General features: G+C 61.3%; 96 protein-coding genes (1 of these 96 cut by a window edge). 65 read left to right on the forward strand and 31 right to left on the reverse strand.

Annotated elements, in window-relative coordinates; genetic code table 11:
- The 3 genes in view from ACE3PP_RS06895 to ACE3PP_RS06905 are tightly spaced (at most 15 nt apart) and all read left to right on the forward strand, a layout consistent with a single transcriptional unit that may run on beyond the window.
- A protein-coding gene (locus ACE3PP_RS06895) for an ABC transporter permease (RefSeq protein ID WP_374379610.1) crosses the window boundary here: on the forward strand, positions 1-859 show its 3' portion. Its footprint begins 125 nt before the window's first position; the window shows 859 of its 984 coding nt (coding positions 126-984); its start codon lies beyond the left edge, outside the window; its stop codon occupies positions 857-859.
- A gap of 15 nt (positions 860-874) precedes the next feature.
- The gene (locus ACE3PP_RS06900; RefSeq protein ID WP_374379613.1) at positions 875-2374 is read left to right on the forward strand and encodes a sugar ABC transporter ATP-binding protein; all 1500 of its coding nucleotides are present in this window, start codon (positions 875-877) and stop codon (positions 2372-2374) included.
- 14 nt (positions 2375-2388) lie between these two features.
- Positions 2389-2784 (forward strand): heme-binding protein, encoded by a 396-nt coding sequence (locus ACE3PP_RS06905; RefSeq protein ID WP_374379616.1) that lies wholly within the window; start codon positions 2389-2391, stop codon positions 2782-2784.
- 64 nt (positions 2785-2848) lie between these two features.
- On the opposite strand, the gene ACE3PP_RS06910 is transcribed toward ACE3PP_RS06905, so the two are convergent.
- The 6 genes from ACE3PP_RS06910 to ACE3PP_RS06935 are packed head-to-tail and all read right to left on the reverse strand — an operon-like array spanning position 2849 to position 8573.
- Positions 2849-3289: a DMT family transporter gene (locus ACE3PP_RS06910; RefSeq protein WP_374379619.1), complete on the reverse strand. Its 441-nt coding sequence runs from the start codon at positions 3287-3289 to the stop codon at positions 2849-2851.
- Positions 3290-3294: 5 nt separating this feature from the next.
- Positions 3295-4197: an amidohydrolase family protein gene (locus ACE3PP_RS06915; protein ID WP_374379622.1), complete on the reverse strand. Its 903-nt coding sequence runs from the start codon at positions 4195-4197 to the stop codon at positions 3295-3297.
- A gap of 31 nt (positions 4198-4228) precedes the next feature.
- Positions 4229-4663, reverse strand: a complete 435-nt coding sequence (locus tag ACE3PP_RS06920; protein WP_374379624.1) for a hypothetical protein — start codon at positions 4661-4663, stop codon at positions 4229-4231.
- Entirely contained in the window at positions 4663-6333 is a 1671-nt protein-coding gene (locus tag ACE3PP_RS06925) for a GMC family oxidoreductase (RefSeq protein ID WP_374379627.1), read from the reverse strand. The genes ACE3PP_RS06920 and ACE3PP_RS06925 overlap by 1 nt, the downstream gene beginning before the upstream one ends.
- A 27-nt stretch (positions 6334-6360) precedes the next feature.
- Positions 6361-6786, reverse strand: a complete 426-nt coding sequence (locus tag ACE3PP_RS06930; protein WP_374379629.1) for a hypothetical protein — start codon at positions 6784-6786, stop codon at positions 6361-6363.
- Positions 6783-8573, reverse strand: coding sequence for a GMC family oxidoreductase (locus ACE3PP_RS06935; protein ID WP_374379632.1), 1791 nt, complete (start codon positions 8571-8573; stop codon positions 6783-6785). Before ACE3PP_RS06935 ends, ACE3PP_RS06930 begins: the two co-directional genes overlap by 4 nt.
- A 65-nt stretch (positions 8574-8638) precedes the next feature.
- Between ACE3PP_RS06935 and ACE3PP_RS06940 the strand changes: the two genes are divergently transcribed.
- The 6 genes from ACE3PP_RS06940 (at position 8639) to ACE3PP_RS06965 (ending at position 15814) form a co-directional block, all read left to right on the forward strand.
- A complete protein-coding gene (locus ACE3PP_RS06940; protein WP_374379635.1) occupies positions 8639-9406 on the forward strand; it encodes a hypothetical protein in 768 nt (255 codons plus the stop codon).
- A gap of 2 nt (positions 9407-9408) precedes the next feature.
- Positions 9409-10359, forward strand: a complete 951-nt coding sequence (locus ACE3PP_RS06945; RefSeq protein WP_374379637.1) for an electron transfer flavoprotein subunit alpha/FixB family protein — start codon at positions 9409-9411, stop codon at positions 10357-10359.
- Between the two features lies 1 nt (position 10360).
- Positions 10361-12313 carry a heterodisulfide reductase-related iron-sulfur binding cluster gene (locus ACE3PP_RS06950; RefSeq protein ID WP_374379639.1) on the forward strand — a complete coding sequence of 651 codons (1953 nt, stop codon included), beginning with the start codon at positions 10361-10363 and terminating at the stop codon, positions 12311-12313.
- 84 nt (positions 12314-12397) lie between these two features.
- A complete protein-coding gene (locus ACE3PP_RS06955) occupies positions 12398-13780 on the forward strand; it encodes an FAD-binding oxidoreductase (protein WP_374379642.1) in 1383 nt (460 codons plus the stop codon).
- Between the two features lie 225 nt (positions 13781-14005).
- Positions 14006-14500, forward strand: coding sequence for a cupin domain-containing protein (locus ACE3PP_RS06960; protein WP_374379645.1), 495 nt, complete (start codon positions 14006-14008; stop codon positions 14498-14500).
- 102 nt (positions 14501-14602) lie between these two features.
- Positions 14603-15814 carry an MFS transporter gene (locus tag ACE3PP_RS06965; RefSeq protein ID WP_374379648.1) on the forward strand — a complete coding sequence of 404 codons (1212 nt, stop codon included), beginning with the start codon at positions 14603-14605 and terminating at the stop codon, positions 15812-15814.
- A gap of 8 nt (positions 15815-15822) precedes the next feature.
- Here ACE3PP_RS06965 and ACE3PP_RS06970 read toward each other — a convergent pair whose 3' ends face one another.
- Positions 15823-17913: an adenylate/guanylate cyclase domain-containing protein gene (locus ACE3PP_RS06970; RefSeq protein WP_374379651.1), complete on the reverse strand. Its 2091-nt coding sequence runs from the start codon at positions 17911-17913 to the stop codon at positions 15823-15825.
- Positions 17913-18803, reverse strand: a complete 891-nt coding sequence (locus tag ACE3PP_RS06975) for a LysR family transcriptional regulator (RefSeq protein ID WP_374379654.1) — start codon at positions 18801-18803, stop codon at positions 17913-17915. The genes ACE3PP_RS06970 and ACE3PP_RS06975 overlap by 1 nt, the downstream gene beginning before the upstream one ends.
- 169 nt (positions 18804-18972) lie before the next feature.
- On the opposite strand from ACE3PP_RS06975, the gene ACE3PP_RS06980 reads away from it, so the two are divergent.
- From ACE3PP_RS06980 to ACE3PP_RS07015, 8 genes are all read left to right on the forward strand, one after another.
- Positions 18973-19818 carry a 3-hydroxybutyrate dehydrogenase gene (locus tag ACE3PP_RS06980; RefSeq protein WP_374379657.1) on the forward strand — a complete coding sequence of 282 codons (846 nt, stop codon included), beginning with the start codon at positions 18973-18975 and terminating at the stop codon, positions 19816-19818.
- Between the two features lie 15 nt (positions 19819-19833).
- Positions 19834-20931, forward strand: a complete 1098-nt coding sequence (locus ACE3PP_RS06985; protein WP_374379659.1) for a patatin-like phospholipase family protein — start codon at positions 19834-19836, stop codon at positions 20929-20931.
- A 181-nt stretch (positions 20932-21112) separates the two neighbouring features.
- Positions 21113-21382 (forward strand): DUF2282 domain-containing protein, encoded by a 270-nt coding sequence (locus ACE3PP_RS06990; RefSeq protein ID WP_374379662.1) that lies wholly within the window; start codon positions 21113-21115, stop codon positions 21380-21382.
- Between the two features lie 75 nt (positions 21383-21457).
- Positions 21458-22240, forward strand: a complete 783-nt coding sequence (locus ACE3PP_RS06995; RefSeq protein ID WP_374379665.1) for a hypothetical protein — start codon at positions 21458-21460, stop codon at positions 22238-22240.
- Entirely contained in the window at positions 22218-22697 is a 480-nt protein-coding gene (locus ACE3PP_RS07000) for a DoxX family protein (protein ID WP_374379668.1), read from the forward strand. The genes ACE3PP_RS06995 and ACE3PP_RS07000 overlap by 23 nt, the downstream gene beginning before the upstream one ends.
- A gap of 10 nt (positions 22698-22707) precedes the next feature.
- Complete coding sequence (locus ACE3PP_RS07005; RefSeq protein WP_374379671.1) at positions 22708-23991, forward strand: NAD(P)/FAD-dependent oxidoreductase; 1284 nt, start codon at positions 22708-22710, stop codon at positions 23989-23991.
- A 2-nt stretch (positions 23992-23993) separates the two neighbouring features.
- Positions 23994-24851: a DUF692 domain-containing protein gene (locus ACE3PP_RS07010; protein WP_374379674.1), complete on the forward strand. Its 858-nt coding sequence runs from the start codon at positions 23994-23996 to the stop codon at positions 24849-24851.
- A complete protein-coding gene (locus ACE3PP_RS07015; protein ID WP_374379676.1) occupies positions 24835-25587 on the forward strand; it encodes a putative DNA-binding domain-containing protein in 753 nt (250 codons plus the stop codon). Before ACE3PP_RS07010 ends, ACE3PP_RS07015 begins: the two co-directional genes overlap by 17 nt.
- 216 nt (positions 25588-25803) lie before the next feature.
- Here the strand turns inward: ACE3PP_RS07015 and ACE3PP_RS07020 are convergent, their stop codons facing one another.
- Positions 25804-26478 (reverse strand): FadR/GntR family transcriptional regulator, encoded by a 675-nt coding sequence (locus ACE3PP_RS07020; protein ID WP_374379679.1) that lies wholly within the window; start codon positions 26476-26478, stop codon positions 25804-25806.
- Positions 26479-26647: 169 nt separating this feature from the next.
- Between ACE3PP_RS07020 and ACE3PP_RS07025 the strand changes: the two genes are divergently transcribed.
- From ACE3PP_RS07025 to ACE3PP_RS07080, 12 genes are all read left to right on the forward strand, one after another.
- A complete protein-coding gene (locus ACE3PP_RS07025) occupies positions 26648-27520 on the forward strand; it encodes a fumarylacetoacetate hydrolase family protein (RefSeq protein ID WP_374379682.1) in 873 nt (290 codons plus the stop codon).
- Positions 27517-28290, forward strand: coding sequence for an alpha/beta fold hydrolase (locus tag ACE3PP_RS07030; RefSeq protein WP_374379685.1), 774 nt, complete (start codon positions 27517-27519; stop codon positions 28288-28290). Before ACE3PP_RS07025 ends, ACE3PP_RS07030 begins: the two co-directional genes overlap by 4 nt.
- A gap of 108 nt (positions 28291-28398) precedes the next feature.
- Positions 28399-29742: an amidohydrolase family protein gene (locus ACE3PP_RS07035; RefSeq protein WP_374379687.1), complete on the forward strand. Its 1344-nt coding sequence runs from the start codon at positions 28399-28401 to the stop codon at positions 29740-29742.
- A 13-nt stretch (positions 29743-29755) separates the two neighbouring features.
- Positions 29756-30751: a branched-chain amino acid ABC transporter permease gene (locus ACE3PP_RS07040; protein WP_374379690.1), complete on the forward strand. Its 996-nt coding sequence runs from the start codon at positions 29756-29758 to the stop codon at positions 30749-30751.
- A gap of 10 nt (positions 30752-30761) precedes the next feature.
- Complete coding sequence (locus tag ACE3PP_RS07045; RefSeq protein ID WP_374379693.1) at positions 30762-31808, forward strand: branched-chain amino acid ABC transporter permease; 1047 nt, start codon at positions 30762-30764, stop codon at positions 31806-31808.
- Positions 31809-31856: 48 nt separating this feature from the next.
- Positions 31857-33107: an ABC transporter substrate-binding protein gene (locus tag ACE3PP_RS07050; RefSeq protein ID WP_374379696.1), complete on the forward strand. Its 1251-nt coding sequence runs from the start codon at positions 31857-31859 to the stop codon at positions 33105-33107.
- Between the two features lie 28 nt (positions 33108-33135).
- Positions 33136-33918 carry an ABC transporter ATP-binding protein gene (locus tag ACE3PP_RS07055; RefSeq protein ID WP_374379699.1) on the forward strand — a complete coding sequence of 261 codons (783 nt, stop codon included), beginning with the start codon at positions 33136-33138 and terminating at the stop codon, positions 33916-33918.
- Positions 33911-36148: an ABC transporter permease gene (locus ACE3PP_RS07060; RefSeq protein ID WP_374379702.1), complete on the forward strand. Its 2238-nt coding sequence runs from the start codon at positions 33911-33913 to the stop codon at positions 36146-36148. Before ACE3PP_RS07055 ends, ACE3PP_RS07060 begins: the two co-directional genes overlap by 8 nt.
- 2 nt (positions 36149-36150) lie before the next feature.
- Entirely contained in the window at positions 36151-36990 is an 840-nt protein-coding gene (locus ACE3PP_RS07065; protein ID WP_374379704.1) for a phosphoenolpyruvate hydrolase family protein, read from the forward strand.
- Between the two features lie 13 nt (positions 36991-37003).
- Positions 37004-39211 (forward strand): flotillin domain-containing protein, encoded by a 2208-nt coding sequence (locus ACE3PP_RS07070; protein WP_374379707.1) that lies wholly within the window; start codon positions 37004-37006, stop codon positions 39209-39211.
- Between the two features lie 16 nt (positions 39212-39227).
- Positions 39228-39665 carry an SRPBCC family protein gene (locus ACE3PP_RS07075; protein WP_374379710.1) on the forward strand — a complete coding sequence of 146 codons (438 nt, stop codon included), beginning with the start codon at positions 39228-39230 and terminating at the stop codon, positions 39663-39665.
- Positions 39666-39673: 8 nt separating this feature from the next.
- The gene (locus tag ACE3PP_RS07080) at positions 39674-41164 is read left to right on the forward strand and encodes an SRPBCC family protein (protein WP_374379713.1); all 1491 of its coding nucleotides are present in this window, start codon (positions 39674-39676) and stop codon (positions 41162-41164) included.
- Between the two features lie 92 nt (positions 41165-41256).
- On the opposite strand, the gene ACE3PP_RS07085 is transcribed toward ACE3PP_RS07080, so the two are convergent.
- A complete protein-coding gene (locus ACE3PP_RS07085) occupies positions 41257-43872 on the reverse strand; it encodes an AMP-binding protein (RefSeq protein ID WP_374379716.1) in 2616 nt (871 codons plus the stop codon).
- A gap of 351 nt (positions 43873-44223) precedes the next feature.
- Between ACE3PP_RS07085 and ACE3PP_RS07090 the strand changes: the two genes are divergently transcribed.
- The 7 genes from ACE3PP_RS07090 (at position 44224) to ACE3PP_RS07120 (ending at position 49820) form a co-directional block, all read left to right on the forward strand.
- Positions 44224-44763 (forward strand): PAS domain-containing protein, encoded by a 540-nt coding sequence (locus ACE3PP_RS07090; protein WP_374379719.1) that lies wholly within the window; start codon positions 44224-44226, stop codon positions 44761-44763.
- Between the two features lie 534 nt (positions 44764-45297).
- Positions 45298-45612: a hypothetical protein gene (locus ACE3PP_RS07095; protein WP_374379721.1), complete on the forward strand. Its 315-nt coding sequence runs from the start codon at positions 45298-45300 to the stop codon at positions 45610-45612.
- Positions 45613-45619: 7 nt separating this feature from the next.
- Positions 45620-45901: a hypothetical protein gene (locus tag ACE3PP_RS07100; protein ID WP_374379724.1), complete on the forward strand. Its 282-nt coding sequence runs from the start codon at positions 45620-45622 to the stop codon at positions 45899-45901.
- Between the two features lie 154 nt (positions 45902-46055).
- Complete coding sequence (locus tag ACE3PP_RS07105) at positions 46056-47213, forward strand: FAD-dependent oxidoreductase (protein ID WP_374379727.1); 1158 nt, start codon at positions 46056-46058, stop codon at positions 47211-47213.
- A 104-nt stretch (positions 47214-47317) separates the two neighbouring features.
- Positions 47318-48160 carry an enoyl-ACP reductase FabI gene (gene fabI / locus ACE3PP_RS07110; protein WP_374379730.1) on the forward strand — a complete coding sequence of 281 codons (843 nt, stop codon included), beginning with the start codon at positions 47318-47320 and terminating at the stop codon, positions 48158-48160.
- Positions 48161-48164: 4 nt separating this feature from the next.
- The gene (gene aroC / locus ACE3PP_RS07115; protein ID WP_374379733.1) at positions 48165-49253 is read left to right on the forward strand and encodes a chorismate synthase; all 1089 of its coding nucleotides are present in this window, start codon (positions 48165-48167) and stop codon (positions 49251-49253) included.
- A 111-nt stretch (positions 49254-49364) separates the two neighbouring features.
- Entirely contained in the window at positions 49365-49820 is a 456-nt protein-coding gene (locus tag ACE3PP_RS07120) for a hypothetical protein (RefSeq protein ID WP_374379736.1), read from the forward strand.
- 85 nt (positions 49821-49905) lie between these two features.
- Here the strand turns inward: ACE3PP_RS07120 and ACE3PP_RS07125 are convergent, their stop codons facing one another.
- From ACE3PP_RS07125 to ACE3PP_RS07145, 5 genes are all read right to left on the reverse strand, one after another.
- A complete protein-coding gene (locus ACE3PP_RS07125; RefSeq protein WP_374379739.1) occupies positions 49906-51168 on the reverse strand; it encodes a class I SAM-dependent RNA methyltransferase in 1263 nt (420 codons plus the stop codon).
- An 8-nt stretch (positions 51169-51176) separates the two neighbouring features.
- Positions 51177-51923: a TlyA family RNA methyltransferase gene (locus tag ACE3PP_RS07130; RefSeq protein ID WP_374379742.1), complete on the reverse strand. Its 747-nt coding sequence runs from the start codon at positions 51921-51923 to the stop codon at positions 51177-51179.
- A 4-nt stretch (positions 51924-51927) separates the two neighbouring features.
- The gene (locus ACE3PP_RS07135) at positions 51928-53283 is read right to left on the reverse strand and encodes an MATE family efflux transporter (RefSeq protein ID WP_374379745.1); all 1356 of its coding nucleotides are present in this window, start codon (positions 53281-53283) and stop codon (positions 51928-51930) included.
- 64 nt (positions 53284-53347) lie between these two features.
- Positions 53348-54250, reverse strand: coding sequence for a polyprenyl synthetase family protein (locus ACE3PP_RS07140; protein ID WP_374379749.1), 903 nt, complete (start codon positions 54248-54250; stop codon positions 53348-53350).
- 39 nt (positions 54251-54289) lie between these two features.
- A complete protein-coding gene (locus tag ACE3PP_RS07145) occupies positions 54290-54553 on the reverse strand; it encodes an exodeoxyribonuclease VII small subunit (RefSeq protein ID WP_374379752.1) in 264 nt (87 codons plus the stop codon).
- Between the two features lie 336 nt (positions 54554-54889).
- Between ACE3PP_RS07145 and ACE3PP_RS07150 the strand changes: the two genes are divergently transcribed.
- A complete protein-coding gene (locus ACE3PP_RS07150) occupies positions 54890-55519 on the forward strand; it encodes a DUF2062 domain-containing protein (RefSeq protein ID WP_374379755.1) in 630 nt (209 codons plus the stop codon).
- A gap of 3 nt (positions 55520-55522) precedes the next feature.
- On the opposite strand, the gene ACE3PP_RS07155 is transcribed toward ACE3PP_RS07150, so the two are convergent.
- From ACE3PP_RS07155 to ACE3PP_RS07165, 3 genes are read right to left on the reverse strand one after another with little or no spacing between them, the layout of a single operon-like run.
- Entirely contained in the window at positions 55523-56449 is a 927-nt protein-coding gene (locus ACE3PP_RS07155) for a histone deacetylase family protein (RefSeq protein WP_374379758.1), read from the reverse strand.
- 7 nt (positions 56450-56456) lie between these two features.
- Positions 56457-57221 carry a lysozyme inhibitor LprI family protein gene (locus tag ACE3PP_RS07160; RefSeq protein ID WP_374379760.1) on the reverse strand — a complete coding sequence of 255 codons (765 nt, stop codon included), beginning with the start codon at positions 57219-57221 and terminating at the stop codon, positions 56457-56459.
- On the reverse strand, positions 57221-57613 hold the full coding sequence (locus ACE3PP_RS07165; RefSeq protein WP_374379763.1) for a DUF423 domain-containing protein: 393 nt from the start codon (positions 57611-57613) through the stop codon (positions 57221-57223). Before ACE3PP_RS07165 ends, ACE3PP_RS07160 begins: the two co-directional genes overlap by 1 nt.
- 141 nt (positions 57614-57754) lie before the next feature.
- On the opposite strand from ACE3PP_RS07165, the gene ACE3PP_RS07170 reads away from it, so the two are divergent.
- The 8 genes from ACE3PP_RS07170 (at position 57755) to ACE3PP_RS07205 (ending at position 64150) form a co-directional block, all read left to right on the forward strand.
- The gene (locus tag ACE3PP_RS07170; RefSeq protein WP_374379765.1) at positions 57755-58540 is read left to right on the forward strand and encodes an enoyl-CoA hydratase-related protein; all 786 of its coding nucleotides are present in this window, start codon (positions 57755-57757) and stop codon (positions 58538-58540) included.
- A 10-nt stretch (positions 58541-58550) separates the two neighbouring features.
- Positions 58551-59318 carry an MBL fold metallo-hydrolase gene (locus tag ACE3PP_RS07175; RefSeq protein ID WP_374379768.1) on the forward strand — a complete coding sequence of 256 codons (768 nt, stop codon included), beginning with the start codon at positions 58551-58553 and terminating at the stop codon, positions 59316-59318.
- Between the two features lie 137 nt (positions 59319-59455).
- Positions 59456-59650 (forward strand): periplasmic nitrate reductase, NapE protein, encoded by a 195-nt coding sequence (napE, locus tag ACE3PP_RS07180; protein WP_374379770.1) that lies wholly within the window; start codon positions 59456-59458, stop codon positions 59648-59650.
- A 12-nt stretch (positions 59651-59662) separates the two neighbouring features.
- Positions 59663-60199 carry a ferredoxin-type protein NapF gene (gene napF, locus ACE3PP_RS07185; protein ID WP_374379773.1) on the forward strand — a complete coding sequence of 179 codons (537 nt, stop codon included), beginning with the start codon at positions 59663-59665 and terminating at the stop codon, positions 60197-60199.
- On the forward strand, positions 60192-60461 hold the full coding sequence (locus tag ACE3PP_RS07190; RefSeq protein WP_374379775.1) for a chaperone NapD: 270 nt from the start codon (positions 60192-60194) through the stop codon (positions 60459-60461). Before napF ends, ACE3PP_RS07190 begins: the two co-directional genes overlap by 8 nt.
- Position 60462: 1 nt before the next feature.
- Positions 60463-62964: a periplasmic nitrate reductase subunit alpha gene (napA, locus tag ACE3PP_RS07195; protein ID WP_374379778.1), complete on the forward strand. Its 2502-nt coding sequence runs from the start codon at positions 60463-60465 to the stop codon at positions 62962-62964.
- Positions 62961-63443 carry a nitrate reductase cytochrome c-type subunit gene (locus ACE3PP_RS07200; RefSeq protein WP_374379781.1) on the forward strand — a complete coding sequence of 161 codons (483 nt, stop codon included), beginning with the start codon at positions 62961-62963 and terminating at the stop codon, positions 63441-63443. Before napA ends, ACE3PP_RS07200 begins: the two co-directional genes overlap by 4 nt.
- The gene (locus ACE3PP_RS07205; protein ID WP_374379879.1) at positions 63443-64150 is read left to right on the forward strand and encodes a cytochrome c3 family protein; all 708 of its coding nucleotides are present in this window, start codon (positions 63443-63445) and stop codon (positions 64148-64150) included. Before ACE3PP_RS07200 ends, ACE3PP_RS07205 begins: the two co-directional genes overlap by 1 nt.
- A gap of 10 nt (positions 64151-64160) precedes the next feature.
- Here ACE3PP_RS07205 and ACE3PP_RS07210 read toward each other — a convergent pair whose 3' ends face one another.
- Positions 64161-64961: a DUF4344 domain-containing metallopeptidase gene (locus ACE3PP_RS07210; RefSeq protein WP_374379783.1), complete on the reverse strand. Its 801-nt coding sequence runs from the start codon at positions 64959-64961 to the stop codon at positions 64161-64163.
- Positions 64962-65116: 155 nt separating this feature from the next.
- Here ACE3PP_RS07210 and ACE3PP_RS07215 point away from each other — a divergent pair, with 155 nt between their 5' ends.
- Positions 65117-66199 (forward strand): endonuclease/exonuclease/phosphatase family protein, encoded by a 1083-nt coding sequence (locus tag ACE3PP_RS07215; protein ID WP_374379786.1) that lies wholly within the window; start codon positions 65117-65119, stop codon positions 66197-66199.
- Positions 66200-66398: 199 nt separating this feature from the next.
- The gene (locus ACE3PP_RS07220; RefSeq protein WP_374379789.1) at positions 66399-67976 is read left to right on the forward strand and encodes a lysine--tRNA ligase; all 1578 of its coding nucleotides are present in this window, start codon (positions 66399-66401) and stop codon (positions 67974-67976) included.
- A gap of 49 nt (positions 67977-68025) precedes the next feature.
- Here ACE3PP_RS07220 and ACE3PP_RS07225 read toward each other — a convergent pair whose 3' ends face one another.
- Positions 68026-69747 (reverse strand): cation:proton antiporter, encoded by a 1722-nt coding sequence (locus ACE3PP_RS07225; protein ID WP_374379792.1) that lies wholly within the window; start codon positions 69745-69747, stop codon positions 68026-68028.
- A gap of 173 nt (positions 69748-69920) precedes the next feature.
- Here ACE3PP_RS07225 and ACE3PP_RS07230 point away from each other — a divergent pair, with 173 nt between their 5' ends.
- The gene (locus tag ACE3PP_RS07230) at positions 69921-70925 is read left to right on the forward strand and encodes a dipeptidase (protein ID WP_374379795.1); all 1005 of its coding nucleotides are present in this window, start codon (positions 69921-69923) and stop codon (positions 70923-70925) included.
- Between the two features lie 173 nt (positions 70926-71098).
- Positions 71099-71809, forward strand: coding sequence for a response regulator transcription factor (locus ACE3PP_RS07235; protein WP_374379797.1), 711 nt, complete (start codon positions 71099-71101; stop codon positions 71807-71809).
- On the opposite strand, the gene ACE3PP_RS07240 is transcribed toward ACE3PP_RS07235, so the two are convergent.
- Positions 71806-74139, reverse strand: a complete 2334-nt coding sequence (locus tag ACE3PP_RS07240) for an ATP-binding protein (protein ID WP_374379800.1) — start codon at positions 74137-74139, stop codon at positions 71806-71808. The two genes, ACE3PP_RS07235 and ACE3PP_RS07240, sit on opposite strands and share 4 nt — an antisense overlap.
- A 3-nt stretch (positions 74140-74142) precedes the next feature.
- Entirely contained in the window at positions 74143-74667 is a 525-nt protein-coding gene (locus ACE3PP_RS07245; protein ID WP_374379803.1) for a hypothetical protein, read from the reverse strand.
- A 219-nt stretch (positions 74668-74886) separates the two neighbouring features.
- Between ACE3PP_RS07245 and ACE3PP_RS07250 the strand changes: the two genes are divergently transcribed.
- A complete protein-coding gene (locus ACE3PP_RS07250) occupies positions 74887-75348 on the forward strand; it encodes a response regulator transcription factor (protein ID WP_374379806.1) in 462 nt (153 codons plus the stop codon).
- A gap of 12 nt (positions 75349-75360) precedes the next feature.
- On the opposite strand, the gene ACE3PP_RS07255 is transcribed toward ACE3PP_RS07250, so the two are convergent.
- Positions 75361-76809 (reverse strand): aldehyde dehydrogenase family protein, encoded by a 1449-nt coding sequence (locus tag ACE3PP_RS07255; protein ID WP_374379809.1) that lies wholly within the window; start codon positions 76807-76809, stop codon positions 75361-75363.
- Between the two features lie 115 nt (positions 76810-76924).
- Positions 76925-78703 (reverse strand): SLC13 family permease, encoded by a 1779-nt coding sequence (locus ACE3PP_RS07260; RefSeq protein ID WP_374379812.1) that lies wholly within the window; start codon positions 78701-78703, stop codon positions 76925-76927.
- Between the two features lie 163 nt (positions 78704-78866).
- Here ACE3PP_RS07260 and ACE3PP_RS07265 point away from each other — a divergent pair, with 163 nt between their 5' ends.
- Positions 78867-79823: an ABC transporter ATP-binding protein gene (locus ACE3PP_RS07265; protein ID WP_374379814.1), complete on the forward strand. Its 957-nt coding sequence runs from the start codon at positions 78867-78869 to the stop codon at positions 79821-79823.
- Here ACE3PP_RS07265 and ACE3PP_RS07270 read toward each other — a convergent pair.
- Complete coding sequence (locus ACE3PP_RS07270; protein ID WP_374379817.1) at positions 79757-80014, reverse strand: hypothetical protein; 258 nt, start codon at positions 80012-80014, stop codon at positions 79757-79759. The two genes, ACE3PP_RS07265 and ACE3PP_RS07270, sit on opposite strands and share 67 nt — an antisense overlap.
- Positions 80015-80162: 148 nt before the next feature.
- Here ACE3PP_RS07270 and gcvA point away from each other — a divergent pair, with 148 nt between their 5' ends.
- From gcvA to ACE3PP_RS07295, 5 genes are all read left to right on the forward strand, one after another.
- Entirely contained in the window at positions 80163-81080 is a 918-nt protein-coding gene (gene gcvA, locus ACE3PP_RS07275) for a transcriptional regulator GcvA (RefSeq protein ID WP_374379819.1), read from the forward strand.
- 3 nt (positions 81081-81083) lie between these two features.
- Positions 81084-81959: a pirin family protein gene (locus ACE3PP_RS07280; RefSeq protein WP_374379822.1), complete on the forward strand. Its 876-nt coding sequence runs from the start codon at positions 81084-81086 to the stop codon at positions 81957-81959.
- A gap of 40 nt (positions 81960-81999) precedes the next feature.
- Positions 82000-82545 carry a PAS domain-containing protein gene (locus ACE3PP_RS07285; protein ID WP_374379825.1) on the forward strand — a complete coding sequence of 182 codons (546 nt, stop codon included), beginning with the start codon at positions 82000-82002 and terminating at the stop codon, positions 82543-82545.
- 61 nt (positions 82546-82606) lie between these two features.
- Positions 82607-83329 (forward strand): alpha/beta hydrolase, encoded by a 723-nt coding sequence (locus ACE3PP_RS07290; protein WP_374379828.1) that lies wholly within the window; start codon positions 82607-82609, stop codon positions 83327-83329.
- A gap of 192 nt (positions 83330-83521) precedes the next feature.
- The gene (locus tag ACE3PP_RS07295; RefSeq protein WP_374379882.1) at positions 83522-84085 is read left to right on the forward strand and encodes an HNH endonuclease; all 564 of its coding nucleotides are present in this window, start codon (positions 83522-83524) and stop codon (positions 84083-84085) included.
- A 9-nt stretch (positions 84086-84094) separates the two neighbouring features.
- Here the strand turns inward: ACE3PP_RS07295 and ACE3PP_RS07300 are convergent, their stop codons facing one another.
- Together ACE3PP_RS07300 and ACE3PP_RS07305 are read right to left on the reverse strand one after the other, a co-directional pair.
- Complete coding sequence (locus ACE3PP_RS07300; protein WP_374379831.1) at positions 84095-84955, reverse strand: GNAT family N-acetyltransferase; 861 nt, start codon at positions 84953-84955, stop codon at positions 84095-84097.
- A gap of 96 nt (positions 84956-85051) precedes the next feature.
- Complete coding sequence (locus ACE3PP_RS07305) at positions 85052-85546, reverse strand: helix-turn-helix domain-containing protein (protein WP_374379834.1); 495 nt, start codon at positions 85544-85546, stop codon at positions 85052-85054.
- Between the two features lie 464 nt (positions 85547-86010).
- On the opposite strand from ACE3PP_RS07305, the gene ACE3PP_RS07310 reads away from it, so the two are divergent.
- From ACE3PP_RS07310 to ACE3PP_RS07320, 3 genes are all read left to right on the forward strand, one after another.
- On the forward strand, positions 86011-87720 hold the full coding sequence (locus tag ACE3PP_RS07310; RefSeq protein WP_374379837.1) for a methyl-accepting chemotaxis protein: 1710 nt from the start codon (positions 86011-86013) through the stop codon (positions 87718-87720).
- A gap of 6 nt (positions 87721-87726) precedes the next feature.
- The gene (locus tag ACE3PP_RS07315; RefSeq protein WP_374379840.1) at positions 87727-88086 is read left to right on the forward strand and encodes a hypothetical protein; all 360 of its coding nucleotides are present in this window, start codon (positions 87727-87729) and stop codon (positions 88084-88086) included.
- Positions 88087-88217: 131 nt separating this feature from the next.
- Entirely contained in the window at positions 88218-88850 is a 633-nt protein-coding gene (locus ACE3PP_RS07320; protein WP_374379843.1) for a YitT family protein, read from the forward strand.
- A gap of 4 nt (positions 88851-88854) precedes the next feature.
- On the opposite strand, the gene ACE3PP_RS07325 is transcribed toward ACE3PP_RS07320, so the two are convergent.
- The 3 genes from ACE3PP_RS07325 to ACE3PP_RS07335 all read right to left on the reverse strand — a co-directional run bounded on the left by ACE3PP_RS07325 (position 88855) and on the right by ACE3PP_RS07335 (position 92941).
- Complete coding sequence (locus tag ACE3PP_RS07325) at positions 88855-89370, reverse strand: N-acetyltransferase family protein (RefSeq protein ID WP_374379846.1); 516 nt, start codon at positions 89368-89370, stop codon at positions 88855-88857.
- A 78-nt stretch (positions 89371-89448) separates the two neighbouring features.
- Positions 89449-91731: an NADP-dependent malic enzyme gene (locus tag ACE3PP_RS07330; RefSeq protein WP_374379849.1), complete on the reverse strand. Its 2283-nt coding sequence runs from the start codon at positions 91729-91731 to the stop codon at positions 89449-89451.
- Between the two features lie 169 nt (positions 91732-91900).
- Complete coding sequence (locus ACE3PP_RS07335) at positions 91901-92941, reverse strand: zinc-dependent alcohol dehydrogenase (protein ID WP_374379852.1); 1041 nt, start codon at positions 92939-92941, stop codon at positions 91901-91903.
- A gap of 200 nt (positions 92942-93141) precedes the next feature.
- Here ACE3PP_RS07335 and ACE3PP_RS07340 point away from each other — a divergent pair, with 200 nt between their 5' ends.
- From ACE3PP_RS07340 to ACE3PP_RS07360, 5 genes are all read left to right on the forward strand, one after another.
- Positions 93142-93936: a LuxR C-terminal-related transcriptional regulator gene (locus ACE3PP_RS07340; RefSeq protein ID WP_374379855.1), complete on the forward strand. Its 795-nt coding sequence runs from the start codon at positions 93142-93144 to the stop codon at positions 93934-93936.
- A 166-nt stretch (positions 93937-94102) separates the two neighbouring features.
- A complete protein-coding gene (locus ACE3PP_RS07345) occupies positions 94103-95284 on the forward strand; it encodes a PotD/PotF family extracellular solute-binding protein (RefSeq protein ID WP_374379858.1) in 1182 nt (393 codons plus the stop codon).
- Positions 95285-95426: 142 nt separating this feature from the next.
- Positions 95427-96527: an ABC transporter ATP-binding protein gene (locus ACE3PP_RS07350; protein WP_374379861.1), complete on the forward strand. Its 1101-nt coding sequence runs from the start codon at positions 95427-95429 to the stop codon at positions 96525-96527.
- A complete protein-coding gene (locus ACE3PP_RS07355; protein ID WP_374379864.1) occupies positions 96524-97396 on the forward strand; it encodes an ABC transporter permease in 873 nt (290 codons plus the stop codon). Before ACE3PP_RS07350 ends, ACE3PP_RS07355 begins: the two co-directional genes overlap by 4 nt.
- 4 nt (positions 97397-97400) lie before the next feature.
- Positions 97401-98231, forward strand: coding sequence for an ABC transporter permease (locus tag ACE3PP_RS07360; RefSeq protein ID WP_374379866.1), 831 nt, complete (start codon positions 97401-97403; stop codon positions 98229-98231).
- Here the strand turns inward: ACE3PP_RS07360 and ACE3PP_RS07365 are convergent, their stop codons facing one another.
- Positions 98232-98969, reverse strand: coding sequence for a hypothetical protein (locus tag ACE3PP_RS07365; protein WP_374379869.1), 738 nt, complete (start codon positions 98967-98969; stop codon positions 98232-98234).
- An 86-nt stretch (positions 98970-99055) separates the two neighbouring features.
- On the opposite strand from ACE3PP_RS07365, the gene mutS reads away from it, so the two are divergent.
- Positions 99056-101746, forward strand: a complete 2691-nt coding sequence (gene mutS, locus ACE3PP_RS07370) for a DNA mismatch repair protein MutS (protein ID WP_374379871.1) — start codon at positions 99056-99058, stop codon at positions 101744-101746.
- The last annotated feature ends 340 nt before the right edge of the window (positions 101747-102086 follow it).

Below are 102086 nucleotides of genomic sequence, written 5' to 3' on the forward strand. Positions count from 1 at the left end.
ATTTTCGAACTTCAACAACATTCTGTTCTCGATGATCGTGAGCTGCCTGGTCTCAGTCGGCCTGACATTCGTCGTCATCGGCGGAAGCTTCGATCTGTCTGTCGGCTTGACTGTGACGGCAAGCTCGATTGTGACGGCCTATCTCATCCCCATTCTGGGGCCTTGGGGAGCCATTGCCGGTGCGCTCTGCGCGGGTGCCTGCATCGGACTTATCAATGGCTTTCTTGTGACCTACGGCCGGCTTTCCGGCATCGTGGTCACACTGGGCATGATGTTTGTCCTGGGTGGCATAAATATCTTTCTGACCGACGGGTATCAGGTTGCGGTCGACTACAGCGAGGCCGCGTTCCTCTTCATCGGTCAGGGGAAGATCGGGATTGTTGCATTCCCCGTGATCATCTTGCTGGTCGTTGTGGCGATCATGCATATCGTCGCTACCCGGACCAAACCCGGTCACTATATCACAGCCGTCGGCGACAATCCGATGGCTGCCTACTACTCGGGCGTCAAAGTCTACAATTGGCTGATCCTGGCCTTCATCCTGGCGGGCATCATGTCGTCGATCGGCGGTGTGATTTTGACATCGGTCTCGACCTCGGCGCAGCCGGTTGGCGGCGAAGGCTATCTGCTGGAAGCATTTGCTGCAGTCTTCCTCGGCGCCACCGTTCTCGGGAAGGGGAAGCCGCACGTTTTCGGCACCATACTCGGTGTGTTCTTTCTGTACATGGTGACGTCCGGCATGAACATGGTCGGCTTCCCCTTTGCCGCGCGTCAGCTTTTCTCTGGCATCATTCTCATTCTGGCGGTTGGCGCCAATGCCATGCTGAACCGCGAAGAAATCCACTTGAAGTTCATCTGACCACGGGAGCGAAGCATGACGGAAGCGCTTCTCGAGGTTCGAGACCTCACCAAGGAATTCAGTGGCACAAAGGTTCTCAAAGGCATTTCGCTCGGATTCAAACGCGGCGAAGTGCATGGCCTTCTCGGTGAGAACGGCGCCGGCAAGAGTACGCTGATCAAGATTCTGACTGGCGTTTACGGAGCCAGCAGCGGGGAGATCCTGCTGGATGGTCACCCCGTTCGTATCCACAATCCGCTGGATGCCCATAGGCTGGGTTTAGGCGCTGTTTACCAGGATGCCGAGCTGATTGGTGGTTTCACAGTAGGGCAGAACGTACTGCTGGGGAATGAACCCGGCGGTGGGTTCATCAGCTACGACAAAACTCATGCCGAAGCACAGGCGATCTTCGATGAGATCGGCATCAAGATAGATGTTAATCGGCAGGCCAAATCTCTCTCAGCCGCCGAAATGCAGTTGGTAACTCTGGGGACCCTGTTCCACAGGAAGTACAAAGTCATCATTCTGGACGAACCGACAGCGCGCCTATCGGCCGCAGAGGTCGAGCTTCTGTTCCAGATCATTCAGAACTTTCTCGCCCAGCACGTAACCATCATCTACATCTCGCATCGGCTAGACGAGATCAAAAGGATTTGCGACCGGGTGACAATTCTGCGTGGCGGGCACGTTTCCGCCACGCTCAATCGGGACGAAATCAGCGAAGAGCGGGTAACGGAACTGATGGTCGATCGCAGCCGCAGCGATCTGGAAACCTATAACACACGGCGGTCGAGCGCCGAAATCGTGCTGGAGACGGAAGACCTGCAAACCGCGAAGCTCAAGCCAATCTCGCTCCGCATACGCGCTGGAGAAGTCCTGGGAATCACGGGGCCGGTCGGCGGCGGTATGGAGCAGATCGAGCTGGCGCTGGGCGGCATTCTCCGCAGTGGCGGAACAGTCAAAATTGATGGCAAGCCGATTGTCATCTCAAGCCCGCCGACGGCGCGGACCGCTGGTGTCGCTGTCATTCCTGAGGACCGTCGCAAGCAGGCCCTGTTTCCGAACCTGACCATGGCGGAAAACGTATGCTTGCCGGTCCTTTCGATACTGTCGCGCCTTGGCCTCATCAGTGGGGCGAAGAAATCGGCCTATGCAGATGCGGTCATGAACCAGCTCAACGTCAATCCGCGTCAGCCGAATACGGCCGCCAAGTTCTTTTCAGGTGGCAATCAGCAAAAGGCCGTCATCGGCAAATGGTTGAAAGCGACCGCGCGGGTCTATGTCTTTGTCGAACCAACATCGGGTGTCGACGTTGGAGCGATCAAGGAAATTTACGACATTATCTTGCGCATGGCGGAAGGCGGCGCTGCCGTCATCGTAATCTCGTCTTCGACCAAGGAAATTCTCTCGCTTGCCGAGCGGGTCCTGGTCATTCGCAACGGAACCGTCGTTCACGACGCCCGCAAGACGGACTGCAACTACGACCAGATCCTGGCGATCTCCATGGGGGGACGCGGGGCAAACATCGCTGCCTAAACAAGGAGGAAAAAATGGCAATTTCTGCAGACAAGATCCAAGCTGGGCTTCAGGCCGGCCTAAAGAAGGCGCGTGAGTTGAACTCGCCGTCAAGCATCGCCATCGTCGATGGCGGCCGCAATCTCGTTGGATTCATTCGCATGGAGGGGGCGCTGCTGGCCAGCATAGAGATATCTCAGGGGAAGGCCTACACCTCTGCCTCGATGAATATGAAGACCGGCGACATCATGGGCTTGGTGCAACCTGGTGGCCCGCTCTATGGAATGGAAACATCGCATCGGCAGCCGTTGATCGTGTTTGCTGGCGGTGTCCCTGTTGCCAATGGTGGCGGTGCCGTGGGGGTTGCGGGCGGTATGCCGCCGGATGACGAAGCCATCGCCGCAGCGGCTGCGGCCGCCATGGCAGGTTGAACGAAGGTATGGCAATCGCCCGGTTTCAAATTGGAACCGGGCGATTTCGTTGCGAGCCGATCGGTCAGGCCCGCACAACGATGACAGCGCCACAGGCGACGAGCGCGGCACCGAACAGACGAAAGACGCTAATCGGATTGCTATTGGCGCCCAGAAGGCCGAAATGGTCGACAAGGAGCGCGCCGGCCATCTGGCCGGCAATGATCAGGCAGATTGCCGTTGTCGTTCCGATATGGCCGACGCTGATGATCGCGCCAACGACATAAACGACGCCGAGAAGTCCGCCAAACCAAGCCCATACAGGGACCGCGGAAAGGCGATCGGCGGCCGGTAACGGTTGCCGAAGGACAAGTTGAATCAGAATGAGGCCAAGGGCAGCGGCGACAAATGAGATGTTGGCCGCCAAGAAAGGACTGCCGACGGCACTTGATAAACGGCCATTTATAAGAGCTTGTATAGGGAGGACAATGCCGGCCGCCAAGGCCAGGATGACGTAGCCTTGCATCGTTCCTACCACTCCGATTTGGCCAGAGGCGCTGCTGGTGGAAAGCCGTAGAGCGTCTCGGCATTGGTCACGAAGATCCTGCGGCGAAGCGCTTCATCTGTTGCCCAACGCAATACCATCTCCGTGAGATCGCCGTCATTGGGCATTGGCACCGGGATTGACGGATGTGGCCAATCGGTGCCCCAAATCACGCGTTCTGGGTTGGCGCTGATCAGGGCCTCCGCAAAGGGAAAGACATCGCTATAGGGCGGCAGACCACGCTCGCGCGTGAAGCGATAACTGCCGCAGAGCTTGGCCCAACCGATACCTTCCGTGACCAATTTGAGGAGGTCGCGGAAGCCGGCATTGCAGATACCTTTGCTGGTTGGAACATGGCCTAGGTGATCGAACACGACGGGAATGCGGAGAGCTTTGACCCGCAAGGCAAGATCTTCGATCGTCGAGACGTCGACCAGGAATTGCAGGTGCCAGCCGATATCGCGGATTCGATCGGCAAGGCGCGTGGCGAGAGCAAAGCTTTCGCCTGGGTTGAAGACGAGATTGATGCGGGCGCCGCGAACGCCTCTCTTGTTCAAGCTGTCCAATTCGGCATCGGTGATATCGGCATCTATAACCACAACTGCCCTCATGGGCAGCGTGGTTTGATCTAGGACCGAAAGGGTCCGCCTGTTGTCGACGCCGTACACACTGGGTTGAACGATGACCGCGCGGTCAAAGCCCAGGACTGAGGCAAGTTCCTCATATGCATCGAGCCCAGCATCCGACGGTGTGTAGGTGCGACCGGGTGCCAACGGGTATCGAGAGGCGGGGCCGAAGACATGAAAGTGAGTGTCGATCGCATGTGCAGGCAACTGCGTGCGCGGCGACCGCGGCTGGAAATCCGGTGGCTCACAGATTGGTATGGTCACGCGGATCCCCGCTGCTATGGCCGGCGTCTTCTCATTCTCCCGGTGTCGGGCGATAGACCGGACCCCTCAGCGACACGCGCTCCAGGAGATGATCGACGAGGTAGTCGGGCACCGCATGCGGGTTGTAGGTCAGGGATTCCTGACCGGGATAGCCGAGCGCTGTTCGCACTTCAGGCGACATGTAGTAGCCACCGGAAGCAGCCAGACTGATGGCACCAAAGGCCTCTGGATCGCTGCGATAGAGATTGTTGAGATCTGCCGACAATGTGTCGGCCCCGATTGTGGCGAGGCCACGGAAGAATGCTTCGACAATGTCGGGGCGAAAAGTCAAGACATCATCAAGCAGCGCGCGATGGACGCCAACAGTTGTGGCGGCCGGGAGATGCTTGTAAGCGGGAATCAGCAGATCGGCGATCTGACCGAAAACGTCCCGCATGGCTGGGGTCAGTTGAGTCGATGCGGACATTATGCGGCCTCCTGATTGCGGCGCTCGGCAATCAGCCGACGCGATTGGCGAAGGGCGACAGTCATGATGGTGGCAGTCGGATTGAGGCCTGCGGAAGTGGGAAAGGTGCTGCCATCGAAAACAAAGAGATTGGGCACGTCGTGGGTTTGACCCCACTCATTGACGACCGAAGCGTTTCGGTCGGTACCCATCACAGTGGTGCCGAGAAGATGCCAGCCCGTATCGCGCATCTGGTGAACCACCGATACTTCGATGGCACCACCTGCCTTGCATGCCTCGACACATTTATCTTCATGGAATTTCAGCATGCGATTGGAATTCTCCGAAACTTTATAGATCAGCTTCGGTGCTGGGATCCCGTCCGTATCGGTTAGATCGGAATCGAGGAGAACCTGGTTCGACTCTTCGGGCAGATCCTCGCCGATAATTCCCCAGACCAATGTGTGACCAAAGCGACGCAGGACCAGATCGTGAAGGTTGGTACCCCACATGTCTTCGACCCGCGCATTGGGATCGGTGAAGACTTTCGACCCGACGAAACTCGTCGCGCCAAGCGGGCCGCCACCCGGCATTGCGCCCCACTTCGCGCCGCGCACGAAGCCGCGACTTTCATCCGTTTCGTAGAATTCGTAGGATGAGATATTCTGACCAAATGGCCCGCGCCAGGATTCCAGATCGTCCTCGAAGGTTGCTTGAATGGCGGAAAAGGGGTGCATCATCAGGCGCTTGCCCACCAAGCCGCTCGAATTCGCCATGCCATTTGGAAATTTGGCCGAGCGCGACAGCAGGAGCAAACGCGGCGTGCCGACGCCATTGGCGCAGAGAATGACGACACTTGCTTTCTGGCGTCGTTCGCGACCGTTCTCGTCAATGTAGATCGCTCCAGTCGCAAGGCCCCGATCGTCGACCGTAATTTCCCGCACGCGCGCACCCGTCACCAGGCGCGCGCCAGCTTTGATCGCATGGGGCCAGTGGGTGATGTCAGTTGTCGATTTGGCACCCTCGGGGCACCCGCTCATGCAGGTCCCACGCCGCACGCAGGCATTCAGCCCATTGTAGGCCACCGACGGTATGGCATTCGTTCCCGGCCACCAATGCCATCCCATCTTGTCCATGCATTCGGCCGCCTTGCGGCCGACCTTGCCGATCGGCAGGGGTGGGGTCGGATAGGGCATCTTGGTCGGATATGCGGGATTTCCAGCCAAGCCGGACACACCGACTTCGCGCTCGATCTCCTCCAGGAACGGTGCCAGATCTTCATATGAAAACGGCCAGTCATCAGCGACGCCGTCGAGTGAGCGCACCTTGAAATCCGATGGTAGGAAAGGGGTCCAATGCCCAGCATAAAGAGTAGCGCTGCCTCCGACGCCGCAAAACATCAATGGGTTGACGTCGGATTCGGTGGTGTTGATCGGGTAGTCGCGCGGCATGTCCCGGAAGTTGGGGTTGGGATGCCATTGCTTTTGCGTCACCAGTTCCCATTCCGGCCGCCGCCCGGGATAGCGATTGGCGTCCGGCATATGACCCTGCTCGAGGCAAACGACCTTGAATCCGGCCTGGGCCAGGTGCTTTGCTGTGACTGACCCCGAGGGACCAGCGCCAATGATCAGAACGTCTGCAGTTTCGTCGCGACCGGGCCGCGAGGCGCCGGTGGGCTGCGTGATTGCCATGACTTCCTCCCAGGAAGAGCTAAGTTTTTATTTTGGTGTGGGCTTAAAGATGGGGCCCCTGTCTATGACCTGCTGCAGCATCCCGTTGCTCACATATTCCGGAACGGCGTCGGGGTTGGCTTCGGGTCGGCTTTGCTGACCGGGATATCCGATCAGCTCGCGAACGCGCGGTGTCATGTAGTATCCGGCTGATGCGATCAGACCGATCGCCGTCAAGGCTGCACCATCCGTCCGATTGAGATGGTTTGCAGCGTCATACGCATCCTTTCCGACAGCGGCGGTCAGCCCACGCAAGAAATTCTCACGCAGGTCCGGGCGCAGGCTGAGAACATGGTCGAGCATTTCGCCATGCACATTCATCTCGCTGGCAGAGGGCATGCCCTCTGCATTCGGGATGAGGATGTCGGCAATTTTCGAGAAAATATCGCGGAGTTGGGGGTCGAGCGAGCTCATGCGGCCACCTTTTGATTACGACGATTGGCGATGAGATGCTTCACTGATCTAAGTGCGATCGCCGAAATTGTCCCCGTCGGATTGAAGCCGGATGACGTGACAAAGACACTGCCGTCATAGATGAATAGATTCGGGACGTCGTGGCTCTGGCCATACTGGTTTACGACAGAACGGGCTGGATCGGTGCCCATGCGGCAAGTGCCCATCAGGTGCCAACCGCAATCTCGCATAAGCGGCGTTGTTGAGATGTCGACAGCTCCGGCCGCCTGCATAGCCTCTTTCGCGCGCGCAAGATGAAAGTCGATCATCTTCTTCGTGTTATCAGAGTTCTTGTAGATGATCTTTGGCGCCGGAATGCCATCGCTGTCTGTTAGCACGGGGTCGAGTACCACGGCGTTCGACTCGTCTGGCAGATCCTCGGCGATAATTCCCCATTCGAAAGAGCGACCGAACACCTTCTTAGTATTGCGATGGAGGTTGGCGCCCCATGCTTCTTCAAGCGGCTTGCCACCATATGCGGCGCGCATCCCAAGGGGGCCACCCGACGGCATGACCTGCCATTTGGCGCCGCGAACGAATCCGCGAGATTTGTCGGTTTCATAGAACTGCATGGATTGAATGGTTTGTCCGGCCGGCCCCAGCCAGCTTTCCAGCGGCTCCGCGAAGTAACCGGTCACGGCCGCATAGGGATGCATCATCAAGTTCTTGCCGACAAGGCCTGACGAGTTGGCGAGGCCGTTCTGGAATTGTCCGGACTTGGACAGCTGCAGGAGCCGAGGTGTACCGACGCCATTGGCGCAGACGATGACGATTCCGGCCTTCTGGTGGCGCTCACGCCCAGTTCGATCGATATAGGTCGCGCCGTTCGCAAGTCCCTGGTCATTGACCGTAACCTCACGGACGCGAGCACCCGTTATCAGGACGACGCCGTTCTTTAGGGCGTCAGGCCAATGCGTGTGGTCGAAGGAAGCTTTGGCCCGTTCGGGGCATCCGGTCAGGCAGGTACCCCAACGAACACATTGATTCCGGCCATTGTAGGGCTTCGAGGGAATGGCATTGGGTGCCGGCCACCAATGCCAGCCAAGCTTGTTCATGCCTTCGGCGGCCTTCATGCCGATCTTGCCGATGGGCAGCGGCGGCAAGGGTGCCGCTGTACCAGCTGGGTAGGCCGGGTCGCCATTCAACGCGGAGACCCCCATTTCCCGATCCATCTGATCGTAGAAGGGTTCGAGGTCTTCGTAGGTGAAGGGCCAATCGTCGGCGACGCCATCGAGAGTCTTCACGCGGAAATCCGACGGCATGAAGCGTTGCCAGTGTGCGGCGTAAAGAATCGTACTGCCACCAACCGCACTGTACATCAACGGATTGACGTCGGAATCCGATGTATCGACGGGATAGTCTTGCTCCAGGTCCCGCACGTTGGGATTGGGGTGCCAGCGTTTCTGCGACATCAATTCCCATTCCGGCTTATTGCCCCAGAATTCGGAATTGTCGACCCGGCCACCTTGCTCGAGACAGACGACGCTGAAGCCATTTTCCGACAGGTGCCTAGCCGCAATAGAGCCAGATGCTCCGGCGCCGATGATCAGTACATCAGCGACCTTGGGCGGCTTGGTGCCACTCGATGTCATGGTGTTTCTCCCCAGAAATGCTCGCCTTTCCGGCGTAGCGATTGGCTTTCCTGAGGTCACACAATGGCACACGAAAAGTCGGCTGACAATATTGTCGACATTATGGTTGACATCTTTGTCCGCGAGCCCTTGTATGGACCTCGGGAGAATATACAAGTCGCAATCGCCGTCGACAGGGCATAAGCCCGCGTTCCAAGAACGAGCGATTGCAAGGGGAGCCAATGCATATCGCTGTCATACTTCGTATTGTACCTGATCTGGCTGAAGAGCTGGAAATAGCCGCCAATGGCTATGAAATTGATCGGGAATGGGTCGGCCTGAAACTCAACGAGTTCGACGACCACGCGCTGGAAGAGGCCGTTCTAATCAAGGAACAGGCGGGAGCCAAAGTGACAGCCATCGCGTTGGCCGGCGATGGGGCCGAGCGGCAATTGCAGACTGCCATTGCCCGCGGTGCAGACGACGCGCTCCTGGTGCAACATGAAATCGAAGGTGTCATCGGCTCGAGAACGGCTGCGCATCTCTTGAAATCCGCGATTCTGGAAATTGGCGCAGATGTGGTTCTCACTGGTGTTCAAACGCCAGAAGATGTCTTTGGGCAGCTTGGGCCGTTCCTGGCCGGTGCCCTCGGCTGGCCGTCGGTCAATGCTGTCAATGGCGTTGCGGCAGCAGGCAGCACACTCACTGTGGCGCAAGAATATAGCGGTGGCTATTCCTCCAAATTCACGGTGAATCTCCCAGCTGTACTAGGCATTCAGACAGCTTCCAAACCGCCGCGATATGTTTCGGGAAGCAAGCTTCGCCAAGCGACCTCGGCAACGATCGCCACAACCAAATCAGCGGTACCGGCAGAGTATATGGCGCAAGCTTCACTTCGATTGAGCATGCCGGAACGTGCGACGACCGTTGAAATGTTGACAGGCAATGCCGAGCAAGTGGCCGAAAAGCTGGTCGATATGCTTGTCGAGCGCGCGTTGCTGGAGGCGTGAGCATGAAAGTTCTCGTATACATCGATCTACTCGACGGCAAACCGACGGCGATTGCCCGCGAGCTGGCAAATGGTGCCAAGCAACTCGCCGGCAGCGATGGAACGGTCGAGCTGGCCTATTTTGGCCAGGATGCAAACGCGGTCAAAGACCTTGGCGCAAACAAGATTCTGCTGGGGCCGGGGGCTGGGCCAATCTACAATCCAACCATTCATGGCGCATACCTCGACGCGGCAATCGACCAAAGCAAGCCGGACTTGGTCCTGCTCGGCTACACGACATCGGGGCTCGATCTCGGGCCTGTCGTGGCGATGCGCCGGAATTTGCCCGTCCTCAGCTATTGCACGGCCGTGCGGGTCGCAGATGGAAGGGTTGAGGTGGACAGTCAGATCTATGGCGGCAAGCTGATATCGACAGCACAGGCTGCACTTCCATCCATTCTGCTCGTCAACGCAGGCGCATTTAGAGAAGCTGACGGAACACCGAACCAATCCGCTGACATCGTCGAATTGCCGCCGATTACTTCGTCCGCAAATGTCGAATTTGTCTCGGCAACCCAGCCGGATCCAAATGCCGTCGATATTACGAAAGCAGCAAGGTTGCTTTGTGTCGGACGTGGTATAGGCGATGAAGATTCCATCGAGGAAGCACGCGAAGTTGCGGGTTTGTTGTCGGGAGAACTCGTCGGCAGTCGCCCCATCATCGACGCTGGCTGGCTGCCCAAGGAGCGGCAGGTGGGTAAATCCGGCCGCAAGGTCAAGCCAAAGCTCTACCTAGCGTTGGGCGTATCCGGTGCGCCTGAACATATCGAGGGCATGGGCAGCGCCGACGTCATCGTTGCAATCAACACCGATGCCAAAGCCCCCATCTTCGACCATGCACATATAGGTGCAAATGTCGATATTGCCGACTTCCTGCCCGCCTTCAAGGAAGCCATTTCCAAGAAAGTAAGCTGAAGTGCCCGTTAGCCAAGTCGCGCTCATCTGTCTTCTGGCAGCGACGCTCGCCATCTCCGGTTTTAGATTCTATCGTGTGCTGGCACCTGTTTTTCGGGCGCCAAAAGTGAACCGGCTGGACAAGCCGCTTGAACGAATCGAAGGCGTTGTTGTCGATGTAGGCATGCATCGGCGTCTCTTTCGCAAGAGATACTCCGGCACCCTTCATGCGCTGATGTTCTGTGGATTCATCGTCCTTTTCACGGCGATCATACAGAGCTTCGGGTCCGGCCTCATTCCGGGTTTCTCCTTGTCGCCCATCGGAGGAGACAGTTGGATCGCCCTTGGACAAGATATCTTTGCCATCCTTGTGGTTGTCGCTCTGAGCATGGCGGCTTATCAGAGGGCTGTTCTGAAACCAGCTAGATTCCAAGGATCGAACGCGACTGACGCTTGGGTGATCTATGGCTTGGTCAGCTGTGTCGTCGGGACGATGTTGCTAGAGAACGCCTTTCATATTGCATCGGTCGGCTACGCGTCGCCTTGGCGACCAGTCAGCAGTGCTATCGCCGGCATGCTCGGCTCATTTCAACTGTCTCAGCCTGCGGCCGAGTTCGGCGCGGAGATCTTTTATTGGGCGCATATCGGGGCGGTCCTGACCTTCTTGATCTATATCCCGGGTTCGAAGCATCGCCATATGTTCATGGCGATACCCAACATCTATCTTCGCAATCTGATGCCCAAGGGTATCATTTCGCCGCTCGCTGCTGGTGATTCCAGCTTGGGAATTTCCGATATCGACCAATTCAATTGGAAACATAAGCTCGATCTCGTTTCCTGCACGGAATGTGGGAGATGCCAAGAAGCTTGCCCGGCTCATGCGGCAGGACTGCCGCTGAGTCCGAAGAAAGTGATCATGGATCTCCGCGATCACATGATTGCCAATGAACAAGGTGGGGCGGAAAAGGTGCCGCTGATCGGCGGCGTCATCAGTCAGGAAACGCTTTGGGCGTGCACTTCATGTCGCGCCTGCATGGAAGCCTGTCCAGTCCGCATTGAGCCGATGACGAAGATCATCGAGATGCGCCGCAGCCTGGTTGAAGATGGCGCTGTTGAGCCGTTGTTGCAGGATTCTCTCTCAAACCTGCAGCGCAATGGCAATTCACTCGGCAAACCTGCCCGTCAGCGCGCCAAATGGACCAAAGATCTTGGTTTTACAATCAAGGACGCGCGAAAAGAGCCCGTCGACATTTTGTGGTTCGTGGGGGATTACGCCTCATACGATCCACGCATACTGCCGATAACGACCAAGGTTGCACGCACGCTTCATGAGTGCGGTGTCGACTTCGGAATCCTATATGATACGGAGCAAAACAGCGGCAACGATGTCAGGCGTGTCGGCGAAGAAGTCATGTTCGAGACACTTGCCCGGCATAATATCGAAGCCATCGACGGGTGTTCGTTCAAGCGAATCATGACGACGGACCCGCATAGCCTGAATGCTCTGCGCCAAGAGTATCGTCTCTTCGGTAAAGAATATGAAGTCGTTCACTACACACAGCTTCTCTTGGAGCTGCTTCAGGCTGGGATATTGGCGCCGACGGCATCGGATGGAGGTGTGGTCACCTATCATGACCCATGCTATCTCGGCCGCTATAACAACGGCTTTGACGCACCTCGCGAGATTATTCGACGCTCCGGCTTCAAGCTTCACGAGATGGGTCGGTGCCGCGAGAACAGCTTCTGTTGCGGCGCGGGTGGCGGGCGCATTTGGCTGGACGACAGCAAATCTGTAGAAAGGCCAAGCGAAAGCCGTATCAAAGAGGCTTTGGCCTTGGGTGACGCGAACGTGTTCGTAGTCGCTTGTCCGAAAGACACGGTGATGTATTCTGCCGCCGTTCAGGCGCTGGGTGTCGGGGATCGGATCGTCGTGCGCGACATGATCGACTTGGTGCGTCCGACGATAGCCAGTTAACAGGCCTGACATGCTGGCTCGTAACCCGCTGATGGGCAGAGCCCGCCGATTTAGTCGCTGCACCGACACTACTGGAATCCGCGCATGAAGACGGCCGATTTGATTGAAAAATTGAAATCCGCTGTGGGGGAAGCCGCAGTACTGGTTGAGCCACGTGACATCGAGCCATATACGCGTGACTGGCGCCGAATGTTTGAAGGGCGGCCGGCTTGCGTGGTTCGCCCTGGAAATACGTCGGAAGTGTCTGCGATCCTGCGAGCATGTCATGATTCCGGTGCAACGATTGTTCCCCACGGCGGCAACACAGGCATGGCAGGGGGGGCCACCCCGGATGCCACGGGCACGCAGGTTGTTCTATCCCTTCAGAGAATGGCAGAAATTCGTTCGCTCGACCCCGTTGGCCTCACCATAGAAGTCGAAGCCGGCGCCGTACTTCAAACGGTGAAGGAAGCGGTTGCCGAGACCGGACGCATTCTGCCGATCAGCCTGGCGTCAGAGGGCAGCGCTACAATAGGCGGGATCATATCCACCAATGCTGGCGGCGTGAATGTAGTCCGCTATGGGATGGCCCGGGGCTTGACGCTGGGGCTTGAGGTGGTTCTGGCTGACGGTACGGTGATCAATGGTCTCCGGCACCTGCGGAAGGATAATGCCGGATACGATCTGAAGCAGCTTTTCATTGGCTCGGAAGGTACGCTAGGCGTGGTGACCGCTGCCGTTCTGCGGTTGATGCCAAACGCCCGGCATCGGGTGACGGCCCTGCTGGGCGTTCCCGATGTCTCTGCAGCAATAAAGCTATTCGATTTGGCGATGACTGAAATAGGCGAAGCGATTTCAGCATTCGAGCTTATATCGACGAGTGCCATGAGTCTGATGACCAAGCATTCCGGTCTGGTGCCGCCAATAGCTCCAGCCGGATGGACGATCCTCCTTGAGGCCACTTCCTCCCTGGCTGGATTGCGACCGGCAGCAGAAGCGTTGTTGGAGCAGGGGTTCGACCGAGGATTGGTGTCTGATGGCGTAATAGCGGAATCGGATTCGCAGGCCGCCGGTCTGTGGGCCATGCGTGAACGCCTCAGTGAAGCGGAAGGTTGCGAGGGACCAAGCGTAAAGCATGATGTCTCCGTACCTCTTCCGGCAATGCCCGCGTTTTTGCGTGAGACCGAAGACCTTCTTGCCACCATTGCTCCCAGCGCACGTTTGAATGTCTTCGGCCATTTGGGGGACGGGAATCTGCATACCAATGTCCTGCTCGGTCCCGGCAGTAATCCGAAAGAGATCAATGCCGCGGTACATGATCTTGTGGCCAAATTTAACGGGTCGATCTCGGCGGAGCACGGTGTGGGGCAGTACCGTGTTGATGAGCTGCAACGGCTGAAGCCAGTCGAAGAGTTGCAGTTGATGGTAAAGATTAAAAAGTGCCTCGATCCTGATCGGCTGCTTAATCCCAGTAAAGTTGTGGCCTGATCGCAAGAGGGCAACCGAAGCAGCAGGCGAGTGAACCGACTCTACCAGAGAAGCGCCTTCTGCTCTTGCTGACTCAAGGTAATTTCAGAATCCGGAGCCGATACCTTCTTCTATCGGATCTATAGATAGTTGGCATTTTCCAGCGGGCAACCAATCCGCGATCCTCTCCATGTCGCCAAGGCTCATGATGCGCCTGGCAATCAAGAGTCACATGGAGAATTAGTCATGATTTCCAATGAGAGAAGCCGCCGGAGTATCTGGCGCAAGATGTCGATGGCGGTCATCGCCGGCGGAATTTCGGTGATGGCTGCAAGTGCCGCCCAGGCAGGTTCCTGCCCTGCCAGTCAGATGGGCATTGACGTCACCAAGCCCGGCCCCATGGAGCCCAAAGGCGTGACCGATACGGTGCTCGCCAACACGGATCTGTCAAAAGAAATGGTGGCGCTAGGCGACCATCAGTTCCGCCTGCGTCGCCTCGAGGTTCAGCCCGGCGGCATTGTGCCCTGGCATGCACATGGCGATCGTCCGGCGATGATCTATGTGGTCAGCGGCACCATGGTCGAACATGCCAGCAATTGCGCCGTGCCGATCGTGCACAAGGCCGGCGACGTCGCGCCGGAAACCCATGTCACGTCTCATTGGTGGGAAAACACCGGCAAGAAGAAGGCCGTGCTGATTTCCGTCGATATCCTGCACGATGCGACCGACATGAACATGTAAATCCCCCGGCATGCAGGTACCCCCGTCCGCCTGCATGAGACGCGTGACGCCGCGACCGTCCCTCTCGGCGTCACGCGTCTTCTTTTCTATTGGAGAAATGCGATGAAGCTGTCGCCTGTTACGTTATTGCCATCGATGGACTGCGACATGTCAGGGAAGTCCGGCATCTATGGCTTGACGGTCATCGGATTGATCGCCTTCCTCACGTTGGTAGATCTGTTCGCAACGCAGGCAATCCTGCCCGCCCTTGCTGATGCCTATCAGGTTACCCCTGCGGCAATGGGCGTCGCCGTCAATGCCAGTACATTTGGTATGGCCATTGCGGGGTTGCTGGTGGCTCTCTTCAGCCGCCACCTCAATCGGCGAAAGTGGGTCGTCTTGAGTCTGCTGGCGTTATCGATGCCCACTTTCTTGCTGGCCTTTGCCCCCAATTTGCCCGTGTTCGCGTTGCTGCGCGTCCTTCAGGGCCTCTGCATGTCCGCGGCCTTCAGCCTGACACTTGCCTACCTCGCAGAGCAATCCGGTCCCAAGGAGATCGCCGCCGCTCTTGCCGCCTATGTGACGGGCAACGTTGCCAGCAATCTCTTCGGCCGATTGATGTCGGCGACGATCGCGGATCATCTGGGCTTGGCGAGCAACTTTTATATTTTCGCCGGTTTGAATTTGCTGGGGGCGGCTATCGCCTATCAAGCCTTGACACGTACTCAACCCATGCCGGCCATGAGCGAAGCCAAGCGCAGCGCTACGGCGATATTGCGCGGTCATCTATTGAATCCGCCCTTGCTGGCCACCTTCTTGCTTGGGTTCCTCATCCTGTTTGCGTTCATCGGAACCTTCACCTATGTCAACTTCGTTTTGGTAAAGCCGCCCTTCAGTGTCCACCAGATGCAGCTGGGGTTGGTCTATTTCGTCTTCGTGCCGTCGATGCTGACAACCCCCCTAGCTGGCTTCGCTGTCGCGCGCTTTGGCACGCGTCTCTCATGCTTTGGGGGGCTCGCTGTCGCCATGTCCGGCCTTCCGCTGCTTCTTACGTCGACGCTCAATCTGGTGCTGGTTGGCCTCTGCCTTGTCGGCGCGGGCACTTTTTTCTCTCAGGCGATCGCGACGGGATTTGTAGGCCGTGCTGCTACAAGCGACCGCGGCGCGGCGGGAGGACTCTATCTCGCCAGTTACTTCCTAGGCGGCCTCGCCGGCAGCTTCATTCTCGGCCAACTGTTCGGTGCATTGGGTTGGATCGCGTGCGTGGTTGGAATTGGCTTTTCGGTCGCGGTGGGCATGATGCTCGCCAGCAAAATGGCTTTGGCACGCGAATAGGCGGGGATCTATTTGCTCATCGCCAGGGCTATGCCAGCCCAAGAGTCCGGCGGGGGTGCCCGGTGATATTCCCGGCATCGCTCCGCGAGGATTGCAGACGGACGATCACCACCCCGACTGTCTGCTGCCATGTGAAAGAGAGCCTCTGCGCGCTGCCAATCGCGTTCAAAGTACGCGTCGAGACCTGACTCATAGAGTCCAATCCAGTCCAAACCAGCGCTATCTTCACTTGCTTCCGCCACAAGCTCATAAACCTCGACGCCTTGTTTACGTCCGTAGACCGCGACGCGATCGAGCTTTCGTAGGATGAAGGCATTGCCAAGTACTCCGACGGTGTCGGCACCGACAAGGATCCCCGTTCCATATTGCTTGTTGAGCGCTTCAAGTCGGCTCGCAAGGTTCACCGTGTCGCCTATAGCGGTATAATTCAGGCGATCATGTGACCCAATATTGCCGACAAGGGCTGGCCCCGTGTTGATGCCGATCCTGAGGCCGGGCGTGGCCACAAGACCCCAGGCATTGTCTTTCAGCATTCTGTTGAAGCGGTCCCGACAAGCGAGAGCTGCGCGGCAAGCCGCCACTTCCGGCGTCTCGTGTGGGGCAGGTGCATTCCAAAAGGCCATGACCGAATCGCCGATGAACTTGTCGATCGTCCCACCCGTCGCATGGATCGCTTGGGACATATCGTCGAGATGAGCGCCCAGGAAAGCCACCATGCGCTCGGGGTCAGATTCGGTCAGTCCGGTGAAGCCGGCAAGATCGCTGAAGAGAAGAGTCAATTGCCTGCGCTGACCACCAAGCTTCGCTTCGATCCCCTCGCTGACGAGGGTTCGCACCAGATCAGCCGGGAGGTATTTTTGGAACGAGCCGAGGCCGGCACTCATTTGCACCAAGCTGCGCGACAGTTGGTCGAACTCCCGCAAAAAGGAATGCTCGTAGTTCACTGCGTGCAAATCGAAGCCGCCGATCAATTTCAGCTGTTTGGCAATGCCGGCAAGGGGGCGTGTGACGAGACGATCAGCCGCGATGAAGGCTCCTGTCGCGACCAAGGCCGCCAGAACGGCCACGATCACATACAATCGTCGGATGGCAGCCGGGATATCGCCCAAAATGTCGGTCGTTGGAATGGCAATGACCAGAGACCAGCCCTGATAGGGCAGGCGAGAGATGTTGAGGTAGTAGTCACGCTCGGTCAGGGGGTCCCGTCCCATGAGGCTGACGGGAGCGACAATATTGGTCAGATGTTCTGGCTGAGCATCCCTGGCGGCCGCGATGGCGCGGCGCCCTGAGTCATGCACGTCATTGAGTGGCTCCCAGCCATGCTCACCCAAAATCTGGCCATCCGGTCCCAGGATGATGGCCTGACCGCGCTGGGTGATCTCCAGGCGATCAATGAACCTCGCCAGACGCGACAAGTCGATGCTGACGGCCAGTACGCCAATATAGCGACCATAGAGAGTCAATTTGCGCGAAATGGTGATTGCGGGATGATCGCCCGTAGGGAATGCTCGACTTTCTGTCCAAACAGTGCCGTCACGCGACTGAGCGGCATCGTACCAAGGCTGCTGGGTCGCGTCGAAACTGCTGGGAGTCTGCGATCGCGATTGAAACAGGATGTCATGGTCTGTCGTGAGATAGTTGTCGATGCGAAAGTTATCGGATTGAGCGGTATCGCGCTTGACCTCGATCATGCGGATATTGTTGTCGGCGTCTTTCCGGGCACCAAAAAAGCTGCCGTCCGGCCAGGCGAAAGAGACCCAAGTGAGGTCCGCATTGCTCTGCAATAGGGACAGGAATACGAACTCTCGCTTGGCCTCATTGTTGATCCGGATCACATCTTGGAAGAATACTGTATGAAGCGACGCCAGGGCCGATTCTGCACTGTCGATCTTGCTTTTGATGTCGCGGGTCACCGAGCTGGTGATGCGGCTATTGATCTGCGTGACAAGTTCGGCTGCGTTTCGGTCCGCACTCCGTTGCCAATTGAAATGCACCAATCCCGCTATCAGGAAGCAGCCCGCGGCCATGAGCAGCCCTAAAGCCAGACGTGCACTCAGGCCCTTTGCTGGCGTCGTTCCGAGCGGGTGCGCGTTGGACATCACACGCCCAACTGCTCAGGCCATTTATGGTGATCAATAGCTTTGACGAATGTTTGCACCGCTGGAGAAAACCGCCGGCCGGCAACATTGATCAGATAAACCTTGCGCGTAACTTCCGGGTCGACCACACGGCGAATGCAAAGGCCAGGGAGGACGGGCGAAAACTCAGGGATGAAACAGATGCCCATGCCCGCCATGACCATTGTCTGGATCCAATCTTCCCGCTCCGATCGGTAGACCTCTTCCAGCATGACCATGCGTTCGGTCAAGATATTGTCGAGCCGCTCATAGTATTCGCAATTGACTCGAGCGAGATAAGACTCGCCGCCGATCTCCTTGATAGGTACGGCCTCGAATTGCTCGTATCGATGGCCGGGCGGAAAGGCGACTGCAAAGTGCTCCTCGTAGAGCAACCTGGTGGTCAGCCGCTCATTCTCACTTTCCGGAGCCGTCATGATCGCGACGTCCAGGGCGCCGGACATCAGCAGCTCCGTGAGTTCTTCCGGGACACCCTCGATCAAGCTTACTTCGACACCAGGATGGTCGGCGCGGAAACGCGACAGAAAACCGATGAATCGCATGGGGCCGATCGTGCACATCACGCCGAGCTTGAGCGGTGCGTCCTTGAGGTGCAGGAAACCTTTGGCGGTCGTCTTTGCCTGCTCACTTTGGGCAAGGACCGCTTCAAGCTGGGGCCGGACCAGATTTCCGAGGTCCGTGAGATGTGTCAGCTTCCTTTCGCGCCGGAACAGTAGCCCGCCCAACTCTTCCTCCAGTTTCTGGACGGCGCGCGTGAGAGCGGGTTGGGTGACGTTGCAGTGTTCCGCCGCGCGCGTGAAATTCAGCGTTGTGCAGACCGCCAGGAAGTAGCGGATTTGGTGCATTTCCATTGCGAGCAATCCCCTGCCAGGTGGCTGTTGGGCACTTGGGAACTATACCCTTTGGGCATGGAAGGGGCGATGCTGATGCGGCATCGAATTCATAGGGACCTGGTATTTCCCGCCTAGCGCGCTTTCCGACAGATTGGCCGCATCCCGATCCCATTCTGAGGAATATCCCATGAATACCATCACCCCCGAAGGTGCGGGGCACCGCGCCGATGCTTCGCTTGTGGCAAACCGGGCCCTTTCCGGCCGTGTCGCCATCGTAACGGGCTCGACCAGCGGCATCGGCCTTGCAATCCTGCAGGAACTTGCCGGAGCTGGCGCCCACGTCGTCATGAATGGATTCGGCGACACCAAGGAACTGACGGCAACGGCCCAACGACTGTCAGCGAGCCATCAGGTTGAGATCGCTTTTCATGGGGCCGACATGAGCCGCCCGGCCGAAATTGTTGACCTGGTTTCGACGACGGAAATGCGATTCGGCCGCGTCGACATCCTCGTTAACAATGCGGGGATCCAGCACGTTGCCTCAATTGATGAATTTCCAGCCGAGAAGTGGGACGCCATTCTGGCCATCAATCTGTCATCTGCCTTCCATGCGACCCAGAGCGTACTGCCGGGAATGAAGAGCCGCCGCTTTGGCCGGATTATCAACATCGCGTCGGCCCACGGGTTGGTTGGATCTCCCTACAAGGTCGCCTATGTCGCTGCCAAGCATGGCGTCTTGGGACTCACAAAAGTGACCGCCCTTGAGACAGCCGAACTTGGGATCACGGCAAACGCCATTTGTCCCGGCTATGTCTGGACACCACTGGTCGAAAAGCAAATCACCGCCCAGGCCATGTCGCACAATATCGATCGGACGGAGGTCATTCGCAATGTCCTCCTGGCGCAGCAACCGAACAAGCAATTCGCAGAAGCGAGCGAGATTGGCGCCCTGGCCGTATTCCTGGCCGGCGACGCGGCAAGGTCCATTACCGGCGCCAGCCTGTCCGTCGATGGCGGCTGGACGGCGCATTGAGAAGGAGATGTCGTGATGAACACCCTATCTTCGACCATCCGTCAGGCCGACGAAGCGACTGTGGCCAGCAACATGGCTTCCCAGGATACCGCGACACGGCGGATCAATCTGGCATTGCAGGGTGGGGGTGCGCACGGTGCCTTCACTTGGGGGGTCTTGGACCGCCTATTGGAAGAAGAACGCCTTGAATTTGATGGAATATCCGCGACATCTGCGGGCGCCATGAACGCCACGGTTCTAGCCTATGGCTATCAGGAGGGCGGTCGCGCTGGGGCCAAAGTTGCGCTGGCCAATTTTTGGCGCCGGATTGCTCACGCCGCGAGTCTTTCACCGTTCCAGGCGACATGGTGGGACAAAATTACTGGCAACCAAGCCCTTGAGAGCTCACCTTCCTTCATGTGGCTGGATTTTGTGTCGCGCGTGATGTCGCCATATCAGCTCAACCCGATGAATTGGAATCCGTTGCGCGAAGTGCTGCTGGCATCGGTCGATTTCAACGCCTTCCGAAACCGACCTCAGCCAATCAAGCTCTTTTTGTCGGCGACAAACGTACGGACTGGAAAAGTCAAAGTGTTTGATGGCACCGAGGTCTCAGCGGAGGCAGTTCTGGCGTCGGGCTGCCTGCCGTTCCTGTTCCAGGCGGTCGAGATCGACGGTGAGCATTATTGGGATGGTGGTTATATGGGAAATCCGGCCATTTTTCCGCTCATTTACAATACCGAAAGCGCGGATATCGTCGTGGTGCATATCAATCCGATGACCAGAAACGATCTTCCGGTTACTGCCAGTGAAATTATCAACCGTATCAATGAAATCAGCTTCAACTCATCACTGATGCGCGAGATGCGTGCCATCAATTTCGTCAGCAAATTGATTGGGGAACATGCGGACCATGATGATGCAACAAGAAATCTCAAAAGGTTGCACATCCACTCGATCTCGGCCGAGCAGGTGATGCAGAAATTGAGTGTTCTCTCAAAATTGAACGCCGATTGGGACTTCCTGCTCGACTTGAAGGAAGCAGGTCGGTCCCATGCTGAAGCTTGGGTGGGCACGAATTTCGATGCCATTGGCGTTAGATCCAGCGTCGATATCGCACAAACCTACTTGTAAGACGTGGAACATCGTCCAGCGCACCCGGCAGACAAACTGCCGGGTGTTCTTTTGGCCAGATCAATGCCTGCTTGTCATCGTTTCCGTGATGAAGCGGCATTTAAGGTTCTTTCCCAATTCGAAAATACTTCTGATGACGGCGAGGTGGTCTCGCCGCTCTTTCAGTCATCAGGAGACAAAGATGAAGATCACCAATGCCACCTTGTTTGCCGCTGCGACCGCGGCCATGAGCCTCATGAGTGTTGCCGCCGCCAATGCGGGTCCGGCAACGCCGCCCTCCTATGAATTCGAGAAGTGCTTCGGCGTTGCTGCCGGCGGCCAGAACGACTGCCAGACTGCGACCAATTCCTGCGCCGGTTCGGTCGCTGCCGGCGGTCAGGGCGACGCCTGGGTGTTCGTTCCGAAGGGTGTCTGCAGCAAGATCAACGGCGGTAGCCTGGAGCCGAAGTAATCCTTCGAAGTGCCAGCGGGGATGCCACTCAGGCATCCCCGTCACCGTCGTTCCACTATGCTTTAGGTGCCGGAATTGTCTCGCTCCCTGCAGTTTCGCCATTGTGTTCATCGCGGTTCTTCGGACGGCGATGTTTCATCTATTGTCGCTGCGATCCGTGGCGATGTCTGCGCGCCGCGACCATTACCGCGTGCTGTCGATGCTGTGATTGTTTTTCGAAACGTTGCACATGTAATCGGCCCCCACCGCTTGGCTGAATTGTGGCAGGTTCATCGCCAGGAGGGGCGTGCCGAAGCGCGAGATCCCCGTGCCTTCGCTTCCTTCCTGGCTGGCGAGGAAGTTGGGCGGATCTATCCAGCATTGCCCGATCTGGCGCGCCTTGATCTCGGACTGTTTTTGGCCGGGATGGAGGACCGCGAACCCAGCATCGGTGCCTGTTGTCTGCCTGCTGATCTCATTGCCGGTCACCCCGATCTGATGCTGCGTCTGCAGCCCAGCTTTCGGTATCTTTCTTTGATATATCCGATTCACGCCTGGACTCCCAACGGGTCGGAGATACCGAACGCGCCAGCCGAACGCCCCGTCCTTCTTCGGCTGGCCCCCGACCGGTTGAGTGCCGCCGGTGTTGTGTCCCGTGAAACGCTGACACCTTCCCGTTTTGCGTTCGAATGCGCGCTCGCGCGCGGCCATAGCTTTGTCGCGGCAACAAAACTGGCACGGCTTCAAGATCCGACCTTCGATGGTTTGGCCGGTATCGCCGCTCTCATTGATGATGGCGCCATCGCCGACGTCATCTTGCACACAAACGTTAGCAAACTCCCGAAAGGAGACTCCTATGACAATGCTGATGCAAACTGACGAATATTCGCATGCATCCAACTTTACGCGAAAGGTGCGGCGCCTCTATGACCGATTGGAAAGCCTGCCGCTTAGCCTTTTGCAGCTCATGGCGCGGGTGAGCATGGCGACGATCTTTTGGCGCGCCGGGCAAAGCAAGCTCGCCAATTGGGACCTCACTCTTCAACTTTTCGCCAGTGAATACAAAGTGCCAATCCTGCCGCCGGAATTTGCGGCGCCCATGGCCGCAGGAGTCGAGCTGACGACACCGGTCTTGCTGATTGTAGGGCTTGCGACACGTATCGCTTGCCTGCCGATGATTGGTATGACGCTGGTCATCCAGACTTTCGTCTATCCGCAAAGCTGGGTTGAGCATCTATCCTGGATGACATTTCTTCTTTTACTGCTCACGCGCGGTCCTGGCGTCGTTTCGCTGGATCATTGGGTGAAGCGTATCTTTGACCATGGAACAAAATAGGCAGAGCACCATGAAAGAGCCCAACCCGGTTGCCGAGGGGAACGCCTTGCCGCATGTGGTCATTCTCGGTGCAGGATTTGCGGGTTTGACGGCTGCGCAGGGGTTGGCCAGGGCCCGTTGTCGGATCACCTTGATTGATCGGCGGAACTATCACCTCTTCCAGCCGTTGCTGTACCAGGTGGCGACAGCAGCGCTCTCGCCGGCCGAAATTGCGGTGCCTATTCGTAGCATTCTGCGCAAACAGAAAAACGTCTCGGTTCTGATGGGGCGCGTGCAGGGAATAGATCGGACGAGGCGACTTGTCATGGTCGACCAAAGTGAGGTCAGCTACGATCAGCTCATCGTCGCGACCGGTGCGCGGCATGGCTATTTCGGTCATGACGATTGGGAGGCTGTGGCGCCAGGTCTTAAGAAGATCGATGACGCAACACAGATTCGACGCCAGTTATTGCTTGCCTTTGAGCAGGCGGAGAGTACGTCGGATCAGGAGTTGCGCAAAGCACTTTTGACGTTTGTCGTAATCGGTGGCGGTCCAACGGGTGTGGAGCTGGCGGGCGCGATAGCTGAGTTGGCGCGTCAAGCCTTGGTCGAAGATTTCCGTGAGATCGACCCCAGTCAGGCCAGGATCGTGCTTGTCGAAGCCGGATCGCGCCTGCTGGCGGCATTTCCCGAGAGTCTGTCGCGAGCGGCTTTCGCAGCACTAACTGAGCTTGGCGTCGAAGTCTTGCTGGGACAGGCTGTCACGAATTGTTCGAGCGAAGGTGTGTGCTTGGGCAGTCTTGAGATTCCCAGCCGTTCGGTGATCTGGGCGGCCGGAGTCGCTGCTTCTCCTGCGGCCCGTTGGCTGGGGTGTGAAAGAGACAGAGCGGGACGTGCAATCGTCGGTGCTGATTTGTCTCTGCCAAACTCGCCGGAGATCTTCGTCATTGGGGACACTGCCAGCGTAATGAGCGACGGTAGGCCCGTGCCTGGGCTCGCCCCAGCGGCGAAGCAAATGGGGGCGTATGTTGCCAAAGTCTTGCTGGCGCGGGTGAATGGCAAAGAGCCGCCGCCAGCATTCCGGTACAAGCATTTGGGGTCGCTCGCGACGATCGGACGTCAAAAGGCCGTTGCCGACTTTGGCCGGCTTCAGCTTCGTGGCCGCCTAGCTTGGTTTCTCTGGGGGATCGTCCATGTCATCTTTCTAATCGGCGTGCGTAGTCGTGTGCAGGTGGCACTGCAATGGCTTTGGGCATACGCGACCTATGAACGCGGCGCCAGGCTGATTACTTCTCCTGGCAGCTCGGGTGATTGACGATGAAGACGCCCTCTACATTTCTGGCAGGAATCGGCTTGCGTGCCCCACATCATCAGGTCTTGCAGGAACAACGGCCTGCCGTTGGATTCCTAGAGGCGCATGCCGAGAACTATATGGGAGGAGGTGCCGCCCGCCAGGCACTCATCCGTGGACGCGACTGCTACCCTGTCTCTTTGCATGGCGTCGGCTTGTCTTTAGGTGGGGCGGAGGCGGTCGATCAAGTGCACCTGGATCGATTGCGCGATCTGGCGGAAATGATTGACCCGTTTCTGGTCTCGGAGCATATCGCTTGGTGCCGATTGGATGGCGTCTGCCTGAACGACTTGCTACCACTGCCTTATACCGAAGAGGCACTTGAGATACTCGTCGACCATGTTGACGAGGTGCAGAATCGCTTGAAGCGGCGGATTCTGATGGAAAACCCGAGCGCCTATGTCGCCTTCTCTCATTCTCCGATCCCGGAAGGTGTGTTCATGGCAGAACTTGCGCGTCGCAGCGGCTGCGGATTGCTGCTTGACGTGAACAACCTCCATGTCAATGCCTACAATCTGAATGTGTCGCCGATAAGTGTGATGACAGCACTAACGGCAGATAGCGTCGCCGAGATTCATTTGGCCGGGCACCATATCGCTGAGCAGAATGGGCGCCGCATTCTGATTGATGATCATGGTAGCCCAGTCGCTGACCCTGTCTGGCGCCTTTACCGAGAGGCGGTACGCCTCTTCCCCGAGGCAGTCACCCTCGTCGAATGGGACAGCCAAATTCCAGATATATCAATCCTGGTTGCGGAGGCGGCAAAAGCCGATGCCACACGCCGGAATATTCTATTGGAGGCCGAGTATGATCGGGCTGATTGATCTGCAGCGGCAGATCGTCAGTGCCATTCGAGAGCACACAGAGATGGCGCCGACCGGTGTGTATCGGCCGGAGCATCTGCCGACGGGCGATTCCCTCAGTGTCTATCGAAATCATCACCAAATCAGTCTGGGTGCGGTTCTTGCAGTCACGTTCCGAACAGTCTCGCTGTTGATTGGCGAGGAGGCCTTTCACGTACTGGCTCGACGCTTCCTGCGCAATCACCCGCCACGCCAACCCTGTGTGCCTGAGTATGGTGCAGAATTTCCCGCATATCTTGACAGCGAGATACTGGTGAAAGACCTGCCCTATCTTTCAGATATCGCCCGGTTGGACTGGGCGCTCAACCGAGCTGCGATCGCCCCGGACGTGGCGTCGGTCGATGCGGCCCTGCTGACCACGTTGTCTCCCGATCAACTGGCTGATCTTTCTCTTGAGGCGCACCCGAGCCTCACTCTCCTCAATTCACACTTTCCACTGCTGAACATTTATCGCTTGGCGCATGGCGCATCCGACGCCGACGCCATTGCGCTGGATCGAGTCGATGCACGTTTTGTCGTATGGCGGTACCTCGGCACCATTCAAAAAAAGCCTGTGTCAGTAAATAATTTCGACGCGTTACAGACACTTATTCGTGGGGAGAGGGTTATGTGTGCCTGCGAGAATCTACCCCAATCTGATCTTACGACATTCTTCAGCGACCTTGTTCTGGCTGGCGGATTTATCCTGCGGGCATAGCGCGCGAATTGGATCGAGACGCGTTGAGAGATTGAAGAGGCCGAGAGCTTATCTGGTCGCCAAATAGGGTTGGGCGCACAATCTCTAAATGGCCCTTTTCCGGAGTCTCCTAGGGCTCTCGTATCGGCATCGCTTTTCTGACGACTTCTCTTTCAACTGTGCGCAGATCCGGAAGTCATCCCCATGCGAGTCGGTTCTTAGTTCGGATATACGTACTCAACGCCCCAGCATATTTGTTTCGACAGTGCGCAGATGGGCGAGCGTTGCGGCCCGGGCTGCTTCCGGATCCCGTTTCAGAATGGCGGCGACAATTGCATCATGTTGGTGGCAGTAGTTTTGCCGTCGCTCTTCCGTGAAAGATCGCTTCTTCATGTCGAACCAGGGTGACTGGTTGCGCAGCACGTGCAACAGATCGTAGATGCTGCGCAACAGTTCGTTGCGGGAGCAGGCGAAGATGCGATGGTGCAGCGCAGAATCCCACTGCTCGAAGGTCATGATCTCCGTGGCGTTGGTGGCCTCCCGATGCGCCTCTTCAATGCCAGCCAATTGCGTGGCGCTGGCGTTGATCGCGGCATTGGCCGAGGCGAGCGGTTCCAACAGCAATCTCAACTCCATCATATCGGCCGGGCTTGCGCCTTCCATTGCCGCAACGATGTTGTTGAGATCCTGCTTGGCGCCGTTTTCGGTCACGAACGTACCGCGTCCGACATGGCGCGAAATGGTACCCGCGTCGCGCAGCATATCCATGGCGCGGCGGATCGTATTGCGCGCCACGCCAAACTCAGCGGCAAGGTCCCGCTCGGGCGGCACCTGCCCACCATCGGTCCATTCTCCAGCGTCGATACGCTGTTTCAAATGGCGAGCAATCTCGGCGGCAATCGGTCTCGGCATGGCTGTCTCATTTGATCCATATGTGAGCCAATTAGCACGATTTGGGTGTTTCGTCTATGCCAAACGCTGAAATCCCTTGATATTGGTTCAATGAAGTAATTAGATTGGCGCAACTAGACGCCGAATGGCTCACTTGCCACAGGGCGCAGCGGCATATCGGGAGGAATTCATGCGCATTGCCACGTTCTCGATCGGTGGCGAACGTCGTGTCGGCATCGTCGACACCGTTGCCGGAGAGGTGAAGCCGTTCGACCTGCCCGTTGATGCGGCCCGGGAAGGCGTCCTGGCGATCATTGATCGGCCGGGCGTGCCGGCCACCCTCTCGCCGATCCCACTCGACCGCGTTGAGATCGAAGCGCCAATCCCGCGACCGCGCCGCAACATCTTCTGCGTTGGCAAGAATTATCACGAGCACGCGCATGAATTCGCCAAAAGCGGCTTCGATTCCAGCGCTGCTGCCGGTGCGGTCCCCAAAGAGCCCATTATCTTTTCCAAGGTACCGGAAACGGTCATCGCCAATCGGGCGAAGGTGAAGATCGACCCGGCCGTTTCATCGGCAATCGACTATGAGGTCGAGCTGGCGGTCATCATTGGCAAGGCCGGGCGCGGCATCGCCAAGGAACAGGCGCTCGACCATGTCTGGGGCTATACCATCGTTAACGACGTCACCGCCCGCGACCTGCAGGGTCGCTATAGCCAGTGGCTGGTCGGCAAGTCGCAGGATACTTTTTGCCCGATGGGTCCCTGGGCGGTTAGCAAGGATGAAATCGATATCACCAACACGGCCATCCGCTGTTTCGTGAATGGCGATTTGCGGCAGAACTCGAATACCGGCCTGTTGATCTTCGACGTACCGACGCTTATCGCCACCATCTCCGCCGGGCTGACGCTTATGCCTGGGGATATCATCGCTACCGGCACGCCGGCGGGCGTCGGCATCGGCTTCAATCCACCGCGCTATTTGCGGGCAGGCGATGTCGTGCGTTGCGAGGTCGACGGTATCGGCGTGCTGGAGAACCAGTTCGAGGAACGCGCCGCATGAGCAGCGTCGATCTGGGTTCCGTGGTCGCCGAGGTGGCCGGCGAAGGACCGCCCGTCGTGATGATCCACGGGTTGGGTGGCACCACCAATACCTTCCAGCCCTTGATGAGTGGCCTTGCCGGATTTCGCATCATCCGCATCGATCTGCCCGGCGCCGGCAGATCCCGTGTCCCGCACGACGACCTCAGCATCGAGAAATTCACGGCGGCCGTGCTTTCGGCAGCCAGGACCCTGGGTGCCGAGAGGGCTCACTTTGTCGGGCATTCGATGGGGACGCTGGTTTGCCAGCAGATCGCAGTCGAACATCCGGAATGCGTTGCGTCGCTTGCCCTTTTCGGGGCGCTGGTCGAACCGCCGGAAGCTGCCAGAACTGGGCTAGCCGGCAGGGCGCGTTTGGCGCGCGAGCAAGGTATGGAGCCGATCGCCGAGCAGATCATCAATGCCACGGTCTCGGCCGAAACCAAAGCCAGCCGACCCGCAGCGGTCGCTTTCGTGCGTGAAACCATCATGCGCCAGGACCCGATCGGCTATGCCAAGCATTGCGAGGCATTGTCGCGGTTCCAAGCCGTTGATCATCAGCGCATCAAGGCGCCGGCTTTGTTCGTTACCGGCGATTCCGACGTCGTAGCCCCACCCAGCATGGCACAGTTCATTGCCGATCGTGTTGCCGGGGCCAGCGTGCATCTGCTCAATCGCTGTGGCCATTGGGCCACAATCGAGAAGCCGGCCGAATGCAGCGAGAAAATTGCTAATTTCCTGAGGCGCATCTAACGCAGTTTGTGCTTAACTTCATAGGTTCGCAGTCGAGCCTGGGAAAAAAGAGCGTCCGGTCGAAAGCCGAGAGCCACCCAGATCGATCCAAAAGTCTGGGAGGACTTCATGGCGGATTACACCAGTTCCAGCAATCGCTGGGGTGCCAACGGCCGGGAATCGGATTCCGTGCTGTTCACTAACGTTCGCATTCTCGATGGGTCGGGTGACTATCCATATACGGGTGAGGTCCTTGTCCAGGGCAATCGCATTCGCCAGGTGACGCGCGGTTCATCGCGCTTTGGCCAGAGTTCGGCCGGCATGGGCGGGGCGACGACGATCGATGGCATGGGTGCGACGCTGATGCCCGGACTCATCGACGCGCATCTTCATCTTTCCTGGAACAACGCGCCCGGTATCGACCCCATCCAGAAGATGCCGGTCGAAGAGCACACGCTGGTGACGGCCGAGATGGCCAAGGTCGTGCTCGATGCCGGCTTCACGGCAGGGCGGGGTGCTGCCGCCGCCAAGCCGCGCCTCGATGTTGCCGTCCGTGACTTCATCAATGCCGGCCGCATTCCGGGGCCGCGCTACACCGCATCGGGTCCGGAAATCACCACCGTGGGCGGACTTGGCGATTTCACGCTGCCGCACATGCCGCATCCGGGCCTTAATCTGGGCATGGTCATTTCGGGGCCGGAAGAGGTGCGTGCGACCGTCCGTATGCTCATCAAATACGGTGTCGACACCATCAAGCTCAATCTCTCGGGTGAGGAAATCACCGGCATGGGCGCTGAGGAAACGCCGATGTCCGAGGAGGAGGTGGCGATGGCAGTACAGGAAGCGCGCGCCCGCAACAAATGGCTGTCAGCGCATGCAAGGTCATCGAAATCGGTCCAGCAATGCGTTCGCCACGGTATTGATATCATCTATCATGCCTCGTTCTGCGACGAGCAGACGCTGGATATGCTGGAAGCCAACAAGGACAAGCATTTCGTGGCGCCGGGCATCGCTTGGCTGATCGGTACCGCGCGCAATGCCGGCGAATACGGCATCAAGCCGGGTTCGGAAATCTCGATGCTCTACGAGCGCGAGCTCGAGCGGGCCATCGACACGATGAAGAAGATGCATCGGCGCGGCATCCGCGTGCTGATCGGCGGCGATTACGGCTTTGCCTGGACGCCGCAAGGCACCAATGCCAAGGATCTTGAATATTTCGTCGACATGCTGGGCTTCTCGCCGATGGAAGCGATCCTTGCCGGCACCAAACTTGGCGGCGAGATCATGGGCCTCGGCAATGAACTGGGCCAGATCAAGGAAGGTTATCTCGCAGATCTGCTGCTGGTCGACGGCGATCCTGTGGCCAACGTCCGAGTCCTCCAAGATAAGGGCCGGCTTCTCGCCATCATGAAGGACGGCAAGTTTCATAAGAAGCCATTGGCGCAGGAACAGCGCCGGCGATTGACCGCCTGATCAAGGCTCGCCCGTGAAACATCCTGTTGCCATTCTCGCCTATGCGGTGCTTGCGGCGCTCGTGCTGTGGCTGTTCTTGGCCTTGTGGCCGGAATGGCTCGTGGCGCTCATCGGGCCGAAGAAGGTCTTCGTCAACACGATCTTCAACGGCATAACCGTGGCCGGTCTCTATTTTCTGGTGGCCAGCGGCTTCACGCTCGTCTTCGGCCTGATGCGAAATGTCAATCTGGCGCATGGCACACTCTATTTGCTGGGTGCTTATATCGGGTATGACATCGCCGACTGGTCAGGATCATGGCTTCTGGGTGTTGCCGGCGGCTTTCTCGGCGCAGCCATCGCCGGGATCCTGATGCAGGTCTTTGTCTTCCGCCGCATGGAAGGCGACGATCTCAGGCAGACTTTGGTCACTATCGGCATATCCATTGTCGGTGCGGATCTCATGCTGGCGATCTGGTCCGGCAATACGTACCAGTTCACCATTCCCAGCTGGATCGATGGCGCCGTGGCGACGCCGATCCTCACGGCCGTGAAGTCCAACGGCACATCCGTCTTCATGATGTACCCGCTTTATCGTCTCATCGTCTTGGCTGCAGCGATTGCTATCGGCGTTTCTTTGTGGCTGCTTCTCAACCGTACCCGCATCGGCATGATGATCCGCGCCGGCGTCGATGACCGCGCCATGCTGGCGGCAAGCGGCGTCAACGTCCACATCGTCTTCGCCATCGTTTTCGCCATCGGCGCCGGGCTCGCCGGTTTCGCTGGCGTGGTCGGCGGCTCGGCCCTCTCCATCGCACCGGGCGAGGACGTGCGCTATCTCCTGGCGTCTCTGGTCGTCGTTATCGTCGGTGGCATGGGATCGATCACGGGCGCCGCCATCGGTGCCCTGCTCATCGGTCTCGCAGAGCAGATCGGGCTTGCCTATTTCCCAACCTACGGCGTGGTTCTCACCTTCGTCATAATGGTCGTGGTGCTCGCGGTTCGCCCGCAGGGCATCATGGGCCGGGCATGAGGGGGGTGAGATGAGCCTCCTGGATGCTCGTGCCGGTTCGACGGCGGTTCCATCCGCCCGCTTCCACCTTGACCCCGGTCATGTACTGCTTGGTATTGCGCTGCTGCTTTATCCAGCTGTCGCATCGCCGTTCTTTACCTTTCAGGTGGGTGCCTACACGTTGATTATGGGCACGATTGCCCTGTCGCTGATGGTCCTCGCCGGGTATGGCGGCATGGTCAGCCTCAGCCAGATGACGGTGGCGGGTATCGCTGGCTACTGCATGGCGATCCTGGGCATAAACTCTTCTGGCGTTATGGGGCTCGGCTGGCCTTGGTGGCTCGCGGCCCCAGTGGCGATCGCCATCGGCGCATTGGTCAGCACGCTCATTGGCATGCTGGCGGTCCGCACCGCTGGCATCTACATGATCATGATCACGCTGGCCATCGCCACGGCCTTCTTCTATTTCGCCCGCCAGAATTATGCGCTCTTCAATGGTTTCAACGGCTTTCACGGTGTGCCCGCACCTGAATTCTGGGGCGTCAACTGGCGTGATCCCCTGCCGTTCTATTATCTCGCGCTGGCTGTCGCGGCCTTCTTCTACACTGCTGTGACTTACGCGCATCGTTCGGCCTTCGGCCTCAGCTTGCAGGCCGTCCGCGACAATCCGCGCCGTGTTCGTGCCATTGGCTTCGACGTTGCCGCGCACCGCATCTTCGCCTTCTTTCTTGCCGGTATCATCGCCGCTACCGCCGGCGTGTTGCTGGTCTGGTTCAACGGGCAGATCACCCCGGGAACACTAGACGTGAACGCCGCGGTCAATGTGCTGGTGATTGCGGTCGTTGGCGGCTTGCGGCGGCCGATCGGTCCCTTTCTCGGCGCGCTTCTCTTCGTGTTGCTGCAGAATTTCGCCATCGATCTGATCGACCCGGAGCGCTTCAACACGGTAATCGGCCTGGTCTTCCTGGTCGTTATCTTCGCGTCGCCCGACGGCATTCTGGGAATCTGGGATCGGCTGAAGGCGGTCGACATCAACAAATCGCTGCGTCCATCCTCCCGGCGCAGCCAAGGCTCCTGAAGCTGGGAGGGCAATAAATGAAAAACGAACCCAAGTGGAGGAAACGAAATGCTTAGCAGAAGACATCTCCTGGGGGCCGCCGTCGCACTCGGCGCCCTGGCCGGCTCGCTGGCGACCGAGGCACGCGCTGAAGACGTCATCAAGATGGGCGGCTTGGCGACACTCGAAGGCGCTTTCACTGTCTTGGGCGAAGACGGCATGCGTGGGCTCAAGCTCGCTTTGCAGGAAGTAAACTATACCGTCGCCGGCAAGAAGATCGAGCTGCAGACCGGCTCGTCCGATGCCTCGCCCGAAAGCGCCCTGAAGGCGGCTCGTAAGCTGGTGGAGCAGGGCGGGGTGCAAGTCCTCGTCGGCCCGCTCTCCGGTTCGGAAGGCATTGCGGTCAAGGACTATGCCAAGACGCAACCGAACGTCACTTTCATCAACGGCTCCTCAGCAGCACAGGACACGACGCTGTTCAATCCGGCTGAGAATTTCTTCCGATTCTCAACGGACGGCGTTCAATGGATGGCCGGGCTCGGTGAGTACGCCTTTAAGGAAAAGGGCTACAAGAACGTCGCCGTTGTTGCCGAAGACTATTCTTTCCCCTACAGCCAAGTCGAAGGCTTCATGCTGCCTTTCTGCAAGGCAGGCGGCAAGGTCACGACGAAGCTATGGGTGCCGATCGGGAACAAGGATTTCTCCTCGGTCATTGCGTCCATCCCCGATGACGTCGATGCGATCTATGTCGCCCTCGGCGGCGCGGACGCGATCAACTTCCTGACGCAATACCAGCAATCGGGCGGGCAATCGCCACTGATCGGTGGCTCGATTACCGTCGACCAGACGGTGCTCGGTTCCAAGGGATCGATCCGCGATGCCGTCGTCGGCACCATCGCCGCCGGCCCGACCGCCGATACCTGGGACGATCCGCGCTGGACGAAGTTCACCGAGGATTACAAGAAGGCCTTTCCCGATGGCTTCCCGGCGCCGTCGCTCTTCGCTCACGCCTACTACATCAACACAAAGGCAGCGTTGCTGGCACTCGACAAGGTCGGTGGCGACCTTTCCGACGGCGGCAAGAAGTTCCGCGAAGCATTAGCCGGCCTCGCCTTCGAGACACCGACCGGACCGGTGAAGCTTGACCACAATCGCAATGCTATCGCTGACATCTTCGTCACCGAAGTGGTGGATGACAACGGTACACTCCGCAACAAGGTGATCAAGATCGCGCAGGGCATCAACCAGACGTTGGGCGAGCCTGAGGAGGAATTCCTCAAGATCGGTCCGGCGACCCGCGACAATCCGGAATGCAAGTAAGCTAAAGGCAAAGGTCAGGGCATCGAAGATGGCGGAAACGGCCGAAAACCTGTTGGGAGAGAGCGGCGCCTATGCGCTGGAGCTCTTCGGCGTTGGCCGCCGCTTCGGTGCTTTGACTGCCTTGGCCGATATCACATTGACCGTCCGCGCCGGCGAGCGCCGTGCGGTGCTCGGCTCCAATGGGGCCGGCAAGACAACACTGTTCAACGTCATTACCGGCGATTTTCCACCAAGCAGCGGGTATATCCGCTTCTTCGGCGAAGACATAACGCGCTTTTCGGCCTTTGAGCGCATTCGACGCGGGCTGCGTCGGACTTATCAAATCTCACTCCTCTTCGGCGGGTTGACCGTTCTCGACAATATCTTCCTAGCATGTCGCGGCGTATCTCGTCGGCGCTTCTCGTTGCTACGGCCCAAGCGTGACGATGCCACCATGGAACAGGCGGAGCGGATCCTCAAGGCGGTGAAGCTTGAAGACAGCCGCAACGCGCAGGTCGCCGCGCTTTCACATGGCCAGCAACGACAGTTGGAAGTGGCGCTGGCATTGGCCGGCGCCCCCCGATTCATCCTATTCGACGAGCCGGCAGCGGGCCTGTCGCCTGCCGAGCGACGCGATCTCGTCAGCATTCTGACATCGCTGCCCAGCCATATCGGTTACATCATCATCGAGCATGATCTTGATGTCGCGCTGCGCGTCTCCGAGCGCGTGACGATGATGCATAATGGCCGTATCTTCAAAGAAGGCACGCCTGAGGAAATCGAAAACGATCCCCAAGTCCAGGAAATCTATCTGGGAGGCGGGCATGGCTAAACCGCCGGCACGCATATCCCAGAACGCCATCCCGCTGCGGATCCGCGATCTCCAGGTCTATTACGGCGAATCGCATGCCATTCAGGGTGTCGACCTGGCCCTCGATGGCCGCATCCTCTCCATCGTCGGCCGCAACGGCATGGGGAAGACCACCCTCTGCAATACCATCATGGGGTTGAAGCGGGCGCGGTCCGGCTCGATCAACGTGATGGGGCGGGAAATCAGCGCTTTGGAGCCGCACGAAATCGCACGGCTCGGTGTTGGGTACGTGCCGCAGGGGCGGCGGGTCTGGCGCAGCCTTTCCGTCGATGAGCATTTGCGCCTCGCGGCACGGGGCGGGCGCGATGCACTTTGGACGGTCGATCGCGTGTATCAGACCTTCCCGCGCCTTGCCGAACGCAAGAATAACGGTGGCGGGCAGCTTTCGGGCGGTGAGCAGCAAATGCTGGCCATCTCCCGCGCCCTCCTCGGTAACCCGCATCTCCTGATCATGGACGAGCCAACCGAAGGTCTGGCGCCGGTCATAGTCGACCAGGTTGCAGCCATGCTGATGCAGTTGGCGGAAGAAGGTGACATTGCCGTTCTGCTGATCGAACAGAATATCGGCGTTGCCACTTCGGTTGCCGAGAATGTCGCCATCATGGTGAACGGCCGCGTCAATCGAATCATGCCATCGGCCGAACTGGCGAACGATCGCGACCTGCAGCAGCGGCTCCTAGGTGTCGGTCGCCATGCCGACGAGCCGGTGGAGACTGCCTCTGGGTCGACAAGCGAAACATCGGAACGCGTGGCGGAAGTCTTTCGGGTTGTGCGTCATGGTCAGGCAGCGCCCTTGGCGCCGGCCGAGAGCGGCAGCAATATTCGCACCCTCAGGCGACCGCCCAACCGCTGGTCTCTGTCGGACGCCGATCTCTCCCAAGGTGTACGGCAGATGCCAACTGCACCCGCGCTTGAGGATGCCGCGGAGCCTTCGATCCTGCGGATGCCCCGCGAGGTGCGCATGGGGCGCACGGCGCTGGTCGTCGGCACGTTCGATACCAAGGGCCGAGAGCTCAAATTCTTGCGCGATGAGCTGCGTGCTGTCGGGGTGCGCACACGGATGGTTGATCTTTCGACATCCGGCAAGCCATCGAGCGCCGATGTCAATCCGCAGGAGATCGCGGCCAGCCACCCGCGCGGTCCCAATGCCGTCTTCACCGGCGATCGAGGTCAAGCGGTGGCCGCGATGGCGACGGCGTTTGAGCATTGGATCGTCCGTCAGCGCGACGTTGGCGGCATCATCTCGGCCGGCGGGTCGGGGGGGACTTCACTTGCCACCACCGGCATGCGCCGCTTGCCCGTCGGCATTCCGAAGGTGATGATTTCAACCGTCGCTTCCGGCGAGGTCGGGCATTATGTCGGTGCCAGTGACATTCTGATGTTGCCATCGGTTGCCGACATTCAGGGCCTCAATGTCATTACCGAGCGCATTCTGAAGAATGGGGCGCATGCGCTTGCCGGTATGATGGCTGGAGCGGCGCAAGACGCGGCGCGGGAAGCAGCCGCCGGCGCCAAACCCGCCATCGGCATCACCATGTTCGGGGTCACCACGCCCTGCGTCCAGGCGCTCACGACGGAACTTCAGGGCGATTACGACTGTCTTGTCTTTCACGCGACTGGCGTGGGCGGCCGATCAATGGAGGCGCTGGCCGATTCTGGGCTGCTGGCCGGCGCGGTCGACGTCACCACGACGGAAGTGGCGGATATGCTGGTGGGCGGGGTCTTTCCGGCCACGGCGGACCGGTTCGGCGCCTTCATTCGCCAACGCTTGCCCTATGTCGGCTCGGTAGGCGCGCTCGACATGGTCAATTTCGGTCCGCGCGGGTCAGTGCCGGAGCGCTTTTCTGGCCGAAACTTCGTCATCCACAATCAGAATGTCACCCTGATGCGCACGACGCGCGAGGAGAATGCCACCGCCGGTCGCTGGATCGCTGAGCGTCTCAACCAGATGCAGGGGCCGGTGCGCTTCCTCATCCCGGAGGGCGGTGTTTCGGCCCTCGACGCGCCGGGCAAAGCCTTTTGGGACCCGGAAGCCGATCGGGCGCTCTTTGATGCCATTGAGGGAACATTCGAGCAGACCGGCCAACGGCGCCTCCTTCGCGTCAAGGCACACATCAACGATCCGGATTTCGTCCACGCCCTGGCGCGTGCCTATCGCGAGATCGCCATACCGATGAAGAAGAGGGCTTGAGCATGGCTCGCATCGACCGAGCAAAGATTCTGGAGAAATTCCGCGGCATGATCGCGCGACACGAGCCGATCATCGGCGGTGGCGCCGGGACAGGCCTTTCCGCCAAATGCGAGGAAGCGGGCGGCATCGACCTCATCGTCATCTACAATTCTGGCCGCTATCGCATGGCGGGGCGCGGGTCGCTGGCGGGGCTCCTCGCATATGGCAACGCCAATCAGATCGTCATGGAAATGGCCGCCGAAGTGCTTCCCGTCACCAAGAAAACGCCGGTCCTGGCGGGTGTCAACGGCACAGATCCCTTCTGCCATTTCGACAAGTTCCTCGACGATTTGAAGGCGGTGGGTTTCTCTGGCGTGCAAAATTTCCCGACCGTCGGTCTCATCGACGGTACCTTCCGCGCTAATTTGGAAGAGACCGGCATGTCCTATGGGATGGAAGTCGATCTTATCCGCCTGGCCCATGAGAAGGATATGTTGACGACACCCTACGTCTTCAATGAAGGCGAAGCGGAAGTGATGGCTAAGGCGGGTGCCGACATCATCGTCTGTCATCTGGGCCTTACCACTGGCGGCTCGATCGGCGCCGAGACGGCGCTGAAACTTGCCGATTGTCCGGCTCTCGTCGATCGCTGGGCCGAGGCTGCGCGCAAGATCAGGAACGATGTCATCATTCTGGTTCACGGCGGCCCGGTTGCAGAGCCGGCGGATGCGGAATTTGTCTTGAAGAACACGAAGAATTGCCACGGCTTTTACGGTGCCTCCTCAATGGAGCGCTTGCCGACGGAGCGGGCGCTGGTTGAGCAGACCCGGCGCTTCAAGGCAATTCAACAGAACCGCGGGTAAGGGAGGGGTAATCATGGGTACGCAACTCTTGGGATCGGTCATCCTGTGGCTGATTGCGCTCGCGATCATAGTCGTGATCGGCGTCTATCTGCTGCGCTGGCTTTATCGCCGCTCGACCAAAGAAACAGCCTTCGTCCGCACCGGTTTCGGCGGTGAAAGGGTAATCATCAACGGTGGCGCGTTCGTCATCCCAGTGCTGCACGAAGTAACACCAGTTAACATGAACGTGATGCGCGTCGAGGTGCGCCGCGGTCAGACGAACGCGCTCATTACCCGGGATCGTATGCGCGTCGACCTGATTGCCGAGTTTTTCTTGCGTGTCGAGCCGAGTTTGGCCTCCGTAGCTCTGGCGGCGCAGACCCTCGGTCGCCGCGCCATGGAACCGGATGATATCCGGGCGCTCTTCGAAGGCAAATTCTCGTCAGCCCTGCGCACCATAGCGGCGGAAATGACTCTGGAAGAAATCCATGAGAAGCGCGGTCAATTCATGAACCGCGTGCGCGACCAGGCAGCCGAAGCCTTGTCACAGAATGGCCTTGAGCTTGAAAATGTGGCTCTCGTCGATCTCGATCAGACTAGCCTCGAATTTTTCGACCCGTCCAATGCCTTCGATGCGCAAGGTCTGACGCAACTGACCGAATCGATCGAGATGCGGCGCAAGATGCGCAATCTTATCGAGCAGCAGACGATGATCGAGATCCGCAACCAGAATCTTGATGCCGAGCGCCGCGCTCTCGAAATCGACCGCGAAAGCGAATATGCGCGCATCGAGCAGGAGCGCGAGCTCGAGATTCGCCGTGCGACGCAGCGCGCCGAACTGGCGCGCGAGCGGGCCCAACGCGACCGCGAGGCGGCCGAGGCTCAATTGGCGGCTTCCGAAGCCACGGAGAAGACCCGCATCGCCCAGGAAAGAGCGATTGCTGAGAGCCGTATCGCTTCCGAGGAGGAATTGCAGAAGCGCGAAATCGCCCGCCGTCGCGCCATCCAGGAAACGGAGCTGAAAACCCGCGAGAAGACCGAGCGGGAGGAAATCGCCCTGGAACTCGCCATCGAGCGCGAGCGTATCCAGCGCCAGCGCGAAGCCGAACAGCTCGAAGTGTCGCGTCGCATGGCGGTCGAAATCGCCGAACGGGAGCGGGAGATTGCACTCGCCAGCAAGCAGGCGGAAGTGGTACGGGCCGAAGCCGAGCGGCGCCAGGCCGAAATCGTGACAAATTCAGAGATCGAACGGGAACGCGTGGCGCGCGAACGCACGCTCGATACCGCCCGGGTCGAGCGTGAACAAGCGCTCCAAGCTTTGGAAATTGCCAAGCGTCAAGCCTTCGAGGAAGCAGAGATCGCGGCCGGCGAGGAGGTGGAGCGGGCGCGCATCGCCACAGAGCGCGGCATCGAAGAAGCGCGGGTACTGCGCGATCGCGATATCAAGAAGCTAGTCATTGACCGCGACAAGTCGTTGGAACTGGCCGAGATCGAAAAGTCGATCACCCTGGCCGACAAGGGGCGCGAACGTTCGGCCGCCATTGCCAAGGCGGAAGCTGCGCGGGCTGAAGCAATCCAGGCCGAAGAGCAGGCGTTCACCGCCCGTGAGCGCGAAATCGCCGAGCGTCGCAAGGAGATGGACCTCATTGCTGCGGCCCGCGAAGCCGAACGCGAGCATCTCCGATTGACGGCCAAGGCCGAGGCGGAGAAGGATGCCGCCGAAGGATTTGCCGAGGCCCAGCGCATTGCCGCCAAGGCCGAGGCCGAGGCGATGGCGATCCGAGCCGAAGGTGCTGCCAAGAAATATGCCGTCGATGCGGAAGGCCAGCGCAAGACCAACGAAGCAGAGAATGTCCTTACCGACGCCGCCCGTGCGTCGCGTGCGCGCATGCGTCTCCTCGACAAGATCGAAGGCATTGTGCGCGAAAGCACGCGGCCGATGGAGAAGATCGAGGCCATCAAGATACTTCATGTCGACGGACTCGGCGGCGGTGACGGCAAGGGCAAGAATGTGACGGATGAGGTGATCGATTCGGCGCTTCGCTATCGGGTACAGGCGCCGATGATCGACAGCCTGATGAAAGAGGTCGGCATCGAGGGTGGCTCCATCGGCCGTATGACCGATGTGCTGCGCGATGCAAAGGATATTGATTCGCTCAGCCGCAATCGCAAGAAGGACAAGGCGAAGAACGAAGGCGAAGTGGAGCGTGATCGCGATCGTGACCGCGACGATGATCGCTAAGCAGGGGGAGGCCTGATTGGCCAAGGTCTACGTATCGAGTGTCCTCAACGCACCGGTAGCGGATGTCTGGGCGCGCATCCGCAACTTCAATGGCTTGCCTGACTGGACGCCTTTCGTGGCGGAAAGCCGGATCGAGCAGAACCAGCCCAGTGACAAGGTCGGTTGCATCCGCAATTTCACGCTGAAGGATGGCGGCCGCATACGCGAGCAATTGCTGGCGCTCTCGGACTACGATTTTGCCCAGACCTACTCCATCCTGGAAAGCCCGATGGGTGTCGAGAACTATATTGCTACCTTGCGCCTCTTCCCGATCACGGACGGTAATCGTACTTTTGCAGAATGGTCGGCCGAATTCGATTGCGAGCCGGGCCGCGTATCTTCATTGGTTCAGCATATAGGGCAAAACGTCTTCCAGGCAGCCTTCCGCTCGCTCCAGGCGAAACTCGGTCGCTGAGCCGGGAAATGGGCGTCAAGGTCTTCCGCAGCGCTGTGATCGATGCCCCAGCTGCCGCAGTCTGGCATCTGGTGCGTGATTTCAATGGCCATGACAAATGGCACCCAGCGGTCGCCGCCAGCCAGATGGAAAATGACGAGCTGTCTGACCTGGTGGGTGCCGTTCGCGCTTTCCGGCTGAAGGATGGCGGCTTTCTGCGGGAGCAACTGCTGGCTTTGTCCGACCGGGATATGACGTTCAGCTATTGCATTCTTGATGCGCCGATTCCGCTCCATGATTATGTGGCACATCTGCGCTTGCGGCCAATTACGGACGGTGATCGTTGCTTCATCACCTGGGAATCAAGCTTCGACCCACCCGTTGCCGAGGCGAGATCGTTGACCGAGCTGGTGGCGACCGCCATCTACGAGGCGGGCATCACGGCGCTTCAGAACCATTTCGGCGGCAGCCGGCAACCGACCCGAGCCTTTATTGAAATGCCGCTGCCGATCGCAGCACCCGTGCCAGAGATTATCCCGGCGCCGCGCTCGGATGCGTCAATCCGCAGCCAGGCCATCATCGTTCGCGCCTATGGTGGCCCGGAAGAGCTGCTGGCCGGGGAGGTCGAAGTACCGCCGCCGGGTCCGGGCGAAGTCCGGCTGCATCATCTGGCCATCGGCGTGAACTTTCTCGATATTCATTGCCGGGCAGGCGATTTCCCGATGCTGTCCTTGCCCGGCGTGCCGGGGGCCGAAGGTGTTGGCACCGTCATCGATTGCGGCTCCAATGTCACGCAGTTCAGGCCCGGAGATCGTATTGTCTATGCGGGCGTCCCGCTCGGCGCCTATGCGGGGGTGCGCCTCATTCCTGCCGACATTGCCGTCCGGCTACCGGATGATATCGATCCATCGATGGCAGCCGCGAGCTTCCTCAAGGGGATGATGGCGGATGCCCTGCTGCAGGATGTCTATCAGCCGGGGCCAGGGGCCCGCCTTTTCATCCGAGCGGCCGCTGGCGGTGTGGGGTCCATCCTGGTGCAGATGGCCGCCGCAGCCGGGGCGCATGTCGTCGGCGCTGTGTCGACACCGGACAAAGTCGAAGCAGCGATCGCTGCCGGGTGCCGGGATGTCGTGGTGCCGGGGGGATCTCTCACCGTCGCCGATCTCGCAGGTTCCATGAGTGCGGTCTTCGATGGCGTGGGTCACGATACTTATGATGAATCGCTGGCGCTGCTGGCGCCGCGCGGCCATCTCATCGTCTATGGCCAATCCTCCGGTCCGCTCGGCGTGCGCAATCTTGACCAGCTGGCCGACAGAGCGATAACACTTTCGCGGCCGAATCTTGCGCATTATATGCGTGATGCGGCAGAAATCGGGCAGCGTGCCCAGCGTCTCTTCGACCACTTGCGGCGTGGCGTTATACGCCCTCGCTTCACGGCCTTTCCGCTATTGGCGGCTGCCGAGGCACACCGCCAATTGTCCAACCGCGCGACCATCGGATCGATCATTCTGACGGTTTGAGTGACGTTGATCATTGCGACTTATTCTAGCTGTTTCCAGATGCATGCTCGTTGCCGGAAACACGATAACGACCTTGATGTCGGCATGAAACATCATGTTTCGAGTTTCGTAGCCAGCGAACGTGGCAGGAAGCGCCATAGAGTGCCGCGCCGGATCGTGCGGAGAAGGTGATGTATCACCAGACCACTGCCGGCGCCGCAGACGATGTAGAGGAAGACCTCAATTGGTCCAGCATATCCGGCATCTTTGAGCCACAGGAAATAGGGCCAAGTGTGGAGCAAGTATATGCTGAAACTCGCGGCGGCGACACCGGAAAGGAGTCGCGCCAGTATGCGTGGCAGGGGAATTTCGATCGCCCACAGCATCAGCAGCGATGCGCTGATGAGAAGAATGGCCCTGACCCAAACGATTTGTACGGCCGCTCCTTCTATGAGGGGCAATCCGACAAGAAGTGCCGGGATGATGACGGTCATTGCGGCCTTCCGGCGCGGGGTGTCGGCGCAAGCAATGCACCAACCGAGAACGGCGACATATAGGACACGCGGAGTAAAGAAGTAGCGCATATCACCGAGGTCGATAAACTGATCTGCTACGGGGCGCATCACGACACTGACGGCTAATGCAGTGAGTCCTGTCGCAAACGGTCGCTGTCCCACGACGCGGCGAACGGCGGGCAGAGTGAACAGCGCCGCCAGGAGAACAAGGATCTGAGCGTAGACTTCGACAAACCAGAATGTGATCAACGGTGTCTGCGTCGTCGAATAGCCGTCGATACCGAGATTGCCGACAAGGAGTAGGCTTTGCCATCCGGCGGCACCCCCGCTGGCCAGGTCATAGGCCATGAGCATCGTCAAATAGAGAGCGATCGGCCTTGCGCAGGCGCGCAAGGTGGCGCCGATGGCTCCGCGCGCAAGCCGATCACGATGATGGCGGGCGAGATTGTAGCCGAGGAGCATCAGCAGGATCGCTGCGCCACCGGCAATATTCCAGCGCGTCGCATGATGCAGAACGACTGCGAGGATGGCGATTGCCCGCAAGAAAAGATCGGTGTCGAGATGCACGAATAGCGGCGTCCGTGCTGGGCGGCAATGCCGGGCGGCCAGTTCGGCCAGTCGATCAATCGACAGCCGTTCCCATTCTTGCGGCAACGGTTCAAGCAGGGGCTTCAAAGCCAAGGTCATCTCGATATAGGCGAGCGAGTCGCCGCCGATCGAGGCGAAACTGTCACTGCCGCGCAATCGTCGCGGTGCGAATGTTTCGGCAAAGGCGACCATCACTGCGTTTCCGCTGTTCGCGGACTGACAAGCGCTGCAGCCTTCCGATTTTCCGGTTTCTGCATTGGCGCGCCGAATGAGGGCATAGTCGATCTTGCCATTGGCCCGGCGCGGCAGAGTCTCGACGTGGTGGCAGCGAATGCGGCGCGCCGGCAGACCGGTGAGCCGCAGCACCACGCCGCGCGCAGAATCGCAACTGGCTGCTTCGGTGAGTGTCAGCGCGATTGTGTCATCGTCGCCCGTCACCGCTGCTACGATATTCCGCTTTGCCAGCGCTGCTTCCAGCGCATCGTGGCTGATGCGCAGGCCTGCAATTTTTGAAAACCGGTGCTGCCTCCCCTTCAGGCGATAGAAGCCGGCACTGGTCCGTTCAGCGAGATCGCCCGTTCGCAATTCAAAGAGGTCGTGCCCGCGTCCGAGGTCTCCGATGGTTTCGGCATAGCCCATCATGACGTTCCGGCCGCGATAGACGAGCTCACCGGTCTGGTTGGCAGCTGTGATCTCGGAGCCATTCTCGTTAAGCAGGCGCAGTTCGCCACCGGGGATAGCAATACCGATGCAGTCGGGGTGTTGCTTGGCAGCGGCCGGTGGCAGGTAGGCCATGCGTGCGGTGGCCTCTGTCTGTCCGTACATGACGAAGAACGCGCCGTTGCGTTCCCTCATGTGCTCGGCATAGCGCGTGACTTTGTCCTCGCCAAGCCTGCCCCCCGCAACTGTCAGGAATCGGAGATCCGGCAGATCAGCTTGGCGGAAGCCAATCTCCTCCAGCAACTCGAAGCTGTGCGGCACGCCGGAAAGGTTTGTGCAATGGGTCTCGGCCAGGGCTACAAGAAAGCCAGCGTCGCGGATGGAGGCGTGGCCCAGATAGAGGCTGGCTCCGACACTGAGATGCGCATGAAGCACTGACAGGCCGTAGGAGTAATGCAGCGGCAGAACCAGCGCGCTGCGATCCTCCGGCGTCAGTTCCAGATAGTCTGCAATGGCGCGCGCATTGTCGTCGATGCCGGCGGCCGACAACCGCACCAGTTTGGGGGTTCCGGTACTGCCCGAGGTGGAAAGCAGGAGCGCAAGATCGGGATGCAGCTCCTTGTACTGGCCGGATCGGTCACGCCAATGATCGCCGGCACCATCGATGATAAGGTCCGGTTGATAAATTTCGATCAGGTTTTGGCGAGCCCGGCGCGCTTCATCATTGCACGCCGGACCGAGTGGCAGGATGACATGCCCGCCGACAAGGGCTGCGAGATAGCTTGCTATGCCACTGGGGTCGTTCGATGCCGACCAGAAGATCAATCGGCGTGTCGGACCAAATGCCTCCTGCCTTTGGGTGACCATTTGCGAGAGTGCCGCATAGGTCACAACGTTGCCGTTGCGGCCAGCGAGGGCCACTCTTCCGCCGAAGATCTGCAAATTCGTTACAAAGGAGACGCCCATCTTCTACCCGTTGCCCTGGGGCCCGACTTTGGGTCGGGTCCTCAATGCTTTCTGTCCTGGCTGACGGCAAAGCACTGGGCAATCCGATGGCTATTCCGTCAGATGCGACAAAGCCGGCGCGCCGTCAAGCAGGAGGATTTTGCTCACGCAACTCTGAACGCAACCTGAACAATGGGAAAATACACCCGATAGGGTGAGTCGAGCCGGAAGTTTGGCTGTCGCTTTACGACCCTTTAAGATTTGCGGCGCACTCTCCCCAGTATAGGTCGAAAGGCCTGATACGCCATTTTGGTTGTAGGGATATTGACCGGTGGCTTGCATCGGAGGCCTGTCGTGCAGCGGAGCATCGACATGAGGGGCGTTGAATACATTAAGCCGGACAAGGCGCGATTTGACCTGTTCGCAGATACGTTGCCGGCCTTCCGTTCTGTGCGGACAGAGGCCCTCTATCGCTATTGGCGATCGCGTCGCGCGGACGGTCTGCCGCGGCGCTCGGATATCGACCCGTCTGAAATCAAATCGCTGCTGCCCTATGTTCTCATTGTCGATATCTATCGCGATCCGTTCCGCATTTTCTATCGTCTGGTCGGGACCGCCGTCGCCCATTTCTCCGGCCTCGACTTCACCGGCTTTTTCCTTGATGAACTCAGTTTCGACATCTGCACAAACGAAGATCTGATCAAGGCGTATACGGCAGTCTGCGATAAGAAACAGCCGGGTGTCGGCCTTGCCTTCACGCAACTCAGCCATCATTCAGCGCTGGATGTAGAGTACATCATCTGCCCACTGGTCGATGCGGCTGGACAAGTGAGCCAATGCCTTGTGCTTGAGGATTATGTCGGCAAGAAGGGCATCGAATCGCCGCGCCTGCGCCTGGCGCGACAAGCCTGACCGCGCGGAGAGCGCATATCACCTTCCCATTTTTCGGGGTGCAATCGTCCGCCGGTAGGCGCCATCTCTTTTCCTGAAGGTGAGGAGAGTGGGTATGACGTTTGACAGAAGTCTTTTTCGGGTTTCAGCACTTGGGTCGGCATTCATAGCCTCCTTAACGTTTGCCATTCCGGCTGTCGCCGATAGCGGGCAGCTGCTCAACCCCACGCGTTGCGGGACACGGCCGGCCAATTGCACAAATCTGCCACCGAGCGGTACGGAACGATTGCGCGACAAGCCCTTACCCAGTCACGAATTGCCAAGTCGTCGTCTGGGTGGCGCACCCGGTACAAGCCAGGATAGCCCGCTCCCCAGCGAGCAGTTGCGACGCAGTCGCGACGCGCCGAGTTCGACGGGCCTTGATAAAGGATCGACCGGTATCTCGTTGCCGCCGCTCCGAAAACATATCAATCACTGACCTTTGCTGATCGCCCTGGAACAGGAGGGCCCAGAAAGCTGTTTCTCCACCAGATGCACGAGCTGCTGAGGTGCGAGATGTCGAGAGTCGGATATATTGCCGTAGCCGTTCTTTCGCTTGCCGCTGTTTCCGGCGCTGCCGCGGATGAGAAGGGAATGCTCCTGGCCAGTATCGAGAGTCCGGTTTCACAGCCATCTTTCATGGTGGGCGCAGACGCTGGTGCCGCCAGTGAGGCGGAAGCAAAGCTGTGGGTGCTCAATGCCGGCTATGATCAGGTTTCGGGCCTGCAACGTGACGAGAACAAATTCTACCATGGCACGGCGCTGCTGGACGGTAAGACATTTGCGATTGTGGTCGATACGGCCGGCAATGTGCTGGGCCTCAACGAATAGACTCGCGGTGATCTTGCTGGCCGTCCTTTTGGGGGGCCTGCCGGCAGCCGCGCAAAACAACACCGGCTATCCAAGTGGAACGAAATGCGCGGACCTGATCGAGCCTCGTCGCTCGATTTGCCACGATGCGTTCGATCCACGGCCCAATCCGCGCGAAATTTTGAAAGCACCGAAGCCTGGGGTACTGGCACCTCCCAAGGCGCCAGCTTTGCAGCGCGACGCCACGCCGACCAATCCCAAGGTTCCCCACGCCGTGCCACCACCGATCTTGCGTGGGTTGCAGCCATGATGCGTTTTGGTACGGTGCGTCGTGCGCAGGGGCGCAGGTCGCAGCTTTCATGCCGCCGCAGGTCGCATTGCCAAGGCGATGGTACTTGCGCGGCCGGTTGCATTCGGACGAGATAGGCCTCGGAAGATCTGTTGCGCCTCAGGGGGAAATCGGCATGCGAGCATTCGACGCGGTCTTCATCGGTGGCGGCATCTTTGGCATGGCTGGCGCCTGGGAGTTGGTGCGGCGCGGCCAGCGCGTTGCCGTCATCGACCGGCTCGGCAGCGGCCATCCGGTGACATCCTCGACCGGTGCCTCGCGCTCGATCCGCGTCGCCTATGATCACCCCTTCTATGTCAATTTGGCGCTGGAGGCGATCTCGCTGTGGCGCCTGCTCGAGGAGCAGAGCGGACATCGCATCCTGCATCTGACCGGTCAGATCGACCTCGGGCCTGAGGCCAAGCTGCAATCGCTCCTTGATCAGGTGCAGGCGGCCGGATGCGATATCGATTGGCTGGATGCGTCCGCGCTTGCCGATCGCTTTCCGGAATTGCACTTGCTACCCGGCGAAGGCGCTCTGTTTCATCCCCAAGCCGGTACTGTCTTGGCCGATGTCGGCCTCAACACGCTGGCGCTGGCTGCCGCAGAAGCCGGTGCCGAGATTCATGAGCCGGAGCGTGTGAACGACATCGAGCTCACATCGGTTGGCGTTCGCATCGTCACGAACCGGCGCGTGCTTGAGGCCGGCCGCGCCGTGATGGCGGCCGGTCCTTGGTCCGGGGAGTTGCTGGGGCGGTTGGGCATCAAGCTGCCGCTTGCGCCGGCGGTGGCACAAGTCACCTTTCTCGATACGCCGAACCTCACGGAACGGCCGGGCCTCGCCGAATGGCAGGCAGTCGGGGAGAACGGCGCCGATGGCGGCCTTTATGGGCATCCCGTCCCGGGCATCGGCTACAAGATCGCCTTCGATGCCGGCCAATCCGGCTGGGATGGAGAAGTGACGGATTGGGCACCCGATCTCGATGAGGAGAGGCGTCTCCTAGACTGGTTCCATGCCCGCTTTCCAGCCGTCCCGGCCAAGGTTGCGCGCACCCAGCGTCATCCTTGGACCATGACCCCCGATGCCGATTTCATCGTCGATACCGTGGGCGGTGCCTGGGGCGATCGCCTCATTCTTGCCTGCGGCTGTTCGGGCCATGCCTTCAAGTTCGGCCCGGCCCTGGGCCGGCTTGTAGCCGAAGCAATCGACCTGGGGCGCGGATCGGCCTTACTGCGTCGCGATCGTCCGGGCTTGGGCTCGACCGCCAGCGCCACAGCGCCGATCACGCGATAGGGCACCAGTCGCCCAGGAGTGTGCCGCCCGAATTGACCAGTTCGCGTTATGGTGTAGGATGCCGGGCCATAACCTTTGTTAAATCAAGGAATTGGGGTTGTTAGATGAGTGAGTCGAAGGGCCTGATGGCGGGCAAGCGGGGCTTGGTCATGGGCGTTGCCAATGACCGGTCGATCGCCTGGGGCATCGCCAAGGCCGTGGCAGCGCAGGGGGGCGAAGTTGCCTTTACCTATCAGGGCGAGGCGCTGGAGCGTCGGGTGAAGCCGCTGGCGGCGACCGTTGGCGCCGATATCGTCATTCCGTGCGACGTGACTGATGATGCGAGCCTTGACCAGACCTTTGCGACCATCAAGGAGCGTTGGGGCAGTCTCGATTTTGTCGTTCATGCCATCGCCTTCTCCGACAAGGAGGAGCTCAAAGGGAAATATGTGGCGACGACGCGCGGGAATTTTGCGCGTACCATGGATATCTCCTGCTTCAGCTTCACCGCTGTTGCCGACCGGGCAAAGGACCTGATGCCGAATGGCGGCTCGCTCATTACGCTGACCTATCTCGGCGCCGAGCGCGTGATGCCACATTACAACGTCATGGGTGTCGCCAAGGCGGCGCTGGAATGTTCGGTGCGCTATCTCGCCGCCGACCTTGGCGAGTTCGGAATCCGCGTCAATGCGATCTCGGCCGGTCCGATCAAGACGCTGGCCGCCTCCGGCATCGGTGATTTCCGGCAGATCCTGCGTTGGAATGAACTCAATGCGCCGCTTGTGCGCAATGTAACGATCGAAGATGTCGGCGGCGCCGGTCTCTATTTCGTCTCCGACCTCTCCAAAGGCGTCACCGGCGAGCTGCATCATGTCGACAGCGGCTACAATGTCGTCGGCATGCTGCGTCCGGAATCTGCGCCGGAACTCACCGAAATGCTGCGCAACTTCTCGAAGACCGAATCTTAAGCGTATGTCGTTCAATACCTTCGGGCATCTTTTCCGCTTCACCAGCTGGGGTGAAAGCCACGGACCGGCCCTGGGATGTGTCGTCGACGGCACGCCGCCCGGTATCGCGTTGGAGGCGGCCGAGATCCAACATTGGCTCGACCGTCGCAAGCCGGGCCAGTCGCGCTTCGTGACGCAGCGGCGCGAGCCGGATGCGGTGGAGATTCTCTCCGGCCTGTTCGAAGGCAAGACCACGGGCACGCCGATCTCGCTGATGATCCGCAACGAGGATCAACGCAGCAAGGATTACGGCAAGATCGCGGGGCAGTTCCGCCCCGGCCATGCGGACTATACCTATTGGGCGAAGTACCAGGGTATTCGCGACTATCGCGGTGGCGGCAGGTCGTCGGCGCGCGAGACGGCAGCGCGTGTTGCAGCCGGAGCTGTTGCGCGCAAGGTACTCGATCACATCATCTCGGGTGGTGTCGAGATCAAGGGCGCCCTCATTCAGGTAGGCACTGAGAAGATCGACCGCGCGCAATGGGACTGGGCGGAGATCGAGCGCAACCCCTTCTGGTCGCCCGATGCCAAGACCGCCGCACGCTGGGAGGATTACCTCGACGGTGTGCGCAAGACCGGCTCTTCGGTCGGTGCCGTGGTCGAAGTGGTGGCCCGCAATGTGCCGGTGGGTCTCGGTGCGCCGCTATATGGGAAGCTCGATGCCGATCTGGCCAGCGCGATGATGAGCATTAATGCCGTCAAGGGTGTCGAGATCGGCGCCGGCTTTGAGGCAGCAGCCCTCACCGGCGAGGATAATGCCGATGAGATGCGCATGCAGGGTGGCAAGGTCGCATTCCTTGGCAACAAGGCAGGCGGTATCCTGGGCGGTATCTCGACCGGACAGGATATTGTCGTGCGCTTTGCGGTGAAGCCCACCTCGTCGATCAACACGCCGCGCAAGGGCGTCACGACGACCGGCGATGATGTCGATGTGGTCACCACGGGTCGCCATGATCCCTGTGTGGGTATTCGTGCCGTGCCGGTGGGCGAGGCGATGATGGCCATAGTGCTGGCGGATCATCTGTTGCGCCACCGCGGCCAGATCGGTCTTTAACCATCTTCATCATCTATTAGCTATTCAATCCTAGGCTTTCTCGGTTCCGCGCTTTGCTCCGCGATGGGGAAGGGTCTCGGCGTGCAGCAGCAAATGCATTGGCAGCCAAGAGTGAAAATCGACGATCCGGGGCTGCGCGCGCTGGAAGCCGCTTGGAATGGCTGGGTGCGGCCGGGGGCGTTGCCTTCGCGCGACATGTTCGATCCGATGGATTTTCCGCAGCTCCTGCCGTGGATGGTGTTGGCCGAGATTGTCGACCATGCCGATGCGGTCCGGCCATACGACGTTATGTTTCGCTATCTCGGGCGGGAATTCGAACGCTATTTCAACGCCGCGAACATGGCGCGCGTATATCTCAGTCATGTGGGGCCGCCCTATACCGAGCGTTGGTTCGCGGTCTACGATGAGGCGCTCCGCGATCCCAGGCCGCACTACTACGCCGGTGCGCCGTTCGGCACCGGCTACGAATACCTGCCGCTCGAAATGCTGGCGCTCACCTTTGCCAAAATCGATGCCGATCAACCGGGCTTCGTTCTTTGCACCTTTGCGCGTCTTGAATCGTTGTGACGCCCTAGGGCTTGCCCGCCGATTGGACTCGTTCCTTACCGCTTTTACCCGCCGATGTTCCGAAAGGTGGTCTGTGCGGAACCTGCTACTTGCGCGTAAAGACGGCCACCAATTCGGTATGATGCGACCACAGAAACTGGTCGAGAATAGTGAAATCGCCCAGGTTGAAGCCGGCATCGATGAGGATGCGGGCATCGCGAGCGAAGCTCGCCGGATTGCAGGAAACGGCAACGACGCGCTTAACGATGCTTTTGGCGATCATGCGCGATTGCATTTCGGCCCCCGCGCGCGGCGGGTCATAGACGACGGCATCGAAGGGCTTGAGATCCTGCGGCGGCAACGGCGATTGTTCGAGGTCCCGCGCCAAGGCTTCGACGCGGCCGGACAATTGTGCCCGGTTGACGGCGGCAATCAGCGCAGCAACGGCGGGCTTGTAAGAGTCGACTGACAAGACGCGCGCGAACTTGCCCAGCGGAAAGCTGAACGTGCCGCAGCCGCCGAACAGATCGGCGATGCGCTTGGCTTTGCCGGTGCCGGCGGTCACGGCTTCGACCAGCGCGGCCTCGCCCTCGGCACTCGGCTGCAGGAAGGCGCCGATCGGAAGATCGATCAGGATGTCGGCAAAGCGGACTTGCGGTACCCGTTCCATGACGATGGGTTCCGGCTGGCGCTTGCCATGAGCCCAGGAGACGCGCGCGACATCTGCCGTGCGGGCGGCAGCGATCAGCGGTTGGCGACGGCTCTCGGCCAGATTGTCGCCGGACTGGAACAAAAGATCGAGACCGGTCAGTGTCTCGGTCACTTGTATGTCGGCGGATTGCTTGTTGTTGAGAGCAGCAGCCGCCAGGCGGACGAGGTGCGGCAGGCCCGCGCGCAAGGCGGGCGTCAGCAGCAGGCAATCATCGAGCGGCACGATCTCGTGGCTCATCTCGGCATGGAAGCCAAGGGTCACGTGATCCTTGTCTTTGGTCGCGGCAAAGACGGCGCGCCTGCGCTGGCCCTGCGCCGTGCTGATGAATTTGGCTTTTGCAGGCATGTCGATTCCGCGCGTCGCCAATGTTGCCGCAACCTGGGCCTTCTTCCAGGCTTGATAATCCGGCAGTGCCATATGCTGCATGGCGCAGCCGCCGCAGCGCGTGAAGAGGGGGCAGGGCGGTACCACACGGTTGGGGGCCGGCTGCAGCACCTCGACCAGGCGACCGTTGAAGCTATTGCGCCCCTTCGTCTCCAACCTCGCACGTACCGTCTCGCCGGGCAGGGTATAGGGCACGAAGATTTGGGCGCCTTCGTGCCGGCCGATCCCGTCGCCCTGCGCACCAAGGCTGTCGATCGCGATGTCGACGGTCATGGGTTCTGTCATGCGGGTGAGCCCTTGTTGGCGACGATGAGGAATTCCTTGTTGCCTTCTGGTCCCAGGATCGGGCTTTCGACAATGCCGCGGACGGTCCAGCCGGCAAGATTGTCGAACCAGGTGCGGATGCGGGCACAGACTTCGTCATGCAGCGCAGGATCGCGCACCACGCCGCCCTTGCCGACACGGTCGGGACCGACTTCGAATTGCGGCTTGATGAGCGCTGCACACCAAGCGTTCTCTGCCGTCAGAGCAAGCGGTGCCGGCAGGATGGTCTCCAGGCCGATGAAGCTGGCATCGCAAACCACGATGTCGAGCGCGTCGGGGATCTGCTCCCGGCCGAGATGGCGCGCGTTGGTCTTTTCCAGCACGACGACGCGCGGATCCTGGCGCAGTTTCCAGGCCAACTGTCCGTGGCCGACATCGACCGCATAGACCTTGGCGGCGCCATGATGCAGCAGCACGTCGGTGAAACCGCCGGTCGAGGCGCCGATATCCGCGGCAACGCGGTCGGTGACAGGAAGCTCAAACGCCTCCAGCGCTTTGGCAAGCTTCAAACCACCACGGCTCACCCAGGGATGGTCCTGGCCTTTGATGTTGAGGGGGGCGTCGAGGGCGATCTGGTCGCCGGCCTTGGCGATCCGCTTTGTTTCGCTGTAGACGAGGCCAGCCAAAATCAGGGCCTGCGCCTTGGCGCGGCTTTCCACCAGCCCCCGGTCGACGAGGAGCTTATCGACGCGTTCCTTTGCCATGCGCTTAATCTAGCACGAGGCGATGGCGCGACAGATAGAGGAAGCGCAAAAGCAGCATGGTTCCCGATGCGGCCAGGCCGATCGCCAACCCCCACCACACGCCGGGCCCCTTCACGTCAAGTACGTAGGAAAGCAGGATGCCCCCGCCCACCCCCAGTACCCAATAGCCGACAAAGGCAATGGCCATCGGCACTCTGGTATCCTTGTAGCCGCGTAGGGCGCCAAGGGCCGAGACCTGCAGCCCATCGAAGAACTGGAAGATGGCGGCGATGGGGAATAGCGTCATGGCGACGGCGATCGCCGTCGCATTCGATGCATCGTCCAGGTCCAAATAGAAACCGGTGAGCCAACGCGGTGCCAGCCACATGACGATGGCAGCACAAAGCATCCAGCTGAGACCCAGACCAATCGCTGTGAACCCCGCTTGCCGCGCGTCATGGGGACGCTCGGCCCCCAGCGCGTAACCGACGCGTACTGTGCCGGCCTGACCCAGCGCATAAGGGATCATGAAAGTGATGCTGGTGATGTTAAGCACAATATTGTGCGCCGCCAGCGTGTCGTCGCCGAAGCCGCTCATCGCCGAAGTCGAGGCGAAGAACATGCCGGATTCGAAAAGGTAGGCACCGGCGATAGGTGCGCCGACGATCAGCATCTCTTTCAGCAGCTTGGCGTCGCCCACCAGCAGATGCGCGAAGATGGGATAGGCTGTGAAAGGATGAGCGCGGCGGATGTAGAAAATCCCGAGCCCCAACTGAAGCCAGCAGATGAGTGTGGTGGCAAGGCCGATCGCCGGCACACCCATGCCGCTCCAGCCGCCAAAGCCGAACATCAACAGATAGAGAAGGCCGATGAAGACGGGCAGGATTGCAAGGCCGATCAGTGTGACGGCAACAGGGCGACCCAGGATGGTGACGAAGCTGCGCAGCACCTGGAACCACAGGAACGGCGTTACCGATGGCAGTGCCCACCACATCAATTGCTCGATTGCCGGGATATCGAGGCTGTGATGCGCGGCAAGGAGGCGCAGGACTGGCCCCAGGCCCAGCATGATCAGCATGACCGGTATTGACAGGAACGTAGCCAGCCGCAAGCCCTGGCGCAGGATGCGCAGCAATTCATCTGGCTTGTCGGCGCCGTGTGCGTGCGAACCCATCGCTGCCACGGAATAGAGAGCACCCATGGCGAGAATCTTCGGCACATAGAGGAACTGCGCGCCAAACCCGCCGCTGGCCAGCGCACCGGTTCCCAGCATGCCGGCCATGACGTATTCGGAAACGCCCATGGCCATCTCAACCAGCAAGGCAACGGCGATCGGTGCCGCCAAACCCAAGGTAGCAAGAATATCTCGGACAACGGGCAACCGACTTTCCGCGGCGCCCTTCCGGGGGCCAGCGGAAAGGGTCGTCATTTTTTTCCCAATAGTCTCAGCTCTTGCGGTTGATGACGAAGTCGGTCATCCAGCGCAGCGCTTCGGCCCGCGGGCCGAAGATGTCGAGGTGACGGTTGGCCTGTTCGCCCAGGAGCTTTGCCTGCTGGCGCGCGCGTTCTAGCCCCAGGATCGAAACGAAGGTCGCTTTTCCGGCGGCCGCATCGGCACCCGTCGGCTTGCCGGTCTCGGCGGCATCGCCCTCGGCATCGAGGAGGTCATCGACGATCTGGAAGGCAAGACCCAGATCATGCGCATAGCCGATGAGGGCGTGGCGCTGCTCCTTCGAGGCGTGTCCCAGGATGGCGCCGGCCTCGCACGAAAAGGCGATGATGTCGCCGGTCTTCATGCGCTGCAGGCGCGTGATGGCGCCGATATCGAGATCCTGGTTTTCCGCCCAAAGGTCGATCATCTGGCCGCCGACCATGCCGTTGGCACCGCCCGACACAGCCAGCGCGTGGCACAGTTGCGCGCGCACATCGCCATCGGGATGCGTGTCGGGATGCGCCAGCACCTCGAACGCCATGGTGAGAAGCCCGTCGCCGGCCAGGATCGCCGTTGCCTCGTCGAACTGCTTGTGCGTGGTCGGCTTGCCGCGACGCAGGTCGCTATTGTCCATGGCGGGAAGATCGTCATGGACCAGGCTGTAGCAATGCAGCATTTCGATCGCTGCCGCCGCGCGCAGGGCATATTCGCTGTGCACGTTGAAAATCGCTGCGGAATTCATCAGCAGATAGGGTCGGATGCGCTTGCCGCCGACCATCGTGGCATAGCGCATGGCTTCGATCACGCGCGCCTCGGCCCCTTCAACCGGTTTGATGAGCTCGTTGAGCTTGCGATTGACCGACATGGCGGCATCGTTCAGGGCGGAGTCGATAGACACGTTGACCTCGGGTTGCATGATCTTGATCTGTGGCGTTTGCTTCGGTGTCGGGATTTTTCAGTCGATGTCGGCGGGAACGGCCTGCGGCTTGCCGTCGGCGCCCAGGACGATCTTCTCGACCTTCAGTTGGGCTTCCTTCAGCTTCATCTCGCAATGCTGCTTAAGGGCGGCGCCACGCTCATAGGCGCTGATCGCGTCATCAAGCTTGTTGTCGCCGCGTTCCAGCCGCTTCACCAATTCCTGTAGTTCGGCGAGGGCCTCCTCGAAGCTCATGCCGGCAATGGCGGCAAGCTTCGAATTGTCCGTTTTGTTTTCAGCCATTTGGCGTTTCCCCAAGCCTTCAATTCGGTCGCGGTAAGATTTTCGTCATCGTTTGCATGCCAGCATGGGCGCAAGCGACGGGCCTACCTTCGCCAATCAAAATGGCGCCGACGCGGCCTTCTGTCGCAAGGCGGCCGCGCAAGGCGCCGATGGGGCGCATTCTACTGTTGGGCTGACGCTCGGACAATAGGCGGGAAACGTGTTGATTCAGGGGCTTGCAAAATCCGACCCGGCGAATCGCCACCCCCGACCTTGGTCGCGCCCGATGCTGCGATCGTTGCAATTTGGGACCCGATCTTGCCAAATGGAGCCAACAGGGAAGCTAGAAAAGATTTGATGAACAGCTCGCTCGACCAATTCGCCGCCGCCAGTGCCCCGGCCCGTTCCAAACCTGCCGGTTTTCTGCGGCGCGCCAGCCGCTATGTCCGCTATCGTCTCGTCACGCCCATGCTGCGCGCCCGGCATCCGGCCGAATACAGCGCCCGCTCGGTGCTGGTGGGGGTCGTGTGCGGCTTGATGCCGATCATCGGCCAGTCGAGCGTGGTTCTCGCCATCTGGCTTATTGCCCGGCGCTTCAATTGGGGTTTCAACGTCGTCATCGCGGCGCTTTGGACCTTTATCAGCAATCCCTTGACCACCGCGCCGATGTTCTATGGCTTCTATGTCACCGGGCAGGTGATGATGGGGCATTGGGACGATCTGACCGGCTTCGACCGCTTCGTCTCCTTGTCGCGCGACCTGGTCAATGAGCAGCTCGGCCTTTGGGATCAGATCAAGATGATCTCGCGACTCCTGTTCCTCGACTGGGCGGTTGCCATGTGGGTGGGGTTCATCCCCTGGGCGCTGCTCTGCGGCTGGCTCGGCTATCGCTGGAGCCTCAAAGTGGTCAATGCCTATCGCCACATGCGCGAGAAGCGCATGGAACGCCGCCGTCACCAGCTTGCCGCCGAAGCCGCAAAGGCCTGAAGATCAACCCTTCTGCAGCGCGTAGACATGTGCCGTGGCCGATTCAGCCAGCGCATTGAGGTCGTAGCCGCCTTCCAGGGTCGAGACGATACGGCCGCTGCAGCATTCTGCGGCGAGTTTCACCAATTCATCGGTGATCCAGGCGAAATCCTCGGTTTCCAACTCCAGGCTCGCCAGCGGATCGGCGCGATGGGCGTCGAACCCGGCCGAGATCATGATCAGCTCCGGCCGGAACTTCTCGATGGCCGGCAGAATGATCGTCTCGCAGGCATCGCGAAACTCTTCGGATCCCGCATAGGGGGCGAGAGGGGCATTGACGATGTTTCCCACGCCCTTTTCCGACTTGGCGCCGGTCCCCGGATAGAGCGGGCTCTGATGCGTCGATGCATAGAGCACGCGCGGCTCGGCCGCGAAAATATGCTGCGTGCCGTTGCCGTGGTGGACGTCGAAATCGAAGATGGCGACGCGGGACAGGCCATGTACTGCAATCGCCTGTGCCGCGCCGATGGCGACATTGTTGAAGATGCAGAATCCCATGGCGAGGTCGCGCTCGGCATGATGCCCGGGCGGGCGCACGGCGCAGAAGGCGTTCTTGATGGCGCCGCCGATGACGGCATCGACCGCCGCAGTTACGGCACCGGCCGCGCGCAAGGCGGCTTCACCCGATCCCGGCGACAGCACCGTGTCGCCATCAAGCTCGCCATAGCCGATGCTGGGAATGGCGGCGAAGACTTCGTCGATATAGGCCTCGGTGTGGACGCGGGCCAATTGCTCGCGGCTTGCTGCCGGCGCATCGCGTCGCTCAAGGGTCGCATAGATCGGGTCGTCGAGCAGGCGCAGCACGGCCTGCAAACGCTGGATGCGTTCCGGATGGCCGTGGCCCGTGTCGTGTTCCAGGCAGGCCCTATGCGTGTAAAGCCCGGTCGTCATTCTGCTCTCAAGGTTTCGGGGCGAGACGTTGCAGGCGATAGACCGCGCCGGCATCGGCCACCAGGAGCGAACCATCGGCGCTTGGTACATAGAGTGCGAAGAGGCGACCCAGGCAGAAACCGGCGATGGCGCCCTTTGCGCTGTTTGTGCCGCCGCCGCCGGCAGCATCGGCCTTGGCAAGAAGAGCGGTCTCTTCCTCATCGAGCGGGCGTGCGCGCACTTGGTCAAGCGCTTCCAGCGTCGGTCCCGAACAGCCGGCGCCATCCAGCGTCGCCAGCCCGTGCCGGTCGAGCCGGATGATGCGGCCTTGTTGGCCGACGCCGATCAACGATTTATCGGTGGCTTCGATCACGTCGGCCAATTGCCACATGCCGTCGATCGCCCGGGCGGGGTCGCCTGCCGACCGGATCGGCGCGGCACTGATCGCTGCAATGCGGTCGTTGTACAGGGTCTTCAGGCAATCGATCTGTGTGCTGCTGAAATCCGGCACGTCGTCATCGGCGCCGGGCAGGATAGCGCAGGCGTTGGCACGCTCTTCGGCCCAGGCGCGTTGTTCGGCACGCAATGCCTCGGCATCGCCGGTCCCGAGCGCTTCTGTATAACGGCCGGCGAGATCGGCATCGAGCTTTGACAGTGAAACGTCAGCGCAGATCGCATGTTCGATAGGGGTACTCGCCTTGGCGCAATCGAAGCTCGGCTGCGCATCCTCGGCGACGGCATTGGCTGCCGAGGTGGCAATGAACAAGGTTGCGGCAACCAGAATGCGGTACATCAAAGCGATCCTTTCTTCAGCCCCGCCGCCAGCAGCAGAACCCAACCCAGAATGAGCAGGCCGCCGCCCAGCGGCGTGACATACACGAACGCACTGGGGCCTGCCGTCGGATCGGCCGGAACCAGCGCGAGGAGGTAAAGACTCCCTGAAAATAGCAAAGCCCCCAGGAAAAAGGCGAGGCCGGATATTGTGACAAGGCGCACAGGCTGTCGGGCGGATAGGGCGGCAATGCCGAGGAGTGCCACGGCGTGCCACAATTGGTACGAGGCGCCGGTTTTCACCCACTCCACAGCCTGTGGCGGCAAGGTGGCTGCCGCCCCATGGGCGCTCCAGGCCCCGAAAGCCACCGCAAGGACGCCGTGAAAACCGGCCGCCGCCAGAAATCTGCTCATCGGAACCAGAACCTCGTCAAAGTGGGGCGATCAATCGACCACCAAGCAATTGTTGCACAGAATCTATCGCATCAGGGCGGCGATATGGCATCATCCGGGCGATGCGACGCAATGACCATTTGACGGAAACGTGACAATAAAATGAGCGAAGCTGAAATCCTGATCGCCAAGGACGGGGCCATCCGTCGCCTGACCCTCAATCGGCCGCAGCGCCTCAACGCCTTGACGCGCAGCCTTCTCGGCGCCCTATCCGATGCGCTCGCGGACATCGCCGCTGATGACGAGGCACGCGTTCTCGTGCTAACCGGCGCCGGCCGCGGTTTTTGTGCCGGGCAGGATCTTGCCGACAAGGGCGCCGTGGAAGATGGGCGTGCTGTGCGCGACACCGTCGAACGCTATTACAATCCGGTCGTACGCCAGATCCGCAGCCTGGACATGCCCGTCATCGCTGCCGTCAACGGTATCGCCGCCGGTGCCGGCATGAGCCTTGCCCTTGCTGCCGATATTGCAGTGGCGTCCGAGAGCGCTGCCTTCGATCTTGCCTTCGCGCGTATCGGACTCATTCCCGATGCCGGCGGCACATACCAGCTGCAACGGATCCTGGGGCCGGCGCGCGCCCTGGGTCTCTCTCTCCTCGGCGAAAAACTTGGCGCGCGGGAGGCAGCGGATCTCGGCCTCATCTGGCGCGCGGTGCCGGATGTCGAATTCGGCAAGACGGTCGATACGCTGGCAGCCAAGCTGGCGGCGGCCCCGACCAAGGCGCTGGCCCTCATGAAGAAGGCCTTCCATGCGGGCGGCCATCACAGCTTGGAGCAGCAACTGGCCCTTGAGGCGGAACTGCAGTCGCTTGCCGCCGATACCGAGGATTTTCAGGAGGGTCTCGCCGCTTTCCTGGGCAAGCGCGCGCCGGTCTTCAAAGGCATGTGAGGAAGACACCGTGATACCCGTGGCCGACCGCTGGTTCGAAACGCAACGCATTGACGACGACATTACCCTGTTGTGGGAACCGCATGTCATTCCGCTCATGCGTTGCAATATCTGGCACGTGCGCGGTGCGTCGCGGGATCTGATGATCGATACCGGCATGGGGATCGCCAGCCTGAAGGACGCCGCCCGCCATCTCCTCGACAAACAGGTCACGGCGGTCGCAACGCATACCCATGCCGATCATATCGGCAGTCATTGCGAATTTGAGCATTGCCTGGTGCACAAGGCTGAAGCCGACAATCTCAAGGCGCCGACTGAACGGGGCACCTTGCTCTATTCGGATTTCAGCCAGGACGAGGTCGTGAAGATCCGCGTTGCCGGCTATGATATCGATGGCGATCTCATCACCGCCTTGCCGCATGCTGGTTATGATTTGCGCAGCTACCGCATCCACCCGGCCAATGTCACCGAAATCGTCGACGAGGGCGATGTGGTTGATATCGGCAGCCGGCGCTTCGAAGTGCTGCATCTGCCCGGCCATTCGCCAGGCTCGATCGGCCTTTGGGAAGCGGCCAGCGGCACGCTCTTTTCCGGCGACGCGCTCTATGACGGTCCGCTGCTGGATGAGATCGACGGTGCCGACATCCCGACTTATGTCAAAACGATGAAACGTCTGCGCGATCTGCCTGTGCGGGTCGTTCATGCCGGTCATGATCCGAGCTTCGGTCGAGAGCGCTTGGTCGAACTCTGCAACGCTTACCTGGCCAAGCGCGCCTAGGAACAAGGCCAAGTCAAAATGCCGCACCTGCACAATTCCGGATTGGCAGAGTGGGCTTTACTCAATAGCTGAACTTTATATACTCTTTATCAGATTGCGACGCGTGACCGTGCCAACCTGATTCCACAGGAGAGTCCATGACGGTTCCCCAATCTGCTTCAGGGCCTGCCTCTGTTGAAGCCGATGCCGGCCGCCGTCGGCGCGAATTGTTGAGCTTCACGTTCCTGGCTGTCGTCTTGGCCCCCATCATTTCAGTGGCCTTTGTCGGCAGCTACGGCCTCGTCATCTGGGTCTATCAGATGTTCAACGGACCGCCCGGGCCGGGACATTGACGGAGACTGCGCATGGATCAGTCCGGCTTCGATCCGTCGCGTCGCGCCTTTCTTCTTGGGCGCCAGGGATCCGGCCCTTCCAAACCGAAACCTGTGCGGCCGCCTTGGTCTCTGGTCGAGCGTGATTTCGCGGCGCATTGTTCCGGTTGTGGCGCCTGCATCGATGCTTGCGCCGAAGGGATCGTTTTTCTCGATGCCGATAAGAAGGCGGCGATAGATTTCCGCCGCGGCGCCGGTGCCTGCACCTTTTGTGGTGGATGTGCCGAAGCGTGCAATGACGGCGCATTCATGACCACCGACTTGCGATGTAGCGGCACGCCTTGGTCCTGGCGCGCAGTAATTGCGGACACCTGCCTCGCGCAGCGCGGCATCGCCTGTCAAAGCTGCAAGGACGCCTGTCCGGCCGATGCCATTGCTTTCCGCTATCAGGCCGGCGGTGTCGCGACGCCGGATCTGGCGCTGGCGCGTTGCGATGGGTGCGGCGGCTGTGTGGCGCCCTGTCCGGCCGAAGCGATCTCGCTTGTCGAGTTCGAGGTGGCGCATGCCTGACGGTCATCTCACCCGCCATATTTCCAGCCTGATCGTACAGGTGCGGCCCGAATCACTTGCCGTGATCGAAGCGGGCATCGCAGTTCTGGACGGTGCAGAGATTCACGCCGCGCATGAGGCCGGCAAGCTGGTCGTTGTTCTCGATACCGCTGACGAGGCGGAGATTCTCAGCGCTATCGCCCGCATTCACGACATGCCCGGCGTCATCACCGCTTCGCTTATCTACCACGAAATCGACACCTCCGATGCAGAGGAGATCTGACATGCCGCAACTGACCCGACGCCAGCTGCTGAAAGCCAAGGCCGCCGCGATCGCCGCCAGCGTCGCCGGAATTCCCGCAGCTGAGGCTGCCAACGGCATCATCCCGGGCGATGAGGCACGCCTCACCTGGTCCAAGGCACCCTGCCGGTTCTGCGGCACCGGTTGCAGCGTCATGGTGGCGGTTCGCGACAACAAGGTCGTGGCGACCCACGGCGACATCAATGCTGAGGTCAATCGCGGCCTCAACTGCGTCAAAGGCTATTTCCTTTCCAAGATCATGTATGGCGCCGATCGCCTGACGCAGCCGCTCCTGCGCATGAAAGACGGCAAATACGCCAAGGACGGCGATTTCGCACCCATCACCTGGGAACGCGCCTTCGACGAGATGGCGGCGCAGTGGAAGCGGGTTCTGAAGGAAAAGGGCCCGACCGCCGTCGGCATGTTCGGTTCCGGCCAATGGACGATCTGGGAAGGCTATGCCGCCTTGAAACTCTTCAAGGCCGGCTTCCGCTCCAACAATATCGACCCCAATGCGCGTCATTGCATGGCCTCGGCCGCGGTCGGCTTCATGCGCACCTTCGGCATGGACGAGCCGATGGGCTGCTATGACGATATCGAAGCGGCGGATGCCTTTGTCCTGTGGGGCTCCAACATGGCCGAAATGCATCCCATCCTGTGGACGCGTGTCGCCGACCGGCGTCTTTCCAATCCCCATGTGAAAGTCTGCGTCATGTCGACCTTCGAGCATCGCAGCTTCGATCTTGCCGACATCCCCATCGTTTTCACGCCGCAGACCGATCTGGCGATCCTCAATTTCATCGCCCACCACATCATCTCCACTGGGCGCGTCAACCGCGCCTTCGTCGATCAGCACACCAATTTCAAGCGCGGCACTGTCGATATCGGCTATGGCCTTCGCCCCAAGCATCCGCGCGAGGCGGCGGCCAAGAATGCGGCGACGGCCAATGATTCGACGCCGATGACCTTTGACGAATTCGCCGCCTTCGTCGCCGACTATCCGCTTGAGAAAGTGGCGGAACTGAGCGGCGTGCCGGCGGAACGATTGATGGCGTTGGCCGAGCTTTATGCCGATCCAGCGGTCAAGGTCACATCCTTCTGGACGATGGGTTTCAACCAGCACACGCGCGGTGTCTGGTGCAACAACATGGTCTACAACATCCATCTTCTGACCGGAAAGATCGCCGAGCCCGGCAATTCGCCCTTCTCGCTGACCGGTCAGCCATCGGCCTGCGGGACGGCGCGCGAGGTCGGCACGTTCAGCCATCGCCTGCCTGCCGACATGGTGGTGACCAACCCGGAGCACCGCAAGCATACCGAGGAAATCTGGGGCATTCCTGAAGGCACGATTCCTGAAAAGCCCGGCTACCATGCCGTGCTGCAGAACCGCATGCTGAAAGACGGCAAGCTCAACGCCTATTGGGTGCAGGTCAACAACAACATGCAGGCCGGCCCCAACATGAACGAGGAAGGCTGGCCCGGCTACCGCAACCCGGAAAATTTCATCACCGTTTCCGATGCCTATCCGACCGTGACGGCCCTTGCTGCCGATCTCATCCTGCCAACGGCGATGTGGGTCGAGAAGGAAGGCGCCTATGGCAATGCCGAACGGCGCACCCATTTCTGGCACCAGCTGGTCCATGCCCCGGGCGAAGCGCAATCGGACGTGTGGCAGGTGATGGAATTTTCAAAACGCTTCACCACGGATGAGGTCTGGACGCCGGAAATGCTGGCGGCCAACCCGCAATTCAAAGGCAAGACGCTCTTTGATGTGCTCTTTGCCAACGGCACCGTCGACAAGTTTCCCGTCTCGGATATCGAGAAGGGCTACGAAAATCACGAATCCGAGCATTTCGGCTTCTATGTACAAAAGGGCTTGTTCGAGGAATACGCCCATTTCGGTCGCGGCCACGGCCACGATCTGGCGCCCTTCGACACCTATCACCAGGTGCGCGGCCTGCGCTGGCCGGTGGTCGACGGCAAGGAAACGCGCTGGCGCTATCGCGAAGGCTACGACCCTTATGTCGAGGCCGGATCCGGCGTGCAGTTTTACGGCAACAAGGACAAGCGCGCGATCATCTTCGCCTTGCCCTACGAACCGCCGGCGGAATCGCCGGACGCAGAATATGACATGTGGCTCTCGACCGGGCGCGTGCTTGAACATTGGCATTCCGGCTCGATGACCCGCCGCGTGCCGGAACTCAACCGCGCGGTGCCCAACGCGCTTTGCTACATGCATCCCGACGATGCGAAGAAGCGCAATCTGCGGCGCGGCGATGAGGTGCGCGTGATCTCGCGGCGTGGTGAAATCCGTGTCCGCGTCGAGACGCGCGGGCGCAACCGCCCGCCCATCGGTCTCGTCTTCGTGCCCTGGTTTGATGAGGGGCGCCTCATCAACAAGGTGACGCTCGACGCCACCGATCCGATTTCGAAACAGACCGATTTCAAGAAATGCGCGGTCAAAATCGAAAAGGTGCAGGCATGAACCGGACATTGCGCCTCAAGCTCGGCCTCGGCGCGCTGGCGCTGACCTTGGGCTTCATCTCTCTCGCCGCTGCACAGGAAGTGACCGATCTCAGGGGTGCCGTCGCTCCCACCGATGAGGTGGCGCCACCACCCATCTATAACGAGATCAACGATGACAAGCGCCGGGCGCGCAATTATCCCGAACAGCCGCCGGTCATCCCGCACAATATCCGCGACTATCCGATCACGCTCAATGCCAACCGCTGCCTTACCTGCCACACGCGCGAATTCACGGCGGAATCGCAGGCGCCGATGATCAGCATCACCCATTTCATGGACCGTGACGGTCAGGTATTGGCCGGCGTGACGCCGCGCCGCTTCTTCTGCACGCAATGCCATGTCACCCAGGCCGATGCCCCCAATCTTGTCGACAGCACCTTCATGCCGATCGAACAGATCCTCCAGCAGGAGAAAGGCAGCGGGGAGCAGACGCCATGATGGCCCTCGTCAAGAAAGGCTGGGCGCTGGCGTGCGACATCTGGTTCGTGCTGCGGCGGCCCAGCGTGCATTTCAGCTTGGGCTTCCTCACCATCGGCGGGTTCCTGGGCGGCATCATGTTCTGGGGCGGTTTCAATACGGCCCTTGAATTGACCAATACCGAGGCGTTCTGCATCTCGTGCCACGAGATGCGGGACAATGTCTATGAAGAGCTGAAGACCACGATCCACTTCACCAATCGTTCCGGCGTGCGCGCGACCTGCCCCGATTGCCATGTGCCGCACAAATGGACCGACAAGATCGCGCGCAAGATGCAGGCCTCGAAGGAAGTCTGGGGCAAGATCTTCGGCACCATCAACACCCGCGACAAGTTCCTCGACAAACGGCGCGAACTGGCCGGTCACGAATGGGCACGCCTCAAGGCCAACGATTCGCTGGAATGCCGCAACTGCCACAATTTCGAATATATGGATTTCACCAAACAGAATGCGCGCGCGGCCAAGGCGCACAGCACCTATCTGGCGTCAGGCGAGAAGACCTGCATCGACTGCCACAAGGGCATCGCCCACCACCTGCCCGATATGCAGGGTGTGCCGGGCTGGGACGCAACCTCGCTGCCGCCGGCCGAGGATGAAAGCGACCGCATCCGCCGCGTCGGCGATGCGTTGCGGCAAATGGACGAAGGGGCGCAATTGGCGGCGCAATAGGGAAGGTTTGTCAGCTCTTCTTCTGTGCTGCGATCCAGGCGGCGATGCGCTCGTCGCACAGCACGATCTCGCGCCGGTCGGGATTGAAGAAGGCGTTGGGACCGCCGCATTCGGTAACCAGAAGCATTCGTCCATAGGGCAGGGCCAGCTCCGCATTCAGCCGCTCGGCCAGATTGTCATAGAGCCGGTTGGATTTGAGGGCGGCGGCGATCGCTTCATTGGCTGCATCGATCACCGGGGCGATCTCGACATAGAGCGGGCCGGCTCCTTCCGGTGGCGTCAGGCCCGGTCCCTTGCGGAAGGGGGCGAGGCGCGCGTTCCAGTCGGCGGCGGCCTTCTCGGCCTCATTGGCACAGGCCTTCGCTGCGGCCGCGTCGATTTTCAAGGTGCTGCCGAGGGCCGCATGGCCGACCGGGTCGGTGCCGATCAGCTGGCAGGCGAATTCCCGCGCCAGCTTGGCAGATAGAGGTGGGTTGCGGGTCGGTTCGAGGGTGGCGGCAAAGGCCAGGAAGGCATCCAGCGCCTTGCCGAGATCGGCCGAATCCGGTCCCTGCGGCGCCTCCGTAACCCCGGTCAGGGCGATGAGCTGCACCGCCCCGGCAACCGCCCCCGCATTGATCGTCCCATCCCCCGTTCCCGCATCCGGCAGCAGAGAGCCGGCGACCGACAGGTGAAACTCCGCCACCAGCGCACCCAGAATGACGTCGTCATCGATCTCGGCAGCATTGGCCGGGCCTTGCCAAAGCTGGGCGGCGGCGATCAAGGCCATCAGCGCCCACAGGCGGCGCCAAGAGGAATGCAACCCAGCCATCGTCTCCGACACGATTGTTGAGGGTGCAGCATGCCATGATTTGCCCCGGGATTGCACGCCCCGCGCCACAAATTCGCCACGCCCGGCCGTCACAAGACCATGCAGCAGCTATGATATATTGATGAAAGCCGGGAAAACCGGCGCCAGAGGTCCCCTTGCCCGAAGATTACGTGACCGATCAGCCCGCCGGCACCTTGGCCCAGGATGAACCGCGCGCCCGTCGTGGTCCCTTCCTGCGCTTCCTTCACACCGCCCTCATCGCCAGCAGCTTGGCGCTGGTTTTTGCGACCTTCCTGCCATTGGTGCACCCATATTGGCCGCTGGCCGATGTGGCCGAGCATTTCGCGCTGCAGATTCTGCTCGCCGCCGGTATCCTGGCCGCCCTGGCCGTTGTGCTGCGTCGCTGGCGCTGGCTCAGCGTCATCGGCGCAATCGCCTTCATCCAGGCCTGGACCATCCATCCCTATTGGCCCCATGCCTCGTCGCTCGCGGAACCGCTTGCCGGCGAGGCGCGGTTGAAGATGGTCTCGCTGAACGTCTGGTACCGCAATGACGAGATGCCGAGGGTGATCGACTATCTGCGATCGACCGGCGCGGATGTCATTGGCCTGGTCGAGGTGCGCGCGCAAATGCTGCCGCAACTTGCAGCGTTGAACGACCTCTATCCTTATCGATTGGAATGCGTCTCCGCGGCGAAGATCTGCCAGGAACTGCTGCTGTCGAAATACCCGTTCCGCAGCTCGGGTAAGGGTCGGATCGACGGCCAGCTTCCGGTGCTGGTGTGGGGCGAGATCAAGCCCCAACCCAACGCACCCCCGGTGACGATTGCTGTGACCCATCTTGCCTGGCCGTTCAAGAAAATCTCGCCCGCCGCCGCACCCGCGCTTGGTCCAAATCGTCAAACGCTGCCACAGGGCATGCCGCGCCTGCTGCAATCCGATCAGGCGGTGCGCCTGACCGGCGCCCTCAATCAATTGGGGGGCGATCTCGTCCTGATGGGGGACTTCAACATGGCGCCCTGGGCGCGAGCGCAAATGTATCTGCGCCAATCAACGGGCCTTGATAACCAGGGCCATCTCGCGCCGAGCTGGCCTGCTTGGGCGCCAGCGGCGCTGCGCCTGCCCATCGATCACATCATGACTCGCGGCGCGCCGCAGATTTTGACCCTTGCTGCAGGCCCGGCGGTCGGTTCGGATCATCGCCCCGTCGAGGCCATTTTGGGTTTTGCGGAACCGTGAAGCCGCCTGCCGTTGGCAGCCCCCCCATTGTGCTCCTCCAGCGCTTCCCCCGGCACTCCCCGGCATGCTGAACCGGCGATTCGCCGGGTCTTACCGCCGCCGCATGGAAGCCATGCGTGCTACCTTTCGCGCTTGCGGGAGGTCGCCTGAATCCCTAGTCTCCGGCGGTTTTTCACTGTTCAAACGCCCGAGAGACAAGATGACCGACAACCGTACCTATGCCCAAGCCGCGCGCGCCTGGCCGTTCGAGGAAGCCCGAAAGCTCGTCGAACGCTACAAATCGGGCGCGCCGAAAAAGGGCTATGTGCTGTTCGAGACCGGTTACGGCCCGTCAGGGCTCCCGCATATCGGCACCTTCGGCGAGGTCGTTCGCTGCACGATGGTGCGTCAGGCCTTCCAGCGCCTTTCCGACATTCCGACCCGGCTCTTCGCCTTCTCGGACGATATGGACGGGTTGCGCAAGGTGCCGACCAACGTCCCCAATCAGGAGATGCTGCAGAAGTTCATCGGCATGCCGCTCACCAAGGTGCCCGATCCCTTCGGCACGCATGAGAGCTTCGGCCACCACAACAACGCCATGCTCCGTGGCTTCCTTGACGGGTTCGGCTTCGAGTACGAGTTCAAATCCTCGACCGAGCTCTATCAGGCCGGTGTCTTCGATCAGGGTCTCCTCGACGTGCTGCGGCACTATCAGGAAATCATGGACGTGATGCTGCCGTCATTGCGAGAAGAACGGGCGGCGAGCTATTCGCCGTTCCTGCCCGTTTGCCGCAAGACTGGCCGCGTTCTCCAGGTGCCGGTTCTCGAAACCAATGCGGATGCCGGAACCATCGTCTATCAGGACGAGGACGGCTCGAAGGTGGAAACGCCCGTGACCGGTGGTCATTGCAAGCTGCAATGGAAGCCAGACTGGGCGATGCGCTGGCACGTGCTCGGCGTCGACTACGAAATGTCGGGCAAGGACCTCATCCCCTCGGTCCAGCTCGGCAACAAGATCTGCAACATCCTCGGCTCCTCGCCGCCGGAAGGCTTCAATTACGAACTCTTCCTCGACGAGAAGGGGCAGAAGATATCAAAGTCGAAGGGCAACGGCCTCTCGGTCGAAGAGTGGCTCGAATATGCGCCGCCCGAAAGCCTCGCCTTGTTCATGTACCAGAAGCCGCGTGCCGCCAAGCGCCTCTATTTCGACGTCATCCCGCGCGCCGTCGACGACTATCTGACCTTCGTCGAGAAGTTCGATGCCGAGACTCCGGCGCAGAAGCTCGAGAACCCGGCTTGGCACATCCACAACGGCAAGCCGCCAAAGACCGCCTCGGCGCTCACCTACGGCATTCTCTTGAACCTGGCCTCGGTCGCCAATGCCGAGACCAAGGACACGCTCTGGGGCTTCATCAGCAAGTATCAGCCGGACGCCAATCCGACCAGCAAGCCGTTCCTCGACAAGCTGGTGGGCTACGCGATCAATTACTATCGCGACCATGTGAAGCCGCATAAGAAGTTCAAGGCGCCGGACGATATGGAACGCGCCGCCTTGACCGATCTCCTCGCGGCGCTCGAAGCGGCCCCGGAATCGGCCGATGCGGCGGAACTGCAGAACATCGTTTTCGAAGTGGGCAAGAAGCATCCGTTCCCGGAGCTCCGCGCCTGGTTCAAAGCGCTCTATGAGACGCTGCTCGGCCAGGAAACTGGCCCGCGCATGGGTTCGTTCTTCGCGCTCTATGGCCGCAACAATTCGATCGGCCTCATCCGCAGCGCCCTCGACGGCAAGCTCGGCTGAATGACAAGAGCTCCCTGCCGTTCGGGCAGGGAGCTCTTTTTAGGTACCCCTAATCCTTGCTGATGCGTTGGCTGGTCTTGTCCGGTTCGGTGCTGCCGAACGCCTGCTGCTCGGCCCGGAAGGCGATGACCGAGGCCTCGACTTCCTCTTGCGTATGGCCGAGGCGAAGCAGCATGGCGCTGCCGAGCCCCAGCCCGATCTCGATATCTTCCGGTACGGCGAGCGCCACGCCCGCCTTGGCCAGGCGCGCCGCATGGCCGCTGTCCCAGGCGCGCGCCAGCACGGGTACCTGCGGTGCGGAATCCCGCAACGCCGACGCCATGCGTTCGGCCTGGGCCGGATTGTCGATGGCAATCACTGCCAGGGACGCCCGATTAATGCCGGCGGCGCGCAAGACATCGAGCCGTCCGGCGTCGCCGAAATAAACCGGCATGCCGCTGGCGCGGGCGCGGATCACCCGCTGCACATTGAGGTCGAGCGCCACATAGGTGATGCCGGCATTGTCGAGCAGCCGGCAGACGGCCTGTCCGACGCGCCCGAAGCCGGCCACCAGCACATGATCGCCAAGGCGTTCCGTCTCTTCGACCAGCGAGCTTCCTTTGCCGCGCCGGTCGCGGATGCGCTTGGCCGTCATCTGGCCGAAAAGCGCGAGGAGCGGCGTCAGTGCGATGCTGATCACGATCGCCGCATTGAGCCGCAGGGTCAGCGTATCGTCGAGAATTGCCGAACCGCTGGCCAGCGAGGTCAGCACGAAGCCGAACTCGCTGCCCTGTGCCAGCAAAAAGGCGGCGCGCCAGGCGGTGTCGGATTTGATTTTGAACAGCCGCGCCACCAATCCCGTAACGGCAATCTTCAACAGGATGAAGCCGGCGGCCAGCAGCAGGATCGGCCCGATATCGCCGATGAGTGCGGCAAGGTCGAAGGTCATGCCGACAGTCACGAAGAAAAGACCCAGCAACAACCCGCGGAACGGGTGGATGTCGGCCTCGATCTGGTGGCGATAGGGGGTGCCGGCCAGCAACATGCCGGCCAGGAACGCGCCGAGGCTCATCGACATGCCGGCTTCGCGCGTGATCCAGCCGAGGCCCAGCAGGATGAAAAGGCTGGCGGCAGTAAAGAGTTCTGCATTGCCGGTGCTGGCGATCTGCTTGAAAAGAGGTCGGATCAGAAAGCGCCCGGCAAAGACGATGAGACCGAGCGCCAGCACCGCCTTGCCCAGCGCCAGGCCCAGCGCATACCAGACCGCACCCCCGGTGCCGGCCCCGAGCAGCGGGATGAGCGCCAGCATCGGCACCACCGCCAGATCCTGCAGCAACAGGATGGCGACGGCGATGCGGCCGAAACGAGCCGCTGCCTCGCCGCGATCGACCAGCAGCTTCAGCACGGTGGCGGTCGAAGAAAGCGCCAGCATGCCGCCGATGACGACGGCCCCGGCTGGCGGTACGCCCAGCAGATAGGCGGCGGCCCCGATGATCAGCATGGTGGCGCCGACCTGGGCCGACCCCAGGCCGAAAACGTAATAGCGCATGGTCTTCAGCCGCTCGAGCGGCAGTTCGAGGCCGATCGCGAACAGCATGAAGACGACGCCGAGCTCGGCAAGCCATGCCGCTTCGTTGGGATCTTTGATCGCCTTGAGGCCGGACGGACCCAGGATGATGCCGACACCGAGATAAGCCAGGATCGGCGACACGCCGAACCGGTGCAGCAGCGGGACCAGCGCCAAGGCGGCCGTCAGCACGATGAGGATGTCGGTAATGGCGTCGCCGTGCAAACTGGCTCGTTCCTGTGTTTTTTCGATCTTCTCCCCACCATATCCGAGGGTGGGTGGCGTTTGCCAAGCATTCCGTGCCCGAAGCGGACCGGGTCGCGTGACTTTGCCACAGCTTCGGCCTAGGTTTCACGCGGTCGCGCAAAGCCCGATCGATAAAAAGAGTGGAGCAGGGGATGAACAAGAATGGCGCCATCGGCGCTGCCGATTTGGTCTGGGATTCTCATGCTGGATTTGCCTTTGTCCAGGCGGGCGATCTTGACGAATTGTCCCGCTGGCGGCAGTCGGGGATCGATTTTGTTTCGGTCAATGTCGGTTATGATGTCGAACCCTGGTCGCGCGCCGTCGAGGCACTGTCCGGCTATCGTCACTGGCTGCGCGCCCATCCCGATCGCTTCGTTTTGGCGGGGACGGTTGACGATGTGATCGCCGCCAAGGGAAGCGGCCGTCTTGCCGTCGCCTTCGATATCGAGGGTGCCGACGCGCTCAATGGCGATCTCGGCATGGTCGACTTCTATTATCGCCTCGGCGTGCGACAGATGCTGCTCGTCTACAACCGCAACAATCTGGTGGGCGGCGGTTGCCACGATGGCGACCAAGGTCTGACTCCGTTCGGCCGCGCCGTCATTGCCGAGATGAACCGCGTCGGCATGATTGTCGATGCCAGCCATTGCAGTCACCGGACCAGCCTGGACATGATGGAATGTTCGACCGCGCCGGTCGTCTTCTCCCATTCCAATGCCCGCGCTCTTCACGATCACGAGCGCAATATCCGGGACGATCAGATCAAGGCCTGCGCCGCGCAAGGCGGCGTCATCGGCGTCAACGGTGTCGGCCTGTTTCTGGGGACGTCCGGCGACCCTGTCGAGCTGCTCCTCGCCCATATCGATCACATGTGCCAGCTGGTGGGGCCACAGCATGTCGGCCTTGGCCTCGACAGCATTCTCGCCTGCCAGCCCGACGATCTTTTGTCCGAAGAGGCCCTCCGCGAGCGTGCCGCCGCATATTGGCCGCCGCGGCAATACCCGGCAGCACCGATGAACTTCGCACCCCCCGAGATCATGACCGATATCGCGGCCGGGCTTGACCGGCGCGGCTACGCGGCGACCGACATCCGCGCCATCCTCGGGGGCAATTTCGCGCGCATTGCCAACCATGTCTGGCGCCCCGTTATTCATTAACGAGGGTTCGGCCACCGGCTGCCATCCGGCCTTAGCTGAGCCTCCCGGCGGGTGGCTCGGCGACGACCCGAGCGAATTGCTGTGCAGCAGTACAGGACGGCGGACTTGCTTTTGTCATCGCTTGGCGGGCTAAATGCACTTATCAGGGGCAACAAAGCGAGTCCGCCGGGCGCATGACTCAAAGCGAACCAAAGTCTCAGCTGCGCCTTCCCGTCGCCGGTACGCCGTGGCGCATTCTCCTTGCCGACGATCATGCCATGGTGCGTGAAGCCCTGGCGCAGATGCTGGAAAGGCTCGATGGCCAATTGAGCGTCGCCCAAGCCCCCGATCTGCCGACGGCCCTGACGATGCTGGACAGGGATCCGGAGTTCGCCTTGCTTCTCCTCGACTACAACATGCCGGGGATGAACGGCGCCGCATCGGTGCAGGAGATCGCCCGGCTCCATTCGGCGATGCCCGTGGGAATCATATCCGGTTATCTCGGCAGTGCCGAGGTCGAGCCCCTGATCGAAGCCGGCGCCATCGGCGTCTTCCCCAAGACCATGACCGGCCCCGCGCTGATGATGGCGCTCAAGCTGGCGCTGTCGGGGCAGACCTATGTGCCCTGGAGCGGTGATCTCGGCCAGCCGGGCACGGTCAACCGGACGGCTGCGGCGACACAGGCGCCGCCACCCGATCTCAGCGCTCGTCAGATCGACGTGCTGCGCTTCCTGGTCAAGGGATCCGCCAATAAGGAAATCGCCTATCGGCTGGGCCTCAGCGAAGTCACCATCAAGGTGCATGTTGCGGCTCTTTGCCGGAAATTCGGCGTCGCCAATCGCACCCAGCTGGCTATGGCGGCGCTGCGCGTGGGTATCGGCGAGGAAGAGAACGGCAGCGCCTAGCGCCCAGTCTTGAGCGCCTTCGTCTCGATGTCACGCGGTGGCAATGGCGTCACTTTGATGGGCGTCGGCAGGGGGATGGGGCCGCGTGCCTCCGCAGCGACACGGGTGATCAATTCCCCCACTTCCCGCAGGGCGAAGGGCTTGGCAATGGTCCAATCGATCCTGACGCGTGCGCGTTCCGCCGCCGAAACGTCCTGCAGGCGACCGCTCGCCAGGATCACAGGCCGGTCGAAGCCTTGCGCGCGCAAGGCGGCGGTCAACTCCAATCCATTCATCTTCGGCATCAGATAGTCGGTGATCACGATGTCGAACAGGCCCGGTTCATCATGGACGATGGCCAGCGCCTCCTCGCCGCTTTCGCAGGTCGCCGTCTCGCAACCCAGCGCTTGCAACGTCAGATCCAGCGCCTCGCGGGCTTGGGCATCGTCATCGACCAGCAGGACATGAAGTCCCGGTGCCGGCAACGCACTCAGAGAGGCCGTGGCAGCCGGGTGCGCCGAAACGCTGGCATTGTCCAAAAGGGGTAGCAGGATATCGAACTGCGTGCCTCTGCCGACGGTGCTCTCGACCGCTATGACGCCCGCATGCGCAGTAACGATGCCCAGCACCGAAGACAGGCCGAGCCCCGTGCCCTCGCCAACTTGCTTAGTGGTGAAGAAAGGCTCGAACATGTGCCGCATGACCTCTTCTGTCATGCCGCTGCCATTGTCTTCGACCCGGATGCGCAGATGATCGGCCGGAGCGTCGCCCAGCACACCCACCAGCAGCCGGGTCCTTCCCGGCGCGATCGATTCGATCAGCACCGGCGCCTCGACCGCGCTGAGACCGATGTTTCCGCGCATGCCGGACAACCGCCCGCCGTCGATATGAACGCGGCGCACATCCAGGCGAACCTTGCCCCGGCCACCGACCAGGGCATCGAGCGCATTGATGCACAGATTGACGATGGCGCTGTCGATCTGCGTCAGGTTGCCCATGATCGGCAGCGGCCCTTCTTCGATCTCGACTTCCAGCGTTGCCGGGCCGTTGGCCGAAACGCCGACCATTGTCGCGGCTTCGCGACATACCTCGCCGGCGTCGATCGGCCGCTGCTCCGCCTGCTCGGCGCGGCTGAAGGTCATGATGCTCTTCACCAGTTCCTTGCCGCGATGGGAAGCGGCACTGATCTGGCGCAGCATGTGCAGCTGTTTCGGTCGATCCTTGAGGTCGATTTCCAGCAGCGTCGAGAATCCGGAAATGGCGGCGAGGATATTGTTGAAATCGTGGGCGACGCCGCCGGCCACGCGCCCGATGGCGCTCATCTTGTCGGACCGGTGCAGCGTCTCCATCATTTCCTCGCGTTGCTGCTCAGCGCGATGCCGATCAGTCAGATCCCGCATCAGCACGATATAGCCGCCTTCGCGGCGCGTCATGACGTGCAGTTCCCAGGCGCGACGTTCGCCGTCAAGCGTGCGACCGATGACCTCGCTGCGCCAGGCATCGCTGTCACGCTTGAAATGCCGGGCAATGCGGGTGATCGACTGCCGCGACAGCAGCGAGCGCCAATCCATCATGGTGAGGTCGCGCGAGAAATCGTCCTTGATGAGCGTGTGGAACGCCTCGTTCGAATAGCGCAGCTTGCCGTTCTGGTCGAAGATGACGATGCCCTCGCCACTGCTTTCGATGGCGGCGAGCTGTGTTGCGCGTTCCTGCTCGGTCAGGCGATTGCGCTCGTAAAGCTGGCTCATGCGGCGGGTCTTGATGACATTGCCCACGATCAGGGCGACACCGGCGATGACAGCCAATGCAAAGGCGCCGATGGTCAGCCACAATCCGCGCGACAATGCGTGGGCGCGATAACGCATCTCGTCCTGCACCAGCAATTGCTGGACCATGTCTTCCAGCGGTTGTTCGACGGTCTTGATGGCGGTGATGAAAGGCGCGACTGATGTCGGATCGCCAACTTGAACAAGCGAGAGTTTCTGTTCGAGCACCGGCAACTGACTGAAGATCCACCGTGTATTGCCCGCGATCGTCGGGATGCTGCGGACACCTGCGCTTTCGCTGGAATCGAGAATGATCGGAATGCGGCTCCAGAAGATATCGAACCGGAGTTTGAGGTCGTCGAGATTGGCTTGGCTGGGTGAAACCTCGAACTGCGCGGCAGAGAGACGCGCCATGTGAAATTCCTCCTGCGCCTCGACGACCGTCCAGGTTCCTGTGCGGTAATTGAGGAGTAGGGTCGACATCGCCTCGAAGGTGCGAACTGCGCTGAACAGGGCAGCAGGCACGAAGACGATGATGGCAATGATCAGCCACAGCTCGCTGACGATCTTCCAGCGGCCGAACATGGCCTATTTGATCTCAAGCTGTTTGAGCTGCCAGATCATCTTGGCATGGGTCTCCTCGGTCTGCAGCTCCGGTTGGTCGCTCAACGGATAGATGATCCACAGCGGCCCCTTGTCCCTGACCGGCATCAACGTCCCGTTCTTGCGGTCGGCAATGATGAGGCCGGCGATGTCCGCATCGCTCATCGGGATCTCGACCGAATATTCGTTGAGTGCGAAGGCGGATATGACCGATCCCTTGGCGCCGGCGAGATCCAGCAATGCCTTGAGCGGGACGCCGCTGAATTCCAGCAGACCTTGGGTCCACGGGGTCTCGGTTTTGACCGTGACATGCGTCAGCCGGTCGAGCGCCGCTTGGTCGAACGCCAATCCCGCTGGCGAATTTGTTTCGGAAATGGCGCCGCTGATGGTCAGGACAACCGGTCCGACGGGCGGGCCGACGGGGGCGTCAATGGCCGTGGCGGGATGGGCGAAGGCCGCCGTGGCCAACAGGAGCCAACTGCCGAATTTCAATTCGCGCAGGACCGTCATCGCGCGGGAACTCCAATCGCCAAACTGCCAGTCGATCGATCGCTGGCATGGTTAATGACGATGGCGCCGCGAGGCCAATCTGCATCGGGCTGAAACCCTCATACTTTCGTATAGAAACCAAGGTTATGTAGCCGCGGCGTCTAACGCTTCTGCAGAATCGAGTATTGCCGCCAGATCGGGCATGAAGGATGCAAGAGAAGAAGATTTTGGGAGGCCGAGATGCCCGCAATCGAAATGACCGTTCCCGAAGCCCACAACGTTTGCCCGCGCGCGCTGGTCATCGATGATGATCCGCTGGTGCGCGATCTCACCGCCGAGATTCTGCGTCGTGCCGGCTACAGCGTCTATCTTGCTGCCGATGGCATCGACGGCATGGCCCAGGCGCGTGCCTTGCGTCCCAGCCTCGTCATTACAGACATCTTCATGCCGCAGCAGGACGGGATCGAGGTCCTGCGGCAGGTGAAGCGGGAAATGCCGGGAACCCGCGTCGTGGCCCTCTCCGGCGGGTCGCCGCTGCTGCCGCGCCTCGATATCCTGACCGTCGCCACCAAGCTCGGTGCAGATGCGGTCCTGGCGAAACCTTTCACGCCGACCGAACTGCTGGCAGTGGCCACGGCCAACGATTGGGGGCCGGACAGCAATGTCCAAGCCTTCTCCGGCCCCTTTCGTCGCAGCGCCTGAGGACGGCGGCGATCAGTAGCCGTCTGCGGTATAGGCGGTCTTGACCGTCGTATAGAATTCGGCCGCATAGCGCCCCTGTTCGCGCGGGCCATAGCTCGACCCCTTCCGGCCGCCGAACGGCACGTGATAATCGACGCCGGCCGTGGGCAGATTGACCATCACCATGCCGGCCTCGACATTGCGCTTGAAGTGGCTCGCATATTTGAGCGAGGTCGTGCAGATGCCGGCGGACAGGCCGAACTCGGTATCGTTCGCCGCCGCCAGTGCCGCTTCGTAATCCTTGACCCGGGTCACGGTGGCGACGGGACCGAAGATCTCCTCGCGCGCGATGCGCATGTTGTTCGAAACCTCGGTGAAGAGCGCCGGCGACAGGTAGAAGCCCGGTGTCGCACGGTTGAGAAGCTCGCCGCCCGCCACCAGCTTCGCCCCCTCATCGCGGCCGATCTTGATGTAGTTCAAATCCTGGTCGAGCTGCGACTGGTCGACGACCGGGCCGATATGCGTGCCGTCTTTGAGCGCATCGTCGATGACCAGGCTCTTCATGCGCTCGGTCATGGCAGCGACGAACTTGTCGTGGATGCCCTCGGTTACGATCATGCGCGAGGACGCCGTGCAACGCTGGCCGGTCGAGAAGAAGGCCCCGTTGACGCAGGCTTCGACCGCGACCTTGAGGTCCGCGTCATCGAGGACCACCATCGGGTTCTTGCCGCCCATTTCCAGCTGGATCTTCTTCATCGGGTCGGCGCCGACGCAGGTCGCGGCGATCTTGCGACCCGTGCCCACCGAACCGGTGAAGGAAATGGCGCTCACATCCTTGTGCTTCAGCATCGCCTCGCCGACGACCGAGCCGCGGCCCATCACCAGGTTGAAGACGCCGGCCGGAAGACCCGCGCGGGCGATGATCTCGGACAGCGCATGGGCCGACCCCGGCACCAGGTCCGCCGGCTTGAAGACCACGCAATTGCCATAGGCCAGGGCCGGGGCGATCTTCCAGGCCGGAATGGCGATCGGAAAGTTCCACGGGGTGATGAGGCCGATGACGCCCAAGGGTTCGCGGGTGATCTCGACATCGACGCCGGGGCGCACCGAGCCCAGCTTCTCACCTGCTTGGCGCAGGCATTCGCCCGCGAAGAACAGGAAGATCTGCCCGGCGCGGACCGTCTCGCCGATGCCCTCGACCAGCGTCTTGCCTTCCTCGCGCGACAGCAGGCGGCCCAACTCGTCCTTTCGCGCGATGATCTCGTCGCCGATCTTCTTCAGCACATCGTGGCGCTGCTGCACGGTCGAGCGCGACCAGCCGGGGAAGGCCGCTTTCGCCGCGGCGATCGCAATCTCGGCATCGGCGGCACTCGCCTGCGGGAATTCGCCCACCACGTCGCCGGTGTTGGAGGGGTTGATGTCTTTCGACGCATTGGCGGCTTTCGTCCAGGCGCCGGCGATGAAATTCTGGGCTTGGATCATGGGGTGAAATCTCCTGGAAATCGAAGGTATTGGCGCGCGGGGGCGCGGTTCGGGCCGGACCTTATCAGGTTCGAATTTGTCGGACAAAACTTATTTCCCGCCCGCAAAACGGGCCTTACTGGACCGGCCAGACGATGAGGAGGGCAGGGACGGCGACGATGATGACGATGAGCGACAGCGGTCCGCCGAGCCGCGCATAATCGCCGAAACGATATCCGCCGGGCCCCATGACCAACGTATTGCATTGATGTCCGATGGGGGTGAGGAAGTCGCAGCCCGCGCCGATTGCCACCGCCATCAGGAAGGCATCTGGCTTGTAGCCGAGCGAGGCCGAGAAGCTCGCGGCGATGGGCGCCATGATGAGGACGGTCGCCGCATTGTTGAGAAAGGGCGTCACCAGCATCGCGGCGGCGAGTATCAATCCCAGCGCGGCATAAGGCGGGAGCCCTTGCGCGATGGTCGACAGTCCGTGCGCCACCAGATCGGTGGCGCCGGTCGTATGCAGCGCCTCGCTCACCGGGATGAGGGCGGCAAGCATCAGGACGATCGGCCACTCGACGATCTGGTAGACTTGGCGCAAGGCGATGGCGCGCACCAGCACCATGGCGACCGCCGCGCCGAAGAAGGCGATGGCGACGGGCACGATCCCGATGGCGGTGAGACCCATCGCCGCGACGAGGATGAGGACCGGCATCAGCGCCGACCGCGCTCGCCCCAGCGAGACTTCGCGCTCGGCGAGCGGCAGGCAGCTGAGTGCCTTCAGCCGCTCCGGCAATTGCGCGAAATTGCCCTGTAGGACGACGATATCGCCCATCTCCAGTTCGATCGTCCCCAGCCGGTCGGTGAGGCGCTGCCCGGTGCGGCTCACCGCCAGCAGATTGACGCCATAGCTTTCGAACAATTGCGAACCTTGCGCAGAGAGGCCGATCAGCGGCGAATGCATGCCGATCACGGCTTCGATGCTGTGGATCTCGGCCTGCGGTTCCGGCGTCTCGGGCACCCGGTGGACGGTTTCGAGGTTCAGCTTGCCGCGCGACACGACCCGCTCGAGTGCCTCTTGGTCGCCTTCCAGGATGACCGATTGCCCAGGTTTCAGGACCGCATCGGGAAGCGGCGCGATGCGCTTGTCATCGGCCTCGATGAGCGCCGTCACCCTGGCCTCGCCGTCGGCAAGGTCCTGCAGGTCGGCAATCGTCTTTCCCACGATCGGCGAGTTTTCCGGAATCTCGGCCTCGGTCACGTAATCCTTGATGCTGACCGCCTCGTCGAGCGACGTGCTCGACCGCGTGCGGATGGGCAGCAGCTTGTGACCCACCATCAGGAACAGGATGCCGGCCGCGGCCAGCACGGCGCCGACCGGCGTGAAGTCGAACATCGAGAAGGCGCCGCCGCCTAGCTGCGCCCGCACTTCCGAGACGATGATGTTGGGCGAGGTGCCGATCTGCGTCATCAGCCCGCCCAGCAGCGCGCCGAAGGACATGGGCATCAGGAAGGAAGAGGGAGAGACGCCCGAGCGGCGCGCCATCTGGAAGGCCACGGGGATCATGATGGCAAGCGCGCCGATGTTCTTCACGAAGGCCGAGAGCAGCGTCACGGTCGCGACCAGCACCAGCAATTGCAGGCGGAAGGAATGGCTGCTGGGGAGGAGCCGCTTCAACCCGGCTTCCAGAATGCCGGTCTGGGCGATGGCGCTGGAGACGACGAGGGCGCTCGCCACGATGATGACGATATCGTTGGAAAAGCCGGAGAAGGCATCTTCCGGCTTGACGAGGCCCAGGGCGATGGCGGTGACCAGGGCCAGGCAGGCCGTGATGTCATAGCGCGGCCGACCCCAGATGAAGAGCGCCATCATGGCGGCGACGACGGCAAAAGCCAGTCCCTGCTCGAATGTCACGTTGATCCTCGCTGTTGCGACCCAGCCGCCCCAACCCCGCAGCGCCCGCCTTGTTCCAGGGAATCTGCCGCCCGGGCCGGCCTGCGGCTTAAAATTCCGCCGGTCCAGCTGGAAGGGACGCTAGACTGGTCGCCTGGGTCGAATCGGGAATATCCGGACTTACATGCCGCGTTCGCTTATCGTTTTCATTTGGCAGGTCAGTGGCCGGCGGCAGATCCTGCTCTGCCTGCTCACCGTCGTTGTGTCGCTCCTCACCACCCTGCCGCTGGAACTGCAGCGGCGCATCGTCGATGACGCCATCCACGGTCATGCGGTGGGCTTGCTGCTGGTGCTTGCGGCGGCCTATCTCGGCGTCCTGCTGGTGCAGGGCGGGCTCAAATATCTGCTCAACGTGCTGCGCGGCTGGCTGGTCGAGGATGTGGCGCGGCTTCTCCGGCACATGATCTTCGACGGCACGCAGAATGCCGACGGCCAGGCGGCGGTGAAAAAGGGTGCCGTCGTCTCAATGGTCGCCTCCGAGGTAGAAGATCTGGCGGGCTTCGTCGGCGACAGCGTCTCCTTTCCGCTGCTGCAGATCGGCACGGCTGTTTCGGCGATGGGTTATCTCATCTGGGTCGAGCCCCGGATCGCAGCCTTTGCCGCACTGCTCTACATGCCGCAGCTTTTCGTCGTGCCGCTCGGCCAGCGGCGCATCAACCGCTGGGGCAACATCCATGCGCGCCTCCTGCGCAAGATGGGCGATACGATCGTCTCCTCGGAAATCGACCGCAAGGGCCGTCCGCGCCATCTGCGCCGCTTTCACCGGCTGGTGCAGGGCGCCTTCCGCACCCGCATCAGCATCTACCGGGTGAAGTTCTTCCTCACCTTCTTCGGCAATTTCCTCGATGCCCTCGCCCCGCTCATCGTCCTCTCGGTCGGCGGCTGGCTGGTGATCCGGGGCGAGGTCGAGGTATCGACCCTGGTCGTCTTCATCACCGGCTTCCAGAAGGTGGCCGATCCCTGGGACCAGCTCCTCACCTTCTACCGTACGGCCTCGAACGCCGGGGTGAAGTATCACCTCATCGCCGACGCGCTGCCGGACACACCCCTCCCGGACAGACATCTGTCCCGCCGGGCATAGATCTGGTCGCGCAACGTCTGCCACCAGCTCCGCTTGGGGGCGCGGATCGGCCGTGCCGGATCCTCGGCCCGCGCCAATTCGCCCAGCGCGGTCCGCGTGAGGCCGATATCGGCCAGCAGCCGCTCTTCGTGCGGTATCTGGTCGGCATGGGGCCGATAGGTGAAAAACAGGCTGTCCCAATCGCTCTGCATGATGGACCTCATTCGCTAGTGTTAAGTTTTTCTATCTTCCAAATCGCTGTCTTCTGCAGCGGATACTGGCTATATTGAGCCAATCTGCCTGGAAGTCAGCTTAGAAGCCGCTCAATGCGGATTAAGTAAAACTTAATTGGAGGGGGATTTGGCCGACCGGTTGCCCATGCTGCCTTCTTTGCGGGCCTTCGAATCCGTGGCGCGGCTCGGCAGTGTCCGCGCGGCGGCGGCCGAGCTCCACGTGACGCCGGCCGCCGTCAGCCAGCAGGTGAAGGCGCTGGAGGCGGAGCTTGGCCTCCAGCTCGTGCGTCGGCGCGGCAACCAGCTGGAGCTGACCGAGGCGGCGCGGGCCGGCAGCGAGACGCTCACCGCCGGCTTCCGCCTCCTGGCCCAATCGGTCCGCGCCATGCGCGAACATCAGGCCCGCCCGCAGATCCGCCTCAGCGTCGATCCCACCTTGGCGGCCAGCTGGCTCATCGGCCGCCTGCCGCGCTACCGGGCGCTGGCGGGCCATGTCGATCTCCTGCTCGATGCCAATCGCCGCTATGCCGATTTCGCCCGCGACGGCGTCGATGCGGCGATCCGCTTCGGCATCGGCCGCTTCCCCGGCCTCGATGCCCATTTCCTGCTCGCGGAAGAACTCTTTCCCGTCTGCAGTCCGCAACTGCTCGACGGTCCCCACGCGCTGCGAAGCCCCGCCGACCTCAGGCATCACACGCTCCTCCACAATGATTGGTCGACGCGTGTCGGGCGTTGGCCCGACTGGCAGGATTGGCTGGATGCCGCCGGCGTCACCGGCATCGAGCCGAAATCAGGTCTTCATTTCAACGACAGTCTGGTGGTGCTCGAAGCGGCGATCGGCGGGCAGGGTGTCTTTCTCGGCAATACGACGGCGGTGCAGGATCTCATCGCCGCCGGCAAATTGGTCGAGCCCTTCGATCTGCGCTTGAAAAGCGATCTCGGCTATTATTTCGTCTGTACCGAGCAGGCGGCGCACCGTCGCGACATCATCGCCTTACGCGACTGGCTGCTCACCGAAGCGAAAGCCGACCGGAAGGAAGCGTGAGTGATGAGCGAACAGGCCACCCTTCAGCATCTCATCGTGCCGCGCGTGCGCGACATCGGCGATTTCTCCGTCATGCGCGTGCTCCCTTCCGCATCGCGGCGCATGGTCGGGCCCTTCATCTTCCTCGACCAGTTCGGACCGGTGACGCTGCCGGCGGGGAAGGGCATGGATGTGCGGCCGCACCCGCATATCGGCCTTTCGACCGTGACCTATTTGCTGAAGGGCAGCATCGTCCATCGCGATTCCCTCGGCTACGAACAATCGATCGAACCCGGCGACGTCAATTGGATGACGGCTGGTCGCGGCATCGTCCATTCCGAACGCTCCTCCACGGCGGCACGGCAACATGCGCAGGATCTCTACGGCCTCCAATCCTGGGTGGCGCTCCCGCGCCAGCATGAGGAGACGGCGCCGAGCTTCACGCATTATGAAGGCAGCCTGCTGCCGGAAACGAGCGGCGAGGGTGTCAGCCTCAAAGTCATCGCCGGTCGCATCGGCGATCTCGTATCGCCGGTCGCAACGCATTCCGAGCTGTTCTACGGCGATCTGACCCTCGCAACTGGTGCGCGCTACCGCCTCGATGGCACCTATGACGAGCGCGCGCTCTATCTCATCGAAGGTGCGCTGGAGGTCGACGGCACGCGCTACGAGCCGGGACGCCTTCTTGCCTTCGGCCCCGGCGAGATCGTCGTCACCGCGCTGGAGCCGGCGCGCTTCGTCATCCTCGGCGGCGCGCCGCTCGGCGAACCGCGCCACATCTTCTGGAATTTCGTCTCATCCTCGCCGGATCGCCTCGAACAGGCGAAAGAGGATTGGCGGCGCAACCAGTTCGGGGTACGGATACCGGGCGAGCATGAATTCATCCCTCTGCCAGAATGAGGGCGGCTCGGGGTGGAATTTGGCTCGAGGTCGGGGTACCGTGCGACAACAGATGCAGTTCGACCCGGACGATCCGGACGGGTTGACAAAGGCGATGGCGGAGATGGGGATGGAATCCCCGCTCATTCCCGCCGGATTCCGTTATTGGAACACGCGCCGTGCCGGCCGCCGCTGGCCCATGCGGGCCGATCTCGATCCGGTCTTCGACATTCCGAAACTTCTCCCCCACATCATCCTGTTCGACGTGCGGCATGAGCCGCTCGATTTCCGCTGCCGTGTCGTCGGCTCCAATGTGCGCGAGAATATGTCGCAGAATTATGTCGGGCGGTGGTTCAGCGACATTCCCAATTACGCCCCGACCAGCACCATCTGGCCGCGCCACCAGCTGGTCGCCGAGACGGGCGTGCCGATCCTCCAGCGCCCCACCTATATCGGCCCGCACCGTGACTTCATCGCGGTCGAGAACATCCTGATGCCGCTCGCCGTGCCCGAACCCGGCTGGTCGATGCAGCTCATGTTCATCGATTTCGTCCGCCGCCGCATCGAGGATGAAATCCGCGAGGCCCACAGAGGGTCGCCGGATTAGGTCGTCGCGACGGTGGCGCACCCCGACGAAGCCGACTTTGCAACGGGCGGAAGGCCCTGATATGGAAGACGGACGCAATTTCTCGGAAAGCTCCCTTCCCATGATCAAGCTCGACGGCCCCTCGCATCCGCCGCTCAACAATGAAAAGCCCGAACAGCTCGTCATCTTCCTGCACGGCTACGGCTCCAACGGCGACGATCTCATCAGCCTCGCCCCCTATCTGGCGCCGGCCCTGCCGGAGGCCGAGTTTCTGTCGCCCAACGCGCCCTATCCGTGCGAGATCAATCCGTTCGGCGGCTATCAATGGTTCGGGCTCGAGGAGCGCAGTGCCGCCAACCGCCTGAAGGGTGTCCGCGACGCGGGGCCGATCCTCGACGCCTATCTCGACGAGCAATTGAAGGCGCGCGGCCTCACCGAGGCGGACCTCGCCCTGGTCGGTTTCAGCCAGGGCACGATGATGGCGCTCCATGTGGGCCTGCGCCGCGCCAATCCAGTGGCTGGCATCGTCGGCTATTCCGGCATGTTGGTGGCGCCGGAACTGCTCGCTGGCGAGATCAAGTCGAAGCCGCCGGTTCTGCTCGTCCACGGCATGGCGGACGAGGTCCTGCCATTCTCGGCGATGGGCGAGGCCGAGACGGCGCTCAAAGATGCGGGCGTCCAGGTCTATGCCGAAGGCCGGCCGGGCCTGCCGCATTCGATCGATCAGCGCGGCCTCGAACTGGGTGCCTCCATGCTGCATCAGCTGATGTGCAAGCACCATGATCACGGCCATCATCACCATTGATGGCCGGTGTTGATCGACAGCATTTTCCGCCGAAACCCGCGCCGAATGACAACATCGTGAAAGATCGGGCAGGCCTTACCGCTACATCTTGAGTTTTTCGCGGCCAGCGGCTATTCCTTGATTGTTGGCGTGCGGATTTCCGCATGAGCGCGGAAACCCGCAAGGCCTTTTGGCAAGGCGGGAGTTGGCATGATGATGGCCTCGCCCGAGGCATGTCCGGCCCTGGTACTCAACGCGGATTTCCGCCCGTTGAGCTACTTCCCGCTGTCTCTGTGGCCCTGGCAGGAAGCGGTCAAGGCCGTCTTCCTCGACCGCGTGAACATCCTTTCCGAATATGACGAGATGGTGCACAGCCCCAGCCTCGCCATGCGCCTCCCTTCGGTCATTTCTCTGAAGGAGTATGTGCCGCAGGAGAGGAAGCCGGCCTTCACCCGGTTCAACGTCTTCCTGCGCGACCGTTTCCGCTGCCAATATTGCGGCCGGCACTCGGCGGCGCACGATCTCACCTTCGACCATGTGGTGCCGCGCGCCCGTGGCGGTCGCACCTCGTGGCAGAATGTCGTCGCGGCCTGCCAGGCCTGCAATTTGAGGAAGGGAAGCAAGCTGCCGCATCAAGTCGGCATGTTTCCCAAAAGGCGGCCGATCCAACCGACCACCTTCGAGCTTCAGGAAAACGGCCGCGCCTTCCCGCCAAACTATCTTCACCAGAGTTGGCGGGATTTTCTTTACTGGGACAGCGAACTCGAAACCGGCTGAAGCTTGTCTTCAGGAAACCGCCGTCAATGGCAGCATGACGGGCTCCCGTATGGTGCAGTGTCCCCGCACCATCAGCAGGTCGTTATCCTCCGGCACATGCGGCACGGGGGTGAAGCTTCCATCGAGCAGGTCGGGTGGAAACAGGATATCGAGCTCATCTTCGCCGAGAAGCGACAGCAATGTCTGCGGTGCCGGAAGGCGGGCACCTGCGATGTCTATCAACCGCCGACGCGTCGCCTTTTCCCAGACGACTAGGACGTCCTCAGCTTGCAGATAGCTGAGGTGCCAATGCGGATGAGCGATGGCGTGGATCAGGAAGATATCAACATTGGCGCAAAGCCCCAGTCGCTCCGATACCGGCCGGCGGCCTGCGAAAAGACGCTGGATCAGCGCCAAATCGGCGATGGGCGTCAATGGTCGCGACGAAGGCTGTTGCCCGCTGGTGCCGGCAAACCGACCGCGGAAGCTATATTCGGGCAGAATTCGGAAGCCGAAAGGTGTGTAGAGATCCGGCGTCTCCGTATACAGAAACTGCAGATCGCAATGCGCATCGCAATGCGCCAGGCATCGACCCATCAGGTCTTGAAACAAGCCGCGTTGCCGATAGGGCGCGCGCGTCGCGACGCCATGAATTTGCCCGGCGGCCACAATGGTGCCGTCCACCGTCAACGGGACGGGTCTGTAGGCGACGTGGGCGGCGAGCGTTCCCCCATCCCAATAGCAAAAGGCACGATGTTCTGCCGACCAGATTCCAAGCTGGTTGAAGGCTGTCAGGTCGATGCCGAAGATGTCGTCGAGCAGATCGAGCCAAGGCCTACGTCGTGCTGGATCGGCGAAATTTTCGACGCGGAAGATAAGGTCACTGTGCACGGGCGTTGCCTTCGGCTGGGTCGACAAAGGCAGGCGGCATCGTCCTCTGTGACGGAAGTCCCAAGAAAGGCGACCGGGCATGCAGACGGATCCGCACTAAGATCTCCCCGTCAAATCCTGCCGTTCCAGTGCCAGCGCCATCTCCAGCAAGCGCCGCCATTCGCTTTCATTCTGTGCCGTGGCAACGATCGCGTTGTGGATGCGGGCCGACCGGCGGCCGATGCCGGCGCGGCGCGGCGGCACGCCCAGCTCGTCGTAAAGTTCCAGCATCGCCTCCAGCACCAAGTCGAACAATTCCTCTTCCGCCCGGGCGATTTCGCGTCCGGTGACAGGTGCTGCCGCGGGGCGCCCCGTGCCGGTGGCCAGCCAGGCGAGATCGCGCCGCAATGCCTCGGCCAGCGCCGTCAGGACCGGCCGTTTCGGCTCCGACCGGCCGGCCAGGTAATTGTTGAGCGTGGTCAGCGGTATGCCGCTTAAGCGCGCCACGCGGGTCGCACCGCCGGCGGCGACCACTGCCGCGCGCAACCGTTCCGGAAAATCCTCGTCCCCCACCATCGTCCCGCCCCGGTCAGTCTTTGCCGACAGCCGCATGCCGGCCGATATGGCGGGGCATCTCCTGACAAGAATCCCAGTACAATTCCATTTTTAAGATTCTTGTCTTGTATTGGTAATCCAATTCTGGAATCATTATCTTGTCGAATGAAGAAATGACGGGGGATCGGGTCGTCATGCGATATGGATTATTTTCGGCTAACACTATGTCATTTATTGACAAATTCTTGAGCCTCCCAGGCTGACCGACATTCTGAGCGACCGGTCGACTTAACAGAAATTGGATAGTCGCTAATCCATTTCTGGAACATCGGCGGGCAATTGGCCGGTCTTGGCCGCCATTCTGTGCCGGCCGGACCCAAAATCGGGCCGGGCACGTCTTTGCATCCTAACACGGGTGCCACGGCCTGCCATTGGCAAAACCTGAATCGCATCAAGGGTGTAGGAGTGTCGGCCTATGGTCGCACCCAACGCTCCCATCCGCAAAAGGGGGGACCTAAGCAATGAATTTGGGCAGTTTCCGTATCGCCACCAAGGTGCTCAGCATCATCGCGCTGCTGGGGCTCGTTGCCGCCGGGATCACCGGGGCCGGCATCTTCAGCCTGCGTCAGCTACATGACGCCACCGCCGAACTTGCCATCGCATCCGACAAATCCGTTCTTTCAGCCCGCATGCGGCAGAACATCATCGCCCTCAACCGCGGCGAGTTTCGGATCACTGTCGATCCGACCGGCAACAACCTTACCGAGGCAGTGGCCTTCATCGACAAGCAGAAGGCCGAGCTTGAAGACCGCTTGAAGCAGGCCGAGGCAGCGGCCGATGCCAGCCAGGCCGAAGTGCTGGGCAGCGTGCGCAGCGCCTATGCGGACTATCTCGCCTCGCTGCAGCAGACGATCGACTTGGCCAAGGCCAGCGGCAGCGCGGTCTCGATCGGCGAGGCGCAGCGCGCGCTTCTCGAACAGACGATGGCCAGCCGCAAGAAGGCCGAGGCGGTCGAACAGGCCCTCGTCGCAAACACCAAGGTCGTGGGCGATCATGCCGACCGCGTGACGGCGGAAGCCAGCGACCTCTATGCCTCAGCCAGTCGCCTCATGATTGTGGGTGCGGCGCTCGGCATCCTGTTGGGGCTGGGTCTCGGCCTCCTTGTTTCCCAGCTAGGCATCGTCAAGCCCATCCGCCGCATGGTCGATTGCCTGAAGGGCCTCGCCGATGGCCGCCTCGAGACCGAGATCTTCGGCACCGAGCGCAAGGACGAGATCGGCGAGATTGCCGCCACCACCCAGGTCTTCAAGGAGAACATGGTGAAGGCCCGCGACTTGGCGGCCGAACAGGAAGCCTTGAAGCAGAAGGCGGCCGAGGATCAGCGCATCGCCATGAACAAACTCGCCGACGATTTCGAATCCTCCGTCTCCGGCATCGTCGGCACGGTCTCGTCATCAGCGACCGAGCTTGAGAAATCGGCGCAAGGCATGTCGGCGACGGCCGAGCAGACCAACCGCCAATCCACCGCCGTAGCCGCCGCCGCCGAACAGGCGACGGCCAACGTGCAGACGGTCGCAGCCGCAGCCGAGGAACTCACCTCCTCGATCACCGAGATCGGCCGCCAGGTGGCGCAATCCGCCGCCGTCGCCAAGAAGGCGGTGGATGAGACGACGCGCACCAACGATGTGGTGGTGAGCCTGTCGTCGGAAGCCGAGGCCATCGGCGATGTGGTGAAACTCATCAGCGAGATTGCCTCTCAGACCAATCTTTTGGCCTTGAACGCGACCATCGAGGCGGCGCGCGCCGGTGACGCCGGCAAGGGTTTCGCCGTGGTGGCGTCGGAGGTGAAGAACCTCGCCACGCAGACGGCGAAGGCCACCGACGATATCAGCGCCAAGATCGGCGCGATCCAGCAGGCGACCGAACAATCGGTCAGCGCCATCCAGACCATCGCCCGCATCATCGACGAGATGAGCCAGATTTCCGGCACCATCGCCGCCGCGGTCGAGGAGCAGGGGGCGGCCACCCAGGAAATCTCGAGGAACGTGCTGCAGGCGAGCCAGGGGACCAGCGAGGTCTCGACCAATATCGCCGGCGTCACCACGGCGGCCGGCGAAACCGGCCATGCCGCAAGCCAGGTGCTCACCGCCGCTGCCGATCTCGGCAAGCAATCTGAGCTGCTGCGCGCCCAGGTCACCAGCTTCATCGCCAATGTTCGCGACGCAGGCTGACGGGCGATGACCGAGCGACTGCATTTTCTGAGCGAGGCACGCCTCGCCCAGACCGCCGAATTCGTCGATGCCTGCAATGCATCCCTGGCGCGGCTCGCCGCGTCGGGGAGTGCCCTGCCCGCACCGGTGCTGCAGCAATTCGCGGCGCTGGAGGAATCGGCAGCGGCGATGCGGACGGAGATGCTCGCCGGCATCGAACCGCTGCGTAACGAGAGCCGCCCGGGAACGCTGCTCTTCCGCGATCCGGCGGCGCGCCGCCTTCTTGGCGCGGCCGAGGAGCTGCTCGTGCGCCTTGACGAGATGATTGCGCGTCTCGCGCGCCTGCCGCTCGATCATCGCATGGGCGAGGCGCCCAAGGCTGGGTAGGGCGCCTCCCAACCGGTCATTGTATCCAGACATCGCGCTCCGCATGCCGGTCATGCGGCGGCGCCCGATTGCCAAGCGGCGCTGGCTCCCCTAAGCAGGGGGTATCTTCGCGCGCCAATTCGGGTTCATCCATGACCGGCCCCGCCACCGATTTCCTGCTGAAGCGGCTCCTCCCGCTCCTCTTCGGTTTCGTCATCTGGGGCTTGGCCGTGGCGCTGCAGGTGCGAGCCGATCTCGGCCTTTCGCCCTGGGACGTCTTCCACCAAGGCCTCGGCAATCATTTAGGCATCGGCATCGGCTGGGCCGGCCTCGTCACCTCAATCGGCGTGCTGCTCCTCTGGATTCCGCTCCGCATGAAGCCCGGCCTCGGCACGCTCCTCAATGCGCTGGTGATCGGTCCGTCGGCAGAGTTCTTCCTGACGATCATCGATGCGCCCGAGAACATCTTCGTGCGCTGGGCCTTCATGCTGTCCGGCATCCTGTTGATGAGCTTGGGAAGCGCCCTCTATCTCCCTGCGCGCCTCGGCGCGGGCCCGCGCGACGGCGTCATGGTGGGCCTCAACAAGAAGTTCGAATTCTCGATCCGCCTCTCGCGCACCATCGTCGAGGTGGCGGCGCTCATCATCGGCTATTTCCTCGGCGGCACCGTCGGCCTCGGCACGCTGGTGATTGCCTTGGGCCTCGGCCCCACCATCCAGGCCATGCTCCACGCCCGCCGCCGCCTCGTCGAACGCATCACGGGCCAGCCGCAAAGCGTGCTCTGATCCCTCAGCTCAGTTCCTTGTAGAACAGCGCGCAATCTTCCAGCACGCCTTGGCTGTTGCGGCCATAGCGCGGGATGATGCCGACTTCCGTGTAGCCGAGGCTGCCATAGAGATCGATCGCCACATCGCCGCGCCGCGCGTCGAGGGTGATGAGAGAGCGGCCCAGCGCGCGGGCCGCTTCTTCCGCCGCCAGCATCAGCGCCCGCCCCAGCCCCTTGCGCCGATGGGCACTGTGGACCAGCAGCTTGGCGATGTCGGCGCGGTGCAATTGGCTCGGCCAGAAGCTCGGCATCATCTGGACGCTGCCCAGGATGCGCCCCGCCTCGTCCCGCGCCACCAGGATGGTACGGTGGGCGATGTCCGCCACCGCCTTGTCCCAGAAGGCCCCGGCCTCGCCTTCGGTGAGCGGCGCCACGAACCCCACCGCCGCACCGCCATCCACGGCATCCACCAGCAACTCAATGAGCGCGAAGCGATCCTTGGCCGAGACGGGCGCGGCGAGGCTGTCGATCTGGTGCATGATCCCCTCCGAGGTTTTGCCCCGGAAGGATGGCAAGGTCGCTCTCTCGACGCAACGTGACGAAACGCCGTCTTTTCGTTACCGGTGATGCGTGCTCAAGGGGTTGGTGGCGAGCGAGGCGAAGGCTGCTGCCGTCACCAGCTCGTTGACCGTGGCGCCCGTCTGCACGATCTGCACCGGCTTCGAGAGGCCGACCAGTACCGGGCCGAACGAGGTGCCGCCCAGTTCCTGCATCAGCTTCGCCGCGATGTTGGCCGAATGCAGCGCCGGCATGATGAGGATGTTGGCGGGGCCCGAAAGCCTGCTGAAGGGATAGAGCTCCTTCATCAGGCCATAGTTCAAAGCCACGTTCGCCTGCATCTCGCCTTCATATTCGAAATCGACGCGGCGCTGGTCGAGCACCAACACGGCCTCGCGGATGCGCACCGCCTTCTCGCGCGGCGGGTTGCCGAAATTGGAGAAGGAGAGGAGGGCGACGCGGGGTTCATGCCCCAGCTGTCTGGCGATGGCTGCCGTCTGCACCGCGAAATCGGCGAGCTGCTCGGCGCTGGGCAGTTCATGGACGTTGGTGTCGGCCAGAAGAACCGTGCGCCCGCCGGCCACCAGGATGGTGAGCCCCATCAGGGTCTGCCCCGGCCTGGGGTCGATCACGCGCAGCGTGTCGTCGAGGCAGACATTGAAGCTCCGCGTAACGCCCGTCACCATCGCGTCGGCATGGCCCGCAGCGACCATGCAGGCGGCAAAGACGTTGCGATCCTGGTTCACCATGCGCTGCACGTCGCGGCTGAGGATGCCTTTGCGCTGCAGGCGTTCATAGAGCATGTCGTGATAATGCTGGCGGTGCGGCGTGATGCCGGCGTTGACGATCTCCAACGAATCCGCGTCATGGAGGCTCTGCGCCTTGATCGTCTCGGCGATGCGCTCGGGACGGCCGACCAGGACCGGCGTGCCGTAACCCGCCGACCGGAAAGCGATGGCGGCGCGGATGACCTTTTCTTCCTCGCCCTCGGCAAAGACGACGCGCTTCGGATTGTGCCGCACGCGCTCGAAAATGAGCTGCAGCGAATTGGCGGCGGGGTCGAGGCGACCGGCGAGCGATGCCACATAGGCATCCATGTCGATGATGGGCTTCCTGGCGACACCGCTGTCCATCGCCGCCTTGGCGACGGCCGGCGGCACGTGGCTGATGAGCCTGGGATCGAACGGCACGGGGATGATATATTCCGGGCCGAAGCGCAGGCGGCGGCCGGAATAGGCGGCGTCGACCTCGTCCGGCACGTCCTCGCGCGCCAGTTCCGCGATGGCATGGGCGGCGGCGATCTTCATCGCATCGTTGATGGTGGACGCGCGCACGTCCAAGGCGCCCCGGAAGATATAGGGGAAGCCCAGCACGTTGTTGACCTGGTTCGCATAGTCGCTGCGTCCGGTGGCGACGATGGCATCGGAGCGGACGGCATAGACTTCTTCCGGCGTGATCTCCGGGTCAGGGTTGGCCATCGCGAAGATGATCGGCTTGTCGGCCATCGACTTCACCATGGCGCCGGTCACGGCACCCTTCACCGAAAGGCCGAAAAAGACATCAGCCCCCGCCATCGCTTCCTCGAGACTCCGCGCCTTGGTCTTCACCGCATGGGCCGACTTCCACTGGTTCATGCCCTCGGTGCGGCCCTGATAGATGACGCCCTTGGTGTCGCACAGGATCGCATTGTCATGCGGCATGCCCATAGCCTTCACCAGTTCCACGCAGGCGATCGAGGCGGCACCGGCCCCGTTCACGACCAGCTTCACGTCCTTGATGTCGCGCCCGGTGAGGTGGATGGCGTTGAGGAGCCCGGCGGCAGCAATGATCGCGGTGCCGTGCTGGTCGTCATGGAAAACGGGGATATCCATCAGCTCGCGCAATTGCTGCTCGATGATGAAGCATTCCGGCGCCTTGATGTCCTCCAGGTTGATGCCGCCGAAGGAGGGGCCGAGATAGCGGACCGAATTGACGAATTCCGAAACTTCCTTGGTATCGACTTCAAGGTCGATGGAATCGATATCGGCAAAGCGCTTGAAGAGGACCGACTTGCCTTCCATCACCGGCTTCGAAGCCAAGGCACCCAGATCACCGAGGCCCAGCACTGCCGTGCCGTTCGAGATGACCGCCACCAGATTTCCCTTGGCCGTGTAGTCATAGGCCGTGTTGGGGTCCTTGGCGATGTGGAGGCAAGGGTAGGCCACACCCGGCGAATAGGCCAGCGACAGGTCGCGCTGGGTGGTGAGCGGCTTCGAGGCGATGATTTCGATCTTGCCGGGGCGGCCATTCACATGGAATTGCAGCGCATCTTCCTCGGTGATCGAGGGCTTCTTCGTACTCATGACCTGGTTAACACTCCCTGACCTATTTCTTGCGAGGCTCGCATGAATTGGTCGGGAGTTAAAGAGGAACGTCGCTGAGAACAAAAATGTGAGCGCTGACAGATAAAATGCCGCGGGGAGGTGACCCCCCGCGGCATTCTGCGATGCGACGAATTTCCCGGCGGCGGGATCAGCTGTGCGCGATGTCCAGCACCATGCGGCCGACGATCTTGCCCTTGCGCATGTCGTTGAAGATCTTGCCGATCTGGCCGAGCGGCGCCTTCTGGATCTTGGCCTTCACCAGACCGTTCAAGGCAAACGCCACCGCTTCGTTGAGATCGAGGCGCGTGCCGACATTCGAGCCGGTGATGGTCAGCTCCCAGGCGCTGATCGCCGCGATCGAGGCGCGGACCTGATCGGCCTTGCCGCCGGGCAGGCCGATATAGGCGACCGTGCCGGCCGGTCGCAGCATGCCGATCGCCTGCTCGAAGGCGGCGGTGGCGACGGCGGTCACGACCGCGCCGTGGCTGCCGCCGATCTTCGCCTGAACCTCGGCGACGGGATCAACCTTCTTCGCATTGATCACGATCTCGGCGCCGAGCTTCTTCGCCAGCTTCAGCTTCACGTCATCGACGTCGACGGCTACCACGCGCATGCCCATCGCCACGGCGTACTGGACGGCGATGTGGCCGAGCCCGCCGATGCCGATCACCGTCATCCACTGGCCGGGGCGCGTCTTGGTACGCTTCAGGCCGCGATAGGTGGTGACACCGGCACAGAGGATCGGCGCGATCTCATAGAGGTTGGCGGTCTTCGGCAGCTTGGCCACGAACTTCGCCTCGGCCACCATGTATTCGGCATAACCGCCGGGCTTGGTATAGCCGCTGGCTTCGCCCGACTTGCAGATCGTTTCCATGCCGGCCTGGCAGAACTCGCATTGGCCGCAGGCGCTGTACATCCACGGCACGCCGACCGCGTCGCCGAGGCGGAAGCCCTTCACCCCGGGACCCACCGCCGCCACATGACCCGCCACTTCATGGCCGGGAATGAGCGGCAGGACGGGGCCGGGATTCCAGTCGCCGTCGACCGCATGGAGGTCGGAATGGCAGACACCGCAGGCCGCGACCTTGATCAGGATCTCGCCGGGACCGGCCACCGGGATCGGCAGCTTTTCGATCTTGAGCGGCGTCCCCGCCTTGCGCTGGATGGCGGCCTTCATGGTCCCTTGCATCTTCCCCTCCGGAATCTTTGCGACAATTGACAGCCCTCCGCGACGCTGGGCATTCTCCCGGCGGCGGCTCGTTTTCGGGCCGAATGAGCGGAGTATAGACCCTGAACAACGCGCGTCCCCATATCTCCAAAGCGATAGATGGCGATCTTGTCGCGGCAAATGCGCCGGCGACGGGTGCCGTCGGGCATCGCCGCGTGCCGATGACGCGCTCCAGCCAGCTGCTCGAACAATGGAACCGGGGCATCGCCGACATGCTCGCCCATCTCGGCGAGGAGGATTTCGGTCCGACCCTGCTGCGCTCGGTAACGCGCCTCATCCATTTCGATTTCCTGATGGTCTTTGCCTATCGCGGCACCGGCCGGCCGATCGCGCTCGGCGATACGCTGCCCAATCCGCAGCGCGAAGTGGTCATCAATGCCTATTGCGCGGCCCCTTATGTGCTCGACCCCTTCTTCCAGAAAGTGGCGGCGGGTGTGCAGGCGGGCTGCTATCGCCTGCGCGATATCGCCCCCGACCGTTTCCGGCAGAGCGAATATTTCCGCACCCATTACAGCCTCACCGGCATCCGCGAAGAGGTCGGCTTCTATTTTCCCTTGGGCGATGCGACCGGTGTCCTCTCGCTCGCGCGGTGGGAGGCGAGCCCCGCCCTCGGCCGCTCCGACATGGATCTTCTCGATGCCCTGGCGCCGGCGATTTCGGGCCTCGCCGCACGGCAATGGGCCAATGTCGCGGCCCCTGCGAGCCTCGTTCGCCCGCGCCACCGCGACGCCGCCCAAGTCAATGCCGCTTATACCGAATTCGGCGCCAAGCAGCTCTCCGACCGGGAGCGCCAGATCGTCTCGCTGATCCTTCAGGGCCATTCCACCGGCTCGGTCGCGCACCTTCTCGACATCTCGGCCGGCACGGTGAAAGTGCACCGCAAGAACATCTACCGTAAGTTGGGTTTGTCGACCCAGGCCGAGCTTTTCGCCGCGTTCCTGAGCTTCGTCGGCTGAGCCTGGCGCTCGCGCTCCCACGCGAATGTGACCGCCCCTATCACCCCGGGGATATCGTCATGCCCGGCGAAAGGGGCCAAGATACGCTTGGCTTCGCGGGGGGCATGAAGACGCATGAGCGCGCAAATTGGACCGGCTGCCCGCACTTCACACAAGGGAGGTTGGGATGTCCTGGTACAGTGATCTACCGAAATTCTATCAGAACCAGATCAAGGCGATGGGCCTTGACGATGAAGGCATGTCGCGCCGCCGTCTGCTGAAGACGGCCGGTGCCGCAGCGGGTGCCGCCGCAATGAGCGGCTTGACCTTCGGGCGGTCCGCCCGCGCTGCCTCGCAGATGAGCTACATGTGCTGGGAAGGCTATAACGACCCGCGCATCATCGATCCGTTCAAGGCCGCCAACGATGTCGATATCGCTTTCGACCTCATCGTCGACTCGCCGGGCGGTTTCGCGAAACTCCAGGCTGGTGCCTCGCGTGAGATCGATATCGTCTCCAGCGACATGCCCTGGGTGACGCGCATGGGTCCGGCCGGCCTCGCCCTGGAACTCAATCCTGACGATTACGCCGACGTCTACGCGACCTTCTACGATCAATTCAAACCGCCCTTCGAGCCCTTGATGAACGAGGGCAAGACCATCGGCGTCGCGACGCGTTGGGGCTGGGTCGGCGGTTGCATCAACACCGACGTTTCCGATCCCGATTTGTGGCGCACCTACGATCCGGTGTTCGATGCCAAGAACAAGGACAAGATCTGCGTCATGGATTGGGGCGATTGGCCGATCCTGCCGATGGCGCTCCATGCCGGCATCGATCCCTATCAGGAACTCGATGCCGCGGCGCTTGAGGAAGTGCGCAAGGTTCTGCGTGCCATGTTCAAGAACACCCGCACGCTGGTGGCCGATCTGACGCAAGCGCAGAAGGGCCTGCTCGACGGCTCGCTCCTGGGCTGCATCGGCGCCGGTTCCTACCTCACCTCGGCCGTACGCAAGCAGGGTCACAAGAACATCATCGCGACCGTGCCCGACCCCAAGAACGGCTTGAAGCAGGGCATCATCTGGGTGGAAGCGACGGCGATCGTCAAGGAAACCGATCAGCCGGAACTCGCGCAGAAGCTCCTGAAGCACGTCGTCTCCAAGGAGGCAGGTCACATCCTGTCGCTGCTCGACACCACCTGCAACGTCGTCACCAACAAGGCGGTGGAAGAGCTCTACACGGACGAGGAAAAGAGCATCCTGCAGACCGATTACATGTGGCACGCCTGGGATAATTCCCAGATGCACCGCATCGCCCCCAACATCGACGAGATGCTGGCGATCTGGCAGGAAGAGCTGGCGGCGGCGCAGTAAGCGACACGTCCGCAACAAGTCTCACCCCCGGATTCAGCCTTTCCCGGCTGGTCCGGGGGTGTTTATCTTTAGGTACCTCTGTTGGCATGGTCCGCCCATTCTTGAGCGCAAGAGGGCGGGGTGTGACAATCCAAGAAACGAAATGGCGACAATGGCTGGCGATACGATCCTTGAAATACGCAACCTCAAGAAAAGCTTCGGCGCCTATCAGGCGCTGAAGGGCGTCTCGCTCAGCGTCCAACAGGGCGAGTTCATCGCGCTGGTCGGCCCCTCCGGTTGCGGCAAGACGACACTCCTCAAGCATATCGCCGGCTTCGAGGAGCCGGACAGCGGCACCCTGGCGATCGGCGGGCAGCCCATGCTGGGTGTTCCCGCGGCGGCGCGGCCGACCTCGATGGTTTTCCAGAAGCTCGCCCTCTTTCCGCACATGACGGTCGCCGACAATATCGGCTTTCCGCTGAAGCTCAGGAAGGTCGACCCGGCGACGATCGCCACGCGCGTCGAAGAGATGATCGAGCTGATGCAGTTGAAGCGCGAATATCTGACGCGCTATCCCCGCCAGCTTTCCGGCGGCGAGCAGCAGCGCGTGGCGCTGGCGCGCTCGATGATCTCGGAGCCGAAGCTTCTCCTCCTCGACGAGCCGTTGTCGGCGCTCGATGTGAAGCTGAAGAAAGTGCTGCAGGCGGAGCTGAAGCGCCTCCATCGCAGCGTCGGCGTCACCTTTGTCCATGTGACGCACGATCTTGAAGAAGCGATCATGTTGGCGGACCGTATCTGCGTCATGCGGTCGGGTGAGATCCTGCAGGTGGGTGGTCCCAACGACATCTATTACCGGCCGGCCGATTCTTTCGTGGCGGGCTTCATCGGCGATACAAATCTTCTGCATGTCGATGTGAAGGGTGGGGCGGTGAGTGCCCCGGGCCTTTCGGCAGCGGACCCCCACGTGCCGGCACCCTATGTGGCGCCGGGCTTGGGCGACGGCCCGGCGCTCCTCATGGTGCGGCCCGAACTCATCACGCCGCTGGGTGCGGGTGAGCGCGCCGACTTCATCCTCGACGTCACCATCACCGAAATCTTCTGCAAGGGTGGCACGGTGCAGTTCAGGAGCAGCCTCGCCAACGGCGCGCCGCTCATCTTCGAACTACCCGGTGCCTCGACGCAGCCGGCCAATATCGGCGACAGCGTGCGGCTTGGCTTCCCCAAGCGCGACATCTATCTCTTCCGTGAACGGGCTGCAGCATGAGCGACGCCATCGACCGCAGCTGGCGCGATCCGGAATTGCTGGTGAAGGCGCTGCCCAGCGTCGTCCTGCAGACGGCGTTCTTTCTGGCGCCGCTCCTCATGACGGTGGCGCTCACCTTCCAGAAGACCAAGAACTTCCAGCTCAACTGGACCTGGTCGCTCGATACCTGGACCGACATTTTCACCAAGCCGCATTACTGGACGATCCTGGGGCACACGCTGTTCATGGCGATCGTCTGTGTCCTCCTCTGCCTCGTCATAGCCTTTCCGGTCGCCTATGCGCTGGCCACAAGGCTGCGCGCCTATCAGGACCATGTGAAGGTGCTGATCACCTTTGCGTTCCTCACCGATGCGACCTTGAAGACGTTCGGCTGGGTGCTGTTCCTCGACAAGAACGGCGCCGCCAATTACCTGCTGCAGGGACTGGGCTTTCCGCCGGCGACCATCGACATTCTCTTCACCGATTGGGCGACGATGCTGGGCATGGTCTACAATCTGCTCTCCTTCGCCATCTTCACCATCTACCTCTCGATCGACGCCATCGATCGCTCATTGATCCTTGCCGCCTATGATGCGGGGGCCAGCAAGTTCCGCGCCTTCTGGGAAGTGACCCTGCCGCTGGCCCGGCCCGGTATCTGGGCGGCCTCGGTGCTCATTTTCCTGCTGGCGGTCGGCGTCTTCCTGGAACCCAAGGTGCTGGGCGGCGGCAAGTCGCCGATGTCGGCAGAACTCATCCGCCAAACCTTCGAGACGCGCGTCAACTGGCCCCTCGGTGCCGCGTTGACGCTGGTCCTGATGACGGTCGCCGTCTTCGTTGTCCTCCTCTTCAACCGCGTCTATTCCCTGAAGCGCCACATGGGACCGGTCTAAGATCATGGCATATCCGACACCCACCCCCTGGATGAATGCCAAGAGCGAAGCGCGGCTCGCCAACCTCCTGCTCTACGGATCGGTCGCGGCGATCCTCATCTTCTTTTATCTGCCGATCTTCACGCTCATCGCCTTCTCGTTCCAGGAAGGCCGCTATCCGACGCTGCCGTTCGAGGGTGTGTCGCTGAAATGGTACGCAGCCCTTTTCGAGAATTCCGGCGCCCGCGATGCCCTGTGGAATTCGACCGTGATCGCGGTCGTGGCGACCATCTTTGCAACCCTCATCGGCACTGCGGCCGCCATTGTCGCGGTGCGCTATCGCTTCCGCTTCCGTCTGCCCTTCACGGGGTTGAGTGCGGCACCGCTCGCCTTCCCGCAATTGCTGCTCGGCATCGTGCTGCTGCTGTGGTTCTCGGTGCTGGGGCGCCAGTTCAATTTCAACACCGGCATCGTCACGGCGATCATCGGGCACATCGTCTATATCACGCCCTTTGCGCTGGTGATCGTCGCGGTGCAGGTCTTCAATTTCGACAGCACGCTTGAGGACGCCGCGCGCGATTGCGGCGCCACCAAGCTCGAAGTCTATCGCTATGTGACCTTGCCGCTGCTGTGGCCGGGCATTTTCTCGGCGGCGATCTTCGCGTTCCTGCTTTCCTGGGGGAACTTCTATCTCACCTACAGCCTCGCCGGCTCGACCCGGACCTTGCCGACCTTCGTCTTCTCCGGCATCGCCACCGGTTCCTCGCCGCTCTATCCGGCGATTGCGACCGTGGTATTCATTCCAGGCATCCTGCTGGTGATCCTCGCCGACCGGATGCGCCGGAAGGCGGCGTGATCAGTACCATTCGATCCTGATCGCTGGGTCGAGATGCTCGCCCTCGTAGATGATGCGGCAATCGCTGCCGCAATCGTCGATGGCGAGTTGCTTGGCTTGGTCTTCGCCGCAGCCTTCGGAAGTCCAGCCGCCCCAGCCGGATTTCTTGATCCTGCAACTGATCGAAAGGCCGAGCCTGTCGCCGCTCGGATTGACGGCAAGGTACCGGTATCTCCCGGTCTGGACCTTGGAGCCCGCGAGATAGTGGTTGATCTCGCTTTTCAGGCTGTTGGAGATACGCTGCGTTTGCTTCGTGTCCGTCGGCGCTGCGCTGGAGACAGTCGTGTCGGGCACATAGGCCGCCCGTTCTTCCAGCTTATAAGGGACCAGGATGTCGCGACCGAAGGCAAAGATCACGCAATCGATGCCGTACCGCTCGCACCCCTTCAGCGCATCGCGCTTATAGGTCGGTCCGCCGGCGCAGAGAACGTCTGCGCACCAGATATAATAGGAGCCGTCCCCGTCTTTCCCGATGGCGAAAGCGCCGGGGTGATTGCTGCCGATGCGGCCGAGATATTCCTGGAATGAGCCCCAGGTCCTGTTGCTGACGGTCATGGTGCCGACAGGCTTCTCATCTGGGGCAACGCAGGCGGAAAGCAGGAGGAGGGCGGCGATCAGAATCTTTTTCATGGTATTTTTGTAGGCCTTCAGCAGATCGCCGGAGAGCGACTTATGTTTGTTGTTAGATTTCTTGATCATTTATTACGAGCAGAGACAAGCTCTGCCCGTCAAGGGCAAAATGGGCTGCTAGCGAATCCCCCGGGCCGGTGGTAAGCCTGCGGCCCATGGACAGTCAGGCCACTTCCGAAGCAACAGCTGCCGAGACCCCGATGTGGGCGCGCGAGTCGGGGGATGCGACGCCGATGATGGCGCAGTATCTCGCGGCCAAACGCGAGCATCAGGACGCGCTGCTGTTTTACCGGATGGGCGACTTCTACGAGATGTTCTTCGAGGATGCGGTCCAGGCCTCCGCCGCCCTCGACATCGCATTGACCAAGCGCGGGCGCCATGCCGGCGAAGAAATTCCGATGTGCGGCGTGCCGGTCCACGCGCACGAAGCCTATATGTCGAAGCTGGTGCGCCAGGGCTTCAAGGTCGCGGTCTGCGAGCAGATCGAGGACCCGGCGGAGGCGAAGAAGCGCGGCTCGAAATCGGTGGTGAAGCGCGCGGTGACGCGCATCGTCACACCGGGGACGCTGACCGAAGATGCGCTGCTCGAAGCGCGGCGGCACAATTTCCTCGCCTCCGTCACGGAAGCGGGCGGTGAGCTGGGCCTCGCCTGGGTCGATATCTCGACGGGCAGCTTCTTCGTGCAGAAGGTCTCGGAGCGCGATCTCGCCGCCGCCATGGCGCGCCTCGATCCCACCGAGATCCTGATCGCCGACCGGCTGCTGGCGCGGCCCGAGCTTTTTGAATTCTTCGCCGACTATAAGAAGCGCCTGTCGCCGCTGCCCTCGGCGCGGTTCGACAGCGACAACGCGCGGAAGCGTCTCACGCAATTCCTTGGCACCGCGACCTTGGATGCCTTCGGTGCCTTCACGCGGGCGGAAGTAGCCGCGGCCGGTGCGGTGCTCGACTATGTCGAACTGACCCAGCAGGGCAAGATCCCGCGCCTTTCGGCCCCGCGCCAGGTGGTCGACGGCACGCTCATGGAAATCGACGCGGCGACGCGGCGCAATCTCGAACTCATCCGCACACTCAATGGCGAGCGGCAGGGCTCGCTGCTCGCCACCATCGACCGCAGCCTGACCGGCGCCGGCGGGCGCTTGCTCGGCGATTGGCTGTCGGCACCCCTGACCGAGGCCGCTGCGATCCTGGCGCGCCTCGATCTCGTCCAATATCTGGTGAGCGAGGATGCGCTCAGGGACCGGCTGCGCGAGGCCTTGCGCCGCGTGCCCGATCTCGAACGCGCGCTGTCGCGCCTTACCGCCGGTCGCGGTGGCCCCCGCGATCTCGCCAGCATTCGCGATGGCCTCAAGGCAACGGCCGATTTCCGCGCCCTCATCGAGGGGAAGGCGGTGGCGGTGCCGGCGTTGCTCGCCGATGCCGCGCGCGATCTTGGCCATCATGCCGAGCTGGTGGACCGCCTGACGCGGTCGCTCGCCGAGGATCTGCCGCTGCTGACGCGGGACGGCGGGTTCATCGCCAAGGGATATCATCCGGAACTCGATGAATACCGGTCCTTGCGGGAAGATTCGCGGACACTGATCCTGGAATTGGAAGCGCGGCTCAAAAACGAGACCGGCATTCCGGCACTCAAAATCCGGCACAACAATGTCATCGGCTATTACATCGAAGTGACGCCGGTTCATGCCGACAAGCTGAAAGGCGACGCACGTTACATCCACCGGCAGAGCATGGCAAATGCCATGCGCTTCTCGACCGGTGAGCTTGCTGAACTCGAGAGCAAGATCGTCCATGCCGGCGACCGCGCGATCGCCTTGGAGCAGCGCCTGTTCGACGATCTGGTGGGCGAGACCATCGGCCGCGCCGAGCCGATCGCGACGGCCGCCGCCGCCTTGGCCTTGATCGATGTCGGCGCGGCGCTCGCGGAACTCGCGCGCGAGGGCGATTGGGTGCGGCCCGAGATCGATGACGGGGCCGAGTTCGTCATCAGCGGCGGGCGGCATCCGGTGGTCGAAGCAGCGCTCGCGAAAACCCAAGGCGGCACCTTCGTCGCCAATGATTGCGACCTCTCGCCGGAAAAGCGGCTGTGGCTGGTGACGGGTCCCAACATGGCCGGTAAGTCGACATTCTTGAGGCAGAACGCGCTCATCGCGATCCTGGCGCAGATGGGGAGTTTCGTGCCGGCTAGGTCCGCCAAGATCGGCGTGGTCGACCGCCTTTTCAGCCGTGTCGGTGCCGCCGACGATCTGGCGCGCGGGCGGTCGACCTTCATGGTCGAGATGGTGGAGACGGCGGCGATCCTCAACCGCGCCACACCGCGCTCGCTGGTGATCCTTGACGAAATCGGCCGGGGTACTGCGACCTTCGACGGTCTCTCCATCGCCTGGGCGTGTCTCGAACATATCCACGAGATCAACGGCTGCCGCGCCCTGTTCGCGACGCACTATCATGAACTGACGCATCTCTCAGGAACCCTTGCCGCGCTGAAGCCGCACACGATGCGGGTGATGGAATGGCAGGGCGAGGTGAAGTTCCTGCACGAGATCGGGCCGGGGGCCGCCGACCGGTCATACGGTATCCATGTGGCGAAGCTTGCGGGGCTTCCGGCCGCAGCACTCCACCGCGCCGAGGAAGTCCTCGCCACTCTGGAAAGGGGTGAGCAGGCGGGGGCGTTGTCACGCCTCGCCGACGATCTGCCACTCTTCTCAGTGCAGGCCCCGGCAGCACCGGCGCTTGCGAAATCGAGCGCGGTCGAGGAGCGCCTGAAAGCGGTCAACCCCGATGAGCTTTCTCCGCGCGCAGCGTTGGAGGAGCTCTACCGGTTGCGGGGGCTTCTTTCCGACACCTGACAGTTGTCAGTTGCACCCCCTCTCCCTAACCCTCCCCCACAGCCGACGAATGTCGGCATGCGCCGACTGTGGGGGGAGGGGACTAGCGCCAGCCTGTCGCTACTGCCGCAGCGAACTCGGCGGGCTCCCTCCCCCCAACGTGGGGGAGGGTCGGGGAGAGGGGGGAAGTGACGGCCCTCACCAACTTCTCTCTTCTCTTCACGTCTCCCCATCCGGACCCGCTCGGGCAGCTATGGCAGCCGTGACGTTGCCGGCTGTGACGTGGATGGCTTCCTGCCATCCAGGAGGGGAACCCGGTCACCGCATCGGGTCCGGCGGGGGCTGGCTTAACCGCCGCAAC

The organism is Dongia sp. (assembly GCF_041910485.1).
In the GTDB taxonomy this organism is placed as follows: Bacteria; Pseudomonadota; Alphaproteobacteria; order Dongiales; family Dongiaceae; genus Dongia.

Coding starts and splice junctions, on each gene's coding strand:
- ACE3PP_RS06900 (WP_374379613.1), top strand. CDS start 875: ATGACGGAAGCGCTTCTCGAGGTTCGAGACCTCACCAAGGAATTCAGT.
- ACE3PP_RS06905 (WP_374379616.1), top strand. CDS start 2,389: ATGGCAATTTCTGCAGACAAGATCCAAGCTGGGCTTCAGGCCGGCCTA.
- ACE3PP_RS06910 (WP_374379619.1), bottom strand. CDS start 3,289: ATGCAAGGCTACGTCATCCTGGCCTTGGCGGCCGGCATTGTCCTCCCT.
- ACE3PP_RS06920 (WP_374379624.1), bottom strand. CDS start 4,663: ATGTCCGCATCGACTCAACTGACCCCAGCCATGCGGGACGTTTTCGGT.
- ACE3PP_RS06925 (WP_374379627.1), bottom strand. CDS start 6,333: ATGGCAATCACGCAGCCCACCGGCGCCTCGCGGCCCGGTCGCGACGAA.
- ACE3PP_RS06930 (WP_374379629.1), bottom strand. CDS start 6,786: ATGAGCTCGCTCGACCCCCAACTCCGCGATATTTTCTCGAAAATTGCC.
- ACE3PP_RS06940 (WP_374379635.1), top strand. CDS start 8,639: ATGCATATCGCTGTCATACTTCGTATTGTACCTGATCTGGCTGAAGAG.
- ACE3PP_RS06945 (WP_374379637.1), top strand. CDS start 9,409: ATGAAAGTTCTCGTATACATCGATCTACTCGACGGCAAACCGACGGCG.
- ACE3PP_RS06955 (WP_374379642.1), top strand. CDS start 12,398: ATGAAGACGGCCGATTTGATTGAAAAATTGAAATCCGCTGTGGGGGAA.
- ACE3PP_RS06960 (WP_374379645.1), top strand. CDS start 14,006: ATGATTTCCAATGAGAGAAGCCGCCGGAGTATCTGGCGCAAGATGTCG.
- ACE3PP_RS06965 (WP_374379648.1), top strand. CDS start 14,603: ATGAAGCTGTCGCCTGTTACGTTATTGCCATCGATGGACTGCGACATG.
- ACE3PP_RS06970 (WP_374379651.1), bottom strand. CDS start 17,913: ATGTCCAACGCGCACCCGCTCGGAACGACGCCAGCAAAGGGCCTGAGT.
- ACE3PP_RS06975 (WP_374379654.1), bottom strand. CDS start 18,803: ATGGAAATGCACCAAATCCGCTACTTCCTGGCGGTCTGCACAACGCTG.
- ACE3PP_RS06980 (WP_374379657.1), top strand. CDS start 18,973: ATGAATACCATCACCCCCGAAGGTGCGGGGCACCGCGCCGATGCTTCG.
- ACE3PP_RS06985 (WP_374379659.1), top strand. CDS start 19,834: ATGAACACCCTATCTTCGACCATCCGTCAGGCCGACGAAGCGACTGTG.
- ACE3PP_RS06990 (WP_374379662.1), top strand. CDS start 21,113: ATGAAGATCACCAATGCCACCTTGTTTGCCGCTGCGACCGCGGCCATG.
- ACE3PP_RS07000 (WP_374379668.1), top strand. CDS start 22,218: ATGACAATGCTGATGCAAACTGACGAATATTCGCATGCATCCAACTTT.
- ACE3PP_RS07005 (WP_374379671.1), top strand. CDS start 22,708: ATGAAAGAGCCCAACCCGGTTGCCGAGGGGAACGCCTTGCCGCATGTG.
- ACE3PP_RS07010 (WP_374379674.1), top strand. CDS start 23,994: ATGAAGACGCCCTCTACATTTCTGGCAGGAATCGGCTTGCGTGCCCCA.
- ACE3PP_RS07015 (WP_374379676.1), top strand. CDS start 24,835: ATGATCGGGCTGATTGATCTGCAGCGGCAGATCGTCAGTGCCATTCGA.
- ACE3PP_RS07020 (WP_374379679.1), bottom strand. CDS start 26,478: ATGCCGAGACCGATTGCCGCCGAGATTGCTCGCCATTTGAAACAGCGT.
- ACE3PP_RS07025 (WP_374379682.1), top strand. CDS start 26,648: ATGCGCATTGCCACGTTCTCGATCGGTGGCGAACGTCGTGTCGGCATC.
- ACE3PP_RS07030 (WP_374379685.1), top strand. CDS start 27,517: ATGAGCAGCGTCGATCTGGGTTCCGTGGTCGCCGAGGTGGCCGGCGAA.
- ACE3PP_RS07035 (WP_374379687.1), top strand. CDS start 28,399: ATGGCGGATTACACCAGTTCCAGCAATCGCTGGGGTGCCAACGGCCGG.
- ACE3PP_RS07045 (WP_374379693.1), top strand. CDS start 30,762: ATGAGCCTCCTGGATGCTCGTGCCGGTTCGACGGCGGTTCCATCCGCC.
- ACE3PP_RS07050 (WP_374379696.1), top strand. CDS start 31,857: ATGCTTAGCAGAAGACATCTCCTGGGGGCCGCCGTCGCACTCGGCGCC.
- ACE3PP_RS07055 (WP_374379699.1), top strand. CDS start 33,136: ATGGCGGAAACGGCCGAAAACCTGTTGGGAGAGAGCGGCGCCTATGCG.
- ACE3PP_RS07060 (WP_374379702.1), top strand. CDS start 33,911: ATGGCTAAACCGCCGGCACGCATATCCCAGAACGCCATCCCGCTGCGG.
- ACE3PP_RS07065 (WP_374379704.1), top strand. CDS start 36,151: ATGGCTCGCATCGACCGAGCAAAGATTCTGGAGAAATTCCGCGGCATG.
- ACE3PP_RS07070 (WP_374379707.1), top strand. CDS start 37,004: ATGGGTACGCAACTCTTGGGATCGGTCATCCTGTGGCTGATTGCGCTC.
- ACE3PP_RS07080 (WP_374379713.1), top strand. CDS start 39,674: ATGGGCGTCAAGGTCTTCCGCAGCGCTGTGATCGATGCCCCAGCTGCC.
- ACE3PP_RS07085 (WP_374379716.1), bottom strand. CDS start 43,872: ATGGGCGTCTCCTTTGTAACGAATTTGCAGATCTTCGGCGGAAGAGTG.
- ACE3PP_RS07090 (WP_374379719.1), top strand. CDS start 44,224: ATGAGGGGCGTTGAATACATTAAGCCGGACAAGGCGCGATTTGACCTG.
- ACE3PP_RS07095 (WP_374379721.1), top strand. CDS start 45,298: ATGTCGAGAGTCGGATATATTGCCGTAGCCGTTCTTTCGCTTGCCGCT.
- ACE3PP_RS07105 (WP_374379727.1), top strand. CDS start 46,056: ATGCGAGCATTCGACGCGGTCTTCATCGGTGGCGGCATCTTTGGCATG.
- fabI (WP_374379730.1), top strand. CDS start 47,318: ATGAGTGAGTCGAAGGGCCTGATGGCGGGCAAGCGGGGCTTGGTCATG.
- aroC (WP_374379733.1), top strand. CDS start 48,165: ATGTCGTTCAATACCTTCGGGCATCTTTTCCGCTTCACCAGCTGGGGT.
- ACE3PP_RS07125 (WP_374379739.1), bottom strand. CDS start 51,168: ATGACCGTCGACATCGCGATCGACAGCCTTGGTGCGCAGGGCGACGGG.
- ACE3PP_RS07130 (WP_374379742.1), bottom strand. CDS start 51,923: ATGGCAAAGGAACGCGTCGATAAGCTCCTCGTCGACCGGGGGCTGGTG.
- ACE3PP_RS07140 (WP_374379749.1), bottom strand. CDS start 54,250: ATGCAACCCGAGGTCAACGTGTCTATCGACTCCGCCCTGAACGATGCC.
- ACE3PP_RS07145 (WP_374379752.1), bottom strand. CDS start 54,553: ATGGCTGAAAACAAAACGGACAATTCGAAGCTTGCCGCCATTGCCGGC.
- ACE3PP_RS07150 (WP_374379755.1), top strand. CDS start 54,890: ATGAACAGCTCGCTCGACCAATTCGCCGCCGCCAGTGCCCCGGCCCGT.
- ACE3PP_RS07155 (WP_374379758.1), bottom strand. CDS start 56,449: ATGACGACCGGGCTTTACACGCATAGGGCCTGCCTGGAACACGACACG.
- ACE3PP_RS07160 (WP_374379760.1), bottom strand. CDS start 57,221: ATGTACCGCATTCTGGTTGCCGCAACCTTGTTCATTGCCACCTCGGCA.
- ACE3PP_RS07165 (WP_374379763.1), bottom strand. CDS start 57,613: ATGAGCAGATTTCTGGCGGCGGCCGGTTTTCACGGCGTCCTTGCGGTG.
- ACE3PP_RS07170 (WP_374379765.1), top strand. CDS start 57,755: ATGAGCGAAGCTGAAATCCTGATCGCCAAGGACGGGGCCATCCGTCGC.
- napE (WP_374379770.1), top strand. CDS start 59,456: ATGACGGTTCCCCAATCTGCTTCAGGGCCTGCCTCTGTTGAAGCCGAT.
- napF (WP_374379773.1), top strand. CDS start 59,663: ATGGATCAGTCCGGCTTCGATCCGTCGCGTCGCGCCTTTCTTCTTGGG.
- ACE3PP_RS07190 (WP_374379775.1), top strand. CDS start 60,192: ATGCCTGACGGTCATCTCACCCGCCATATTTCCAGCCTGATCGTACAG.
- napA (WP_374379778.1), top strand. CDS start 60,463: ATGCCGCAACTGACCCGACGCCAGCTGCTGAAAGCCAAGGCCGCCGCG.
- ACE3PP_RS07200 (WP_374379781.1), top strand. CDS start 62,961: ATGAACCGGACATTGCGCCTCAAGCTCGGCCTCGGCGCGCTGGCGCTG.
- ACE3PP_RS07205 (WP_374379879.1), top strand. CDS start 63,443: ATGGCCCTCGTCAAGAAAGGCTGGGCGCTGGCGTGCGACATCTGGTTC.
- ACE3PP_RS07210 (WP_374379783.1), bottom strand. CDS start 64,961: ATGGCTGGGTTGCATTCCTCTTGGCGCCGCCTGTGGGCGCTGATGGCC.
- ACE3PP_RS07220 (WP_374379789.1), top strand. CDS start 66,399: ATGACCGACAACCGTACCTATGCCCAAGCCGCGCGCGCCTGGCCGTTC.
- ACE3PP_RS07230 (WP_374379795.1), top strand. CDS start 69,921: ATGAACAAGAATGGCGCCATCGGCGCTGCCGATTTGGTCTGGGATTCT.
- ACE3PP_RS07235 (WP_374379797.1), top strand. CDS start 71,099: ATGACTCAAAGCGAACCAAAGTCTCAGCTGCGCCTTCCCGTCGCCGGT.
- ACE3PP_RS07240 (WP_374379800.1), bottom strand. CDS start 74,139: ATGTTCGGCCGCTGGAAGATCGTCAGCGAGCTGTGGCTGATCATTGCC.
- ACE3PP_RS07245 (WP_374379803.1), bottom strand. CDS start 74,667: ATGACGGTCCTGCGCGAATTGAAATTCGGCAGTTGGCTCCTGTTGGCC.
- ACE3PP_RS07250 (WP_374379806.1), top strand. CDS start 74,887: ATGCCCGCAATCGAAATGACCGTTCCCGAAGCCCACAACGTTTGCCCG.
- ACE3PP_RS07255 (WP_374379809.1), bottom strand. CDS start 76,809: ATGATCCAAGCCCAGAATTTCATCGCCGGCGCCTGGACGAAAGCCGCC.
- ACE3PP_RS07265 (WP_374379814.1), top strand. CDS start 78,867: ATGCCGCGTTCGCTTATCGTTTTCATTTGGCAGGTCAGTGGCCGGCGG.
- ACE3PP_RS07270 (WP_374379817.1), bottom strand. CDS start 80,014: ATGCAGAGCGATTGGGACAGCCTGTTTTTCACCTATCGGCCCCATGCC.
- ACE3PP_RS07280 (WP_374379822.1), top strand. CDS start 81,084: ATGAGCGAACAGGCCACCCTTCAGCATCTCATCGTGCCGCGCGTGCGC.
- ACE3PP_RS07290 (WP_374379828.1), top strand. CDS start 82,607: ATGGAAGACGGACGCAATTTCTCGGAAAGCTCCCTTCCCATGATCAAG.
- ACE3PP_RS07295 (WP_374379882.1), top strand. CDS start 83,522: ATGATGGCCTCGCCCGAGGCATGTCCGGCCCTGGTACTCAACGCGGAT.
- ACE3PP_RS07305 (WP_374379834.1), bottom strand. CDS start 85,546: ATGCGGCTGTCGGCAAAGACTGACCGGGGCGGGACGATGGTGGGGGAC.
- ACE3PP_RS07310 (WP_374379837.1), top strand. CDS start 86,011: ATGAATTTGGGCAGTTTCCGTATCGCCACCAAGGTGCTCAGCATCATC.
- ACE3PP_RS07315 (WP_374379840.1), top strand. CDS start 87,727: ATGACCGAGCGACTGCATTTTCTGAGCGAGGCACGCCTCGCCCAGACC.
- ACE3PP_RS07320 (WP_374379843.1), top strand. CDS start 88,218: ATGACCGGCCCCGCCACCGATTTCCTGCTGAAGCGGCTCCTCCCGCTC.
- ACE3PP_RS07325 (WP_374379846.1), bottom strand. CDS start 89,370: ATGCACCAGATCGACAGCCTCGCCGCGCCCGTCTCGGCCAAGGATCGC.
- ACE3PP_RS07330 (WP_374379849.1), bottom strand. CDS start 91,731: ATGAGTACGAAGAAGCCCTCGATCACCGAGGAAGATGCGCTGCAATTC.
- ACE3PP_RS07335 (WP_374379852.1), bottom strand. CDS start 92,941: ATGCAAGGGACCATGAAGGCCGCCATCCAGCGCAAGGCGGGGACGCCG.
- ACE3PP_RS07340 (WP_374379855.1), top strand. CDS start 93,142: ATGACGCGCTCCAGCCAGCTGCTCGAACAATGGAACCGGGGCATCGCC.
- ACE3PP_RS07345 (WP_374379858.1), top strand. CDS start 94,103: ATGTCCTGGTACAGTGATCTACCGAAATTCTATCAGAACCAGATCAAG.
- ACE3PP_RS07350 (WP_374379861.1), top strand. CDS start 95,427: ATGGCGACAATGGCTGGCGATACGATCCTTGAAATACGCAACCTCAAG.
- ACE3PP_RS07355 (WP_374379864.1), top strand. CDS start 96,524: ATGAGCGACGCCATCGACCGCAGCTGGCGCGATCCGGAATTGCTGGTG.
- ACE3PP_RS07360 (WP_374379866.1), top strand. CDS start 97,401: ATGGCATATCCGACACCCACCCCCTGGATGAATGCCAAGAGCGAAGCG.
- ACE3PP_RS07365 (WP_374379869.1), bottom strand. CDS start 98,969: ATGATCAAGAAATCTAACAACAAACATAAGTCGCTCTCCGGCGATCTG.
- mutS (WP_374379871.1), top strand. CDS start 99,056: ATGGACAGTCAGGCCACTTCCGAAGCAACAGCTGCCGAGACCCCGATG.